Here is a 113,390-nt window from a genome sequence, read left to right on the forward strand (position 1 = left end):
TAACGGAGTGCTCGGTTACCCCTGGCCCGGGGATGGGTGCGGAGCTCACCGCACGGACATCTCCGGGTCCGGGGTTGCCAGGCAGTGCAGCCCCGGCACTACGGCTCCTCGCACCTCACGCCGGTTGCAGGAAGCGTCCGTCAACGAGGTGATCGATGACCTCGCGCGCCGAGTGCGGGTCGAGCCTCAGCTTCGCCCCCAACTGCGCCACCGCGGTGGCGACCGTCGTCGGCTGCTCGAAGACGGCCAGGGTGGTCAGGAGGATCCTCCCGTCCTCGGCCTGATCCAGCGTCGGGTCGGTGAACCGTCGTGGGCTGAGCGAAGGCGCACAGGCCATGCTCGTTCCCTCCACCGACCGCACGACGGTCACCTGTTCCTGTGCCACCTTCGCGGGGACCCGGTGATGTCCCAACCACTCACCGAGCTTGAACTGAAGCGTCGAGGGGGCGGTGTTCAGCAGGCGCGTGCGTCCGTTGATCGCGACCCTCCGCTTCGCCTCCTCGTGCTTCCGCGCGAGGGCATCCACGTGCTCCGACGTGCGCTGCACCGCCGCTTCGAGCGCCACGTCGCGGAAGCGCAGCATCGGCACCGACACATCGCCGGGCTCGCGTCGCTCGAAGTACTCGAGGAACTCCGTGAACGTTCGCGCTTCGGTCACCATGTCGAACCGCGCGGGGTGCTCGGTGGCGAGCGCCCCGGGCTGCGCTTCGAGCCGCTGGTAGCCCACCAGGCAGTCGAGGCTGATCACCCGCTCCACCAGGCGAACTTCCTCTTGGAGCGTGGCGGCGCTGGCGAAGGGGAGGCCCGCGATTCCCGAGATCTCGATGTCCAGGTTCGGATGGCGGCGACATCTGTCGATGATCTCGAGGAGCTCCCGGTCCGAGGCACAGGGCTTGAGCAGGCCGCGACGCATCTGCTCGTGCCGCTGCTGCTCCGAGAAGCAGCCGATGTCGAGCACCATGTGGACGTGCTCGAAGGTCCGGGCCAGGGCGTCGATGAGCTCCATCCGAGCCACCCCCCAGAGGAAATACATGCAGGAGTGGCGTGAGAGGTCCACCCCCGCCCAGGTGCCTTGCAGGAACTCCGCCGTGCTTCCCGAGAAGTCGTAGCGGAACTGCCACGTCCGGTGGGCGATCTCCTGGTGATCGCGGCGCACACTCTCCTCGGAGCGCAGAAACGGTTTCGCGCGTCCGAAAGCCGCCTTCTGGTTGCCGCGGGCCCCACCGCAATAGAGGCAGTTCTCACCGCACCCCTTGCCGGGCGCGACCCACCCCGAGAAGGCGTGACGATCCTGGTGGCTCAGGAAGATGTCGTTGAAGTGCGAGTAGTAGACGTCTTCGCTGTTCGTGGCGCCTTGCACGTACTCCAGTGGCAACCGCCGCGGGGTGCCGTCCGGAGCCCGGGTGACGCAGTTGGGCGGGGCGGGGTCTCCCTGGCAGAGCGCCAGCAGCGGCCGCTCGCCGTCGCCCAGGACGATGTGATCGATGCAGTCGAACGCGTGCAGCTCCCGCCACCAGTAGGAGGCGGTGTTTCCGCCCACGACGATTCGGATCTCGGGGTCGATCTCACGCAGCGTCCGAGCCAGGAGGAGCGCGCGGTGGACGTGGTGGAACCACTTGAGGCTGATCCCGACGAGCCGGGGCCGCACGCGGGCCACCAGGGCTTCGAGCGAGCGTGTTACCTCTTCCTCGGTTTCGTCCCCGTCGTAGAGCCGGACGAAGGCTTCGATCCCGCCGCGCCGCAGATAGCCCGCGAGATAGAGGATCCCACAGGTTGCTTCGCCGGTTCCGGCGCCGACAAGGAGGACTGGAGAGAGGACGCGACGGCCATTCATGAGACGAAACCCGACCTTCCGAACGTCGTGAGTATAGACGGTATTCCGCCGAGCAGTACGAGCGTTGGAGGTCACCGCTCAGCCGCTTTCCTGTTAGCTCCGAGCCATTCGAGAGGATCTCCCCTGTCCAGGGTCTTCGGAGTGCACTCTGATGACCGCTCACAGGGGGGCGGATTTCTCCTATGCGCCAGGATCGGGTAGGCCGCTGGCTTCTCCTCACCGGAGTGTTTCTCCTGGCGGGATTGGCCCTCGTGCTCGGGCCCCGCCTCTTCCAGGGGCGCGCCTCCGCTCCGCTCACTCCAGAGGAGCGGGAGTGGCTCACGAGCCATGCCGACAGCCTCGTGCTCGGGACCTATGCCAACTCCCCGCTGTCGTTCGTGAGCGACAAGGGAGAGATCAGCGGCATGGCAGTGGACTATGTCCGGCTGTTGGAACGGAAGCTCGGCTTCGAGTTTCGCAGGGCTCCTCCCGTCATCATCCGCGAGCTGCTCAAGGACATGCGAGAGGGGAGGGTGGATCTGACGAGCGGGCTGACCCCAACCCCCGAGCGCTCGGAATACCTTCTCTTCTCCGAGCCCTACGTCCGCATTCCGACCATCATCATCGTGCGCCGGGGGTCCTGGGAGACACTCTCGCTCGAGCAGATGAAGGGGCTTCGGGTCGCGGTGGGGGAGAACTTCGGAGCCCATGAGTATCTGAAGCGCAACCATCCCGAGCTTCAGCTCGTCCCCGTTCCCAATGATCTTGAGGGACTGATGCGCCTGTCGACGGGCGAAGTCGATGCGATGGTCGTGCATGTCGCGGCCGCGTCCTTCTACATCTCCAGGGAGAACCTGACGAACCTCCATGTGGCGGGAAGAACCCCCTACCAGTACGAGCTGGCGATGGCGACCCGAAAGGATGAGCCGATCCTGCATCGCATCGTCCAGAAGGGGCTGGACCAGGTCACGGAGGGGGAGAAGCAGATCATCTGGACACGCTGGATCTACGAGTGGGAGATGCCGTTCTACCGTGAACCCTCCTTCTGGCGGTTCGTGGCGCTCCTGGTCATAGGCGTGGGGGTGGTGGTGGGGACGGTCATCACCTGGAACAAGGCGCTGAAGCAGCAGGTGCGGGCGCGAACCGCGGACCTCGCGGCGGCGCATCGGAACGTCTCGTTCCTCGCGGAGACGAGCGTCATCCTTTCCGAGACGCTCGATTACAAAGCGATGCTCTCCCGCCTGGGTGAGCTGTGTGTGCGCCACTTCGCCGACTGGTGCGTCATCGACCTGGTGACGAATGGACAGAGCCGCCGGATCGCCGGGGCTCATGTCAGCCCCGCGAAGCGGCCGTTGCTCGACAAGCTCGCCGAACGCTATCCGGCCTGGGTGGGAGGCCCCAGCCCAGCCAGCGAGGTGCTTCGGAGCAACCAGCCTCGCCTCTACCCCGAGATATCCGAGGAGGACATCCGGGCCACGAGTGAGAGCGAGGAGCATGCGCAGCTCATCCTCGCGCTCGGAACCCGGAGCGCCGTCGCGGTACCGCTCATCGCGCGAGGAAACACGCTCGGGGTGCTCACCCTGGGCCTGGGCACGCCCGGAAGGCGTTATGGGGAGAAGGAGCTCGAGCTGGCACAGGAAGTCGCACGGCGCGCCTCCATCGCGTACGACAATGCCCGGCTGTATCAGCAAGCCCAGGAGGCCATTCGTATCCGGGACGTCTTCCTCATGGTCGCCGCCCACGAGCTTCGCACGCCCCTGACGTCATTGAAGCTCCGCCTCTCCTCCCTCCACCGTCTGTTCCAGACTCCTCCGGAGCAGACGGTTCCGACCGACGCCATCTTCCGCGAGTTGACTCGACTCGAGGCACAGGCCAATCGGCTTCGCGCGCTCATCGAGCAGCTCCTCGATGTCTCGCATATCAGCGTGGGGCGTTTCGAATTGATGCGTGAGGAGGTCGATCTCTGCCAGGTGGTCCAGGAGGTGGTGGAGGACTTGCGCGAGCAGCTGTCGCGCAGCGGTTCCCAGGTGGAGGTCCGGACCGAGTGCCCCGTCGTCGGGTATTGGGACCGGCTCCGGCTGGAGCAGGTGGTGGCCAACCTGCTCGGAAACGCCATCAAGTTCGGAGAGGGAAAGCCGCTGGAGGTGAGGGTCGAGTCCGGGCCGGAGGTGGTGCGGCTCATCGTGCGGGACCAGGGCATTGGTTTCCCGAGCGAGGCCAGGGCCCGCATCTTCGAGAAGTTCGAGCGGGCGGTCTCCGAGCGTCACTATGGAGGGCTGGGGCTCGGGCTCTTCATCGCCCGACAGATCGTGGAGACCCATGGGGGCACCATCTCCGTCGAGAGCACTCCCGGGGAGGGCTCGACCTTCATCGTGGCCCTCCCTCGTAGAGTGGAGCGTGCGTCTCCTCCGTCTTGAAGAGGGGACCTCCCCGCTCCACTGTGTCACGATGGGGGGATGCCTCCTGTGAATCTGACTCCGGTGGAGCTCGCGGCGCGTACTGCGCGGGCGGTGGATGCGGCGGTGAGCGCGGGCCGTGCGCTCGGACTCGCCGTGACCGATCCCAAGGTCCTGCACGACGTGTTCTCCGTGGTGGTGCACCTGGCGCCCTCGCCCGTGGTGGTCCGCGTCCCCCTGGTCCTGCCACCGGGGTTCGCCCGTGCGGCGCAGGAGGCCCGTCAGGTGCGCGAGCTGGCCGCCGTGGCCTGGCTGGCGGAGCGGGGCCTCCCCGTGGTGCGCCCAAGCCCGCTGGTGCCTCGCGAGCCGGTGCGGCGGGACGGCTTCTCGATGACGTTCTGGGAGCGCGTGGAGGTGGATGCCTCGCGCGAGCCGGACTACCTCGGGGAAGCGGCGCTCGCGGCCGACCTGCACGCGGCATTGCGCGACTATCCGGGCGAGCTCCCCTTCCTCTCCCCGCTGGAGACGGTGCCCCTGTTCCTCGGGTACCTGGAGGAGCACCCCGGACTGCTGGCTCCCGCCGACCTCGAGCGGGCTCGGGGCGAGTGGGCCGTCCTCGCGCCCCTGCTCTCCTCGCGCGAGGCCTTCGCTCGGGCCTTTCCGGGAGTCGGCGTCCAACCGATTCACGGGGACGCGCCGTCGTACAACGTCCTCCGGACGACCTCGGGGGTGCGCTACGCGGACTTCGAGGACGTGACCCTCGGGCCGGTGGAGTGGGACCTGGCGTTCCTCGGCCCGGAGGGCGCGGCCATCTACGACGCGGCGGCGGCGAGGGCCGGGGTGCGGCCGCTCGATCCGGCCGTGCTGCGCGTCATGGATGCCGCGGGGATGCTGCGCAACGCCGTCTGCTACGCCCTCGTGCCGCAACTGCCGATGCTGGCCGAGGCGCTCGCGCCGATGCTCCAGCGCTGGCGGACGATGCCCTTCGCGGGCGGGCGGGGCTGAGGGGCCGGGCTACAGAGAAACAGCGAACGGTGAAGCTGCCCTGGACGGACGGGGCTAGATCCCGATCTCACCCCGCGTGGAGTGGAGAATATCTTGCCTGACTTCGTATCTCGCTTTCTGTTCAACCTGTTCTTTGGAACCAAGCGTCAAGCCTTTGCATCCCTCCCCGGGCCACAGCCTGGAATCCTCGGCACGGCTGGTGACTTCCTCGGCCCGCAGCAGCCCTGGAACGTCTGCGCGCGCTATGGCCGTGAGTATGGCGGCGTCACCCTGATCTGGATGGGTTCCACTCCGGGCCTGGTGCTCAACGATCCCACGCTCATCGAGCAGGTGCTCGACTCCCGCCGGATGGAGTTCGAGAAGGGCTCGGTCCAACAGGTGCTCGGCCCGCTCAGGACTGAGCATTCGCTCTTCATCGCGCTCCAGAACGGTGACTGGGCCGCCCTCCGCCGACGCGATCCCCTGGCCCAACCCTGGACCCCGGACTGGCTGGCCACCCAGGTCGCCCCGATGCAGCAGGCGGTAGCGCGGTTCGTGGATGCCCACCTCGGCGGGGCCGTGGTCGACCTCGCCCCCGTGCTGCGCAGACTCACCTTCGATGTCTTCGGGATCGCCCTGTTCGGTGAGACGCCGCCAGACTCGTTCTACGAGGATTTCATGTGGCTCTCCCATGTCGGCGATGGTCGATTCAAGGCGAAGATCCCCTTGAAGTTTGTTCCGCTGCCCAAGGGGTTCGAGACGGTCCGCAACCGCTTCTTCAAGTACTGCACCGATCGGGTCGACGCGGCTCGCCGGAGTCCGAAGCCGGACGCGGTCGATCTGCTGTCGCGAACGCTGCGCGAGGTACCCGATTTCCCTGACGAGGCGCTGGCGCACACTCTCTCGCTCTATTTCCCTAGCGGCGTCTTCTCGTCGAGCACCAATCTGGTTGGCGCGTTGCACCAACTTCAGATGCATCCCGGCGCCGAGGCGCATCTTGCGTCCGAGTCCTTCGAGTTCTCCGGTGGGCCGCCTACCTTCAAGCGATTGGATGAGGCCCGATGGGTCGAGGCTGTCGTCCTCGAATCATTGAGGCTGCTCCCCCCAGTCCGTCTCTTCATGCGCACGCCTGTGAAGGACATGGAACTCGCGGGTGTCCCGCTGCCCGCAGGGGCGACGATCATGATTTCCAACCAGCACTTGCATCGGGATCCGGCCCACTGGCCCCACCCGGACACCTTCGATCCCGCGCGATGGTTCGATGGTGGCGTGGAGCGAGATCCCATTGGGAGCGGTCACTTTTTTCCGTTTGGTCGCGGTCCGCGCATGTGCATGGGCGCCGAGTTCGCCATGGTGTACATGCGCACGGCCCTGGCGACAATCGCCGCTCGTGCCAAGGTCCACGTGGAGTCGGCGGATCCCTACAAAGAGGGATTCTTCCACGGCGTGGTGCTTCCCGAAGGCGTCCATGCGAAATTCGTGCGCCGCTGAGCGGCGGCCCGCGGTGCCGCTGGACACAACCTGACACAGGCGAGGCACAGCCCCCTCTGGTGGGCGCCAGAGGGGGCCAACACCCGCGTATCCTGACAGGAGGATTACTGCTTGTGAACTTCGGGTAGTACGGGAAGTAGCACACCGGCCGGCTGCCGAGCTTGTTGCCACCCGCATCGGTCATGGTCATCGAGCATGAGGACGCTTCACCGCGTGAAGCATCGGCGTGACGGGAGACGCGCTCAAGAAGGGCTGCTCGCCAGAACGGAAGCGATTCATGTAGTGGACATCGGCCACTCCCACGTGGAAGTAGCTCACCATTCGCAGCAGGCCCTGCGCCTGCGCCGCCATCTCTTCGGCGGTGCTCGACAGTTCCTCGGCCGACGCCGCGTTCCGCTGCGTCACCTCGTTCAGCTCGGTCATCGCCTTGTTGAGCTGGCCGACGCTCGATGACTGCTCGCTCGATGTGGTGGCAACGTCCTTCACCAGATGCGACGTCGTGCCGATCGCCGGGACGAGCTCGCGCAGCCGTTGGCTCGACTTCTCGGCGATATTCACGCTGTTCGACGCGACCGAGACGATCTGCTTCGCGGCGCCCTGGCTTCCCTCCGCGAGCTTGCGGACCTCGGACGCGACGACCGCGAAGCCCTTTCCCTGCACACCCGCCCGTGCGGCCTCGATGGAGGCATTCAGCGCGAGCAGGTTCGTCTGATAGGCGATCTCCTCGATGACGGAGATACGCGAGGCGATCTGCTTCATCGCCTCCACCGTCTCGGCCACCGCCCGGCTGCTCTCCTCGGCATCGACCGCCCCCTTGTGAGCGATTGCCTCCACCTGGCGGCTGCTGTCGGCGTTCTTGATGATGGACACGCTCATGGACTCGAGGCTGCTCGTCATCTCCTCGAAGGTGGCGGCCTGTTCGCTCGTGCTACTCGCGAGGGACTGTGAGGTCGTCGATACCTGCGATGCGGCCGACGAGAGCGCCGCCGCGCCTTCGCGGACCTCGCCAATCACCTGCGACAGCCGGTCGCGCATCGCGCGGAACGCATCGGCGAGAATGCCGATCTCATCCTCGGACCGGTGGTCGAGAGCGACGGTCAGATCGCCGTTCGCGATGCGGGTGGCGACGGTGGAGATCGTCTCGAGAGGCCTCGTGACGCGGCGGATCACGAGGAGGACGGCGAGTCCGAGCGCGAGGAGCGAGAGCGCTCCGAGCGCAAGCGTGAACTGGCTCAGCTCGCGAGCCGGCGCGAGCACCTTGTCCAGAGGGGCGAAGACAGCGAGCGCCCAGGGCGTCACGGTCTTACCGACGCGGATCGGGACCACCACCTCGATCGTCCCGGTGCCGAGCACCTCCGATGGGACCTGTGCGGTGAGCGCGCTCGCGCTCGAGAGAGAATCCTTGATCAGGTTCTCGGCGGGAGAGGTGCCGAGCTGTTTCCCGCGCCGGGCCGCGGACGGGGTGGCGACGAACGTGCCGTTGTTCGAGACGAGCACCGCGTATCCCGTATCGAAGGGGGTGATCTCCGAGATCTGATTCTGGACCTGGTCGAGTGAGAGATCGGCACCGACGACGCCGATGACCTTGCCATCGAGCAGGATCGGCACAGACACACTCGTCATCAGCACCGGCTTGCCGGCCACGGTGTAGACATAGGGATCGATGATTGTCTCTTTCCCGCTCCTGCGCGAGAGGAGGTAGTAATCGCCCGCGCCTTCCTTCTCGTAATCGACCAGGGGCTCCAGCTTGATCTGTCCGTCGCCGCGGTTCCAATACGAGATGTAGCGTCCGGTGGAGTCCGTGCCATGCGTGTTCACGTACTTCGCATCGAGCCCGTCGAACGCGTTTGGCTCCCACGCCGTCCAGAGGCCAAGGAGCTTGGGATTTTCCGCGAGAACCTTCTGGAGCGACGCGTCGGCGAGACGGCGATCGGTCAGACCGGCGACCTTCTGGGCCGCGAATGCCTGCGCGAGCGTCCGGACGGGGATGAGCGCGGCGTCGAGCTCCGCGTTGATGGTCCGCGCATGGCGCTCGGCCATCTGCATGGCGGTCTGAGCCGCCTGCTCCTCGGCGACCCGCGAGGACTGGTGGTTGACGACGAGAATGAGAATGCCGAGCGTGATGCTGATGACACCGCAGAGGGCGACGAGGAGTTTCGCCGCCAGGCTCCGAGTGAATCGCAGGGTGGTGGGAGTTTCTTGGATCATTCAGCCCAGAAGTAGAGCATGGGGCGAGTGGTCGGCTTTGAGTGCGCTGGAGGAGCCAGCGCTCGGCTGGCTCCTCGCACTTTTGAAGTCGTCGCCACCCCTGGTTCAATGGAGGCACGGGGCTTCGCCGCCCCGGCCTCCAAGCGTCCGGAGGTTCGGAAGCCGTCGGAGCAGCGCCTCGAGCCCGATGCGCGCCTCGAGCCGCGCCAGCTGCGCGCCGATGCAGAAGTGGATGCCCTGGCCGAAGGAGAGGTGCCCCTTGGCCGCGGGCCGGCGTGTGCCACGGCCCTCGACTGGGTCCTCATCCCGCCTTTACGCCTTGCGGCTTCGGCTCCGCGCTCGCTTGAGGGAGCCGCTCCCGAGAGCACTGACACGCCGGTGACACGTCGATGGCATGTCAGCTGGGCTGTTTCGCTCCGGTGGTAGGATTCCCTCGCTGATTGCGGCGTACACGCGTTGCGTAGGGGAGTCGCTGACAGTGCCCATCAACACACTGGCTCGCCGCATCCCGTTGCTGCTCGCGGTGGCCGCCCCATTCCTCGCCTGCTGGCTCTGCATCGACACGTATGTCCTGCCCGCACACGTCGAGCCGCACGTCCTGCGCCTGAACGGGACGTGGAAGCTCCAGGAAGGCGACGGAGTGGGGTGGGCGGACCCCGCGTATGACGACTCGGGGTGGGGAGAGATCCGGTTCCCCGGGGGGTACTCCGCGCAGGGGTACCGGGCGAACCGGGCCTGGGCGCGCAAGCGGTTCGAGCTTTCTCCCCTGCTGAGGGACAAGCCCCTGCTCCTCATGATGGGAGGGATGCGAACCAGCCGCGTGACGCTCTTCGTGAACGGACACGAGGTAGGCCGGACGGACGAGTCCGTCCGAGGACTCAAGGGCGAGGTGGATGGGCTGGAGGCCTGGAAGGTGGATGGCAGGGAGCTGCGTCCGGGCTCCAATGTGGTCGCCCTCCGTTTCGAGTGGACGCTCCCCGAAAGCGGTGGCGTGATGGATGCGCGCATGCTGCTCGGGGCGCAGGAGCAGTTGACGCCGTACTACCTGCGCGCGAGTGACACCCGCCGGTTCTTGCAGAACGGAGCGCTCGCCCTCTTCGTGTTCTTGCTGGTGCTGCTGGGTATGTTCATGAGCCGGGAAGCCGATCCCTCCCGGCGTGCGCTGCAGCGCTCCACCTTCTTCGTGGTCGCCTCGGCGGCGCTCTATCTGGCCACCCGGACCGTGGCCCTGCTGCCCCTGAGGCAGTCCTCTCCCATGACGTTCACGATGCTCTCCCTCACGGTGGTGGGCATCGTCTGGGCGATGCTGGAGTTCTCCCAGCACTATTGCCTCGGGCACATCACCCGTGGCGGGAAGGTCCACCGGGCCGTCTGCGGGGTGGTCGCGGGCGCCTTCCTCACGGTGTATGCGCTCGGCCCGCTCGCCGGGTCCATCGTGCTCTACCGGCTCTTCGCCCTCTACATCTTCGGGAGCGCGCTGTACGTGACGGTGCTGACGGCGGCCACCCTGCTTCGCCGCAAGCGCGGGTCCGATCTGGTGTTCGCGGCGGCCGTCTTCTGCATGCTCGGTGCTGGTGTCGTGGATCTGCTTACCGACCTCTACGTGTTGCAGGCGCCGCGCCTCTTCTCGCTGGCGGTGAGCAACCTGGGGCTGTGCGCGGGGATGCTGCTCATCGCGGACTTCATCCAGCTCAGCTACGTCAACGAGACGCTCTCGGCGCGCCTGACGCGGACGAACGCGGAGCTCGCGGTGGCCCTGTCCCGCGCGGAGGACGCCGCCCGGCTCAAGAGCGCGCTGCTGGCGGAGCGGCTGGCCTCGGTGGGAACCCTGGCCTCCGGCGTGGCCCATGAGATCAACAATCCCATGGCCTATGTGACGGCGAATCTGGCGTTCCTCGCCACGGAGCTGCCGAAGCTGGCGCGCTCAGCGGAAGGCGACGGCGTGGCGAGCAGTGAGCTGGCCGAGCTGGGACAAGTGGCCGCGGAGAGCCTGGAAGGCGCGCGGCGGGTCAACCAGATCGTCAAGGAATTGAGGCTCTTCGCTCGCGGCGGCGGAGGCGACGAGCGGCTGGATGCGGTCGACGTGCGCGCCGTGGCGAGGAGATCCTTGAACCTCGCGCTGCACGAACTGAAGCCGCGCGCCCGGATCATCCAGGAGCTGGAGGAGGTGCCCCGGGTGCTCGGAAGCGAGTCGCAGCTCGGCCAGCTCTGTCTCAACCTGCTGCTCAACGCCGGCCAGGCGATGACGGAAGACCCGGGCCGGAACGAGCTCATCCTGCGCACGCGCCGGCGCGAGGATGGCTGGGTGCTGCTCGAGGTCGCCGATACGGGCTGTGGGATTCCACCGGAGGATCAACGCAGGCTGTTCGATCCCTTCTTCACCACGAAGCCGACGGGCGAGGGCATGGGGATGGGGCTCTCCATCTGCCACGGAATCGTCAAGCGGCTGGGCGGGGAGATCCAGGTGGAGAGCGCGGTGGGGAAGGGCAGTGTGTTCCGGGTCGTCCTGCCGCCGCACGCCGCCTGAGCGCCTCCCATGAGACGAAACCCGATCTCCTGGGAAGCGTGGTTGCCCCCTGACTTCGAAGGCCCCCTCGTGCACATGTCATCTCTGAAAACTCTCCTGGTCTTGCACCTTCACGTTCACGGGCAACTCGAGCGTCTCGGCCAACATCCAGTAGGTCCACCTCGCCCCAGGAAGTGACCGTTCCGCCCGGCGCCACCCCCTGGCCGCCGTCTCACTGTTGTCCCATGGCTGGGCTTCTGGATGTGGAGGCGGCGGGAATCGAACCCGCCGCCTCGGGTCGTCACTCGAGACTCAGCGGCCGTCGCGAGCCATGGCGTTGCCCAGGAGGCCGCGCGCCTTCACCACCAGCTTCGCGAACTCCTCGCGGTCCGCCTGGCCATCCGTGGCGCCCTCGGCGAGCTTCTGCATGGTGGCCAGGTTCCAGCCCTGGGCGCTCGGGCTGCCGCGCAGTACGTCCGCGGTGGCCGCCACCGACAGCGCGAAGCGGAAGTCCGCCGAGGCCGTGTCCAGCGAGGCCCGCATCATCTTCTGCTCGAAGGGGAAGGCCTGCTCGGCGGCCTCGGTCCCGTTGGGCGCCTTGGCGCGGATGCGCACCGTGCCCAGCGGCGCCTTCTCGCCCGTCAGCTCCACCTCGTACATCGCGGTGACGCTGTGGCCCGCCCCAATCTCTCCCGCGTCCACCTTGTCATTGCGGAAGTCCTTGTCCGCGATGTCCCGGTTCTCGTAGCCCACCAGCCGGTAACGGCTCACCACCTTGGGGTCGAACTCCACCTGGATCTTCACGTCCTTGGCGATGACCTCCAGCGTGCCGGTGAGCTGCTGCTCGAAGACCTTCTTCGCCTCCTTGTAGCTGTCGATGTAGAAGCAGTTGCCGTTGCCCTTGTCGGCCAACTTCTCCATCAGGTCATCGCGGTAGTTGCCCATGCCGAAGCCGATGGCCGACAGGGTGACGCCTTCCTTCACGTAGCCCTGGATGCTGTTGAGCATGGCGTCCGCGGACAGGTTGGGGCCGATGTTGGCGTCACCATCCGTGAGCACGACGACGCGCGACACCACGTTGCCAGACACCTTCTTCACCGCGTGCTTGTACGCCAGCTCCATGCCCGTGCCCATCGACGTGCCACCACCGGACTCCAGCGAGTCGATGGCCTTGTAGATGCGCTCCAGGTCGGTGGCCGCGGTGGGCGAGAGCACGTCCCGGGTGCTCCCCGCGTAGGTGACGATGGCCACCGTGTCGTTCTCGTTGAGGTTCTTCACCGCGATCTTCATCGCCTCCTTGGCCAGCGGCAGCTTGTCCGGCTGGCTCATGGAGCCGCTGGTGTCCACCAGGAAGACCAGGTGCGCGGGCTTGCGCTGCGAGCGCGAGACGACCTTCCCCTGTACCCCCACGCGCACGAAGTGGCGGTTGGCGTTGAACGGAGAGGGCGCTCCCTCCAGGTGCACCGTGAAGGCTCCCTGCTCGGGCGGGGCGTAGCGGTATTTGAAGTAGTTGACGAACTCCTCGACCCGGACGGCCGGGCGCGGCGGCAAGGCACCCTGGTTGAGGTAGCGGCGCGACACCGCGTACGACGCCGTGTCCACGTCCACCGCGAAGGTGGAGAAGCGATCCGCGGCGGTCTCGGTGAAGGCGTTGGGGGCGTGCTCGGCGAAGGTGTTGCCCGGGGACGGCGGCTCAGGCTGGGCGGGGGGGCTTACCGGCGGCGCCATCCTCGCCGCTGGAGGAGGCGGCGGCGGGGTGGGGGCGGCGGCTACCGCGCCCGACCGTCCGGCGCCCATCGCCATCTCCCGGGCCACCACGACGCCCCCCGTGGTGGACGGAGCCGGCATCGGTTTCGACGGAGCGGCCTCGGCCTTCCTCTTGGCGGCCACGAACTGCCGTGCATCGTCGGCATCCTGCTCCGGAGCGGCCTCGGGCAGCGCGGACGTGTCGGCCGCGACCACGGCCTGGACAGGGGCCTCGGCCTCTTCCTGGGGCGGGCTGGACTTGGTCCGCCACTCGACGGACTGGGTGAGGCTTCCTCCGGCGGGCGTGTGCTGGGACGTGCTGCAGCCCGGGACGAGGCTCAGGGCGAGGGCGGTACCTCCCCAGCGGGTCAGGCGGTTCAGCTTGGACGAGGGCATGGGCGCTCCGGTGTGTTTCCGTGGGAACGGACACTCGGAACGCACCAGCCTCGATTCGGGTCTAACGGGGCCTGGCGAATTTTTCCCCGAAGCTCCCGGGGAGGTTCTCCACCAGGAGCCGGACCCCCTGGCGCACCGCGCTCTGGATCCGGTCCAGCGCGAGGCACAGCCCGTACGTCAGGCCGATGAGCACCCCCGTCAGCAGCGCGTACTGCACCCAGCCACTCCGGTTCCCCCACACCTTCTCGAAGGAGAAGCCGAAGACGCGGAAGTAGAGCAGCGCCTCGTGGAAGAAGTAGGCGGACATGGACGAGGTGCCGAACGTCTCCACGAAGCGGCGCACGCGGGAGGGGGGGGCGCTCGAGGCTGTCCGCCACTCCAGTCCCACCAGCCCGAGCAGCACGATGCACACCCAGAGCCACCGATCGGCCGCGTTGGAGGGATTGGTGACGAAGAAGTTGTGCGGCGGGTACAGGTCGCGCAGGGGCTCGGCCGCAAAGGAGGCCACGAGCCCGAGCCCGATGAGGAAGAGCAGCGCCCGGACGAGCCCAGCGCGGCCCCGCTCACCGGCCACCGCCCCGGCATACGCCCCCAGCCAGGTGAAGCCGAGCCAGGGCAGAAGGGGGAACACGGCCCCGGTGGTCTTGTTGAGCACGTAGGCCCAGGGTCCCCGCACGGCCTCGCCGAGCGGCGAGAGGAAGAAGGTGACGAGCGCCAGGGCCAGCGCCACGCCCCTCAGCACCCGGGGCCACGAGGCCAGCGCGGCGGCGATGGGCAGGACGATCAGCAGCGACAGCCCCACGCAGTGGAGGATGTCCATGCGCGCGAGCCACCGGGGCTCTCGGAACAGGGGGAACCACATCCAGTTGACCAGCGTGGCCACGCCGAGCACCTGGAGGGCGCGGCGGAGGTTGCGCCCGAGCCGCTCGCCGTGCTTGCCACTCGGGGCGCTGCGGACCAGCAGCAGCGCGAGCGCGAAGCCCGCCGAGAAGAGGAACGCCGGCGCGACCAGTCCATCCATCTTGAGGAGGAACTTCGTCGTCTCGCTCTGGCGCAGATCCGGGCGCAGCAGCACCAGGGCGTGGCACTGGATCATGAACAGCACCGCGATGCCACGCAGCCAGTCGATGGCGCGGACGCGCTCGGAGGTGGGGGAGGGGCTCATGGGAGGCATGCGAGCTCCGCCTCGGGGGCCTCTTCGTCCTGGAGCGCCAGCAGGCATTGCAGCGCCTCCGCGTCCGGCGTGTCCGAAACCCAGGCCCGCCGCCACAGCAGGGCGGCCACACGCGTGGGAATGTTCGAGTCCGGGGCGACCAGGGCGCGGATGACCCCGTTGCTCCCGACCTTCGCCTGCTGCCGGGCGGACTCCAACGTGGCCACGATGTCGGGGCATCCCTCGGGACAGTTGTAGAGGAAGACCGCGTGCCCGTGCTCCAGGTTGTGCAGCCACAGGCACCGGCTCTGCTCGGTGTCGTGGACCCGGCACCGCAGGGTGTCGGCGCAGTGCGGGCCACTGGTGGGCGGGTTCAGGCCGTCTCCGCACGCCGTGCTCGTGCAGGAGATGTGGTTCGCGGACGCCGGGGGCGGCGAGAGGGGAATCTCGAAGCGGGAGCAGTCGGGCTTGCTCGGACCGCAGGCGAGCAGGGGGAGCAGGAGGAGGGCGGGAAGGGCGCGCTGGAACGGGGACATCGGTCGCTTTCTCTTATCGCATTCATGGGTGGATGCGTCAGCAGGTCGCCTACACTGCCCGTGAGATCCCATGCCCGACCTGGTTCGCCGCGCCTCTTCCGCCCTCTTCGAGCACACCCCCGACGGCGTGCTGGTGCTCGATTCCCAGCACCGGCTCCTGGAGGCCAACAGTGCCGCGCAGCGGTTGCTCGGCGAGTCGCGCGAGGCGCTCCTGGGCAGGTCCCTCGCGGAGCTGCTGCCGGAGTGGACGCCTCCCGGACCGCTGTCTCCCGAGGACCCACCCCGGGAGGGGGAGCTCGTCTGGTACGGCACCGCGGGCGCTCCACGTCAGGCGCGCGTACTGCGCATCCGGTGCGTGCCCCTCCCGGAAGGGCTGATGCTGGTGCTGCGCGACCTGACGGCGCACGCGGAGGTGGAGTCCTCGCTGCGCCAGCAGAAGGAGTATTACGAGTCGCTGGTCCTCAACAGCCCGGTGGCCATCGTCACCATCAATCTCCGGTTCACCGTGGTGTCCTGGAACCCGGCGGCGGAGCAGTTGTTCGGCTACACGCGCCAGGAGGCCGTCGGACGCAACCTCCTTCGGCTGGTGGCCGGAGAGGGGCCCCTCCGTGAGGAGGCCGAGACCACCGCGCGCGAGGCGCTCCAGCAGGGCCGGGTCCACACCCTCACGCGGCGCCTGCGCAGGGATGGGACGATCCTCGACGTCGAGCTCCTGGCGCTGCCGGTGATGGTGGAGGGGGAGCACGTGGGGTTCATCGCCATCTACCACGACATCACCGAGCTCCGCCGGCTGCACGACCAGGAGCTGGCGCACCTGCGCACCATCCAGCGCGAGCGCGAGCGGGTGGATCAGCTCCTGCTCAACATCCTGCCGAAGCCCGTGGCCGACCGGCTCAAGCAGGGCCAGCGCATCATCGTGGAGAACTTCCCGGACGTCACCGTGCTGTTCGCCGACCTGGTGGACTTCACCCACTTCTCCACCCAGCACACGCCGCCGGACGTGTTGCAGGTGCTGAACATGGTCTTCTCGGTGTTCGACCAGCTCACGGACGAGCTCGGGGTGGAGAAGGTGAAGACGATTGGCGATGCGTACATGGCGGTGGGCGGGCTGTCCCTGCCCCGGAGCGACCATGCCGAGGCCATGGCGAGCCTGGCGCTGGCCATGCGCACCGAGCTCCTGAAGCTGGGCGAGCAGTTGCAGATCCCCCTGCATCTGCGCATCGGCATCCACTCGGGTCCGGTGATCGCCGGGGTCATCGGCGACAAGAAGTTCGCCTATGACCTCTGGGGAGACACGGTCAATACCGCGAGCCGGATGGAGTCCCACGGCGTGGTGGATGGCATCCACGTCACCGAGGCGGTCCACGAGCGGTTGCGAGGCCGCTACCGCTTCCAGGACCAGGGCGTGATGCACGTGAAGGGGAAGGGCCCCATGCGCACCTGGCTGCTGCTCGGCGCGGAGTGAGCGGGGACGAGGCGCTTCCGCGCTACCCTGGCTGGCCGCCCTCCCGTCGGGCTCAGCGGGCCTGTGCGACGTTTCTCCCAGGACGAATCCTAGGAGGGTGCGAGAAGGACTCTCTTCATATCGACTCGGCTATGTCGCCAACTGTCTCTCGCTCGAGGTGGGGGCGAGCCATACGTGCCGGCTCGCGGGCGCCACTCCCGAGCGGCTCGAGGCGCTCATCGAGCAGAACCTCTCCGAGCTGGAGCAGATCCTCCTGTTCAACGAGGCGCGAGGCATCGAGCTGTTCCGTATCGGCTCCTCGCTCATCCCGTTCGGCTCCCACCCCGTCAACACGCTGAAGTGGTGGCGCAAGTACGCACGGGAGTTCGATCGCCTGGGGCACATCGCCCGGCGTTCGCGCCAGCGGCTCTCGATGCACCCCTCACCGGCGGGGGCGTCACTGACGTCCGTGCACCAGCGGGTGCGCGATGCGGCGATCGCCGAGTTGCGCTACAGCGCCCGTGTGTTGGACCTGCTCGGCCAGGGACCCGAGGCGCGCGTGGTCATCCACCTCGGAGGCGCGGCGCCGAGCCGGCCCGAGGCGCTGGACAACGCGCACCGCATGCTGGATGCCATGCCCGAGGAGCTGCGCGACCGGATCGTCATCGAGCACGATGACAAGGTCTGGTCCGCGCGCGAGGTGGCCCCGCTGGCCCGGGAGCACGGGTTGCCCTGGCTGGCGGACAACCTGCACAACTTCATCAAGCCCTCGGAGCCGGAGATGCCGCTGGAGGAACTGCTGCGCGAGTCGGCGGCCTCGTGGCGGGCGTTGGACTTGCGGCCCAAGTTCCACCTGGCGAGCCAGAAGCCGGACGGCAGGCCGGGAGCGCACGCGGACCGGATCGATCCCCGGGACTTCCGGGCGGTGGTGGCGGCGCTGGATGGCCCGGCGGACCTGATGTTGGAGGCCAAGGACAAGGACCTGGCCCTCTTCGCACTGCGTCAAGAAGCCGGGTCATTGAGCCAACCCGCCACCGTGTAGGCTCCCTCTCCCTCTGGGAGAGGGCTGGGGTGAGGGTCTGCCTCCAGCCGTGAACACCCCGTCACTTTAGAGGTGTGTTTCACGCGGGCGTTCTTCTAGGTTCCGCCCCGTCATGAAACGCACCTCTCCCGTCAAGCAGATCCTGCGCGCGGCCCTCGCGGTCGTACCGCTCGTCGCCAACCCGGCCTGTACGCCCTCGGCGCATGGTCCCAACGCGGTCACGCCCGAGGGCGCACGTGCGCCGATGCCGCCCGCGGAGGCGGCGCGGAGGTCCGCCGAGGCCCAGCCCGCGGCCGCGGCCACCGCTCCGGCTACCACCGAGGGGGCGCGCCAGTTCACCCAGCGCGTGAACGACGATCTGCGGCGCTTGTGGACGAGGCAGGCCACGGCCGAGTGGATCAAGTCCACGTACATCACCGACGACACCGAGCGGAACGCGGCGACGATCAACGAGGAGGTGATGGCCTACCTCAACCAGGCCATCAAGGAGGCGGCGCGCTTCAAGGACGTGCAGGGGGTGGACGCGGACAGCGCGCGCATGCTGCACCTGCTGCGCGTGTCCTCGTCGCTGCCGGCGCCGAGCGACGCGCAGAAGCGCGCGGAGCTGGCCTCCATCGCCGCGAAGCTCGAGGGCCTCTACGGCAAGGGCAAGTACTGCGGCAAGGACGGCAAGGGCCAGTGCAAGGACCTGGGCGAGCTGTCCGACGTGCTCGCCAAGAGCCGCAACTACGACGAGCTGCTCGACGCCTGGGTGGGCTGGCACGCCATCTCGCGGGAGATGCGCCCGCTCTACCAGCGCCAGGTGGAGATCTCCAACGAGGGTGCCCGGGAGATCGGCTTCCCGGACCTGGGCGCGCTCTGGCGCTCCAACTACGACATGCCCCCCGAGGCCTTCGAGAAGGAAGCCCAGCGGCTGTGGGGGCAGGTGAAGCCCCTCTATGACGAGCTGCACTGCTACGTGCGCACCCGCCTCGCCAAACAGTACGGCGAGGACAAGGTGCCCGCCGGCAAGGCCATTCCCGCGCACCTGCTCGGCAACATGTGGGCGCAGGAGTGGAACAACGTCTACAGCCTGGTGGAGCCCTACAAGGGGCAGCCCAGCCTGGACGTGGACGCCGAGCTGAAGCGGCAGAGCTACGATGCCGTTCGCATGGTGAAGACGGGCGAGGGCTTCTTCACCTCGCTGGGATTGCAGCAGCTCCCGGAGACGTTCTGGCAGCGCTCGCAGTTCACCAAGCCGCGCGATCGCGACGTGGTGTGCCACGCCAGCGCCTGGGACGTCACCTACGACAACGACCTGCGCATCAAGATGTGCATCAAGCCCACCGAGGAGGATCTGGTCACCATCCACCACGAGCTGGGTCACAACTACTACTACACGAACTACTACAAGCTCCCGGTGCTCTATCAGCAGGGCGCGCATGACGGCTTCCACGAGGCCATCGGCGATGCGATCACCCTGTCCATCACCCCGGGCTACCTCAAGCAGATGGGTCTGCTGAAGGCGGTGCCGCAGGGCGACAAGGGCCTCATCAACCTGCAGATGAAGGACGCGATGGAGAAGGTGGCGTTCCTGCCCTTCGGCCTGCTGGTGGACCAGTGGCGCTGGGAGGTCTTCTCCGGGCGGGTGAAGCCGGAGGACTACAACAAGTCCTGGTGGGCGCTGCGCGAGAAGTACCAGGGCGTACGCGCGCCGGTGGAGCGCACGGAGCAGGACTTCGATCCGGGCGCCAAGTACCACGTCCCCGCCAACGTCCCCTACACGCGCTACTTCCTGGCGCGCATCCTCCAGTTCCAGTTCCACCGCGCGCTGTGCCAGGCCGCCGGCCACCAGGGGGCCCTCCACGAGTGCTCCATCTACGGCAACAAGGAGGCCGGAAAGCGGCTCCAGTCCATGCTGGCGATGGGCGCGAGCAAGCCCTGGCCGGACGCGCTCGAGGCTCTCACCGGCCAGCGCGAGATGGATGCCTCGGCCATCCTCGACTACTTCGCCCCACTGCGCCGCTGGCTCCAGGAGCAGAACAAGGGGCAAAAGTGCGGTTGGTAGGGGTTCCCGGGTAGACAGGGCTCGCGACCCCGCCTAGATTTCCGCCTGCCCGGCCGGGCTTCATCCGGCCAGGCTCGGGCGGCGGATTTTCGTGGCCCGTCTTGAAAGAAGAAGAGAGCAAATGGCGACTGGTATTGTGAAGTGGTTCAACGATGCGAAGGGGTTCGGATTCATCACGCAGGACGGCGGTGGCGAGGACGTGTTCTGCCACCACTCCGCCATCAACATGGATGGTTTCCGCACCCTGGCCGAGGGCCAGCGGGTCGAGTTCGAGGTGACCCGGGGTCCCAAGGGACTGCAGGCGCAGAACGTGCGTCCCGCCTAGTCCGGCTCTCTTCGTCAGGTTGTTCCAAAAAGGGTCCGGCCCTCGGTGGTCGGGCCCTTTTCCATGTCCGGAGTCCTCAGCGTGTCCCTCCTGTCCAAGTCACGGTTCCTCCTTCGACGTGCCCCGATGTTCCCCCTGCTGGTCGCGCTCGGCTGCGCGTCCGGCCCGTCCCATGTCCAGGCGGGCGCTCCGTCCGCGGAGGCTCGTCCCATGAAGCCCGCTGAGCTCACCGCCCTGAAGGCCGAGCTCGTCGCCCGCCACGGCGAGGCCTCGCGCGCCCGCATCGAACGCGGTGTGGACCAGGTGGCCACGCTGTGGCGCGGGGAGGACGGGGACCTGGCCGCCTTCGCGCGCGAGCACTTCATCACCGACGAGAAGCAGCTGGAGGCGACCCTGGTCCGGCTGGAGACGGCCTTCGAGCAGCTCGATGGGCACGTGAATGAGATTGGCCGGGAGCTGCGCCGTCCCACGGACCTGGACCTGGGGCCGCTGCTGCCGGTGGATCCGCTGCTGGCGGCGTTCGACCCGGGCGCGCACGTCACCGAGGATCTCTTCAAGGCGAAGGTGGGCTTCGTGGCGCTGCTCAACTTCCCGCTCACCACGCTGGCCGAGCGGATGGAGCAGGGTCCCCGGTATACCCGCCGCCAGTGGGCCGAGGCGCGGCTCACGGGCCGCTTCAACCGCCGGGTGCCCGGTGAGGTGCGGCAGGCGTCGACGCGCGCGACCGCGAACGCGGACCTCTACATCGCCGAGTACAACGTCTGGATGCACCACCTGCTGGACGAGCAGGGGCGCCGGCCCTTCCCCAAGGGGATGCGGCTGATCAGCCACTGGAACCTGCGGGACGAGCTGAAGTCCCGGTACGCGGATCCGGAGGGGGTGGCGAAGCAGCGGATGATCGTCAAGCTGATGGAGCGCATCGTCACGCAGACGATCCCCGCGGCGGTCATCGACAACCCGCGCGTGGACTGGAATCCGTTCACCAACGAGGTGAAGGCCGCACCGGCCGAGGAGGTGGAGGCGGACGCGCCCCAGCGCCCGGTGGTGGTGGACGCGAAGCGCGAGGACGACGTGCGCTACGCGAAGCTGCTGGCGGTGTTCCAGGCGGCGCGGCTGGAGGATCCGTACGTGCCGGTGGCGCCCACGGCGATTGCTCGCAGCTTCGAGCTGGGACGCGAGCTGCCCGAGACCCGGGTGAAGGCGCTGCTGGAGCAGGTGCTGACGTCACCGTTGGTGCCTCGGGTGGCCAAGGAGATCGAATCGCGGTTGGGGCGCAAGCTGGAGCCGCAGGATCTGTGGTACGCGGGCTTCAAGGCGAACGCGAAGCTGTCGGAGGCGGAGCTGGACAAGCTGACGCGCCAGCGCTACCCGACGGCGGAGGCCTTCGCGAAGGACATGCCGCGCATCCTGCAGGGGTTGGGCTTCTCGAAGGAGAAGGCGGCCTTCCTGTCGGAGCACATCCGGGTGGATCCGTCGCGCGGGGCGGGGCACGCGATGCAGGCGGCGCGGCGGGGAGACTTCCCGCGCCTGCGCACGCGGCTGGGCCCCAACGGCATGGACTACAAGGGCTACAACATCGCGGTGCACGAGCTGGGGCACAACGTGGAGCAGGTGTTCTCGCTCTACGAGGTGGACCACACGTTGCTGGCGGGAGTGCCCAACAACGCCTTCACCGAGGCGTTGGCCTTCGTCTTCCAGGCGAGGGACCTCGAGCTGCTGGGGCAGGCGAAGCCGGACGCGGCCCGGGAGCGCGAGCGGGTGCTCAACGACTTCTGGCAGACGTGGGAGATCGCCGGGGTGGCGCTGGTGGACGTGGCGGTGTGGCACTGGATGTACGAGCACCCGGACGCCACGCCCGCGCAGCTGCGCGAGGCGGTGGTGCGCATCTCCCAGGAGACGTGGGACCGCTATTACGCGCCGGTGCTGGGAGGGCAGGGGACGCCGCTGCTGGGCATCTACAGCCACATGATCTCCTACCCCCTGTACCTGGCGGACTATCCGCTGGGGCACCTGATCGCTTTCCAGATCGAGGAGCACCTGCACAAGGCGGGCAACCTGGGGGCGGAGTTCGAGCGGATGGCGAGCCAGGGCGCGCTGACGCCGGACGTGTGGATGACGAACGCAACGGGTGCGCCGGTGAGCGCCGAGCCGTTGCTGAGGGCCACGGAAGCGGCGCTCGCGCGCTGAACCCCCTCTCCCTCTGGGAGAGGGCCGGGGTGAGGGTCTACGGGCTCGTCGGTCCCTCACCCCGGTTCCACTGGAACGCCTACTTCTTCGGCTGGGCCGGCTGGGCGCGCGGGACGTCCGCGCCCTGGCCGCCGATGCCGAGCAGCTCGACCTCGAACACCAGGGTGGCGCCGGGCGGGATGGTGGGAGGCTGGCCGCTCTCACCGTAGGCCGTCGCGGCGGGGCACACGAGCTGGGCCTTGCCGCCGACCTTCAGCTTCTGCACGCCCTCGGTCCAGCAGGGGATGACGCCGTTGAGGGGGAACTCGGCCGGCTCGCCGCGCTTGTAGGAGCTGTCGAACTCGGTGCCGTTGGTGAGCGTGCCGCGGTAGTTCACCTTCACCGTGTCGGTGGCCTTGGGGCTCTGGCCGGTGCCGGCCTTGAGCTCCTTGAAGATGACGCCGGAGGGCAGCTTGGTGGCGCCCTTCTCCTTGGCGGCGTTCTCCAGGAACTTCTGGCCCGCCTTCTCCTGCCGCCCCTTGGCGAGCCCCTGCAGCTTGGGCCCGTACGTCTCCAGCTCCACCGCCGGCTTGGCGTTGTTGATGTAGTCCGTCATGCCCTTCTTGACGATCTCGAGCTCGGCCGGGCTCAGATCGAACAGCTTGATGCTCCGGCCAATCGACAGGCCGAGCGCGTACACCGTCTTCTCGTCCTCGGTCTTGAGCTGGGCCTGGCTCTGCGCCTGGGGGGCAGGGGTCTGGGCCTGGGCCTGCATCCCGGCGAAGCCGAGCAGTGCCGCTGCCATCATTCCGAATCGCATGTGTGTACAACCGCCTTTCTCTGAGACGGTCGAAGGATAGGGCCGACCGGGGTGTTCCGGCTGGTCGTTTTCTTGCCAGCTGTCCGGATGTCTCTACCCTCGCGACACCTTGCAGCAGCGCTGAAGCGGCCTGTAGCAGTCGCGGCCCTCGGGAGAGCGAGAGATGAGCGAGAAGCGGAAGAACACGCGGGTCCCCCTCGACATCTACATGAACAAGTACATGGGGGGCGTGCCGTACATGGCGCGCGCCGCCGACATCAGCCAGGAGGGTGTGAGCCTGGCGCGTCTCATCGAGCCCGAGCACGACGCCCGGCGGGTGGGGCTCCAGTTCCAGCTCCCCGGCTCGGAAGAGGTCATCTACGCCGAGGGCGAGGTGGTGCGCGAGTGGGTGGAGGCCCACCCGCGCAAGCACGAGCGCTCGGGCGTGCGCTTCACGCTGCTCACCGAGCGGCACCGCCGGATGATTGATGACTACGTGACACGCAGCTCGGAAGGACACTGAGCCGCGCTCATTTGGAGGGCGGGCTGGCGGGCTCGCCTTGACCCGGCTCGGAGCGGGCCCTTGAATCCGGCCATCCGATGAGAGCGGGGAGGATTCACTTGAGGCGTGCACTGTGGGCGCTCGTGCTGGCGGCTCCGTTGTCGGCGCTGGCGCAGGGCAACGGGGTGGATTGGCAGCGGCAGGTTCTCCGGGTGACGGGGGATGGGCCTCCGGATGTGAAGGCCTCCAATCCGTCCCAGGCGAGGCTGGGCGCGGAGCGCTCGGCGAAGGAGGATGCGTTCGCGGAGCTGCTGGAGCAGGTGAAGGGCCTGCGCCTCCGCGCGGACCGGACCGTGGGCGATGAGCTGGCCCGCGAGGAGACCCGCCGCAAGGTCGAGGACGTCCTCCGCGGCTACAAGGTCATCCAGCAGCGCTACTTCTCTGACAGCGGCGTGCAGCTGGACGTGGAGGTGCCACTGGGGGCGCTCACCGCGGTGCTGGTGACTCCCGCTTCCACTCTCGCCAACACCGCGGCTCCGGCCGAGACGAAGCCCGCCCAGACGAAGAAGGAAACCAAGGCGAAGTACACCGGGCTGGTGGTGGACGCGCGGAAGCTGGGCATGGTGCCCGTGCTGGCGCCCCGGCTGCTCGATGACGCGGGCCAGCCGCTCTACGGCGAGGAGACACTGTCCCCGGAGGCCCGGAAGCTCACGGGCGTGGCCGGATTCTTCGCGAGCCTCGAGCAGGCCCGGAAGTCGGCGCTGGTGGGCGCGCGGCCGCTGGTGCTCGAGGCGGCTCGGCTCCAGGGCTCGGATCTCCTGTTGGGGCCGGACGCGGCGAAGACGCTCGCCGGGCTCGAGCCGAGCCTCCTGGCCGAGGGCCGGGTGGCGATCCTCATCAAGTAAAGGGTGCACATGGCGTCGGTGATGATGGCACGGGGTGGGCGGCTCGGGCGCCTGGGGGTGATGGGCCTCGCGGGGCTGTGGCTCGGCTGTGCCTCGGGCCCGGAGCAGGTGGACTCGCCCGCGGCGGAGCGGGCGCGCGAGATGCTGCGCGCGGTGAAGTCCCGCCGCGGCAACCTGCTGCTCCAGTGCGAGCCCTCGGACGCCGAGGTGTACCTGGACGGGGTGGTTCAGGGCGTGTGCACCGACTTCGGTGGCGGTCCGAGCGGGCTCCAGGTGGGTGGAGGGCTGCATCGCATCGACGTGAAGAAGGACGGCTACTGGCCGTACACCACGTATTACGAGCCCAGCAATGCCCGGGCGGGGCTGACCATCCGGCTGAAGCCGATGGAGCCGGAGCGCGGCGGCACCCCCTGAGTTGTGGGACGCGCTTGCGGTATACCCTGGGTGCTGCACGGAGGTTGGCCATCGGACGCAACAAGAGAGGCAAGGCGGGCGCGGTGAAGGCGCCAGGGGTGCGGGTGACTCCAGCGCAGGAGGCGTCCCTGCATCTGGTCGGTCCGGGAGGGGAGCCGCAACGCGCCCCCGAGCCCCAGGCGCGGCCCGTCGCGGAACAGCCCGGGCTGTCCGAGGGAGCGCTCTCCGAGACGGAGGCCCGGCGGGTGGACTTCGCCTGGTCGCTGGGCATGGTGGGCTCGCTGGCGCTGGTGTTCGCGCTGCTGTCGGTGTTCGGCGGAGTGTCGGTGCCGGTGCTGCTGGCGCTCGGGACCGCGTACGTGCTCAACCCGATCGTCACCGCGCTGGAGCGCCGGGGCCTCAACCGCACCCTGGGGACGAGCGTGGTGTTCACCGGGTGTGTGCTCCTGCTGGTCGGGGCGGTGCTGTACCTCATCCCCGTGTTCCGGGAGGAGGCGGCCAAGCTGCCGGACTTCTTCCTCCGGTCGAGCGAGCGGGTGGTGCCGCAGGTGGAGGCCCTGCTGGGGCGTCCGCTGCCGGACCTGCTGCGGCAGCGCATGGCGGAGCTGGGAGGGCGGGCCTCGGAGCTGCTGCAGAGCGCGGGGCCCACGGCGGCGCGGCTGGTGGCGAGCTTCGCGGGCAACACCGCCCGCTTCGTGGCCACGCTGCTGGGCCTGATGGTGGTGCCGGTGCTGGCCTTCTTCTTCGTGCAGGACTACCCGCACCTGGTGGGGCTGGTGAAGGGACTGGTGCCGCGCCGGGCGGTGGGGCTGGTCAGCCGCCGATTCTCCGAGGTGGATGACGTCCTGTCCGCCTTCGTGCGGGGTCAGGTCACGGTGGGCGCCATCCTCTCGGTGCTCTACAGCACGGGCCTGGGGTTCGCGCGCATCGACATGGCCATCGTCATTGGCGTCATCGCCGGGTTCGGCAACATGGTGCCCTACCTGGGGACGACCCTGGGCGTGGTGCTGGCGCTGCTGGGGCTGATGCTGTCCTGGCAGGGGGCGTGGCAGCTCGCGGTGGTGGCCGGCACGTTCCTGGTGGCCCAGATGGCCGAGGGGCTCGTCATCACCCCCAAGGTGGTGGGGGACAAGGTGGGCCTCTCGTCGGTGTCCGTCATCATCGCCATCCTGGCCTTTGGCGAGCTGTTCGGCTTCACCGGCATCCTGCTCGCGGTGCCCACGACGGCCATCCTCAAGGTGGTGCTGAGCGTGGTGGTGGAGCGCTACCAGCGGACGGCGCTCTACACGGGCGAGGGACGCGGCCCCTGAGGCGTCCCCCGGCCCCGGGCCGTCCGGCGGAGCGGACGGTGGCGAAGAGACGGGGAGCGGCGCTAGGGAAGGGGCCGTGGCCAAGAGCAAGGAAGTGGGAAAGGGCGCCGCGGAGCTCGCGCGCCTCCAGGAGGAGATCATCACCTGCCGGGCCTGTCCCCGGCTGGTGGAGTGGCGGGAGCAGGTGGCCCGGGAGAAGCGCCGGGCCTTCCGCGACTGGACTTACTGGGGACGGCCGGTGCCCGGCTTCGGGGACCCGAGGGCGGAGCTGATCATCATCGGGCTGGCGCCAGCGGCGCACGGGGCCAACCGGACCGGACGTGTGTTCACCGGGGACCGCTCGGGGGACTTCCTCTTCGCCGGGCTGCACCGGGCGGGCTTCGCCAACCAGCCCCGGAGCGAGCACCGGGAGGACGGCCTCGCGCTGACAGGGGCCTACATCGTCGCGCCGTGCAAGTGCGCCCCGCCGGACAACAAGCCCCTGCCGGAGGAACTGGCCCGGTGCGCCCCCTTCCTGGACCGGGAGATGGCCCTGCTGCCCACGCGGGTGGTGCTGACCCTGGGGGCCATTGCCTGGAACGCGACGCTCGCCTGGCTGGAAAGGGCAGGGGGGTCCATCCCCACGCCCCGGCCCGCGTTCGGCCATGGGGCGGAGCTGGCCCTGCCGGGGGGCCCGGTGCTCCTGGGCTGCTACCACGTGAGCCAGCAGAACACCCAGACGGGCAGGCTCACCCCGGCCATGTTCGATGCCGTGATGGCCCGGGCCCGGGTGCTGATCGAAAATCGTCAGGGAACATGACGCACGTGTGTCGCTGTTTCCTTGACAGCTGCGGGGCGCCCGCTGTATTCCCCGCCCGCCTTCGACGACAGAAGTCCTGACGGCGAACGGGTCGTTAGCTCAGCGGTAGAGCACTACCTTGACACGGTAGGGGTCAGTGGTTCGATCCCACTACGACCCACTTCAGCACAGCGGTTCACCAGCGGGCGGCAAGGCTGATCAGCCTGCCGCCCGCGTCTTTTTCCGAGGTCTCGCATGGCGGATCAGATCACGGTGACTCTCCCCGATGGCACGCAGAAGCAGGCGCCGCGGGGGACGACCATCGCGGACTTCGTTCGCGAGAGCATCGGGGCGGGCCTGGCCAAGGCCGCCCTCTTCGCGCGCGTGAATGGCCAGGACATGGATCTGGCGCGTCCGCTCGACGAGGACGTGAAGCTGCAGATCTTCACCTCCAAGAGCCCCGAGGGCCTGGAGCTCATCCGGCACGACGCCGCCCACGTGGTGGCCAGCGCGGTGCAGCGCCTCTTTCCGGGCACCCAGGTGACGATCGGCCCGGCGACGGAGGAGGGCTTCTACTACGACTTCTTCCGCGAGAAGCCCTTCACGCCCGAGGACCTCGAGAAGATCGAGGAGGAGGCCAACAAGGAGATCGCCAAGAACCTCCCCTTCGTCCGGACCGAGGTGTCCATGGACGATGCCATCAAGCTCTTCGATGGCAAGGGCGAGAAGTTCAAGGTCGAGATCGTCAAGGACATCGCGGCCAAGGGCGCCAAGACGCTGACGCTCTACACCCACGGCGACTGGGTGGACTTCTGCCTGGGGCCCCACGCGCCCAGCACGGGGAAGATCGGCGTCATCAAGCTGCTGTCCACCAGCGGGGCCTACTGGCGCGGAGACCATCGCAACCCGATGCTCCAGCGCATCTACGGCACGGCCTTCTTCGACAAGAAGGCGCTCCAGGAGTACCTCACCCGGATGGAGGAGGCCCGCAAGCGCGATCACCGCAAGCTGGGCAAGGAGCTGGATCTCTTCCACTTCCACCAGTTCGCGCCGGGCTCCGCCTTCTGGACCCCCAAGGGCACCACGCTCTACAACACCCTGGCCACCTTCATGCGCCGGCTCACGAACGAGACCGGCTACGTGGAGATCAAGACCCCGCTGCTCTTCAACAAGGGCCTGTGGGAGATCAGCGGCCACTGGGGCAAGTACAAGGAGAACATGTTCCTCGTGCTCGACAGCGAGTCCGGGGAGCATGACTTCTCGCTGAAGCCGATGAACTGCCCCAGTCATCACATCTACTACGGCTTCAAGAAGCACAGCTACCGCGACCTGCCCCTGCGCCTGCACACCCAGGACGTGCTGCACCGCAACGAGGCGGCCGGTTCGCTGGGCGGTCTCACCCGCGTGCGCCAGTTCTGCCAGGACGACGCCCACATCTACTGCATGGAGAGCCAGATCGCCGACGAGGTCCGGCGCTTCGTGCAGCTGCTGGATCGCGTCTACAGCGCGGTGGGGCTCAAGTACGCGGTGAAGCTGTCCACCCGTCCCGAGAACCGTCTGGGCACCGACGAGCAGTGGGACCGCGCCGAGGGCGGCCTCAAGAGCGCCCTGGAGAGCCTGGGCCTGCAGTACGAGCTCAAGCCGGGCGACGGCGCCTTCTACGGCCCGAAGATCGACTTCGACGTGTCCGACAGCATCGGCCGCAAGTGGCAGCTCGGCACCATGCAGCTCGACTACCAGGCCCCCGAGCGGTTCGACCTCACCTACGTGGGCGACGACAACGCCGAGCACCGCCCGGTGGTGCTGCACCGCGCCATCTACGGCTCCTTCGAGCGCTTCATCGCCATCCTCATCGAGCACTACGCGGGCGCCTTCCCGGCCTGGCTGGCCCCGGTGCAGGGCGTGCTCGTCACCGTGGCGGACCGCCAGATGGACTACGCCCGCAAGGTGCGCGACCAGCTCCGGGCCAAGGGCTACCGGATCGAGCTGGACGAGCGCGGACTCACACTCAACGCGAAGATCCGCGACGCCCAGATGCAGAAGATCCCCTTCACCCTCGTCATCGGAGACAACGAGGTGGAGGGTGGGGCGGTGTCCCCCCGGCGCTACGGCGGTGAGGACCTCAAGACCATGAAGCTCGAGACCTTCGAGGCCCTCCTGGAGAAGGAAGCCGCCTGGCCGTCGTGATATCACTGGGAGTCACGGGCCTCTGAGGGCTCTTGACTCCCTGAGGCTGGCAAGTATCTTGCCCCTCTTCCGAGGGGGGTACCTACTCCCACTACTGGAGGGCTTTCACATCGCTCGCGACCAAAGAACGAATCGCCGTATCCGTGCTCGGGAGGTCCGCGTCGTAGGACCGGAAGGCGAGCAGCTTGGCGTCCTTACGATCGAGCAGGCCCTGGATCGGGCTCAGTCAGCGGGCATGGACCTCGTCGAGGTCAACCCGATGGCCAAGCCGCCGGTCTGCAAGATCATGGACTACGGCAAGTTCAAGTACGAGGAGAAGAAGCGGGCCTCGGAAGCCAAGAAGAAGCAGGTCGTCGTCCACCTGAAGGAAGTCAAGCTCCGCCCGAAGACGGAGGAGCACGACTACGAGTTCAAGGTCCGCAACGTGCGGCGCTTCCTCGAGGATGGGGACAAGGCGAAGATCACCATCATGTTCCGTGGTCGTGAGATCACGCACAAGGAACTGGGATCGGCCATCCTGGACGACGTCATCAAGGATTTGAAGGACGTGGCGGTGGTGGAGCAGATGCCGCGCATGGAAGGGCGGCAGATGTTCATGATCATCGCCCCCAACCCGAAGGTGGCGCAGCGGGCGCGAGATCTGGCCCGGCAGCAGGCGGCGGCGGCGGAGGCGGCGGCGAAGGAGGGTGGCAGGAAGCCCGAGGCAAAGTCCGAAGCGAAGCCCGAGGGGGCTCCGGTCGTCGCCAAGCCCGAGGGGCAGGCGGTCGCCAATGCTCCGGCGGCTGCTCCCGCGGCGGGCGCTCCGGCGGCACAGTCTGGCGGGACGAAATAGTTGGACCTGGCTGCCGGCTTCCAAGCCGTCGGCCCTTGACACACGCTGACGGCGATTCGCTGCGGCGGATTGGTAGTGAAGGAAGGAATCGGCACCATGCCCAAGTTGAAGACCCGTAGCGGCGCCAAGAAGCGCTTCCAGGTGAAGAAGTCCGGCCAGGTGAAGTTCGCCAAGGCCTTCGGCAAGCACCTCTTCACCCATGCCAAGTCCCAGAAGCTCAAGCGGGAGCACCGCGGCACCGGGCACCTGAAGGACATGGATGCCAAGAAGGTGATCAAGGAGCTCTTCCCCTTCGGGGCGAACTAGCGGTACGCAGTCGCAGTAAAGAGGGCCCTGGCGGTGCGGCCGCGAGCTTGCGCCGGGGGTTCGAACACCTCGCAGCAGTCAGGAGTCAGCAATGCGCGTCAAGAAGGGTTTCAAGGCTCGTCGCCGTCGTAATCGGATTCTGAAGCTGGCCAAGGGTTACCGCGGCCGCCGCAAGAACTGCTACAAGCGGGCCAATCAGGCCGTGGAGCGCGCGCTGGATTACGCCAGCCGTGACCGCGCCGCGCGGAAGCGCAACTTCCGCTCCCTGTGGATCGTCCGCATCAACGCGGCCGCCCGCACCGTCGGTCTTTCCTACTCCCGGCTGATCGCCGGTCTGGCCAAGAACAAGGTCGCCCTGGATCGCAAGGTCCTCGCCGACATGGCCGTGGCCGATCCCGCCGGTTTTGCCGCCGTCGCCAACATCGCGAAGGCGGCCTGAGAATGAGGGCCGGCCCGAGGGGCCGGCTCCGAGAGCGAGCGGTCGCGGTCTCCCTGGAGGCCGCTTCCGTTCGCGGGTTGGAAACGGGCTGCCCCTGTGGGCGGCCCTTTTTTTTGCCCCGGCCGGGCCGGGGAAGGGAGGCGAAGTCCCATGCGAGACCGCTTGCAGGCGCTCGCGGACGCGGCGCGGCGGGAGATCTCCGTCGCCTCGGATCCGTCCGCGGTGGAAGCACTCCGAATCCGCTACCTCGGCAAGAAGGGTGAGCTGTCTGGTGTCCTCGGCGGCATGGGCAAGCTGCCCCCCGACGAGCGCCGTGCCCTCGGCGAGGTGGCCAACCAGGTGAAGGCCGAGATCGAGAAGCTCCTGGCCGACGCCGTCCAGCGCGTGGAGGAGGCGGCGCTCGAGGCCGAGCTGCGTGGCCCCAAGCTGGACGTCACGCTGCCCGGCCGCGCCGTGGCCCCCGGCAGCCGCCACCCGGTGTCCCGGACGATGGAGGAGATCGTCCGCACCTTCCAGCGGCTGGGCTTCGAGGTGGCCCACGGGCCGGAGATCGAGCTCGACTACTTCAACTTCGAGGCGCTCAACCTCCCGAAGGACCACCCCGCGCGCGACATGCAGGACACCTTCTACGTGGACGAGGCCTCGCTGGGCCACGCGAAGAAGGCGGACAGCCCGGTGCTGCTGCGCACGCACACGTCCCCGGTGCAGGTGCGCTTCATGCTCAACCGCAAGCCTCCGTTCCGCGCCGTCATGCCCGGCCGCGTCTACCGGCGCGACTCGGACATCACCCACACGCCCATGTTCCACCAGGTGGAGGGCCTGCTGGTGGACAAGGACGTCAGCTTCGCCGAGCTCAAGGGCACCCTGGACGCCTTCGTGAAGGCCTTCTTCGGCTCGGACACGCGCACGCGCTTCCGCCCGTCCTTCTTCCCCTTCACCGAGCCCTCGGCCGAGGTGGACATCTCCTGCACCTCGTGCGGCGGCAAGGGCTGCCGCGTGTGCAAGCAGACCGGCTGGCTGGAGGTGCTCGGCAGCGGCATGGTGCACCCCAACGTCTTCAAGTACAGCGGCTATGACCCCACCGAGGTCACCGGGTACGCGTTCGGCATGGGCGTGGAGCGCATCGCCATGCTGCGCTACCGCATCGACGACCTGCGGATGATGTTCGAGAACGACTCGCGCTTCCTGGAGCAGTTCTGATGAAGATCTCGGTCAAGTGGCTCGGAGACTACGTGGCGCTGCCGGCGTCCGTGGATGAGCTGGCGCGCAAGCTGACGGCCGTGGGTCTGGAGATCGAAGGCCTCGAGCGTCCCGGCGAGGGTCTGCGCGGCGTGGTGGTGGCGCAGATCAAGGAGTCCGTCCAGCACCCCAACGCGGACAAGCTGTCCGTCACCAAGATCGACGCGGGCGGCAAGGAGCCGCTCCAGGTGGTGTGCGGCGCCAAGAACTACAAGGTCGGCGACAAGGTGCCGCTGGCCACCCTCGGTACGAAGCTGCCCAACGGCGTGGAGATCAAGCAGGCCCCCCTGCGCGGCGTGGACAGCTTCGGCATGCTCTGCTCCGCCAAGGAGCTGGGTCTGTCCGAGGATGCCTCGGGCCTGCTCATCCTCCCGCCGGAGCTGAAGCCCGGGACGCCCATCGCCGAGGCGCTCGGGCTGGATGACGTGGTGCTGGAGGTGAACGTCACCCCCAACCGGCCGGATGCCCTGTCGCACCTGGGCGTGGCCCGGGAGGTGGCGGTGGCCACCGGGGGCACCCTGCGTCCGCCCCAGCCGAAGCTGGCCGAGTCCGGTGCGCCCACCTCCGAGAAGGTGAAGATCCGCATCGAGGACCCGGTGCGCTGCCCGCGCTACGCGGCCCGTGTCATCGAGAACGTGAAGATCGGCCCCTCGCCCCAGTGGCTGCAGGATCGGCTGAAGGCCTGCGGGGTGCGCCCCATCAGCAACGTGGTGGACGTCACCAACTTCGTCCTCCTCGAGTACGGCCAGCCGCTGCACGCCTTCGACCTGGACCGGGTGGCGGGGCAGGAGATCATCGTCCGCACCGCGAAGCCGGGCGAGAAGATGACCACGCTCGATGGCAAGGAGCGGGCGCTGGAGCCCGAGGACCTGCTCATCTGCGACCGGGACAGGGCCCAGGCCCTGGCTGGCGTGATGGGAGGCTCGGACAGTGAGGTGAGCGCGGGCACGACGCGCGTGTTGCTCGAGTCCGCCCACTTCCAGCCCTCGAGCATCCGCCGCACGTCCAAGCGCCACGGCCTGCACACCGAGGCCTCGCACCGCTTCGAGCGCGGGGTGGATATCGACGCCACGATCGCCGCCGCCGACCGGGCCGCGGCCCTCATCGCCGAGCTGGCCGGTGGCACGGTGGCCCCGGGCCGGGTGGACGTGTACCCGAAGCCCCAGCCGCCGCGCCGGGTGACGCTGCGCTACGGCCGCGTGGAGAAGGTGCTGGGCGTGGCCATCTCCGAGGCCGACTGCCGGCGCATCCTCGGCACCCTGGGCTTCCAGGCGGTGGAGGAGGGGAGTGGGCAGACCACCTTCGAGGTGCCCCGGGCCCGCGTGGACGTGGAGCGCGAGGAGGACCTGATGGAGGAGCTCGCCCGCGTCCACGGCTACGACAACATCCCCGCCCGGTTGCCGCGGGGGCTCGCCGAGCTGGCTCCCGAGCCGGCCGCCTCCGAGGCCGAGCGCCGCACCCGCCAGGCCCTGTCCGGGGTGGGGCTGAGCGAGGTGGTGAACTACTCCTTCGTCGCGCCGCGCACGCTGGAGGTGCTGGGCGGGAAGGAGCAGCCGGTGGCGCTGCTCAACCCGCTGAGCGTGGAGCAGTCGGTGATGCGCACCAGCCTTCTGCCGGGCCTGCTGGAGAACCTCTCCCGCAGCGTGCGGCACCAGGTGGACAGGGTGGCCCTGTACGAGACGGGCCGGGCCTACTTCCGCGATCCCGAGGGAGGGCAGGGCCAACGCCCGGCCACCCGCGAGGTGCACCGGCTCGCCGGCCTCGTGTGGGGTCTGCGCGGTGGGCGCACGTGGACGCAGAAGGACGCGCGGGCGGACTTCTATGACGCCAAGGGCGCACTGGAGGCCGTGCTGCACGCGCTCCACGTGGAGGGCGTCCGCTTCGTCCCCGCCGAGGCTCCGGCCTTCCACCCCCGCGCCTGCGCCCGGGTGGAGCTGGCCGACGGCACGGTGCTGGGCCACGTGGGCGAGCTGCACCCCCGGGTGATCAAGGGCCTGGAGCTGCCTCGGGACGTCTTCGTCTTCGAGGTGGACACCGCGCCGCTGTACTCGGCGGCCCGGCTGGTGCCGGCCTGGGGAGGGCTGCCCCGCTTCCCCGCCGTGCTCCGGGACCTGGCCGTGGTGGTGCCGGTGGAGCTCCAGAACGACGAGGTCCGCCGCGTCATCCTGGAGGTCGGTGGCACCCTGGTGGAGGACGCCCTCATCTTCGACGTCTACACCGGCAAGCCCATCCCCGAGGGCCGGAAGAACCTGGCCTACGCCATCCGCTACCGCTCGCCCGAGCGCACCCTCACCGACGCCGAGGTGAGTGCCGCGCACCAGCGAATCATCACCGAGGTCAACCAGCGCCTGGGTGGCGCCCTGCGCGCCTGAAGGTTGGGTGACTGCGGGAAAACCTGAGTGAAACCGGTGGGTTGACAGTTGTCGGGGAAGGCTGTCACAGTCCGCCGGGTTCACGGCAGAGAGGGGCGCGAAGGTACTCGCATGACCAAGGCGGACATCATCGAAGGGGTCTACGAGAAGGTCGGCTTCTCCAAGAAGGAGTCGGCGGAGATCGTCGAGCTCGTCTTCGACACCTTCAAGGAGACGCTGGAGCGCGGGGACAAGATCAAGATCTCGGGTTTCGGGAACTTCCAGGTGCGTCAGAAGAAGGCGCGCGTGGGGCGTAATCCCCAGACCGGCAAGGAGATCGAGATCTCGGCCCGCCGCGTGCTGACCTTCCGGCCGAGCGCGGTGCTGAAGGCGGCCCTCAACGGCGAGCAGATTCCGGAGAACCACTCCGAGCTGGATGCCGCGGAGGACGCGGCGGCCGACGCGGCCGAGGCAGCCGGGCTGGATCCCGAGGATCTGGACGAGGCCCTGGAGGAGATGGAGGAGCTCGAGCCCATGAAGGCCTCGGTGGGCGGAATGAAGGCGAAGGCCGAGTGAGTTTTTGAAGGGCCGCCCGATCTCGTACTTGACCTGGGAAACGGGTGGGGGCATAAGGCAGCCCATCTCGACGGCGCCGAACGGCACCGGCGGGAGACGAAATCTCGGGGCGTAGCGCAGCCTGGTAGCGCACTTGCTTGGGGTGCAAGTGGTCGCTGGTTCAAATCCAGTCGCCCCGACCATCGAAAGCCCTGGAGTTTCACTTCACGGTGGGCTCCAGGGCTTTCATCTTCTCCTCCAGGGGAGAGGTGCTGTGGGGAGTTAGTTCAGTTGGTTAGAACGCCGGCCTGTCACGCCGGAGGCCACGGGTTCAAGTCCCGTACTCCTCGCCAACAAGAAGGGCCTGGAATCGAGAGGGAAACCTCAAAGATTCCAGGCCCTTCGCCTTTTCTCATCCACCTGTCTTTCCCTGCGTCGCGGAGCCCGTCTTCCATGCGCGTCAGGTAACTTCGGGCCTGCTTCACGTCTTAACGAGCGATCGACACCCGCTGCACTGATGGGGGGATTGCTCATGTTGGAACGTAGAACCAGATTGATTGCCTACACGGCGTTTCTGTTGGCCCTCGCGGGATGCCCTGCCCCGGCGCCGAAGGAGATCGCGCCGACGCGGGAAGGGCTCGATGCGTACGCCCGGAGGCTCTACGACCTGGCCGAGGCCTCGGACCAGGGGCAAGCCGACGCGCTGGACGCGGAGCTCCGCCGGACCTTCCACTTCCTCGGCGTCCCGGTCGTCGACAGCCGCCAGCTCCCGGCCGACGAGCTGACCCAGCGGTTGGAGTCTCCCCATCCCCCCGCGGTCGACTTCGAGCTCCAGCTCCTCGCCCAGGGCTTGCGCTCCGGCGTGGTCGTGAGCCTCGAGTCGTTGCTGTTGGAGCTCGGGGACCAGGGCTTCAAGACCCGGGATCCCTCCGCCAGCCTCACGCCGGAGCACCTCATCGAGAAGCTGTCACCGCTGGTCGAGAAGGGTGACTACACCCAGGCCGAACGTCCGCTGGCGCTGATCCTGGCGCTGGGGCGCGAGCGCGCGCGCCGCTCGGGCGTTCCGCCGACGAACGCCGTGTTCGGGGATGACGTTCTGGATCCGCTCCAGCTCACGCTGTTCATGCGACAGGTCCTCCCGATCTACGCGGCGGCCCGTGCCGGGACCACCCAGGGCAAGCTCCAGAGCCAGCGGTCCGCCGCCGTGCTCCAGGAGATCGTGCTGGAGAAGGTCATCGAAAGTGTACCCGGCCTCGCGGATGCATTCGCGAAGGGCGGGGTCAACCTGGTCAAGATGGCCGTCATGCTCTACGGATCCAAACTCTATCTGAGTGCGACACCCACGAAGCTGTGGCACCAGCGGCCCGGCGCGGACTCCGTCAGCACGCTCACCGCTACCGTCGAGTACACCTGGTACCCCTACGACCTCGGCATCATGAATTACTTGCAGTCACTAGGCATCACGCTCCCCGACAAGGGGCCCCTGCCGGGCAAAACCATCAATTGGGCGTACGACAAGGACACGCTGGGACAGCACGGAGAGCTGACTTCATTCGCGCCCCGGACGGATGCCAAAGGTCAAGCCTCCGCCCAGTTCACCGTCACCACGTTCGAGGACACGCCGGAGGAGGGATGGATTGCCGACAACATCAAGACCGCGGCGACTGGCTTCGTCCGCATCCAGAGTCACGGGCTCGTCCAGGAGCTCGAGAAGCTCGAAGCCGAATTCCGTTTCATAACGGATGGAGGCCTCAAGGGGAAGACGCACAACGAGGTCCAGCTCGAGATCCTCGAATACCACCGCCTGCCCCTCTTGAGCGGAACCATCACCATCACCGAGGAGCAGGACCTCGACAGCTACACGCGCTACGACGCGCCGGACGACTCGCTGCACACCGAGACCAGCAGCATGGTCAAGAAACGGTTCACCCAGCACCTCACCCTGGAGGATGTCGCCATCAACAATTCCCATGTCACCGTGAGCTCCAGCGCGGAGTTCAGCTCGCTCGTGGAGGGCAATGGCCACTCGTGGGGCGTGGAGAATTGCCTGGACGAGCCCCCAGGCCCCTTCACGCGCTACACAGAGCAGGGGTACTCCATCTCGGGCTCCTCGACCGAGCCGGTAGAGGTCGACATCGCTCCCATCGATGGGGACGTCGAGAAGCCGGACGCCGTGGAGTTCCTCTCCATGGGATTCGAAACGAGCCACGTCTGGGCTTCTGGCATGGGGAAGGCCCGCGAGTATGGGAATAGGCCCTGCAAGAGCGGAGGCCCCTTCGACACCAGCTTCGAGTTCCCGGTCATGGAGGACTGGAGCAACTATTCAGTGGCTCTCATCATCCCGCGCTACCCGGTGAGCCCGGTCACCTTCCAGGGCAGCACAGCGCTGGCCCTCCCGACCCTCCCGCCCGGCCTGCGGTGGACGCGCACGGCCACCTGGGACCTGAGCCTGCGCCCCTGACCCGAGACCGACTCGTCCACCTGGTCGGGTGGCGTCAGGGCGTCTCCTTCGCGAGCTTGTCCACGCTCAGCCGTGCGTGCTGCCTCCTCCGGTACGCCCACCCGCGCTCCTCCATGTGCCCTCAGTCGAGCCACATGCCGAGAGGGCGGCGGCGCCGGGCATGGCCCCTCCGCCGCCGAGGGCCTGACGCCGGGAGACACGGTGAGAACGAAGTGCGCGAATCATCATGCGCCATGTCTATGGACCAGGGCCGACGCCCGGTAGACAGACTGGCGGCATGACACCAGCGTGGGGCCTGCTGGCTCCTGTGGCCGCCCGGGTGCGAGCGGCTCCCCAAGCTGCGGGCCTTCATCGACTTCGCCGGCCCGCTGTTCCCCTGGCCACTAGGGCTGGGGCGTCGCCAGGTCGGGCAGCATGGGCACGCGGCGCTCGCCGGGGCCGTTGGGCGTGGCGGCGCTGTTGTTCGTCACCCGCCGCAGCAGCGAGCGCAGCTTCGCCGCGTCCTTGCGGAGGTTGGCCGCGAAGGTCGAGGGCGCCGTCGGCTCCACGTAGAAGGTCACCGCCCCCACTGTCGCGTCCGTCACGTAGGCGCCGTAGTCCTGGAGCGCCTGCGCCACCATCTTCCCGTCCGCCGTCAGCCCCTGCGCGTTGATGTCCACGGAGGGCGGAATGGCGAAGTACGCCCCCATGGGGACGTTGCCCTTGTAGTTCCACTCGCTGTTCCAGTCCTGCTCGGTGGCGGGCCAGACGTAGCCCTTCGCGGTGCCGTAGCCCTTGGAGTCGTAGCCGCTGGACCCGCCGCTGTAATAGAGCTGCGCGCGGTCCACGGCCAGGGCGATGGCGTGCTGAATCTTCCCCGTGTACTTCGGGTGCGTGGACGTCGTCTCCCACGCGCGGATGAGGCCGCCCACCGCGGCGCCGCCGTAGGCGCGCACGCCGTTCTGCGGGCCCAGGCCGCTGCCGTAGAGGTCAATCTTGTGGTGGCGCCCCACGGTGTACGCCGTGGTCGACTGGCGCGTGGTGGCCCAGGCCTCGTCGATGTACGTCCGCGAGGGGTTGACCACGTGCATGTGCTTGTCGCTGCCGTTGGCGATGGTAGCGGTGGCGGGCACGTTGTAGGTGCCGTTGCGCGACGAGTCATTGAAGTCCGACACCGTCGCCCACGGGTCGGTGTTGGACGCGAAGCTGATGGGGTGCGAGTACTCGTTCCAGTTGGCCCAGGCGTTGATGGTCCGGTTGTCGAACCAGGTGGCGAGGAAGTCGCGCGTCGCCGGGTCCGTGGTGCTCGCGTACACCGCTTCCTGGCCGATGGGCAGGTTCCACACCGAGTTCGAGGTGAAGGGCTGCAGCGTGGCGTCACGCGTGCCCTGCGTGTAGACCTTGAACTCGTCGAAGCGCGCGAGGTTGTCCTGGCTCGCGAGCAGGCCGACGCGGGTGGCGTACTGGTGCGAGGTGTCGTTGACGCCGCCCTTGTGCACGCCGTTGATGTACACGTCGATGCGGGTGCCGGACGCGCGCACCTCGAGCACGTCCCCCGCGACGGGCGCCTGCGCAATCTGCAGCGGGAAGTACTGCGTATAGCCCACGTACTTCGTGAGGAAGTACTTCTGCGCGCCGAGGTCCGTCGCCAGCTTCCAGCAGTTGCCGCGGTCGACGTGGCGGAAGGTGAGGCCGGAGAACTCGCCCAGCGCGGCCAGCGTCACCATTACCCGGACGTTCGCGCTGCCGGGCACCGTGGCGTAGTGGTCCATCCAGGTGCCGTCGTCCTTGGAGAGGTACGCGCGGCCCGACATGATGCCCCAGGCGCTGCCCCAATAGGGATTCGGGGTCCACGCGTGCACGCCCTGCTCGAGGCTGTACAGGCGGGAGTCGTGGTTGGCCCGGGTGAACGAGTCATACAGGTTGGCGTCCGAGGCGCCCTGCGCCTGGGTCACCACGGGCTCCTCCCGCGTGTCGTCCAGGGGCGGCTCGCCACAAGCCGACCCCAGCCACAGCATGGGGAACAACACCGGGAGGAGGGCGGCACGCGCCGCCAGCTGAGTACGTCCAGAGGTGCTCTTCATTGCTTCTCCTTGTTGCCGCGACTGGGAACTCCAGCGCGGCCGACAAGGATACAGGTGAAGAGTGTAATTCAGGAAATCTCAGACTTCGAGGACATTTCAATATTCCACTCGATTGGCTCTGCTCCGAGCGCGAGCGTCGTCACGAGCCGGCGGGTTCGTCCCACGCACCGTGGAAGGCGTAGGGCATGAGTGGCATCGGAATGCGCGCGACGGGGCCGCTTGAAAGAGACTTCGCGTCGAAGATTGCGAGCGTGCTCACTTCGCGAAGTCCGTCGTACAACATCGCCAGCAGGTGCCCCTCGTCTTCGCGCTCGGCCGCGGGCGCGAAGATGGGCTCGCCCACGAAGACGTTCTCCGGCGCGGTCCACACGTCGGCGGGGCGCTCCAAGTCCATCAGATCCTTACGGACCACCGAGTCGAAGGGCGCGCCGTGTTTCAGGGCGGCGCGCGCGGCGCCGAAGAGCACGGGCGTCTCGCGGCCGTCATGCGCGGGATGCACGCGAGGGAAGTCGAGGCCATGCGGTGCGAGCTGCGTCCATGTACCTCTATCGGCGCCGTCCTGTACGACCACACGGAAGAGCCGCCCCGGCTCGTCAGCGTCGGGCCTTGCGGGATCGATCGGCACGGTCGGTCCCTGAAAGCCGAAAGCCGAGGCGAAGTCGATGTCCGGCGACAGGCACGCGTCGAGGTACACGGCACCATCACGCTCGAAAGCGTTACCGTAGTGCACCGCGAAGGCGCGATCAGGCAGGGTCACGGTGCGCAGCGGCGCGTCACTGGTTCGCGGTACGAGGTAGAGAGCGCCGGGCGCCTCGAGGTCGGTCGTGATGGCCTCGACGAGCGTGGCGCCACCGAGCAAGACACGCCCAAGCGTGCCAAATTTCATGCTCAGCAGGTTGCTGAACAGGCCGTACCAGTGTGGCGTGATGACGAAGTCGTGGATGAAGAGTGACGACGGCAAATCCACGTCGCGCGTGTGAACGAGTTTGCCAGCCTCGTCGAACTCGCGAAACGTGAGCGACGTCGTGCGTCCGAGCTTCACGCTGCAGGTGACGAGCCGCTTCATCGCCTCGTCGAGCTTCATATGCGCCAGTGTGGCCTGGCCGGCGATGACGCCGCCGAACGTCTCCTCTCCGTGCGTTTCGAGGGAGTCCGCGTCCAAGCTGTACGGCGCGCCGCCTTCCCACGCCGCGAGGAGTTTGCCGCTCCACCGCTGCACGGTGGTGTTGGCGACGTTGCGGGCGCGCGTAGCCACGATGTTCTTCCAAAAGTGCGGGCTCGGGTTGGTGCCTAGCCCGCGGCGCACGAGACGGCCCGCGGAGAGCTCCTCGCGGTACGTCGGCGTATCCACGAAGCGAGCGCGAAGGCGCACCGAGCCGTCGGCTTCGAACGAGAACGCGCGTACGTAGCCGTGCCCGTCGAAGGGATGCGCGAGGCGGTCACCGACCTTCGTCCACCCCGGTCCGTTCGACAGCAGGCGTCCCCTCGTCAGCGCGGCCGGGACGCGGCCTTCGATGCGCGAGGCCTCGATGGAGAGGTCGAGGTCGCCGGGCCTTGCGAGCAGCGCGTTGTTCCAGGATCGAGCGCGGACGCCCAGGCGGTGGGCATCATCTTGAAGCTTGATCATGAGCGGTCTTCCTTCGTCCCTTCGAGGGAGGATTTGCGGCGGCGCGCTTGCGCCCAGCCTGCGGTGGTCGGTTCAGCGAGCTCGAGGTCGTGTCCACCTCCGAGACGAAGCGCCAGAGAAGTCGACTGAACTGCGTGACGTCCTTCTTGGGCCATTGACGGAACCGCTCCTCGAGCAAGGCGCGCTGATATGCATGGATTTCACTCATCCGCTCGAGGCCGAGCGCGGTGAGCGAGAGCGTCTTCATCCGCGGAGTGGAGCGGCTCGGCGCACGGTGGAGCAGTCCTTCCTCCTCCAGCTCGGCGAGTTGGCGGCTGACGGTCGACTTCTCGAGCCCGAACCGCTCCGCGATTTCCGAGGCCGTCGGCTCCGGCGAGCGGCTGATGAACGCCAGCATCGAGTAGCTAACGAACGACAGGCCGCGGAACGTGTTGGTCGCCCGCACACTCGAATTGCGCGACAGCAGGGTTATCGCCTGGTGCACCACTTCGAGAGGATCGTCGGAGGTCGACACGTCCACAGCCTGACAGTTGTATCGTACAACTGTCAAGCTGGCTGGCGCGCAGGCCCCGCCAGTTCGGCCTTCGAAGTTCCCCAGCGGTTTACACTCCGCCCATGACCAACGAAGTTCGTGACTACTTGAGCCGGCAGTTCGAAACGGCGTGGGCGCTCACCAGCTTCCACCTCAACGGCCTCGCCACCGAGGAGTGTTTGTGGCGCCCTGCCCAGAAGGGACTGCACGTGCACCAGACCCCCGATGGAAGGTGGCGCGCCGATTGGCCGGATCGCGAGGACTATGACATTGGTCCGTCGAGCATCGCGTGGCTGACGTGGCACCTCGGCTTCTGGTGGTCCATGGTGCTCAACCACTCATTCGGCGACGGGACGCTCTCACGCGAGAACGTGATGTGGCCTGGCACCGCCGACGGCGTACGCGAGTGGATCAGCCAGCTACAGACACAGTGGCGAGCGGTGCTCGAGCAGGTCACTGACGAGGACCTGCGATCGGCACAGCGGACACGATGGCCCTTGCAGGACCGTCCGTTCGGCGACGTCGTCGCATGGGTCAATATCGAGCTCACGAAGAACGCCGCCGAGATCGGCTACGCGCGCTTCCTCTACGCCGTCCGCGCCGGCTGAGTCGCGGGTGCCTCATTCGCGGCCTTACAGGCCGTGGCGCGTCCGGTACTCGCTGCTGGTCATGAGGGCCCGGATGACGTCCGCCCGCGTCGCCCCCGTCTGCAGCGCGTTGACGTAGGCGTTCAGTCCCGACGCATCCGCGTCCCGGCCGAGCAGCACGATGTACGCGTACTTGACGAAGTCCGTATGGGACAGCGTGTTCGTCGAAGGCGCGGGCGTGTAGTTGTTCGCGTTGCGCCGGGTGAGCGACTCGGTGGAGTTGTAGAACGCGACCTGCACCTGGATTCGCGTGGCGGAGCCGGCCTCCAGCCTGCCGGTCCAGTATGACTGGCCCGACGCGTCCGCGTCCCGGCCATGGATGAACCGGTAGAGATAGGCCACGTAGTCGAAATGCGTCAGCGCCGCCGCCGTGGGCCCTCCCGTGCTTCCCGCCTGGTTCGCGTTGATCTCCGCGTCCGTCAGCAGGCCCCGGCTCGTCACCTGGCTCCGCTCGGAGGTGGTGAGGCTCCCGCCGGCGAAGGCGGACACCAGCATGAGCTGCACCTTGGGGGTGTTGATGTCATACATCAGCCCGAAGCGCCGTTCCGCTTCCCACGGCAGCTCCGGCTGATCCAGCAGCTGGTAGAAGGTCACGCCCTCCAGGGCGACCTTCGTCTGCGCCAGGATGATGCGCAGGTGCTTGTTGATGCTCTGGAAGCACCGCTCCGTCACCGGTTGGCCCGCCTGGTTCTCGTAGTCCGCCCGGTCGCCATAGGGCGTGTTCGGGTCTCCCGAGTAGACCTCCGCGCAGTTGAACTCGTTGATGCGCACCGGGCGGTTGAACCGCGCCATGTTCGCGAAGAGGCCGCCCGTGCCGAACCACGGGTCCGTGTCCAGGCTGGTCTGCTCGTACCAGGGATAGATGTGGTAGCCCACGACGTCGAACTGCACGCCCTGCGCGAGCATGAAGTCCAGGAAGCCGTACCCCCGGCCGATGAAGCCCAGGATGATGCGCAGGGGCACGCCAGAGCTCGCCCGCACGTCCCGGATGGCGCGCGACATGCCCCGGTTCACCGCGGCCTCCCGGTAGCCACAGTCATTCTGGTAGGGCGATGCGTCCATGGCGGATGAGGCCGGCGCGATCTTGAGCTGCCGCTCGTTCTGGATCTCCCAGTCCCGGATGAGCGACTTCATCTGGTTCACGATGGCGTAGGTCGCGTTGTACGCCTCCTGCTCGGTGGCCTGGGTCCCGCATACCGCGGTGTTCACCTTGGGATCATAGAGCATCGCCTCCACGGTGATGCCCTTGTCCTTGAAGGCCGTCACCACCTGCGTGAGCCACGAGATGTCCGAGAACGGCGACACGTCCAGCCGCACCACGCGCACCTTCCGCTGGCTCAGCACCAGCGCCGTCTGTTGGGCCTGCGCGACCGTGGCGACGTGTTTCGGATGGAGGTTCACCCCGTAATCGAAGGCTCGCGCTTCCGACGCGGGGAGGAAGAGCAGCACCCCCGCGACGAACAGCGACAGCCAGTTGAATCGACTCATGATCTTGCAGCCTCATCACCGTAATTGGAGGAAAAACAGCTTTTGCTGTTTTCGCCAATAACAGAGGCCGAAAGGGCGCGTCCACGAAAACTCCGGGACGCCCAGGGTCAATCACTGTCTTCGATTCTCAAGGTTCGTGAAACGAACCCGCGGCTGTACGGCCCGACGCGCACTACTGCTTCGAGATGACGCCGCACGCCTGACGGGCACCCGAGGCGCCCGCGGGATCCGTCTGGAGATCATCCTCGCCCGCGTGGATGACGAGCGCCTTGCCCACCACGTCCGTGCTGGCACCGTCACCGAGCGTCCACTCCTCCTTGGAGAGCTTCAGCGTGCCCTTGCCGTCCTGGCCGATCTGGATGTTGCCCAGATCGCCCAGGTGGTGCTCCGGATTGGGAGTTCCGTGGACCTTGGTGGTCGGGTTCCAGTGCCCGCCCGCGCTGGAGGCGTCGGCGGCGCTGCAGTCCCCCAGCTCGTGGATGTGCGCACCATGCGCGCCCGGGCTGGCTCCCGTGACATCCAGCTGCAACGTCACCTGATCCCCGTCCTCGCTGAACGTGGCGTTCCCGATGACGGTGCTGCCGCTCTTGCTCTCCAGGGTGGTGCTGGCCTGCATGCTCGCGCAGGCCGAAAGGGCGAGCACCGCCGCGAGAAGGGTACCGCGCAGGACGGGATCAATCTGGGTCTTCATGCTGGCTCCAGGGTCAGTGTCCCGTCCACGTACTCCCGAGCGGCCCCCACGCGGCGAACTCAATCCCACCGCGTCGTCCTTCCTGTGGCGTGGTGGACGGACCGCCCCATCCCCATTCCAGGACGTGTCGATAGGGCAACTCGTCTACAGTGGCCGCGTGACGCACCCCTCCGAACAGAGTCCTCCCGCTGGAGCCCGCGCCCGGCTTCATGAGGTCATCTTCGAGTCCCACACCCCGGCGGGGAAGGCGTTCGACGTGGCGCTGCTGTGCGCCATCCTCCTCAGCGTCCTGGCGGTGATGTTGGAGAGCGTGGCGCCCATCCGCGTGCGGTACGGGGAGGCCATCCGCTTCGCGGAGTGGGTCTTCACGGCCCTCTTCACCGTGGAGTACGGGCTGCGGCTCCTGTCCGTGAGGCGCCCGCTGCTCTACGCGTCCAGCTTCTTTGGTCTGGTGGATCTGCTGGCCCTCCTGCCCACCTACCTGAGCGTGATGCTGCCCGGGGCCCAGTCGCTGCTGGTGGTCCGCGTGATCCGCCTGTTGCGCGTCTTCCGCGTGCTCAAGCTGGTGAGCTTCCTCGGGCAGGCGGAGGTGCTCCTCACCGCCCTGCGCGCGAGCCGTCCGAAGATCACCGTCTTCCTCGGCGCGGTGCTGAGCACGGTCGTCATCATGGGCTCGGTGATGTACCTGGTGGAGGGCGAGAAGAACGGCTTCGACAGCATCCCGCGCGGGATGTACTGGGCCATCGTCACCATGACGACGGTGGGCTTCGGCGACATCACGCCCAAGACGGTCCCCGGGCAATTCATCGCGTCGGTGCTGATGATCCTGGGCTACGGAGTCCTCGCGGTCCCCACCGGCATCGTGTCGGTGGAGCTCGCGGCCGCCAGCCGGAAGGGACTCAACCCCGAGGCCTGCCCCGGTTGTGGTGCCGAGGGCCATGACGTGGACGCGGTGCACTGCAAGTACTGTGGCACTCGCCTCTGACGGCTCATTGATCAGCGGCGAGGCGCCCCTCGCCGGGCATCCTGGTGCTCGAGAGGGCCTTCAGGTCGTGCGCGGAGCCGTTGAAATAGCTCTGGTCCACCGCTCCGGGAATCCCGACCACCTTGCCGCTCTCGGAGTACTGCCAGAAGAGCCAGCTGTTCCAGCCCGGAGGCAGCTTCGGCTCCTGCGAGGGGTGGCCTGTGTATTGAGCGAGCCACAGGGGGTGGTCGTTGAAGTAGGGGTGATCACAGAAGCTCGTCCGCCAGGTCTGGTGGTTCGTGTAGATCATCGGCTTGCGCCCCAGCGCCTTCTCCACCCCTTGGGAGAAGCGCTGCATCATCCCTGCGAGCTGCTCGCACGTGAAGGCCTGGTACTCGTTCTTGAACTCCTCCACGTCCACCACGGGGGGGAGCTCTCCCGGGTCGTTCTTGAGGTGTTGGGTGAAGTTGGTGACCTGCTGATCCACGTCATGCTTCGGATGGAAGAAGTGGTAGGCGCCCCGGGGCAGTCCCACCTTCTTGGCCCCGCTCCAGTGCGAGCTGAAGTGCGAGTCCACCACGCCCGTGGAGTCCGTTGCCTTGACGAAGACGAAGGCGGTGGAGGACTTCACGGTGTCCCAGTCCACCGTCGGCTGGTAGTGGGAGACATCGATGCCTTGCACCCGTGCCTCCTGGGTCGCGCTGGCCTGCTGGATCTTGCTGGCCTCCTTCTCCTGCGTGGCCCCGGTGACGGCGGGAGGCGCGGCCGGCGCGACACGGGTGGGGGAGGGAGATGCCGCGGGGACCACCGCCTGCGCCTGGGGTGGAGCGGCGGGGGACGAGCAGGCCACGAGCAGCACCACGGATCCCAGCATCGACAGCGGTCTCATTCCATCCATCAACGAAGACATGACTGCGCTCCTTTTCGTGAAACCTGTTCGGCCCCGAACCAACGGGAGCCGGTTCATCAGTAGATGACGAAGTTGAGGGTGACGTTGGGCCGCACCCGCTGCGTTCCGCCCAGGGGCAGGTGAATGCCTCCCCCCAACACGAGCCCCAGCTGCCGCCCGCGGAAGGACGGGGTGTAGGTGAGGAACGCGTCCCCGCCGCTGCCCTCCAGGGATTGGAAGTCGGAGGAGAGCCCTCCGGCGAGCCCCACGGGCCCCACCTGCACCACGCGCGCCGAGCCGCCGAAGCGCAGCAGGCTGGCGGTGCGGAACGAGCTCCCGATGGTCGCCATGAAGGACGGACCCCACTTCACCAGGGCCGGAGGAGCGCCCTCCCGTGGGGCATTGGCGTAGGTGAAGTCCGCATCCACCAGCCGCGCCTGCGTGAGCGGGCGGTACTTCCCCGTGCCCTCCGGGGCGACCTCGATGAGCTGGACGCGTTCGGTCATCAGTGAGCCGTCCGTCTGTTGCAGGACGGTGCCCTCCACCCGGAAGAACTGAGCGAGCTGGAGCTTCTCGTCGCCCTGCACCCAGATGTTGGGGTCCTCGAGGTGAACGCGGCCCTCCTTGTCGGTGAACTCGTAGGAGATGGCCCTTTGGTCCGGGGGGATGGTGGGCTCGCCGGGTCGCGTCGGCGCGGGCGGCTCCTCCCGGGCCGTCTGAGTCCCTCCCAGCTCCTGCTGCCGTAATTCGAAGACGGCGTTGGAGATGCTCTTGAGGGCGAGCGCGTGCTCGAGGCGGAACTTCTCGAAGTCCGCGTCCCGGGCCGTGAGCTGCGCCTGGTACTTCTCCTCCAGCGTGCCCTGGGTCACCAGCTGGGCGCGCGCCAGGCTCAGCTGGGTGTTCAGCTCCTGCATCTGCTTCTCGCTCTCGGTGAGCTTGCCCTGGAGCTGGCGCTGGTATTCGTCGTCGCGGCGCTCCCAATCCGCGTCCTTGTAGCGGTGGTAGGCGTAGGCGCCGCCCGCGGCGGAGCCGATGACCAGCAACGCGCCCCCCATCACTCTTGCCGAGCCGAAACCGCCCATGTCTGCTTCTCCTCGTCACCAGATGCGAAGGAAGGAGCGCACGTCCTCTTTCGGGAAGGTGTTGAGGTCGGCGACGCACTTGCCGAGCTTCGATTCATCGAGGACCAGCGGGTTTCCAGCTTTCGAGACGTCGGGATCCGCCAGGAGCTCCCGGTAGGGATTGGTGTTGTCGGCGTAATGGATGAGCCAGATCGTGTTCAGGCGCATCGACCAGATGGCATTGCGCCACTTGTAGGCCGCATCCGAGGACCGGAAGGAGGTGACCGTCGGCTCGAGGGTGCCCGCGAATCCGCACTTGGTGGGTTCGAGATCTCTCGGGTACTCGAAGGCGTGAAACACCAGGAGCAGGTCTGGCGAGGAGCCAGACGTCTCGAGGACGAGGTGCCCGTGGAAGAAGTTGTTGCGGCTGAGTACCCTCTTGTTGCCGTACCTGGCCGACAGGTGTGAGGCCACCGAGTCGAACAGCGAGTCGATGTAGGTGGTGGTGGCTTGATCCGTGAATCGAGCGAAGGGCGCCCCGCCGCTGGCCCAGTTCTCGATCTTGAAGTAGCCGGGCGTCTTCTCGAGTTTCGATTCGTTGCTGAGCGTGTTGCTCGCGACGGGGCTGGTCTTGCTCTGCAGGTGGCTTTTGACCTCGGAGTCCGAGCTCTTCTGGAGCAGTGCGGAAAGATCCGCCGGGATGTTCTTGGGCCCGTCGACGACCTCGACGTGGGTGGACGAGCTGGTGACGCTCTTGAGCGCCGCGAGGGCGGACGTGGCGGTCATGGTTCCTCCAGAATGGGCAAGGGGTCTGCCTGACCGGATGGTCGCGGCAATCCCGCCTCCTGGAGACGATCCATCGACTGGCTTTGTGAAACGCCCGTTTAAAACATGGTATACAGGCTTTTCACGTTAAGGAGCTTCGCATGGTCCCACCCGTCCGTACCTGGCCCCCTCCGCGCACGCTGTCGCGCTTCCTCGTGCCCCTGCTCGGACTCGTCCTGTCCGCCACGGAGGCCGCCGCGGCGACGCGGCCCTCGCTGGTGAATACGCGCATCTCGACGCCCTTCGGCTCCAACGGCCACTCCTCGACCCTGGATGGCCGGGTCTTCATCGGCAACGTGGGGGAGGATCACGCGACGACGACCACCACCTGGAGGGCCCGGGTGTTCCGGCCCGAGGCGGTGACCTACGACGCCGAAGGGAAGCCGGGCTTTTCGAGTGCCTTCTCTCCCGGGAAGACGATCCAGGTGAAGAACGGGGAGAATGCGCTGGCCTTCTGCTTCACCAACCCGGCGCAGCCCTACACGCTCAGCAGCGGCGTCGCCGTCTACCAGCCGTTCATCTTCGACTCGATGATGTTCAACGGCCCGAACCGCTTCCGCCGCCGCACCACGGATATCCGGGTCAGCCAGCCCTTCACGGCCCAGGCGGAGATCGCCTCGTTCTCCACGGGGACGCTGGAGGAGCTGAAGACCGTCTCGGGTGCCCCCATCATGGGCATCGAGCCGACGATGACCTCCGACGGGCGGCTGTTCCTCTTCCAGGGCGGCCCCAACAACGACGGCGCCATCGATCACCTGATGTACAGCTACAACCCCACCCCCTGTGCCGCCACGGGTTGGAGCACTCCCCGGCCCCTGTCGATGATGTTCAACGACCCCAACCCGGGTCTCAAGCGCTACCCGCTGGCCTGGCAGCGGATGAAGGCGGCCACCGGCGAGGACTTCGGTGACACCGTGGCGGGCGGCAACCTGATCCGCGCCGCCTATCCCTGGGTGGATCACGAGGGCCGCAACGTCCTTTACGCCGCCGTCGGGTTCACCGGAGCCGCGGGCGGGCGTCGCGAGGCGATGAGCCTGATTGGCGCGGACACGGGGTGGATCGCCCATCACATCGACGGGAGCATCAACACCGACCGGCAGGACATCGCGCACCTCTTCTACTCGGGTCCCATGTGGAACTTCGAGCAGGAGCGCGCTCCCGAGCAGAACTTCCCGCCGGGCTCGAGCAACGAGACCCGCTTCCTCCCCGTCACCAAGACGCACGACGTGCTCGCGCTCTTCGGGAGCAACACGGCGGACTACAACGAGGTCGATCTGGGAGAGCTGCTCAATCCCTTCCAGATGCTCTTCCTGCCCATGAACGAGATGGTCACCCGGGCCGGAACGTATGACCTGACGCGCACGCCCGATGGCGCGGGCCGCTTCTACACGGGCACACTCGTGGGCACGGCGCAGATCTCCGAGAAGAACGACGTGACGCAGCCGTCCTCGGGCTCCCTGTGGGAGCCGCACGGCAAGGGCAAGGCCCTGGTGCTCGCCGGCGGAGGCGCCGCCACCGTGAACCTGACCGACCCAAGCAGCACCGTTCCCGGTGTCGGGGCGCTCGTGCGCGGCTTCACCGTGCAGCTCGCCATCCGTCCGGACGCCGCCATCAACCAGGGGTGCACGGGCAATCCCTACCGCTACCTCCTGGCGAAGCCCGGCGGCCTGGATCTCATCTACGAGGCGAATGGCGCGGTGCACATGTCGTTCGTGATCAACGGGCAGCGCGTTCGTCTGGGGTTCAGTCAGCCGCTTCCCAAGGGCGTGTGGACGCACCTGGCCTACACCTGGGATGGCGTCACCGGACAGTTCGGCGAGTACATCAACGGCAAGGCCACGGGGCGCGCGCTGCCCACCGCCCCCGGCTCCTTGCGGTTGGGCACGGGCACGCTCTTCATCGGCGCGGGCTCGAACCTGGACACCCAGAGCTGCCCGGCCAACGGGGAGGGCTCGTTCAAGGGCGCCATCGACGAGGTGCGCTTCTTCACCAACGCGCGCTCCAACCGCAGCATCTGCCTGACGACGCTGGGCGCGGACTGCAAGGAGGCCGCCATCCAGGAAGAGCCCACCGGGGGCCAGTTCGTCATGAATCAGCAGCACCCCGCGTGCAACAGCGTTTCGGCGCTGGGCTCGCAGGCATGCGCCGTGTCACTGCACCGTGTCTGCGCGCAGCGCGGGGCCGACGACGCGCTGAGCAGCGCCTCGAACTTCTACGAGACCCTCCAGCAGGTCATCGGCAACCGTCCGCCCATCTCCCTGCTGGGCGTTCCCGCCTCCGCCACCAGCACGGAGGTCAACGTGGCCTGCGCTCCCATCCAGCACGAGAGCCTGGGAGTGACCTTCGAGGAGCTGGCGCGCCGTCACGCGGGATGCACGGATGAGCGGTTCTCCCAGTCCACCGACTGCACCGCCGCCGCCCACCGGTGGTGCCAGGGCCTGGGTTGGACGACCGGGCAGATCTTCGAGATGACCTCCCGGCCCTGGGTGGGCTGCTTCAATTCGGGGCTCCTTCAGGATGTTCCCCGCTCGGAGCTCGGGCCCGCCTCCAACGCGGGCAACATCACCTCCGGGGAGTCGCGGCTGGAGGTCAGCAAGTGGTGCCAGTCGCGCGGCTACGGGGCGGGGGTCATCCAGGAGGTGCCCAGCACCACCACTGTCCACGTCCACTGCTTCAAGCCCGCGGTGACCCAGACGTGGAAGTTCGTTCCCTGAGCATCGCGTGACCTCGGGCGCCGCGATGGCGCCCGGGGTCGGGTCTCCCTGACGTTCTCACCGGAAGCCGTCGGCGGCGGGTTCGATTCCCGCCGCCTCCACTTTTTTACGCCGTGCTTACGGGTGGTTAGCAGCTCCCTCCATCCGTGTTGCACGTATGTCGCACGCGGGCGCAGAGGCCCGGTCGAGAACCCCGACCGCCTCTCTGCGCGTGTCCGGGCTCAGGTGGGCATAGCGCTCCGTCATGTCGATGGTCGCGTGCCCCATCAACTCCTTGATGACCGTCAGCGGTATCCCCCTCATGGCGAGGTGGCTGCCGTAGGTGTGCCGCAGGTCGTGCCAACCGATGCGGCCTTGCTCGCGCGTGATGCCCGCCCGCTGGAGGGCCCGGCGCAGCGGCAGCTTGAGCAGCCCGTCGGTAAGCGGCTGGCCGTCCTCCTGGCAGAACACGTAAGGGCCGCGCAGGTGCCGGTGTCCCTTGAGCGCGTCCACTGTCGAGCCGGGCAGTTCCACCGTTCGCTCGCGTCCGCCCTTGGGCAAGCCCGAGATACCGCGCCAGATGGTACGGCGGACGTGCAGCTTGCCACGCTGCAAGTCCACGTCGCCCCACTGGAGCCCGATCAACTCCCCTTGCCGCAGCCCCGCCTTGAGCGCCACCAGCAGCAGCGCTCGCCATTCCGGCTCGGCGGCGTTGCTCAGGCGCTCTGCCTCCTCGAAGGTGAGGAAATCAAAGGGCGGCTTCGGCAGCTTCGCGAAGAGCCTCACGCGCGGGGCCTGCTCTATTACCCGCTGCTCTTCCGCGACCGCCAGCAACTTGCTCAGCACCGTCAACACGTTGTTGATGGTTTTGAGGCTCAGCGGCTTCGGTTCCTCGCCGCTGCGCTTGCGGAGGGCTGCCCGCGTGGGGGCCTCCTTCCGGGCGCGCGCTGCCGACTTCTTCTTGCGCATGACAGCCTTGAAATCCTCAATCTCAGCCGGACCAATGGCAGCCAGCGCCATTTCACCGAAAAACGGCAGGATGTGAGCCTCTAGGATTTGGCTCTTGCTCACGACGCTGGAGTGCTTGTTGTTGTTCTCGCTGTAGGTCAGGAAGCGCGGGGCGAACTCCGCCAACGTCATGGGGCGCTCCCCGTTGTTGTTCTCCTTTCCGAAGGTTCCATTGAGGAGGGAGGCGCGCAATTCGCGCTCGTACTGCTCGGCACCCCGGCGCGTCTGCACAGGCGAGAACTTCACGACTCGCTGTCGCCGTCCGTCCGGGTGGTGGAACATGAAGTCCACTTGCCAAGCCTCCTCGACCTTCCCTGCCTTGTTCTGCCACTTCCGCAATCTGACGCTCATTTCCGACTCCCGAGCGCAGAATCACGGCCCTTACCGGCTGTCCACTCTAGCAGGGCAACTCGGCGGATGCGGAGGGTTTTCCCGATGCGAGCGACGCCGGGAACCTGTTCGAGTCGGATCGCCTCGTAGAGAGTCTTCCTGTTCACGCGCAGTATTTCGGCGGCTTCCTCCACCGTGAGAAACGCGGGCGTGGCGTCCGCAGCAACGGGGGGCGTACTCATGGCTGGCTCCCCTCCTGTACTGGCGTTGCTCTCCAAGTTGGAGAAGGGGCCGCACTCCAGAGAATGCCGCGCCGCTGGTGCATGGACGCGCGAGCTTCCCGCCGATCCCCAGCGCTGGCCCGTAGGCAAGTGACCACAGGCGCGGCCTGGAGTGCCCACAGGTGCTGCCTGGAGTGACTACCGGCGTCTTTCCCGGCGCCCTCACCTGTCAGCCAACAACGGCGCACGAATGCGCCACACACGGAGGGTTTCCCCTCCAGGGATTCGATCTTGTTCATCACCTACCCGCCCTGAACGACACGCCCAACAGCCCAAGAACTACCCAGGCCAGCAGTGACACAGCGCAAAGCCGCGTGTCCAGGCCACGAACAAAGCGAGAGGGGTGATCGGCAAGAGTGCACATAGGACCGGCCCGGTAATGACGGGCCAGGCCGACCCGTCGCGCGTGAGTGGTCAACAGGTCCGCGCCTTGCCGAGTCCTGCAAGGGCACACGCCGCGCACGAGCGGCCCGGCTAACCCATACATGTAGGGAACATTTCTGTACTGAATTCCCTGACTCGGGCCTGACCGCGCAATCCGTGCAATATTTGTTTCCGACTTGTTTGGAGCGGTCGCGAGCTTTGGAGGGGTCCACCTGCCGCCCCGGTCCCGCCGGGAGAGCCGCATCCTTGCGGTCATGGTACGCTCCCCCATCTACGAGGTGAGGTAGAGCGTGGGACTGGCACTCGGGCACCCGGACATCGGCGAGATGATCGGGGATTACAAGGTCGTGGGGTTCTTGGGCGCGGGGGGCCTCGGCATCGTCTACAAGGTCGAGCGCGGGGGCCGCTTCTTCGCGTTAAAGCTCCTTCTAATCCCCAAGCTGGACGGGCGGGGCAAGCGTGAGATCGGCATTCTCATTCACCTGGAGAACCCCGGCGTCGTCCGCTACGTGGGTTCGGATTTCTGGCCGGACCCGGTTATCGGCCATCCCTATATCGTGATGGAATACGTGCCGGGGGACACGCTTTGGACGTTTGCCTACAAGCGAAACCCGTCGGCTCGGAAGGCGACGCGCATCATCCTGGACGCGGCATTGACGCTCGGGGAGGTACACGCGGCGGGTGTGTTTCATCGCGATGTGAAGCCGGAGAACATCGTCATTCGGGAAGAGAACGAGCGCCCGATCCTGATTGATTTCGGGATTGGTTCTCTTGCCAGTGCCCCGACTCTCACCGGCTCGCAGCTCCCGCCCGGGACAGAGGAATTCCGCTCTCCCGAGCAGATACACTTTCAGCGCGCCAACCCGGACGGCTCGGGTCAATACGAGTACGGGCCCACCGATGAGATGTGGGCATTGGGCGTGACTTATTACTGGCTGCTGACGGATGTGCTGCCCTTTGGCGAGCGCACGGATGAAGGGGCCCTGGGCGGGCTGCGCGAGCGTATCTTGACTCAGCGGCCCGAAGCGCCGCACGTCGTCAACCCCCGCGTGCCGCTGGCCGCCTCGCTGCTGTGCATGAAGATGCTCGCGGAGCGGCCAGAGGACCGCTTCCCGTTGGTTGCGACACTGTGCGCGGCTCTGAATGACTCCCTGTCCAACGCGGAGAACGACGCTACCTGGGAGCCGCCGCTCGTGGATCCGCTTGAGCCGCAGACGACCACGACGCTCGATGACCCGGCAAAGCAGGAGCCAAACGAACAGCGGCGCATGTTTCTAAAGCTGGTGAAGCGGCGCCCCCGGCGCGGGCAGCCCTCGCCGAACGTGGCACCCGTGCTCTTCGTGCCCGCTGCGGTAGCAGGCCCCCGGCCCCCGGCCGCAGCCGCGAACCAGGACAAGCTCCCCATGGAGGAAGCGCCGCGCGTGGACCCGGCCCCGGTGGAGCACGAGCCGCCCGTAATGAGCGCCCCGGTGCCTCCAGCACGCGAACTCGAGCCTGCCGCAGGTCCACCCCCTCAGCGCGCAGCGTGGCGTCTCGGGGTCGTTGGGTCCGTGCTGACGGTGGCCGTCGTTGCCCTGTCCGTTGGCGCGGACTTGTGGGGGCATGGCTCTTCGAGCCGCACCAGCGAGGCATGGTTGGAACTGCCGCTACCGCCTACGTCCCCCAGCTCGACCGACGCAGGCGTGCGCGGTCGTGAAGTGGCGCCCGATGCAACGCCGCTGGAATCTCTCCCTGGAGGAGACGCGACACCCGTTGGGGCTCAACTTCCCGCGTCTACCGCTAACGCCATGCTTCGCACGTCCGCTCAGACGCCCAAGAACGAAACGCCGAAACCGCAGACGCAAGGTGCAGGGTTCCGCTTGCCGGTGAAGCCCGCAGCCGTGGCGGTCTGTGCGCTGCTCGATGGGGGATGCACCGCGCCCGCTTCCCAGGTGCGCACCGAGCCTCCCGCGATTTCCTGCCCCCAGGATTGGCGGGAGACCCACAAGCGGTTCAAGTTTTATAACCTTCCCGACGGCCCGGGCATGGCCACGGTCAATGGGTACAAGGCCGAGCCCGGAGAGGTGGCGAGGGTGAAGGATGGCCGCGTTACCCTCTATGTGGGTGAGGTCGGTGGCGTTGGATTCGGGAGCGTGGGCAATCTGCCTGACGGCACCCTGCTACTTGGACAGTGGCAGCTCGGTGACAACCGCCTTTTCGGCACCTTCACCGAGGCGAAGATTCCAGGCGAGGGGACTCTTCCCGTGTGTTTGGTTGCTGGCATAGAAGGCCGTAGCATGGGCTTTCAAGGCGCGAGCTATATGGACGAGCACGGCAAGAGTTTTCTCTGCCCCCCCGGCTTGGGCGTCTGCCTCACTCCCGGAAGCATGCCCGGCAACGCCAAGACACCCACGCGAATTCTTCTCATTGAGCCTGTCGGGCAGCCCTGATTATTACCTTGCCCTTTGGAGGTTGAGTTTCCGTGCTGCCCCCCTCTCCCGGTGCCGTCCTGCTGGCCGCCCTGCTCGCTGGTGCTGCGCAAGCCGCAGAACCTCCCCCCGTCTCCCGCTGCGCCGCGACGGCGCGTTTTGACTTGTCGGGGGAGTCCCCGGAGGGAGCGCCGGAAGTGTGCGCTAGCGCGGACGAGCCGACAGCGTTTGTCTTTGACTCTCGCGTCGCTGGGGGGCAGTGGAGTTTCAGCCAGTGGGACGCCTCGCGCATTGGGCACTCGGGGAAGACGGGCTGAGTCTCTACGTCATTCCCCAGGCGGATTATCTGCCAGGGGAGCGGGTAAAGGTGACGGTGCGCTTCGCGGATGGCGCGGTGCCGGCGACCGCGAGCTTTTGGCTCGTGGGCCATGCGGCAAAGGGGACGCGCCGGGTCGAGGTGTTCCGGCAGCCGCGCCCGCCCGACGTGCTCAAGAAAGAGAGGGACGAAGCCCAAGCCGAAGCGCGCCAGTGCCAGGAGGACAAAGCGCGGCTTCTGGCCGAGCGTGAGGAGCCGGGCGGGCTCATGGGGGCCGTGTGGCTGGAGGGGGCCGGGGTCGTGGCGTCCAAGTCGCTTGACTCGCAAGTGAGGAAGCCGCCAGCCAACGCGCTCGGGCTGGAGGTGGCCTGGAGCTACAGCTATACGCCCACGGGCGAGACCAACCCCGCAGGCGTGGTTGTGCGGCTGCGCCTCTTAAACCCCGGCGCCGAGCCCTGGACACTGGCGGGGGCGGCGTTGGTGGACTCGGCGGGGGAAGAGGTGGAGCTTGCCCGTTGGCCACTGGCGCCCATCCCCGCGAATGGGGCCGGTGCTGTCGTGGTGGGCATTGAGGGGGAGCGCGCGCAGCTCGGCTGCCCCTGCACCCTCAAGCTGTGGGAGGACGCCGGGCCTCGCACCGTCACCCTCGGGAACGTCGAGTTCCCGGTGAACCAGCAGGAGGGGCCCTGAGCACCGCCACCGCCAGCCGTGCCGAACCGCAAGGGGCTGCGCGCCCGCCGATCTCCGGCAAGCGCTCGTAGGCCCGTTGGAGCGGGTTCAAGTGCACGGGGTTGTCCAGGTCGAACTGCGCGCCCGTGAGCCCGAGGCGCGCGACCTCCGTTCTACAACGGCATGCGGTCCTTCGCTCCTCCGAGCAGCTCGAACGCGGCGTCCCACGTCTGTGAATCGGATTCAGCGCGCGGCGGCAGACGGTAGTGGGCGGGTCGACCGTCCTCGTCCGGGGCCCTCGGATCGGCGCCCGCGTCGAGAAGCAGCTTGATCATCGGAAGGTCCAGCCGACGTGCCGCGTGCCCGAGCGCGGTATATCCGGTCAGCCCGCCCCAGTCGTTGATCGTCCGAGTCGCCCCGGCGGCCAGGAGAAGAGTGGCCATGCCCACATTGCCCCTCTCTACGCACGCCCGCAGCGGCGTGTCCCCCTCGCTGCTGCACACGTTGGGCTCAGCCCCCGCCTTCAGGAGCTCTTCAACTGCCGCCAGCTCGTTTTCGCAGACGGCTACCAACAAGGGAGTCATATCCCGCTCGACGTCCCAGGCGTTGACGTCCGCGCCGTGCTCGATGAGCGCCAGGACCACGTCGAATTCGCCTCCATCGGAGAGTTCGTTGATAGCCACCTGCAACGGACGCAACCCCGGCCACTTCGACTGCGGCTCGTTTGGATCGGCCCCTCCGGCCAGCAGCGCCCTGACCTGGACCGTATCGTGCCTCTTGATCGCTGCGATGAGTTCTTGCGACATAATTTATTTATCCGCCATCGGATGACCCGGAGCGCAATTCTCCTTTTCGAGCTTCTCGGCCTTTGTGACTGCCCGTTCGAGTTGGAGCATTATTTTCTTGTGGCCCTCATCGGGCTTTCCTCCAAAGCATTTTTTCTGAATTTCCCATCGCTTATCTACAATTTTCTTCAGAGCTTCGATACGCAGCCGGATGGCAGAGCACGGCGCCTTATCCAGCTGTTTTGAGTTGGGCGCCTTCGGATTGAAGGGGGGAACTGACGCGCTGAGCTTATCCTTCTCCGCCTGAAGTGTGTCGAGCAGACTGTTCTTGCAGGTCTGATTCGCATGGCGAGGAATCCGGTCATACTCCTCCACACTGGTGTAGGGCTTGCCCGTCGCCGGATTGGTCGCAGTCCGCCAAGAGGTGGGAGCCTTGACTGCCGCAACCGGATCCGAATCAAAGTCCGGCACGACCTCCTCTGCTTCCTGACGCTCAAATACCTCCATGAGCCGCCGTGACTCCTCCGCTACGTCCAGCAGTCGCGCCTCGTACTCCCCCTGAGCGTCGAGCCACTCCGGGCGGCGGTCGATCTCCGGCCCAGCGGTGCTGGAGGGGTAGAGCAGGACGAGGCCCACGAGCAACGGGCCCACCCGGGGGAGGAATTCGGCCAGCGTTCTGGCGCGTCCCGCCTGCGCGACGCCCTCCGCCCCCCTCACCACCTTGGCGGCTTGCCCGCTCGCTTTCGCGGCGCGCGAGAAGCGCTCGAAGGCCCGTTCCGCTGCGGTGAGCTTGCGGTTCAACTGTTCCCATTGACGCGGCTCGATGTCCTGGCGTGCCCGAGATAGCAGTGCCCTGGCCTTGTCCAGGTCCGGCTTTCCAATCCACGATCGTTCCGGTGTCGGCTCCATCGGCGCGGAAACGAGCCGGATGCGCGGACCCGAGGTGGGAGTCGACGCGAAGGCTTGGGGCCGTGGCATCGACCGCAGGGCGGGCGCGCTAGCGCAGGCTGAGGCCAAGAGCAGAAGTACAAGGCAGGCTCGGAAACGCATGGGGTCCTCCATTCGAGATAGGACCTGGCGGGTCCTGGCGGGGCCGCTCGGAGTATGGAGGGTCGCCCTGACAACTATGAACGAGCGCGTCGGGGGCACAGAAGGGGCGAGGGTGCCGCAGTCGCAACTCGGGCCAGGGCGAGCGCAAACGCAGCGGGCCGCCCATGCTCTGGGGCGGTGCAAGGCTCTAGGGCGCCATATTGCACGGCCGCGTGGCCCCGGCCGGTGAACGGTGAGGCGCGCACCTGGACCGCGCCAGGAGGCTCCAGCGGCGCGGCTGCTGGGGTTCGGGGCTGGTTGAGGGAACGGCACACGTCAGCCGCATTCGGGGCTGTGGAGGGCTCCAGGGCGGTAACGGTGCCAGCCGGGCGCGCGCTCACGGATAGTGCCGGGACAGGCGACCGCTTTCCCATAGCCGGGGGGAGATACCGGGCATCCAGGTCGCTCGCGCCTCAACTGGCGTCCCTCGGATCTGGGGTCGGGGCATCTGGACACGAGGGCATGGGTGAGGCTTTACCGTGCGTATTCCGGCCATCGTGATCACCCAGATCGGTCGATCGTGATCACCTGGATCGGTCATCGTGATCGGAGCGAAGCGACGCTGACCGGGGACCTACTTCTCCGCAGACTCCTCCTTCCTGCGGGAGGGGCCCTTTAACACGACCCGATGGGAGTTATGTAGCACCCTGTCGCAAATAGCGTCGGCTACCGTCGGGTCCCCCAGGTGGTCGTGCCACTTCGTGGTGGGCAGCTGGCTGGTCATGAGGGTGCTGCGGTTGCCGTACCTGTCCTCGAGAATCTCGAGCATGTCCCGGCGCTCCTGCTCCTTGAGTGGAGCCAGCCCCCAGTCGTCGATGACCAGCACGTCCACCTTGGCCAGACGCGCCAGCACCCGCGCGTACGAGCCATCCGCGTGTGCCAGCGTCAGCTCGTCGAAGAGCCGGGGCGCTCTGCGGTAGAGCGCCTTGTAGCCCTTGCGGCACGCAGCCTCCGCCAGTGCGCAGGCCAGGTACGTCTTGCCGGTCCCCGTGGCTCCCGTAATCACCACGTTCTGGTGCTCGGCCACCCAGCGGCACGAGCCCAGCTGGCGCACCAGACTCTTGTCCAGCTCGCGCTTGGGCGCGTAGTCGAGGTCCTCCAGGCTCGCGCTGCTCAGCCGCAGCTTCGCCTCGCGCAGGCAGCGCGCCGTACGCGCGTTCTCCCGGTGCAGCCACTCGGCGTCCACCAACATCCCCAGCCGCTCATCGAAGGACAGCTTCGCCAGCTCGGGGTCCTTCTGCTGCCGTTCCCACTCGGCCGCCAGGGCGGAGAGCTTCAGGGAGTGCAGCTTCTGCATCGTCGGTTCGTTCAGCATGTGCTTGTCCTCGGGTGTGTGGCACCTGCTTGGGTGCCGCGGTGTTGGAGAGCTTCGTCGTCGCGCGCCGGCGCACGCAGTGCGACGGCGCGCCCCTCACGCACGAGGCTCGTGGGTAGCGTGAGGGTCAGTGGTAGTAGTCGCTGCCGCGCACGTTCTCGTGCGTCTGCGCGGCGAGCTCCGGTTGCGCTTCGTCCGTTGGTGGGGCGAGCCGGTCCAGCCCATTCTGGAGAATGGAGTCCACGTGCCGGAAGGAGCGGGCGCTCACGGCCAGGGCTCGCGTGCACGCCGCCTCCAGCCGCTCGTTGCCGTAGCGCCTGGCCAGCCGCAGTATCCCCAGGCAGGAGCGGTAACCCAGCTCCGGGTGAGGACGCTCGCGCAGGATGCTCTCCACCAGCTTCTGGGTGTTGGGGCCGATGGTGCCCGCCCAGTGCACCAGCCGCGAGGGCGTCCACTCCAGGTGCTTCTGGTGCGCCTTGGGCATGTGCTCCGGCTGCGTGGTGTGCCGGCCCCGCTCGTCGCTACGCACGTGACTCGCCACGCGCTCGCCGCGCTGGTACAGCTCCACCGTGGTGGCCGTCACTCGCGCCTCCAGCACCTGGTGCACCAGCGCGTACGGCACCGAGTAGAAGTGATGGTGCACCTGCACGTGGTAGTCGATGTTGACTCGCACCTGCTTCCACTCGCCGTAGGTGAAAGCCTCGGCCGGTAGCGGCCGCAGCGCCGGTTTGTCCAGCCGCTCGAAGAGCTCTCTCCGGCTCGCGTCGTACAGCCTCATTTTTCGGTTATTGAGGTCCTCCAGCAGCTCGCCAATGCGCTCGTTGAGCGCCTCCAGCGAGAAGAAGGTGTGGTGGCGCAGCCGCGCCAGTAGCCAGCGCTGCACCACCAGCACGCCCACCTCCACCTTCGCCTTGTCCCGGGGCGAGCGCGGGCGCGCTGGCAGCACCACCGTGCCGCAGTGCCGCGCGAATTCCTCGTACGTGCGCTGCACTCCCGGCTCGTAGCGGCACGCGCGCGTCACCCCGCTCTTGAGCTGGTCAGGCACCAGCGCTCCCGGCACGCCACCGAGGTACACGAAGCAGCGCTGGTGACTGGCGATGAAGTCCGGCCCTCGCTGCGTGCGCGTGGCCTCCGCGTACGTGTAGTTGGAGGCCCCCAGCACCGCCACGAACAGCTCCACCTCCACGCGCTCGCCCGTTGTCTCGTCCACCAGGTGCGGCTTGTTTCCCGAGTAGTCGACGAAGAGCTTTTCTCCCGCCCGGTGCTCCTGCCTCATGGTGAGCCGGTGTTTGGCCAACCACTGCCGGTAGTACTCGCAGAACTGCGTGTAGCGGTACCCCTCCGGGTGTTTCTCCAGGTACTCCAGGTGCAACAGCTCCAGCGTGACGCCGGGCTTCTTTCTCTCCGTGTGGATGTACACCGGGTCGGGCAGGGGCCTCTGGGCCGTGGGCTTCGGCACGGCGCCATACAGCCGCTCCTCCAGCTCCTCCTCCCGCATCTGCTCCACCTGCTCCCAGCTCAGCTTCGCCGCCGCAGCGCGCGCCAGCACGCTCCCCACCGCCCCCGCGCTGATTCCCAGGCTGCTGGCCACCTCCCGGTGGCTTCTCTTCTGCTCCCACTTCTGCCGTAGCACTTCTCGTATGTGACGCATGGACAGTCGCTCCGTGGCCATCGGCCCTCCTCGCGGAGGGCCGTCGACGAATGCCGTCCAGCGTGCTCGCTCGGCTCGCCCGCCCTCCCGCGTCCGGTTGCTACCAGCCGACGGGCCCCGTAGGGCGAACCACCTGACCTCCAGCGTAGTCCTCGGGCACCTTGGCCCGCTGAGCACGATGGCCGATCCCGGTGATCACGATGCTCCGATCTCGCTGATCACGATGCTCCGATCCTGGTGATCACGATGGGCCGACGCGCGCAGGTGTCCTCCGCGCCGGAGCAGACTGGCGTGCGGCACTCCATGTCCAGAGTTTGGTGCACCGTGCTCAGGGGGCGATGGCGTATAAGATGGATGGGAGGCCTGTTGAGGGAGAGGGCTGGTGCAGAGAGGTAGAGGAGGGCCGCTGAAGGGGGCCGGCCGAGTGGAGCGCCAGGACGGTGGAGAGGCGGCGCAGTCGCCGTGGGGAGCAAGGTCGGTGGGATTACGAGGAGGCCTGCCTGGCGGAGTAGCCGCGCAGGAAGAGGCTTTCCAGACGTGGAAGTTCGTTCCCTGAGCATCGTGTGACCCCGGGTGCCGCGACGGTGCCCGGGGTCGGGTCTCCCCGTAGGGGTGCTCGTAAGGGTGGCGGGCCGGCCTACCACGTGTCGATGAACCTGCGCCGCCCCTCACGGACCGTACGAGGATTGGACCGCAGGCCCCGGAGGATCCACGAGCGCGTCTCCGCGGGATCGATCACCGCGTCGATCTCCAGGAGCGAGGCCATGTTGAGCGCCTCTCCACGCCGGTGGGCCTCGGCGATCATCGCCTGGGTCATCTCCTCGCGAGCCGCCGGATCCTCGATGGCCTCGAGCTGCTTGCGCATGCCGATGCGCACCGCTCCCTCCAGGTTCATCCCCCCGAACTCGCCCGTGGGCCAGGACACGATGAAGAACGGCGCGCGGAAGTGTCCTCCGGCCATCGCCTGCGCTCCGAGTCCGTAGCCCCGCCGCAGGACGACCGTGAAGAACGGGACCGAGAGGCTGGCCGCGTTCACGAACATCCGAGAGACATGGCGCACGAGGGCGGTCGTCTCGGCCTGGGGCCCCACCATGAATCCGGGCGTGTCACACAGCGACACGAGGGGGAGCCCGAAGGCGTCGCACAGCTGGAAGAAGCGCGCGGCCTTGTCCGAGGCGTTCGCGTCGATGGCGCCGCCCAGGTGGAAGGTGTCGTTCGCGATGAGCCCGAGCGGCTGTCCCTCGATGCGCACGAGCGCCGTCACCAGGCTGCGCCCGAAGTCCCGGCGCAGCTCGATCACGGACCCCGTGTCCGCGAGCGTCTCGATGAGGGGCCGGATCTTGTACGCCCGGCGGCGGTTGGCGGGCAGGGCCTCGCGCAGCGCCGTCTGGTCGGCACAGGGGCCGGGAGCGGTCGCGCCCTGGAAGTAGGACAGGTAGCGCCGGGCGACGGCCACCGCCTCGGCCTCGTCGCGCACACGCACGTCGATGACACCGTTGCGCGTCTGGACGTCCGCGGGGCCAATCTCCTCCGGGGCGAACGACCCGAGCCCGCCGCCCTCGATCATCGCGGGCCCGCCCATGCCGATGTTGCTGTTGTCCGTGGCGATGACGACGTCGCAGCACCCTAGCAATGCCGCGTTCCCGGCGAAGCAGCGTCCGGAGGCGATTCCCACGCGCGGCACGAGGCCCGAGAGCCCGGCGAAGGACAGGAAGCTGGGTGTGTCCAGGCCCGCGACGGAGTGCGTGTCCGTGTCGTTCGGGCGCCCACCACCGCCCTCGGCGAAGAGCACCACCGGCAGGCGCCCCTGCGCGGCGAGCGCGAGCATGCGATCGAGCTTCCTGTGCCCCACGAGGCCCTGGGTGCCCGCGAAGACCGTGTAGTCGTAGGCCATCACCAGGGTGCGCGCCCGCTCCTCGTCGAAGAGGGCGTGGTTGACGGTCCCCAGTCCGCAGACGAGGCCATCGGCGGGGCTTGCGCGGACCAGGTCCTCCAGGGAGCGGGACGAGCGTTGCGCCGCGAGCGCGAGCCCGCCGTACTCGATGAAGCTCCCCGGATCGACGAGGTCCTCGATGTTCTCGCGAGCCGTGCGCTGACCCGTCTTGCGCCGCCGGGCCACCGCATCCGGACGGCCAGCATCCGAGATGGCCCCGAGCCGGTCACGCAACCGCGCGAGCTCGGGGTGGATCTCCGCCGGAGAGGGCTTGTCCCCAGGACCCTTCGTGTCACTCATGCGCGCACTGTAGCGCCCGGGGGTCGCGCGGACAGGTCAAACCGTCCCGTCCAGTCCCTGAGGCATCCCCAAAGGACAGGGCACCTGCCGGGCGCGTTCTGGACGAACTGGTCTGACAGTCAGACCAGTTGCTCCCAAGCGCGCCCGGGACCTCCCTGAAGGACTTACCCCATCTGGTTTAGCGATACACCTCGATCTCCCACCAGGACACCCAGGAGGGGCTCGCGGTGGTGAGTACTCGCAGGTAGCGGATGCCACCGACGCCACTGTTCAGCTCGATCCACTGGCCCGTCGAAGTCGTTCCACTCAGGGTGCCGAGCAGGGTAGTGGGGTTGGGCGAGGCGCCCCCACGGATCTCATGCACGGTGTACCCGCTCGGCGTCTGATCGGGAAGCAGGCGGATCTTCCGGGCGGTGATGACCTGGCCCAGGTCCAGCTCCACCCATCGCGCGGGGAAGCCTCCGCTCTGCCAGAGGGTCTGGAGGTTGGCGTCCGCCACATCGAGCAGGGTCAGGTTGTCGTTGCTGGAGGCCGCCACGGGCAGGGCATACACCCGGGAGGGCGGCACCGAGCGGTACACCTCGATCTCCCGCCAGGACACCCACGACGGGTTGTCCACCGTCACGATGCGCACGTAGCGGATGTCGTGCAGTGTTCCCGTCAATTCCAGCCATTGCAGCGACTGGGTGGACTGTTGGAAGCGCCCGATCTCCGTCTGGGGATTGGGCGTGGGGCCGCCATAGATGACGTGGTGGGTGGGCCCGGCGGGAAATTGCTCGACCTGAAGCCGCAGCCGCGTCACCGTCGTGCGCTCCCCGAGGTCCAGCTCGATCCACTGCCGCTGTCCCGTCCCGGAGCTGGCGCCCGCGCCCGCGTTCCACACGGTGTTGGAGTCCCCATCGACGACGTTCTCGGGCGACGTGCCCGCGTAGGTCTGGGACGCGGACACCGCGCAGGGATGGGCGCGCAGGGGTGTGCCGGAACGGACGTGATTGCCAATGCGGGCATACTGGCGACGGACGAGCGGCAGGTGCTCCGGGCCGAACCAGTCCTCGCGGATGCCGCCACCGTAGTCGAGGTGCTGCGACTGATAGGTGAACGGGAAGATGCCGATGAAGCGGGGATCTCCCAGGGCCAGGGAGACTTCCTTCTCGATGCGGCACAGCAGGGACGTCTGGCCGGCGAGGGCGGCGGACTGCTGGCTCTGGGTCCCGAAGTACGCGGCCTGCGGCACGAGGATGAGCCGCTGCGAGGCCGTCATCTTCTGCTTGAGCCGATTCGTGTACCAGACGAGTGAGCGGCCACCGCACGACTCGAACGTGGAGCCGGTGTAGTAGCAGTCCACGCCGAGCCAATCGAGCTCCGAGGGAAGGCCCGCGGCCTCGAAAGAAGGATACGTGGTGCCATCGTCCTGGATGGAGGCGTAGTCGAAGATGGCTGCGACGGGCTTGCCGGGGAAACGGGCCTTGATGGCCTGGGCGACCGTGTTGATGGCGTCGCGGATACCGGCCTTGTCACCGCGGACGTGCAGGTAGGGCTCGTCGAGGAGGTAGAAAGCCGTCACGGACCCGAGGTAGGGCGCGATCTGGTTGGCGTAGTTCTGCCAGCGCGTCAGGTAGTCGGAGCGGAGATAGCGGGGGGCTCTGGTCGTGTTGCCCAGGTCGAAGAAGAGGCCGGTGACATCCAGCACGCCGCCCATGCCGAGGCCCTGGGCTTCCCGCAGGCGTTCGAGGTGCCAGTTCACGGCCGCGGTGTTGTCACCCAGGCCAGGGTACGCGATCCAGGTGACGTTGGCGTGATCGCTGGTGGCCGCCGTGTAGTTGCCGGTGCCCACCCAGCTCGCGGCACTGGCGTAGTAGCCAAAGTATCGCGGACCGGTGCTCCCGCTCTGGGCTGCCGAGAGCCCGGGCATCATGCCCGTGAGCATCACTCCCAGAATCCCGAGCACCAGGCGCCAGCGTTCATGGAACCACATAGGTCTCCTCCCGTGTGTGTCTTCAGTTGCTCACCGCGATCGTTTCGCGGGAGCCGCGATCTATCACGCGGAGTGTCAATTCCCTGATTACACTCGCCCTCCATCATGAACCCTCGTTCCTTCTCCTTCGTCCCATCCCAGCGCTTGTTCGTCTGTTCCATCCTCCTCACCGCGCTCCTCTCCGCGTGTGGTCCCTCCGAGGAGGCGGAGGGCATCGCTGGACCCGGCACACACCATGAAGAAGCCCTTCAAGGGGCGGGCTGGACCATCCTCCAGGCCAGCGGCCCGGCGCCGATTCGCAGCATCATCCGCCGCTCCGATGGAATGCTGCTGGGGCCTCGGAGCTCCGGACATGAGATCGAAGTCTGGGCGAGCAGCAACAACGGCGCGAGCTGGTTCCGCCGCGGCTCCGTGGCCAACAACCCATCCGTCGATTTCGGCGATGTGACGATGCTCCGCATCCCCGGCACGACCACCGTCTTCTGTGCCTTCCGTGAGCACAGCAACGGTCAGTTCCGCATCACCGTCACCCGGAGCGACAACGATGGCGACAGCTGGGTCTACGACAGCACCGTCGTGGGCCCCGTCTCCCGCTTCGTCGGCGCGCCGTTCCTCTTCCTCCGCGCGAATGGCGACCTCCAGGTCTATTACGACTCCGAGGAGCTGGCCGCGGCGAAGGGTTATCCCGGCCACCAGTGGATCGCCATGCAAGGCCGCGTGGGAAGGACTGGCCCCTGGACCGCGTACGGCGTCGTCACCGTTTCGCGGGAAAAGGCGGCCGGCGCGCTGTCCCGCGAGGGGATGGCCACCGTCGTGCAACTGGGCGGGGATCGCCTCATGGTCGTCGCCGAGGGCGTCGAGCCATTCACGACGGGTGGCGCTCGCGCCAACGTCATTCATGCCACCCAATCGTGGGACGGCGGGAAGACCTGGGACGACTCGCTGCGCCGCACCGTCTACCAGTCGCGAATCCACGCGGGAACCGGGCGGCGCTACAACGCCTACGCGCCCTATGCCATTCGCGTGGGCAATGGCCCCGTGGGCGTCGCCTTCTGCACCGACGAGGACAAGACCACGGCGCCCGATCTCGCGAGCACGCCCCCGGAGCAGCGGCAGTGCCACGTCGGGTATGTCAGCACGACCACGAACTTCGAGACCTGGTCGGGGACGAGCGCTATCTGGACCGGGAGCACCCAGAACTACACGCCTGGCCTCTTCGAGCGGAGCGCCAACGACGTCATCGTGACCATCGATGCGTTCTTCGGGAACCAGCGCGTGATGCACCGGCCGTGAGCCCCGGTTCGTCGAGCTGACACGTTCGTTCACAGGGGGACGTCCGCCGCCCGTTCTCGGTGCGGTATCCGGCACTTGGACACGTGCCCCTTCCGTCACGACGACCGTCCGTGTCCCTCGCCGCTACCTTGCCGCGTGCTCATGCGAACCCGACGTGCGAAGAACCTGGATGGGGCGGGGAGGGTGGTTTCATGAATCCTTCCTCGCGGGACGTGGCCGCCGGAGCGGTGCCGGCTGGATCGCCCTCGGGCGTGGAGATCACGCTCGAGGTCAACGGCGTGGAGAAGCGGATGGAGGTCGCGCCGTGGACCACCTTGCTCGACCTGCTGCGCGAGTACCTCGCGCTGACCGGCACGAAGAAGGGCTGTGATCACGGCCAGTGCGGAGCCTGCACCGTCCTCGTCAACGGCACGCGCATCAATTCCTGTCTGACCCTGGCGGTCATGAAGGACGGTGCGAAGGTGACGACGATCGAAGGGCTGGCCTCGGGTGAAACACTCCACCCTCTGCAGCAGGCCTTCGTCGAGCACGACGCCTTCCAGTGTGGTTACTGCACGCCAGGGCAGATCTGCTCCGCCCAGGGGTTGATCAACGAAGGCAAGGCCCGGACCCTGGACGACATCCGCGAGCTGATGAGCGGCAATCTCTGCCGTTGTGGCGCCTACACCAACATCGTCGCCGCCATCGAGCAGGCGATGCGCGCGAGCGGGAAGGGGCCGGCGCGATGAACAGGTTCTCCTACGAACGCGCCCCGGATGTCGCCAGCGCCGTGAACGCGAGCGTGCGGAATGACTCGGCCCGGTTCATCGCGGGTGGCACCAATCTCCTCGATTTGATGAAGGAGAACGTCTCGCGGCCCAGCCACCTGATCGACATCACGCGGCTGCCGCTGAACAGGATCGAGGAGACCGGAGACGGTGGCCTGCGGATTGGCGCGCTCGTCACCAATTCGGACGTCGCCTACAACGAACACGTCGAGCGGCGCTATCCGCTGCTCTCGAAGGCGATCCTCTCCGGCGCTACGTCCCAGCTGCGCAATATGGCGACCACGGGCGGAAACCTGCTCCAGCGCACGCGTTGTTATTACTTCTACGATACGGGGGTGCCCTGCAACAAACGCGAGCCCGGGACCGGCTGTGGCGCGCTCAACGGCTTCAACCGCATCCACGCCATCCTGGGCATGAGCGCCGCGTGCATCGCCACCCATCCGTCGGACATGTGCGTGGCACTCGCGGCGCTCGACGCGACTGTTCGGGTGACCGGGCCGGACGGTGATCGCACGATTCCGTTCTCCGAGTTCCACCGGCTGCCGGGTGACACGCCTCACCTGGACACGAACCTGCGGCAAGGCGAGCTCATCACGGCCGTGGACCTGCCCGCGAAGGGCTTCGCCAGACACCATACCTATTTGAAGATCCGCGACCGGGCGTCGTATGCCTTCGCGCTCGTGTCGGTGGCCGCCGCACTGGAGATGGATGGCGAGCGGATCCAGCAGGCCCGGCTCGCGCTCGGTGGCGTGGCCCACAAGCCCTGGCGCGACACGGCCGCCGAGTCGATGCTGAACGGCCAGCGCGCCACCGTGGAGCTCTTCCATTCCGTGGGGGAGGCGATCGTCCGGGAAGCGAAGGGATTCGGCTACAACACCTTCAAGATCGATCTGGCGAAGCGGGCCGTGGTGCGAGCCCTGGCCCAGGCCACCGGGATGGAGCAGCCCTCATGACGAAGTCATCCACTCCGCTCGGAGAGCCCCTCGGCCGTGTCGACGGGCGCGCCAAGGTGACGGGTCAGGCGAAGTACGCCGCTGAGTTCAGCGAGCCCGGCCTCCTGCATGGTGTCGTGGTGTCGGGCACGATCGCCCGGGGACGGATCAAGAAGATCGACGCGAGCGAGGCCCTCGCGCTCCCGGGCGTGCTGCACGTCTTCACGCACGAGAACCGGCCGCACGTGGCCTGGTTCGACCGCAGCTACCGTGACGAGGACGCGCCCTCCGGCTCGCCGTTCCGGCCGCTCTACGATGACGAGATCCTGTTCAGCGGACAGCCCGTCGCGCTCGTCGTCGCCCAGACGCTCGAGCTCGCCCTCCACGCGGCGTCACTCGTCCGGGTCGAGTACAAGACCCAGCCACACGAGACGGAGCTGCGCTCGCGGCGTCAGGAGGCCTATGCGCCCGGCAAGGACAAGGGGGGCTTCGAACCACCCCCGAAGCCCCGAGGTCATGCGGACAAGGCCTTCGAGCGCGCCGCCGTGAAGGTCGACGCGGAGTACTCGACGCCCGTCGAGCACCACAACCCCATGGAGATGCATGCGTCGACGGTCCTCCATGGGAACGACGGGGTGCTCACCGTCCACGACAAGACCCAGGGCGTCCAGAACTGCCAGAAATACCTCTCCCGGGTGTTCAACCTCCCCAAGGACGGCGTGCGCGTGCTGTCGCCCTTCGTCGGCGGAGCGTTCGGCTCGGGGTTGCGGCCGCAATACCAGTTGTTCCTGGCGGTCCTGGCGGCGCGCGAGTTGAAGCGCTCGGTCCGGGTGGCGCTGACGCGCCAGCAGATGTTCACCTTCGGCCATCGGCCCGAGACGGTGCAACGCGTCGCGCTCGGCGCGTCGTCCGACGGCACCCTCCAGGCCATCATCCATGAGGCCGTCGCCGAGACGTCCCGCTTCGAGGATTACGTCGAGATCATCGTCAACTGGTCCGGCCTGCTCTACCAGTGCGACAACGTCCGGCTCGATTACAAGCTCGTCGCGTTGGACAACTACACGCCCCTGGACATGCGCGCGCCCGGAGCGGTCGTCGGTGTCTACGCGCTGGAATGCGCGATGGACGAGCTGGCGCACAAGGCCGGCATCGATCCGCTCGAGCTGCGTCTCAAGAACTACGCCGAGCGGGACCAGAACGAGGACAAGCCATTCTCGAGCAAGGAGCTGCGGGCCTGCTACCGGCAGGGCGCCGAACGCTTCGGCTGGGCCGGACGCAATCCCACCCCGCGCTCGATGCGCGACGGCAAGCAGCTCATCGGCTGGGGTCTGGCCACCGGCATCTGGGAAGCGATGCAGCAACAGGCGAGCGCCAGGGCCGTGTTGAGCATCGACGGCCGGCTCACGGTCGGCAGCGCCACCTCGGACATCGGCACCGGCACCTACACGGTCATGACGCAGATCGCCGCGGACACGCTCGGCGTGCCGGTCGAGGACGTGACGTTCTCCCTCGGGGACTCCCTCCTGCCCACGTCACCCGTCGAGGGGGGTTCATGGACCGTGTCATCGGTCGGCTCGGCGGTGAAGCTGGCCTGCGAGAAGGTGCGCGCGCGGGTGTTCGAGCTCGCCCGGAAGGTGGAGGGCTCGCCGCTCGCGAAGGCGAGCCTGGAGGAGGTGACGTTCGCCGGAGGGCGGATCCACCTGTCCGGGGAGCCCTCGCGGTCCGTGTCCATCACGGACGCGATGCGGCACGGCGGAGTCCTCAGCCTCGAGGAGGAGGCACTGGCCATTCCCAATCTGGCGAAGCAGAACCAGTACACGCGCTGTGCGCACTCCGCGGTGTTCGTGGAGGTGAAGGTCGACGAGGCGCTTGGCACGGTGAGGGTGACCCGCGTCGTCAGCGCCATCGCGGGCGGGCGCGTTTTGAACCCCCAGACGGCTCGAAGTCAGATCCTCGGTGGGATCGTCTGGGGCCTGGGCATGGCGCTTCAAGAGGAGTCGGCCATGGACCCGAAGCTCGGCCGGTTCATGAATCACAATCTGGCCGAGTACCACGTGCCCGTGAACGCCGACGTGGGGGAGCTCGACGTGCTCTTCGTCGAGGAGCACGATGATGTCGTCAATCCGTTGGGGGCCAAGGGATTGGGTGAGATCGGCATCGTCGGCGTCGCGGCGGCCATTGCCAACGCCATCTTCCACGCAACCGGAAAGCGCGTCCGCGACCTGCCCATCACGCTCGACAAGGTGCTTTGATTCCATCTGGATCCACAAGTAGCGACATGCCTGTAAAGGGCCCGGAGCCGCGAGTCGGCTCCGGGCCCTTCGTCTTTCCAGCCGGCACGAATTGATCCGTTTGAGCTCAAGTCATGTTTCTCAATCTAAACGGGTATATGAATGAAACCACTCATTGTGCTATAAGCCTTTTTACCGGGGTGGCCTCGTGGCTACCGGTCCTGATCCAGAAAGGGAGTCCTGCGTGAGCAAGAACCTTCGCGGTAACTTCAAGTGGCTGGTTGGCGGAATCGTCGGTGTGTCCCTGCTGGGCGCGTGCGGCGCTCCGGCGGAGGGCGAGGACGGCTCCGTGATGCAGGACCAGGCCGCTGGCGAGGTCGCGGTGAGCCTGTCGGTGGCGAAGTCGTCGCTGAGCGCTCGCGAGGACGTGGCGGTGTCGGTCACCTTCACCAACACCTCGTCCCAGCCGGTGCAGCTGCTCAAGTTCTACGTCCCGGACGGCCACCTCAAGGAGGGTCTGTTCGAGGTCACCCGCAACGGCGAGCCCGTGGAGTACATCGGCCCCGCGATCAAGCGCGCCGCGCCGACCGCCGAGGACTACATCACCCTGGCCCCCGGCGAGAGCCTGACGGGCTCGGCGCCCGTGTCGGGCATGTATGACCTGTCCGAGTCCGGCAGCTACACCATCCGCTACGCCGCGCGCTCGCTGGATCAGCACAGCGCGCTGCTCTCCAAGGCCGCCCAGCTCGACTCCAACCTGGTGAACCTGTGGATCGAGGGCCGTGACAGCGGCCAGCCCGAGCTCCAGGCCCAGGGCACCGTGTCGGCCCAGGCCCTGTCGTACTCCGGCGCCTGCACCAGCTCGGAGCAGTCGTCGATCAGCACCGCGGTGACCAACGCCAGGACGTACGCGAACAACGCGTCGACCTACCTCAACGGCATCACCTCGGGCACCTCGCGCTACACCACCTGGTTCGGCACCTACTCGACCACCAACGTGGGCACGGCCCGCAGCCACTTCACCAACATCAAGAACGCCTTCGCCAACGCGGCGATCGTGGTCGACTGCAGCTGCTCCGACAGCTACTACGCCTACGTGTACCCGGCCCAGCCGTACAAGATCTACGTGTGCAACGCCTTCTGGAGCGCCCCCGCGACGGGCACGGACTCCAAGGCGGGCACGCTGGTGCACGAGATGAGCCACTTCAACGTGGTGGCCGGCACGGATGACCACGCCTACGGCCAGAGCGCGGCCAAGAGCCTGGCCAAGTCCAGCGCCTCCCAGGCCCTGGACAACGCGGACAACCATGAGTACTTCGCGGAGAACACCCCCTCGCTGCCGTAAGCTCGGCTAGGGTAGGTGGTTGGGAAACGGGAGCGGCGACGCTCCCGTTTTTCTTTTCCGCGTGTGCCCCTTCCGGGCACCGCCTGGAGGCGAGCATCCGTCTATGATTCGTGGACACGTTGGTTGGGTCGCGCTGTGCTGTCTGGCACTCGGCGGGAACGCATGTACGCCGCGGAACACGACCCCGGAGCAGAAGCCGGCTCCCGAGCAGAAGGAGAACCCGGCCGTGGCGACGACCCTGGAGTGCTCATTGAGCGTGCCGCCCACCTTGAAGGCGGGTCAGCCGGTGGAGGCGCGCTTCCAGCTCACCAACCGCACGGCGCAGCCGCTGTTCGTGCTCAAGTGGCGGACGCCGCTCGAGGGGCGGCTGCTCGGCAATGACTTCGCGATCACCCGCGATGGCACCGAGATTCCCTACCAGGGGCCCATGGCCAAGCGCGCCAATCCGGGCGCGGACAGCTACGTTGCCATCGCGCCCGGCGCGTCGGTGGAGGCCAAGGTCGAGCTGTCCCTGGCCTACGAGCTGACGCAGCCGGGGCGCTACCGGATCGCCTTCCGCAACGAGTTGCTGGACGTGGCCGACAAGCAGGCGGACGTGCCTCGTATCATGGATCAGTTCCGGCCCATGCCTGTGCAGTGCCCGGCGGTCGAGACGACGATCACCGCCCCCTGAGCGCGGCGCCCGCTAGCGGGAGATGGAGCTGACGAGCCGCCGGGGAGGGAGCGACTCGATGGCCTGGCCGATGGCCTTGGCGGCCTGGGGGAAGGGACCCCGGGCCAGCTCGCGGCCCGAGGGGCTCACCGCCTGGACGAGCACCTGGCGGAAGCCCTTCTCCAGCCCGAGCTCGCGGTGGGGCGCGCCGTTGGAGTCGGCCACCATGTAGAGCGAGTCCTCCAGGTCGGCGGGCGGCTGCTGGCCCTGGTCGCGGAAGAGCTTGCGGATCCGCTCGAGCGAATCGTGGTGGATCTTGCGGATCTCCTTGCTCGCGGCGCCCATGAAGAGGCCGGGGATGCCGCGCAGGTCCACATGCACCACCACGATGGGGTGCTCGCGGCGCAGCTCGTAGGCGAAACGCAGGGCGTTCTCGCGGAGCACGTCGCGCGTGTCCCGGTTGGCGTACAGGACCACCGCCGGCCGTCCCTGGCCGAGGGGGATCTCCCGGCCGAACACGTCCGCGGTCGCGGCGGCCCGCGCCGGGAGGGCTCCCAACAGTCCCATCAAGCAACTGAGTACCACCAGGATTCGCATGGACAAGATCTCCTCTCCGGGCAATGGGGACGTTCCGGTCACCGCGGTCCCTGGCCCCTGGGGCTCGTGGACGATCAGTGTACGGTCCGTCCTGACGGTCCTCGTCGAACAGCCGCGTTTCGCCGCCTCTGCCCGGCATCCTCCCGTTCGTGACATCCCACCGGCTCGGCAGCCTGCCCCCCGGAGCGACTCCCGGGACGAGGGGCGGTCGGCCGATCAGGGCCGCTCGCGCCCCTGGTCCGCCCGGGTGCGAGCGCGTCTCAGTGGCGGAGCCCCGGCGTTTCCTCCATAAAGCGGGCCGGCTCCGGGCCTCCGGAGCCCATCGTCTCGCCGTACGGCAAGGAGAAGGCATGAGTCGTGTCCTGGAGGATCTGCTGGAGCTCCTGAAGCTGGAGCCCATCGAGGAGAACCTGTTCCGCGGAAGGAGCCAGGACCTCGGTTACCACCAGCTCTTCGGAGGACAGGTGCTGGGCCAGGCGCTGTCGGCGGCCAGCCAGACGGTGACGCACTCCGAGCGCCACGTGCACTCGCTGCACGGCTACTTCCTGCGCCCCGGCGATGCCAGCCTCCCCGTGGTCTACACGGTGGTGCGTGTGCGAGATGGCGGCAGCTTCACCACCCGCAGCGTGACGGCCATCCAGAAGGGCCAGCCCATCTTCACCTTGATGGCTTCCTTCCAGGGTGACGAGCCCGGGTTCGACCACCAGGCGAAGATGCCCGAGGTGCCCGGGCCCGAGGGCTTCCCCAGCGATCTCGAGCTGCTGCGGCGCAAGACCGACCTCATCCCCGAGCGGGTGCGCGACAAGCTGCTGTGCCCCAAGCCCATCGAGATCCGCCCGGTGACGCAGTACGATCCGTTCGACCCCAAGCCGGGCGAGCCCCTCAAGTACGTGTGGTTCCGCGCCGACGGGCCGCTCCCGGACGATACGCAGGTGCACAAGTACGTGCTCGCCTACGCGTCGGACTTCAACCTCATCACCACGGCGCTGCAGCCGCACGGCGCCAGCTTCATGAAGCGCAACATGCAGATGGCGAGCCTGGATCACGCCCTGTGGTTCCACGGCAACGTGCGCGTGAACGACTGGCTGCTGTACGTCATGGACAGCCCCTGGGCGGGCAACGCGAGAGGCCTGGCGCGCGGGCAGATCTTCTCCCGTGACGGACGGCTGGTGGCGTCCGTGGCCCAGGAGGGCCTCATGCGCCTGCGCCAGGACGGGCGCTGAGCAGCCCTGGAGGAGTCCATGGACGTGCTGGTGGTGTCACTGTTGGGCATTCTGGTGTTTGGCGGCGTCTTCTTGCTCCTGGCCCCGGAGTGGTGGAGCTCGAGCCTGGGCACGCTCAAGGACAAGTCGAAGAAGTCGGATAAGGGAGACGCCAACCCTCCCAAGGACGACAAGTAGACGGCTCCACGTCGGACGGGGAGGGGAGGCAGTCAGGCGGTCTCGAGGGCGTCGAACTGGAAAGCGCCCTCCCGCTTGCCTGCCAGCATGCTCAATCCAGGCTGGCCACGACGATTTCAGGTAGGCCCATGTAGGCATATCATGCCTACATTTCCTGATATTTACCCATCTTAGGTGTGCATGAAGGCGTGCAACCCCGGGTGTAGGTTTTTGTGCCCTATGTGGACTGTTGTGCCCACATTGTGCGCGAGGCTGGCTTTCGTGAGTGTCGAGCGCCCGTCACTCGGTCCGAGGCCTTCTGCCTCGGATATAATGCCTACATTTCTCGACCCTTACAGACACGCATCGGGATGGCATGTCATGCCTACATTTCGCCACCCCTGAGGGAATGTGGTGCCATGCCTACATTTCGGCATGATTGGTGTGTATGTGTGTCGGGCCTGGTTTTATTCCTGACATTTAATACATTTAATTTCAAGCATTTGTTGTATGTGTTTGATTTGTGGATGTGGTGTTTTGTTTGTGTTTGTTTTGTTGTTTGGATTTGACTTCTGTTGTTGGTGTATGTCTTTTGTTGTTTGTTTTGGTTTGTTGTGTCTGTGTTTGCGTGTTTGGTGATAGGGATTGGGGCGGAGGGTTCGCGAGACATATACACACGCCCCTCCGCCCTCTGTTTCACGGAGAGGTCTTGGGGATCGGCCCCGTGAACTCCGGCAGCAGGAACTCGTCCACGGCCGGCGCCTTCTCGATGAGACCCAAGTCCACCAACTGCTGACCCAGCGTCTCCCAGCGCTCACGGCTCATCGTCCCCAGTCCCCTGGCCTTCGTCTCCTCCGTCTCGATGAGCGGCTTCTGCGCCTGCGCCGCCGCCGCGAAGGTCTCCGCGTCCAGGGTGGTGTTCAGCTTCCCCATCACCGCGTTGGCCGGCGCCGGGTCCTCCAGGTAGGCGCGCCAACCCTCGCGCACCGCCGCCACGAAGGACTTCACCCGCTCCGGCTGCTGCTTCCACAACTCCCGGCGGGTGATGACCACGGCCACGTAGGGGTTGAAGCCCTCGTCGGCCACCAGGAACACCGAGGGATCCGCGCCCTGCTTGCGCGCGGCGACGGGCTCCGAGGTGATGAAGCACTGCTGGGCGAAGTTCTTGTCCGCCACGAAGCGCGCCACGCCCCCGTCGTAGGGCACCACCTTCACCTTGTCGAAGCCATACTTCTTCTTCAGGTAGGCGGCGTAGGGCAGGCCGGGCTCCAGGGCCACCGTGCCCGAGGAGAGCACGTCCTTGATGCCCTTCGCCCCGCGCGAGGCGTGGGCCATGATGGCTTGCGGCGACGTCTGGTACACCGCGAACAGCGGAATCACATCCACGCCCCGCGTCCGGGCGGTGAGGATCTCATCCGCGCCGGCGATGCCGAACTCCACCTGCCCCGAGGCCACCATCTGCATCACGGGCACGCCAGCCCCGCCGCCGAGGATCTCCACCTCCAGGCCGTGCCGGGTGAACTCGCCCTTCTCGCGCGCGGCGTAGAAGCCGCCGAACTCGGGCTCGGGCACCCAGTTGAGCGCCAGCTTCACCCGGACGGGCGTGGCGGGCGCGGTGGCCGCTGCCTGTGCGCCGCCCCCCGCGTCCTTGCCCTCCGCCTGCTTCGTTCCTTCCTTCGAGCGCGAGCATGCCCCCACCACCGCGAGCAGCGCCACACATCCCAACAATCCGACGAGTTGTCTTCTCACTTGCGGTTCCCTCCACACGAAATGGTTACGGCCCTCACGAGCCCGAGGCCGACGGGTGCCAGCGCCTCAGCAGCCGCGAGCCCGTCAGGCTCACCGCGCCGAACAGCACCAGGCCCAGCACCGAGGCCGCCAGCACGGCGGCGAAGAGCAGATCCGTGCGCAGCTGCCGGTAGGCGGACAGCACCAGGATGCCCAGGCCGGCGGCGTCCTCGGAGAAGCCGGCGACGAACTCCCCCACGATGGCGCCGATGACGGCCAGCCCCGAGGCGATGCGCAGGCCGGTGAACAGGTGCGGCAGCGACGCGGGCAGCTCCAGCTTCCACAGTCTGGCCAACCGGCGCGCGCCATAGAGGCGGAACAGATCCCTCAGTGGCGGCTCCACCGAGCGCAGCCCGCTGAGCGTGTTGGCGATGACGGGGAAGAGCGAGACGATGAAGGACGAGATGGCCACCGCGCGCGCCCCCGGGCCGAACCACAGCACCAGCAGGGGCGCCACGGCGACGATGGGCACCGTCTGCAGGAAGAGGGTGTACGGGTAGAGCGCTCGCTCCAGCAGCCGCGAGGAGGCGAGGACGATGGCGGCCAGCACCCCCACCACCGCGCTCAGTCCGAAGCCCACCAGCGCCGAGCGGCCCGTGGTGATCGCCGCGCCCAGGAGGGTCGACGCATCGTGGGCCCCGGCGGCGGCGATGGCCGAGGGGGGCGGCAGCAGCCAGACGGGGATGGAGAGCAGGCGTGTCACGGACTCCCACAGCACCAGGAGGATGACGAGCGCGGCCAGCGGGGCCAGGGCCGAACGGAGGGCCTCGGTCTTCATAGGGACTCTCCTCGCTCCAGGGCTCGGTGGAGCAGGCCGATCTCCCGGGCGAAGTCGGGCTCGGCGCGCAGGGCGGCGCTTCGCTCCACGGGGAGGGCGAGCCGATGGTCCAGCATCACGCGCGCTGGCCGCCGTGACAGCACCACGGCGCGCTCGGCCAGGTAGGCCGCCTCGGAGAGCGAGTGGGTGACGAAGAGGACGGTCATCCCCAGCTCCCGCCACAGCACGCGGAGCTGGTCGTCCAGCCGGTTGCGCGTCAGCTCGTCCAGCGCGGCGAAGGGTTCGTCCAGCAGCAGCAGCCGGGGCCGGGTGACGAGCGCGCGGGCCAGGGAGACGCGCATGCGCATGCCGCCGGAGAGCTCGGCCGGGTAGCGCGAGGTGGCATCGCCGAGTCCCACGTGCTCCAGCATCGCTCGCGCCGCCTCACGGCGCTCCGTGGCCGGAACCCCCGTCAGCTCCAGTGGCAGGGCCGCGTTGTCCAGCACGGAGCGCCAGGGCAGCAGGTGCGCGTCCTGGAAGACGTAGGCGATGGGGGCGCGGGTATCCCGGGTGCGCTCGAGGGCCGGGGAGAAGGAGAGGGTGCCCGCGTCCGGCTGGTCCAGTCCGGCCACCAGGCGCAGCAGCGTGGACTTGCCGCAGCCGGAGGGGCCCACCAGGGCCACGAAGGAGCCCGCGGCGATGTCCAGGGTCATCCCGTCCAGGACCGAGACGCCTCCCGGGAAGGTGCGCCGGAGGTTGGCGACCTGCACGCGCACGCCCCCCTTGCCATCATCGAGTGGGGGAGGTGTGGAAGGGACCGGGCCGGGTGGAGCCATGTGGGGAATGGGTTTCTAACCGCCCGCTCCCGGGCGGCCAACCCCCATGTACGGAAACCGCTCTGCTCGCTCCTGCGCAGATGTGAACCCCGGTGCACAGGGAACGCGAAGTCCCCGCGCCGGAGCCGGGCTCGCGGCACCGCTTCCCAGCGGAGATTTTCCTCTCTGCTCGAAAGTTGGCACGAAGCACGCAGGGGGGCGGGGTGCCCCACGCCTGGGGCGCCTGGCCCGGCACGTCGGGTCACCCAGAGGTGATGATGAGGCTCCCGTTCCTCCTCCTGTTGCTGCTGTCCGCTCCCGCGCTCGCGGCGATGCGCCCGGCATACGTCCTGCGCATCGAGGGCGCGGACGCCTTCGTCGACCTCGGGCGCGCGGATGCCACCCGGCCCGGTGAGAGGCTGCGCGTCTACCGCGTCGTCGAGGCGCGCCACCCGGCGACCGGCAAGGTGATGCGCGACCGGTTCCTCCTGGGCGAGGTGGAGGTGCTGGAGGCCGGCGAGACGCTCTCGCGCATCTCCGCCCCGGATGAGCTCCTCTTCCGCCTGGAGGTGGGGGATGAGGTGGAGCCCGTGAGCCCACCCGCCCCGCGCGAGCGCCCCTCCACGCCCGCTCCGGCCGCTCCCACGCAGGCGCCCCTGGCCTTCGCCCCCTCCACCGGGGGTCCGTCCGACGCCGAGCGCACCGCCCTGCGCACCGCGTGGAACGCCGCCCTCAAGCTCCCGCCCGCCGAGCGCGCCAGGGTCTGGGAGGACTTCCTCGCCGCCTGGCCCCAGACGGACCTGGCCGGCCCCATCCGCTCCGAGATCGCGCTCCTGCGCGAGGCCCCCGCGTCGGCCTCGGCCGCCGGGGTGCCCGCCGCCGCGGTGGCGCCCGTCCTCAAGGTGAGTGCTCCCTCCCGCGCGCTCACCGATGAGCCCCTCACCATCGGCATGTCGAGCCTCGCCGGTCCCACGCCGCGCGCGGCGATGGTGCACTGGCGCGAGCGGGGCTCGCCCACCTTCCGCACCGTGCACATGAGCGCCGAGCCCCATGGGCACTTCCGCGCCACGCTGCCCGAGGGCGCGGCGGTGGTGCCGGCCGTCGAGTACTACGTCGAGGCCGTGGATCCCGAGGGGACCACGCTCGCCGCGGCCGGTAGCGCGACCCGTCCGCAGCACATCGACATCCGCCGGCCTCCGCGCGACGAGCGCCTCGAGCTCCGCGGTCGCAGCCGGGTGCGCGTCAGCGACGAGTACGTCGACTTCAACCGCTTCAAGGGCAACGACGTCTACAACCTGTTCGAGGCGGACTTCCTCTACCGCGTCCAGACGGCGCTGCACGCGGTGCGCGTGGGCTTCGGCAGCTACCGGGGCACCGGCACGCGGCGCGAGCTGCTCGACACGGGCGGCCCCAGCCAGCTGGTGGGCTACACCTATGGCTTCTCCGAGCTGGAGCTGCGCCTCCATCCCTCGCTCTCCATGCTGGTGAAGGGCAGCGCCGGTGTGAACCGCGAGGGCCTCAAGGGCGGGTTGGATCTCGGCCTGCGCATCGGCAGCGAGATGGGCACGTCCCTGCTCGTCCGCGGAGCCACCATCGCGGGCATCGGCCAGCGCGCCAGCCTCGCGCTCGCCTGGGACGCCGTGCGCGGCTGGCCCATGAGCGCCGAGGTCGTCGTCACCAATGAGCCCATCGGCGAGGACCTCGGCGTGCGCCTCATCTACACCGTGGGCCGCTCCGTGACGCCCTGGCTCGATGTGACCGGCCGCGTGGGCTACCAACTGCGCGACATCAACCACTCCGGCCTCACCCTCGGGGTGGGCACCACCTTCCACTGGTAGCGGACCCCGGGAGAACGCCTTCCATGATGACCCTTTCCACCGCCACCTGCCTCCTCCTCCTGCTCGCCGCCCAGCCGCCGCCCGCGGGGGCCACGCCGCCGCCTCCTCCTGCGGAGCCCCTCGAGGTGCGGCACATCCCGGCCGCCCAGGTGACCGCCGGTACCGAGCTCGTGCTCCGCGCCGAGGTGGCTCCCGCCTGGCGTCTCGGGGCGCTCGTCGCCCACCACCGCGCCACCGGCGAGAAGGACTTCCGCGACACGGCCTTCGAACTCAGCTCCGACGGCACCTACGCGGCCGTCATCCCCATCACGGCCGAGCAGCGCGTGTCCGTGGAGTACTACCTCACCGCTCGTGACACCGAGGGTGTGGAGTCGGTGCGCTTCGCCAGTGCGCAAGCGCCCTATCCGGTGCTCGTCGACGTGCCCCAGTCCACGCTGGAGCGCGAGGCCCTGCTGGCCGTGTACGGGCAGCGCCGCTCACGCGTGAGCGCCTCCGCCGAGTACGTGGATTATGGCTCGCAGACGATCGACGGCACGCGCTACCAGGACCACTACTACCGCCTGGAGGCGAACTACCTCTATCGGTTGCTCACCCAGGTGGGCGGCCTGCGGATCGACTCCATCCGCATCGGCGTGGGCCACCTGCGCGCGCACACGCCGCCCTTCGGACTGACGGCCCCGGGGGAGCCCGCCCGGCCGGAGCTGCGCCCGGGCCTCGACTATGGCTTCTCCGAGGTGGACGTGGGCTTCAATCCCTACTTCGGCCTTGGCCTGCGCCTGACGCTCGGCGGCAACGCGACCGGCTTCTCGGCGGGTTTCGGTGGCAAGGTGCGCATCGGCCGGCCCCACGGCGCGCACGCGGAGATCGGAGGGGAGTACACGGCGGGCCTCGGCGGCGCGGGGACCGTCCGGCTCGTCTGGGACACGGTGCCGCGCTTCCCCATGAGCGCCGCGGTGCAGGTGACGAACGTCCCCTCGGGCCCCACGGGCGTGCGGCTGCTCTACACCGTGGACTACCAGCTCACCGACGCCATCCTCATCGGCGCCCAGGCCGGTTATCAGGCGCGCGCCTCCGTCGGCGGCGGGCCGTCGCTGGGGTTCTCCGCGAGCTACGGTTGGTAGGGGAGGGTGCTCCGATGATGCTCACCGCGCTCACGCTGCTCCTGCTCTCCGCGGAGCCGGGCCCGTCCCAGCCCGCTCCGTCCGTCTCCAGTGCTTCCCTGGCCGTGGTGTCCACCTCGGCGCCCGGTCTGGAGAAGCTGGCCTCCGACGCGGGGCGGACGCTCGGCACCCGGCTCGAGGCGCCCTTCGTGGACCTCGGGGGCTACCTCAAGTCCCGGGGGGAGGGATGCCAGAGGGATCCGCGCTGCCTCGTGGCGGCCCCTGGGCTCTCGGGGACCTCGCGCGTGTTGCACCTGCGCCTGCGCCCGCTCTCCGCCGGACGGGTCGCCGCCGATCTGCGCCTCATCGAGCTCCGGACCTGGAAGGTCATCGGCCGGAGCGCCTCGGTGGTGGAGACGGGCGAGCTCGCCACCTGGGCGGAGACCTCCTCCTCCCGGCTGCTCAAGCGGGCCGATCCGTATGCGCGCAATCCGCCCCAGAGCCCCTTCTCGGTGAAGCATCCCTCCGAGACGCCTCCCGCCACGACGCGCCCCGCCCCCGAGGCAAAGTGACTTTCGTGACCCTTTGACCGAAAAAACGAATCCGGTCATATTCTCCATATGGCCGTTTCCACCAAACCGTCGGAGCCCGCTGGCCGCTCGTCCGCCGAGGCCCGGCGCCAGCGCATCCTCCAGGTGGCCAAGAGCCACTTCGAGCGTTTCGGCTTCCGGCGCACCCGCATCGAGGACGTCGCCCGCGAGGCCGGCATCGCCAAGGGCGCCGTGTACCTGGAGTTCGAGAGCAAGGAGGTCTTGCTCCACGCGGTCATCGAATCCCTGTTCGAGCAGATAGGGCGCCGGTACGCCGCGGAGGTGATGCCACTGGAGTCGCCTCGCGAGCGGCTGCGCGCCACGCTGCGCTTCTCCTACCGCGAGCTCGCCCGTGACGCCTTGTTCGAGCGGCTCGTGCGCGAGGATCCCGACGTGGCGGTGCTGCGCTCCCTGGCGGAGAGTGGAGACAATCCGCGCAAGGCGGATGCCCAGTTGGAGATGCTGCGCGGCTGGGTGCGCGAGGGCATCGAGCGGGGCGAGCTCCGCGCCGACCTGGACATCGAGGCGGTTCCCTTCGTCTTCGGCGTGCTGCGCTTCCTGCACTACCACACCGCGCTCGTCACGGTGGGAGACCGCATCTCCCGCGAGCGGCTGCTCGACGCCGTCATCGACATCTTCATCGCGGGTCTCTCCGCGCCGGGCGTTTCCAACACGAGGTGATGCCATGCATGCCATCGAGATCGATCGTCTGACCCGCGTCTACGGCTCCGTGCGCGCCGTGGACGGGGTGAGCTTTCACGTGGATCCCGGAGAGATCTTCGGCTTCATGGGGCACAACGGCGCGGGGAAGACGACCACGCTCCGGATGCTGCTCGGACTGACGCGCCCCACCTCGGGCAGCGCGCGGGTGCTCGGCCATGACGTGGTGCGCGAGAGCCTCGAGGTGCGCCGCCAGTGCGGCTTCCTCCCCGCGAGCTACGCGCTCCCGGCCCACATGACGGCGCGCCAGTTCCTCGCCTACGTAGCCGCCATGTTCGACCTCGCGCCCGAGGTCTCCGAGCCGCGCATCCAGTCGCTGCTCCAGCTCTTCGGGCTGGAGGCGGCGGCGGACCGGAGGCTCGGCGGCTTCTCCACCGGCATGACGCAGAAGGTGGGGCTCGCCCAGGCCCTCATCAACGAGCCCCGCGTCCTGCTGCTGGACGAGCCGACCTCGGGGTTGGATCCGCTCGGCCGCCACGAGCTGCTGGAGCACCTGCGCCGCCTCTCCGGCGAGCGCGGCGTCACCGTGCTCTTCTCCAGCCACATCCTGTCGGACATCGAGACGCTGTGCCGGCGCGTGGCGGCGCTGCACCGGGGCCAGCTCGTCGCCTTCGGGCCCATCGAGGCGCTCAAGAGCGAGCACCGCTCCTCGAACATGGACGAGCTCTACCTGTCGCTCGCGCGGAGGGCGGCATGAATGCGCGCCTGCTGTGGCTCGACATGTGCGCCTCGCTCCGCGAGCGGAAGACGCTGCTGGCCGCGGGCATGATGGTCTACGCGGCGCTCTCCATGCCCTTCGTCGCCGCGAAGCCGCCCGCGCACGTGCTGTCGGCCTTGAAGGGGTGGTTCGGGACGTCGGACCCCTCCCTGATCTTCCTCTTCGTGTGGACCGATCTGGCGATGAACAAGACCCTCGCCGTGCTGGGCGTGGTGCTCGCGGGCAGCCTGGTCATCCGCGAACGCGAGACGGGCGTGCTCCAGGTGCTGCTGTCCAAGCCCGTGTCCCCCTCCGCGTACTTCCTGATGCGCACGCTCTCCGCCTGCGGCGTCATGGCGCTGCTCTACGTCGGGGGGCACCTGCTGGCCGTGCCCATCGTCGCCCGCACCCTGCCGGGCTTCCGTCCGGGGCTGTTCTTCGCCTCGATGTCGGTGCACCTCTTCGCCGCGTTCTTCGCCGTCTGCCTCAGCGCCCTCGTGGCCGTGCTCGTCCAGAGGCGCTCGCTGGCGGCGCTGGTGAGCCTGCTGGTGCTCTTCCTGCTCGTGGGCCTGGCGTTCATCGGCTTCTACAATCCCGCCTGGCGCCAGGCCTCCCTCTTCAACCCCATCACCCAGGGTATCTCCGTGCTCGGCCACGTGGATGACCTGAGCCTCGGGCACGTGCTGGGGCCCATCGCCATCCTGCTCGGCATGAACGTGGCCGTGCTCGCGCTCGGCGCCCTGCGGGTGCGCCACCTGGAGGTGTGACTCCCATGCAGGCCTCCCTTCTTCGCTACCGTGCCCTCGAGGCCCGCCACGCCATCGGCTGGGCGCTCCTCGTGTCCCTGTTCATGGGCGTCGCCGTGGTCCTGCTCACGGGCGTGCTCATTCCGCTCCTGCCCGCCCCGGTCAATGCGTTCATGGAGCGCGCGTTCCTGATCCGCGGCCTCGGCGCGGTGGTCCTGGTGAACGAGTACATGGGCATCTACCTCATGCCCTTCTTCGCCGGGGCCTCGGCGCTGATGCGGGCCCTCGTCGAGCCACGTGAGAACCGGGCCCTCGAGATGCTGCTCAGCAAGCCCATCTCCCGCCGCGCCTTCCTGGAGGCCCGGGTGGGGCCGATCCTGCTCGCCTCCGCGCTCGTGGGGCTCGTGATGACCCTGACCACGGCGCTCATCGTGCGGCCCTACACCGGCGAGGGCGCCTCCGTGAGTGTGGCGGGGACGATCGGGGCCGGGCTGGTCCTCACGTCCCTGGCGGTGCTGCTGCTCGCCGTGCTCGTCATCCCGCTGCTCCTGGTGCGCGACGCCTTCCAGGGGCTCCTCATCGCGTTCCTGCTCTGGATGGTACCGATGCTCCCGACCGCGGTGCTGATGTACCGCCCCGACCTGTTCGAGGGCCATGAGCGACTGCGGGAGTTGAGCTGCCTGGGACCGAACCTCCTCTGGTTCGACGCGGCGATGCCCCGCCTCGGGCTGCTCGCGGTGGGAGTGGCCGTCGTGGCCTCGTGGGGTGCGCTCGTGCTCGGCGCCCGCGTGTTCGAGCGCACGGAACTGCGCTGAGCACGCGGTCACCCGGGGGACTCAGGGTCCGAGGGTGGCGGAGCTGGCGAGGTTCTTCAGCACCTGCTCCGTGGCTCCGGCCGAGGTGGGGTCCACACCGTCCAGCCACTTGTCATAGGCCAGCTGGACGGTGCGGCTCGCCTCCGGGGCATCTTGGGTGAGGGAGAGCCCCTCCAGCGACACCTCGGCGTTGGCGAGGCCGTTGGTCTCCAGGCGGAAGGGGCGCGCGGCCCCTCCACCGGTGGGGAGGACCTCTCCCTCCAGCAGCAGGGTCTTGCCTTCCATGCTCGCGCCGGTGGGCAGGCCCTCGGCGTCCGCGTCCGCCGGAGAGAAGACGAGACGCGCGCGGCAGTAACTGCCCGGGGGCGGTTGCAGGGTGCCGAGCGCCAGCGCTTCTCCGTCCGGGCGCTCCAGGCCGCTCACGTGCGGGACACCCAGCTTGCGGGGGCTGCTGGTCTCGTGCGCCTCGGCCGTCCCGATGGGAGAGAGCAGACGCAGCCACCGCCATGCACTGGTGGTCGGGCAGGGGAAGATCTCCACACTGCTCAGGGTGACGTAGGCGCGGGTCAGGGTGATGCGCTCGCCCCGATCGTTGGTGAACGAGCGGGTGGCGTTCTCGGAGACCGCGGTCCCAGAGGGACGGAGGGCGAGGTCGAGGTGGAGCTGGATGCCTTCCTCGCGCGAGCCGCACGCGCAGAGGGCCAGGAGGAGCAGGGCGGGGGAGAGGTGGAGCTTCATAGGTCGTAGGCGATGGAGGCCTGGAGGATGGGCGTCTGGTGGACGTTGCGCAGGCGGTTGAGGACGGGGACGCGCACGCCGAGCTGCACCACCACGTCGGTGGTCGGGCTGAGGAGCAGGTCCGGGGAGAGGAAGGCGATGAAGCCGCTGCCCACGGGATCCTTCACGCCGAAGGTATCGCTGGGACCCTCGAGGCGGCCGTCCACGGCGAGACGCAGCGCCCAGCGAGGGCTCGGCTGGAATTGGGTGGCCAGCGTGGTGCGGAGGGCGGCTCCGGCGCGGAAGCCCTCACGCCCGCGCGTGGGGAGATAGCCGGTGGCGCTGGCGAGGAAGGACCAGTCGGCGCGGAAGCCAGACCAGGCCAGCCCGAGGAACGGGTCCACGGAGCCGGTGCCGAGCTGTGCATCGAGCGAGAGCGGACGTCCGGTCGCATCGCGCTGCGTGGGCGAGGTGGGGAGGCGGGTGCCCACGAGGATGCCGAAGAGGTTGTCCGGCGAGAAGTCGCGATCGCGGAAGACGAAGACCTTGGCGCCGACCTCCATGTCCCCGAGCCCCCAGGCCGTCTCGCGAGCGAGGCTGACGTCCTGCACCGTCCGGGCTTGAAGGGGAAGGGTGGCAGACAGGAAGAGCCAGGGGGCGGGGGCGTAGGCGACGGAGACGTCCATGCGCAGCTCGCGCAGTGAGACGGCGTCGATGGCCTCCTGGCCGGTCGTCTGACTCCAGGCGCGCAGCTGGGTGGCGAGCCGCAGGCGGCCGGCGAAGGGCTGCTCGGTGCCCATGGAGGTGAGGGTGGGATCGCCACAGGAGCAGGTGGCGCAGGCGAGCCCCGCGGTGGGAACGAGGAGGCTGGCCACGAGCAGGGGGATGAGGGAGAGGGACTTCCACATGGCGGGAGCCACGTTAGCGGGCGGGGCTCGCGGGCACCTGCGGCGAGTTGTCGCAGCTCACTCCGTCAGTGCGGCACTGAACCGCAGCGTCCGCACCACCTCGAAGGGGCGATCATGTTCACGGCGGATCGCCTGGATCGGCGGCCAGACCTCGGTGGGAGGTATGAAGACGACCGCCGTCCAATGGGTCTACGCTGGATTCGCCATCTCCCCTCAGGCCTCGGTGGGCTCCGGGGCCTTCTCCTTCTCCTTCTCCGCGGCCGGGGCCAGCTCGAAGTCCACGATCTCGAAGGTGTTGTCGGCGAGGTCCGCCTTCTCCACCAACTCCGCGCTCTGGCAACGGACTGCGGACAGCACGTCCTCCCGTACCCGCTCGAAGCCTGTGAGCGTGGCGGCGTTGGCCGCGAGCCTCATGCGCGTGATGCCCCGGCCCACGCCTGCCCCCGACTCGCTCTTGCGCTTGTTGATCGCCTGCTGCGCGCCCTCCGCGAGTTGGAAGGAGGCCGGGTGGACCGGCTTCGCGATGCCCTCGAAGGTGCGGGCGTCGGGCCAGGGAGCACGGTGGATGCTCTTGTGCCCCGTGTCCTCCGCGAAGGCCCAGCCCCACACCTCCTCGGTGATGTAGGGCAGCACGGGCGCGAACAGCCGCAACAGCACGTTCAGCCCCAGCCGCAGCGCCGCCACCGCCGAGCCGCGTGCCTCCTCGCCACCCGAGGACTCACCCCGCGCACGCGCCTTCACCAGCTCCAGGTACGTGTCCGTGAAGTTCGACCAGAAGAAGCTCTCCGTGTTCGCCAGCGCTGGCGCGAACTCGAAGTCCTTGTAGGAACCCGTCGCCGCCTCCACCAGGCTCGCGAGCTTCCACACGAAGGCCCGATCCAGCTCGTGGGTGATGGGGTGCTCCTGGGCCGTCTGGGCGAGCACGTACTTGCCCGCGTTGAAGATCTTCGTGACCAGCCGCTTGCCCACCTTGAAGACCTTCTCGTCGAAGGCCGTGTCCGTGCCCAGGCGCGCCGAGGCCGCCCAGTAGCGCACCGCGTCCGCGCCGTAGTTCTCGATGAGGTGCATGGGCGTGATGACGTTGCCCTTGCTCTTGGACATCTTCTTGCGGTCCGGATCGAGGATCCACCCGGAGATGAGCACGTGCTTCCACGGGATGGAGTCCTCGTGCAGCATCGCCTTGGCGATGGTGTAGAAGGCCCACGTCCGGATGATCTCGTGGCTCTGCGGCCGGATGTCCGCGGGGAACACCCTCCGGTGGCGCTCCGGATCCTTCACCCAGCCCGAGGCGATCTGCGGCGTCAGCGAGCTGGTGAACCAGGTGTCGAACACGTCCGACTCGGCCGTGAAGCCGTTGGGCTGGTCGCGCTGCGAGGCCTCGTAGCCCGGCGGCACGTCCACCGTCGGATCCACCGGCAGCCGCTCGCGAGGCGCGAGGATGGGCTTGTCGTGCAGCGGGTTGCCCTCCGCGTCCAGCGGGTACCACACGGGGAACTGCACGCCGAAGTAGCGCTGGCGGCTGATACACCAGTCGAGCTGCAGGTTCTCCGTCCAGTTGCGGTAGCGCGAGCCCATGTGCTCGGGGTGCCACTGCACCCGCTCGCCGAAGCGCAGCAGCTGCTCCTTCTTGTCCATCAGCCTCACGAACCACTGGCGAGTGGAGATGAATTCGAGCGGCTGGTCGCCCTTCTCGAAGAACTTCACGTCGCGCTGGATGGGCTTCGGCTCGCCGATGAGCGGTGCGCCCATGCCCGGCTTCGCCGCGCCGTCCTCGCGCCGCAGCAGCTCCACCATGGCCGTGCGCGCCTGCTTCACCGTCTTGCCCTGCAGGCCCGCGTAGAAGCCCTGCGCGGCCGTGGCGTCGAGGCTCTCCCAGCCCGGCGCTCCGAAGGTGAGGGGCAGCAGCCGACCGTTGCGTCCGATGATCTGCCGCAGCGGCAGCTTCTGCTGGCGCCACCACAGCACGTCCGTGGCGTCACCGAAGGTGCACACCATGAGGATGCCGGTGCCCTTGGTGGGATCCGCCAGCTCACTGGGGAAGATGGGCACCGGGACGCGGAACAGTGGGGTGATGGCGCGCTTGCCGAAGAGGCCCTTGTAGCGCTCGTCGTCGGGGTGCGCGGTGACGCCCACGCAGGCGGCCAGCAGCTCCGGCCGCGTGGTGGCGATGGTGAAGTGCGCGTCCGAGCCCTCCACCGCGAACGCGATGTCGTGGAACGCGCCCGCCTGCGGCCGATCCTCCACCTCCGCCTGGGCCACCGCCGTCTGGAAGTCCACGTCCCACATCGTGGGCGCCGTCACCGAGTACGCATGACCCTTCTCGTACAGGTCCAGGAAGGAGAACTGCGCCAGCTCGCGGCTGTGGTCGTCGATGGTGGCGTACTCCTCCTCCCAGTCCACCGACAGGCCGATGCGCCGCCACAGCGCCTTGAAGACCTGCTCGTCCTGCTTCGTCACCTGGTGGCACAGCTCGATGAAGTTGGGGCGCGACACCGTGCGCGGCGGCTGCTTCGAGGACTCGGCCGTCGCCTGCTCCATGCGCAGGCCGGGCTCGTACGGGGTGCGCACGTCGGCGCGGACGTTGAAGTAGTTCTGCACCCGGCGCTCGGTGGGCAGGCCGTTGTCGTCCCAGCCCATGGGGTAGAAGATGTTGCGCCCGAGCATCCGCTGCTGCCGGACGATGACGTCCGCGTGCGTGTAGCTGAAGATGTGGCCCACGTGCAGCGAGCCCGACACCGTGGGGGGCGGCGTGTCGACGACGAACGTCTCCTCCCGCGGGCGCGAGGGGTCGTAGCGGTGCAGCCCCTCCGACTCCCAGCGGGCATCGAGGCGCTTCTCGACGCTCTCGGCTTCGAAGTGCTTGGGGAGGAGCTCGGGGTTGATGGAACGGAACGTCTTCATCGTCGGGTTCGCCTGGGGTTACGCGGCCATCGTTCGGCCTGTGGAGGGCGCGCAGGCTACGACAGCAAGTGCTCGAGGGGGAGCACTCAGTGTGTCCGCTGCAGCCAGCGAGGCAGCCGGAAGCGGCCACTCGGCGGATGGGCCCGCGCCTGCGAGGGTTCGTGCGGCCTCAGGCGGATCCGCGCCAGGAGGATGTCGTAGAGCTCCTGGTAGCTTTCGGCCTCGCGCAGCTCCTCGATGCTCCCCGTCCACTCCAGGGACATCGCGTGCAGCTCCTGCATGAGCCGGTCCTTGAAGCGCGTCTGGACCTCGGGAGAGTCCAGCTGCCGGGCATCGAAGGGCCCTCCGGGGATGCCGTCCATGTCGGGCTCGCCCTGCGGGGTCAGCCCCGCCTCCTCGAGCGCCCGGCGGATGGCCTCGACCAGCGTCCGCAGCGGCCAGGACTGGCTGCGGCGGTTGCGCAGGTACGCCAGGAAATCCACCTGGTAGTCCTCCGCGAGCCTCGCGCCGACGTTGTAGATCGCCTGCGGCGGCATGCCGCTCCGGGTGGACAGATCCAGCAGCAGGGTCCTCGCCCGCTCGGTCGCGTCCAGCAGATCGGTCCGGGTCCGATCCTCCGGGTCCGTGCGCAACCGCGCCTCCAGGTAGAGCTCGCGCATGTCGATGGCCCCACGCACGCCCAGCTGCCGCGCCACGCCGATCTTGTCCCGCAGATAGGTGATGAGGAGCGCCTGGTCCACCCAGTCGATGGCGCGCGAGAGCGGGTAGAGCGTTCGCAGCGTCAGCTCCCCCGGGTCCGCCGAGGCCAGGTGCTGGATGTCCGAGATGCCCAGCTCCTCCAGCCGCTCGGTGATGCGATCATTGACGCCGTCCACGTACTCCAGGGACAGGGCCTCCTGGCTGGGCACGGTGGGCTGGAAGATCGACACCACGCGCCGCCGCAGGGCCTGAAGTGCCCAGCTCGGGAAGGCACCCATGATGAAGTAGAGGAAGCGGCTCTGGTTGTCCGTGCCGACCGCCTGGATGAGCTGCGTCTGCCCGGCGACGAATCCCAGCACCAGCGTCATGAGGGCGCGCAGGGTGGCGCCCAGGAGGAACTCGGAGGAGAGCGCCGCCGACTGCATGCGGTGGATGATGAGCAGCAGCGTGTACACGTACACGCCGTACCCGGCGAACATCAGCCCGCGCAGTCCCTCCTCGAAGTCGCCGGTGACGGCCGCGTACAGGGTCATCTCGTCGATGATGTCGGGGAACATGTAGGCCGCCGAGAGGCTGGCCACCAGCAGGAAGGGGAGGGCGAGCGCCACCGCGCCTCCCATCAACATGAGGATGCCGGGCCTGTTCTGTTCCACCGCCTCCTTGCCCAACCCCGCGGTGAAGATCCGGGCCGTCTCGGCGCGGCCCCGGGTGCTCGCGTAGTGACGCGCCGCGATGAGGTAGCAGCGCAGCACCTCCGTCCGGGCTCCCACGTAGCGCTTGTTGCTGCGCACCCGGTGGGCGAACGACAGCAGGCTCGGCAGCAGCGCGCAGATCCCCAGCCAGAAGAAGAAGAAGAAGTGCTCCCAGGAGTAGCGCAGCCCTCGTACGAGCTTGTCGCGCACCTGGGGCTCGACGAACACCACCCCCACCGCGACGAGCCCGAGCAGCGTCCACAGGAGCCTCCGCATGCGCTCGCGAGCGACGGCTCGGGACGGACGGCGGACCTTCTGCTCCTCGCCAGCCATGGGACCTCCAGCGACCGGTGCGGCCAGGGAAGGAAGATGTGCACGACGCCGAGCGCCCGGAGGCCCGCCCGTGGTGCGAGACGCTCGCGCGGGGGCTCCCCTGACACGGATGTCGTGCCAGCCATGGCCCAGGTGTCAGGATTTCCAGGCTCTGACGCGGTGTAACCCCGCGACATCACTGGGTGTGCAAATGGCATCCAAAGTGCTACTGCCCTGGCCGCTGATCCTTTTCCAAGGGAAGCCGCGATGCCACGAGCACTCTGCTGGATGACACTGACCTTGCTGGCGCTCGGAGCCGCCGGCTGCGCCTCTTCCGCCGATGACGGGGAGAGTCCTTCCCCCTCGGAGGACGGGAGTGGAGGCGCCCCCAACGACCCCGGTTCGGGAGCGCCGGTCTGCAAAACGGCGGCGGACTGCCCGGCCGGCTACACCTGCACCCAGTCCGCCTGCGTTCCGCCGGAGGACGAGAAGGACGCCTCGGACGCGCCCCCTCCGCTGGCCAGCAAGAGCTTCGTCTACGTCCTCTCGCCGAGCGCCAACAGCCTCACGCGCATCGATCCGCGCACGCTCTCGCTGGAGGCCATCCCGGTGGGCGCCTCGCCGGTGGACGTGGCCGTGGTGCCCGGCGAGGACTCGGCGGTGACGCTGTCCTCCCTGGAGGCCTCGTTGTCCCTGGTGGATTCCGCCACGCAGCCCTCGCACGTGCTGCGTGTCTCGCTCGGCCGCCGCTACGGGCGCGTGGCCGTCTCTCCGGATGGGGCGTACGCGCTGGCCTGGCCGGATCCGTCCTCTCCACCCGGCTCCGGTGCCGAGGGCGTGGTGTCCCTGGTGGATCTGCGCGCGGTGCGGCGCGGTGAGCCCGCGGAGCGCACGGTGCTCGAGCGCTCCGCCGGGTTCCGCGTGACGGATGTTCTCTTCCGTCAGGAGGAGGGCGTGGCCACGCACGCCTACATCTTCGCCAAGAGCACGGTGACGGTGCTCGATCTGTCCGCCCCGCGCCAGCAGCCGCTGCCGGTGCGCATCGCGCTGCCGGCGGCCATGGCGGCGGACATCAACTCGCGCGAGGTGGTGGCCACGCCCGATGGGCAGCGCGTCCTGCTGCGCGCCACCAGCGCGGCGATGCTGGCGTCCTTCGACGGAACGGCCTTCCGCACCGTGACGCTCCCCGAGGTGGCCACGGACGTGGATCTGCTCCCGGATGGCTCGGGCGCCGTGGCGGCGCTGCGCACCGCGGGCCAGCTCGCCTTCATCGAGCTGCCGGGCGATCTCGAGGACCCCTCGGGCATCCAGCTCATCGACGTGCCGGGGTCCTCGGTGGGCCAGGTGGTGCTGCCGCCAGAGGGCGGGGGGCACTTCGCGCTCGTCTACACCACCGTCCTCAATGACGAGTCGCTCACCCGGGTGGAGCTCCCCTCGGGCACCGTCACCCGCTACCCGCTGGAGAAGCGCGTGGACCGGGTGGCCCTCTCGGCGGACGGCCACACGGCGGTCATCGTCCACAAGCCCGAGCCCGCCTCCACCGCGACCGACCCGTACGAGCGCGCCGTGGACGCGGACCGGGGGTACTCGGTGCTCGACCTTCCCTCGGGCTACCTGCAACTGCGTCGCACCGGGGCGCTGGAGCCGGCGCAGCTGGCCTTCTCCTCCGGCGGGGGCTTCGTCGGGGTGACGCTGCGGAGTGACACGGAGCGCCGCTACGCCGTGGACGCGGTGGACCTCTCGACGCTCGTGTCCCACTCCGTCTCGCTGGCCTCGCCTCCGGCCTATGCCGGTGGGTTCGCCGGGGCCACCGAGGAGACCCGCCACCGCGTCTTCGTGTCCCAGCTCCATCCGGCCGGCCGCATCAGCTTCGTCAACCTGGACGACAGCCAGATCCGGACCGTCACCGGCTTCACCCTCAACTCGCGGATCGAGTGAACCCATGAGAATCGTTCGACGACTGCTGCCCGCGGTGCTGCTGCTCGCGGGGGCGTGTGGTGGCCGCGGAGACCTCTATACCCAGAAGCTCGCGCCCCTGCCGCTGCTCACCACGGGGGATGCGCTCGTGTCGGTGGTGCCGCAGACGCAGCGGGTGGTGCGGGTGCGCCAGGGCGAGAAGCCCCAGGGCATCCCCATCGCCCAGGGTGCGCGCAGGGCGGTGAGGCTCCAGGAGGACCTGGTGGCCGTGCTGACCGGAGATCTGCGCCATCCGCTGTTGCAGCTCGTGTCGGTGGACAGCGGGGACGTGCGGACGCTGGAGCTGCCGGGCGCGTACGACACCCTCGCCTTCAGCGCCGACAACCGCTTCGGCGTCCTCTCCTACAGCACCGCGAGCCTGGGTCCGGACGTGGTGGCGCGCAACCTCAACGAGGTGGCGGTGGTGGACGTCGAAGCCCGGGAGGTGACGCGCCTGGCGCTGGGGACGGAGAGCCTCGCGCCGCGCTCGGTCGTCTTCGCCCCGCCGAAGGAGGACCGGCAGTACGTGGCCATCACCCTGGATCGGGGCGTGGTGGTCCTCGACGCGAAGGCCCCCCGGCGTGCACCGAGGCGCATCCCCACGCGCCTGTCGGAGACGCAGCCCGAGGTGGCCGTGCAGGAGGCGCTCTTCTCCCCGAATGGAGACGTGCTCTTCCTGCGGCTCTCCGGCATGGACGATGTCTTCGCGGTGGAGCTGGGCAGGGAAGGGGACGAGCTGACGGCGTCCGTGAACTTCCTCGCCGGGGGCACGGGGCTCAGCGACATCGAGCTTCCGCCGGCCTCGGCGCCGGCCGCGGAGCGCTCGGTGCTGGCCGTCTACGCGGGCAGCCAGGAGGCCATGGTGCTCGACGCGCGGGGACTGCAGGACGTGCCCCGGCTCCCGCTGGGGGCGCCCCTGACGAGCACCCATGTGCTCGCGGATGGACGCGCGCTCTTCTACGACGCGAAGCTGCGCACGGTGGTGGCCTGGGACGTGGCCACCGGGAAGAGCGGCACGGTGCTGCTGAGCGCCGGCTTCGACGCGGTCCGTTTCAGCGACGCGCTCGGCACGGCCGTGTTCCGTCACCCCAGCGTGGGCAGCGGCGGCGCGGCGCTCTCCGTGGTGACGGTGCGCGAGGAGGACACCCGCCTGCGCGTGCGCATCAACCCCATCCCCGTGTCGCGCACGGTGGGCGTCGACGTCATGGACACGGCCAGGGGCCGGCTCTACTTCGTGCCCCAGGGCCAGTTCATCCTGGCCCGCCTGGACGTGGAGACGCTCGCCATCGACCAGGTCACCCTGGATGCCCCCATCAGCGCGCTGCACTACCTGCCGGCGCGGGACATGCTGGCCGCACAGCACGCGGAGCCCGCGCTGGGCGATGTCACCCTGATTCCCGCGGACCGGCTCGAGCGCGGTGCCGCGGAGCGTGTGCGGTACTTCACCCTCGCGGATGAGCTCGACCGCGCCCCGGAGGGCCCCTGACCATGAGACACCTTCCCGTCACCTGCGCCGTCCTCCTGCTGGCCGCCGTCCTCTCTTCCTCGGAGGCCTCGGCCCGGCCACCGGTGAGCCTCCGTCTGGGCTACGCCGGCCAGGTCAGCACCGCGCGCGCGTATGATCTCGTGGACGAGAACGATCACCTGCCCCTGTTCCGCGTGGGGGCCGCCTACGCGCTGCCCCTGACGGGCGGCCGGCTGGAAGTGGAGGGCGGTTTCCTCGCCGGAGGCACCTTCGCCTCCCTCCACCAGGTCGCCGAGGCGAGGCTGGGGCTGGTGGGCGTGGAGCTCGGGGCCGCGTACCGCGTGTCCCTGGGCTCCTTCGTCGAGCCCTACGCCCAGGCGCTGATCGGCTACGACTGGCTGGACCTGAGGATCGGCCAGCTGCGCCAGGACGTCGGGCAGGTCTCCGCCACGGGCCTGCTCGGTGTCTCGTTCGTCGTCCCCCTCCATCCGGGCCGCGCTGGCGGCCCCAGCCCGGCCTTCCTCTTCGACGTGGGGGCGGGGTACGGCTTCCGGCCCGGGGCCCGCTTCGACGCGCTCGCGCCGGAGCCCCCGGGCAAAGGCCAGACGGAGCCCATCCCCTCGACTGCCCTCCAGGCGGGCTCGCTCCCTTTGTCCGGGGTGGCGTACCGCATCCAGGTCGGCCTGCGGCTGTGATGACACGGGGTGTGGGAGCGATGCTCACCCCCCGTCCCGGATTCTGGGGGAGTTAATGAGTGTGCTAAACAACGCACATCTCTAGACTCCCCCCATGCTGGAATCCCTCTCTGTACCCAAGCGACGCGTGGCGGCCCAGTTGATCCTGCCGGGTGGCGCCTCGCGCAACGTGGCCGTGTTCCTCTCCGAGGCCGCTCCCGGATACACCGGGGGTGAGCGGCTCTCGGATCTCCTCAACGCCAGTGGCCCCCAGTTCATCCCCGCGCTTGACGCGGAGACGAACGTGATGACGTTCGTGCACTGCGAGAACCTCGCCCTGGCACGCGTGGACGCCGAGCACGAGCCCAACATCATCGACCAGTTCACCATCCCCACCGAGCACGAGGTGGAGGTGACGATGGTGGATGGGCAGAAGCTGCGCGGGCTCATCACCTACGTGCTGCCCGACGCGCACTCGCGCCTCACGGACTACCTCAACAACGCGCCCGCGTTCTTCCCCGTGTTGGAGGGGGAGCGCGTCGCACTCGTCAACAAGCGCCACGTCGCGTACGTGGAAACCCTTCGTCGCTGAGAAGCCATGGCCCGGTTCGACGCCTTCATCGAGAAGCTCTACAAGGAATCTGGTGTCGCCGTGATGCTGGAGACCGGCAGCGGCATCACCCTGCGGACCGCCTCGGGCAACGTGCCCATGGTCAAGGCGGGGTTGAGCTCGCAGCAGATCATCGGCGCGCTGTCGGAGATCGTCCCCGCGGATCTGCGGTCCAACTTCCCCACCGAGGGGGTCTCCTCCTTCCCGTACAACGCCCCCGCTGGCTCCGTGCAGGTGAAGGTGCAGAACGTCGCGGGACACCTGAAGGTGGCGCTGGTCCCCTACAAGCCGCCCGCCAACACCATGGCCCCCGTCCCGCTGCCGCCGCCCACCCTGGCCCCGGCCGCCGGATTGGATCTGCCGCCCGCGTCCGAGGAGGACAAGCTCGAGCTGGCCTCTCCGGCCGACATGATGGATCTGGCGGCCCGTGGCACCGGTGGAGCCTTCACGGCCGCTCCCGCCGCCGCCCCGGCGCGCACGCCTTCCCCCGCGGCTCCGGCGGCCCAGGCCCGCGCGGTGCCCGCCGCCGCTCCCTCGGCCGTCGAGGCCAAATCGAGCATCCAGGTGCTGCCGCCCCAGGACGGGCCGGACCCGGACGCCGCCAAGGCCATGGCCGCGCTGCTGGATCGCATGCTCGACAAGAAGGCCTCGGACCTCCACCTGTCGAGCACCGTGGTGCCCATGCTGCGCATCGACGGTGACATGGTGCCCCAGGAGGACTACCGCCCCCTAGCTCCCGAGCGCCTCAAGGCCATGCTCTGGACCATGGCTCCGGAGAAGAACAAGAAGCAGTGGGAGGAGACCAAGGACACCGACTTCGCCCACGAGACCGAGCGCGCCCGCTTCCGCGTCAACGTCTTCGAGGATCGCAAGGGCATCGGCTCGGTCATGCGGCAGATTCCCAACAAGATCATGACCGCCGAGGACATGGGGCTGTCCAAGCACATCCTCGACCTGTGCTTCCTCAGCAAGGGCCTGGTGCTCGTCACCGGCCCCACCGGCTCGGGCAAGTCCACGACGCTGGCCGCGATGATCGACTACATCAATCGCAATCGCGAGGACCACATCATCACGATCGAGGACCCGATCGAGTTCGTCCACCCGAACAAGAAGTGTCTGGTCAACCAGCGCGAGGTCCACGTCCATACGCACGGCTTCAAGAACGCCCTGCGCGCCGCCCTCCGTGAAGACCCCGACATCGTGCTCGTCGGCGAAATGCGAGACCTCGAGACGATCGCCATCGCCATCGAAACGGCCGAAACGGGCCACCTCGTCTTCGGCACGCTCCACACCAACACCGCTCCCTCGACCGTCGACCGCATCATCGACCAGTTCCCCGCCGACCGGCAGGAGCAGATCCGCATGATGCTCTCCGAGTCCCTCAAGGGCGTCATCTCGCAGATGCTCGTCAAGAAGATCGGCGGCGGCCGCGTGCCCGCTCAGGAAGTCCTCCTGTGCACCAGCTCCGTCGCCAACCTCATCCGCGAGGGCAAGACGTTCCAGATTCCCTCCATCATGCAGACCTCTCGCGGCATCGGCATGCAGACGCTCAACGACGCCCTGCTCGACCTCGTGAAGAAGAAGCTCTGCGAGCCCAACGACGCCTACATCAAGGCCATCGCCAAGGCCGAGTTCAAGCAGATGCTCGAGCGCTCGGGCTTCAAGGTTGATCTCCCCACCTCCTGAGCCTCGGAGGTGGAGCGCCGCCATCCTCGTGGCGGCGCTCACTGTCGGCGCGTTCCTCGTCCGGCTCTCGCGCCTCCTGGAGAGCCCCGAGCCTCCTGGCACCGACGGTTATTATTACGTCGTCCAGATGCAGCACTGGCTCGCCGAGGGGCGCTTCCATGTGCGCGACGCGAGTTGGGTGTTGCGCGCGCTTGGATTGGGGGCCGCCTTGTTCGGTGGGCCCGTGGTCGGTATGAAGGTTGGCAGTGCGCTTCTGGCCGCGCTGTGTGTACCGGCTGCCTGGTTCGCGGGTGGGGAGATTGGGGGCCGACATACCCTCACCCCAGCCCTCTCCCAGAGGGAGAGGGGGCATACGCGGGCTCTCGGATTTGCCTCCTGGGCCGCTGTTTCTCCGACGCTCACTCACCTCGCCGGGGACTTTCCCAAGACCCTTGGCATCGTTGCTCCTCTGTTCTTCGTGCTCGGCTGGGCCGTCTCGGGTCGACGCTCGTGGGGAATGCTCCTGGGTGGAGTCGGAGCGGTGCTGCTCGCGGCTACCGCCCACCGGCTCGGGGCCTCGTTGCTCGGTTTGGGTGCGCTGGGCGCCGTGCTGGGGCTTGGGCTTCGCGGACGCACGGACTCGCCCGAGCGCAAGTGGCCCCTCGTCCTCGTCGGCGTGGTGGGCCTGGTCTCCTTCGCGCTCCTCACCTCCATCCTCCCCAATCTGCTCCACCCGAAGGACCTGGAGCGTCTCTCCGCCCAGCTCGACCTGTCCCCCGGCTGGCCTCCTCCCTTCCCGTACTTCGCGCTCCGCCGGACCCACTGGCTTCAACAGGTGGAGCTGGGCTCCGCGTGGCTTGGACTCGTCTGTGGGGCCGTGCTCCTGTGGCGGCGCCGGGAATTGCGTCCGCTCGTCATGGGGCTCGTGCTCCCGCTCGCCGTGTGTCTGTTTCCCCTCTGGCGCGGGGATGTGCTCGACATGGGCTACCGCACCTCGCTCCTCGCGCCGCTGCTCGCCGTGCCCCTCGTGCTGCTCGCCATTCCCGCGGTGCGTCAGGGTCTCCGCCCGCGCCCCTGGGTTCCCGCCCTCGTGGCTCTGGCCCTGGTTCCCCTGGCGCGGTTCGGCTTCGACCCCCACGCCACTCCGCCCTATGGCCGCTATCGGGCGCTCATCGCCCGCATTCCCCAGCCCCTGCCCGAGCTGCTCATCGCCCACCAGGGCGTGAACTTCCTCTACGACCACGTCACCGGCCACGAGGCCATGGCCTGGGCTCCCGAGCCCGGGTTGGATCGCACCCGCGTCGGACGGCTCGTGTGGGGCGTGCTCGATGGGGAGTGGATGGCCTACGCGCCCATCCGGGAGGAACTGCCACTCCCAGTGCGGCTCGATCATGACTACGTCTATGTGCGCGAGGACTTCTTCGAGGCCTTCCTGGCCCGCGTCCGGGAGGAGGGGGACGAGGAATTGCTGGACCGGCTCGCCGACTGGCACAACCCTTCCGCCGTGCGCCCCGCCTCCCTCCTGCGCAACCGGGACTGAGGCGTATTAGCCTGGAGTGCCATGAAGGACCCCGAGGAGAAGATCGCCGCCGTCATCGAGCTGTCCGATCGTCGGCCGACCCCGAAGGAGGTTCCCGTCTTCGTGCCGGGCGAGCCATCGGCCGCGGAGGCCTCCTCCAAGAACGAGTTCTGGACCGCGATGGAGCCCCTGCTCGACGGGCTCCAGGGAGTGCAGGGGCAGATCCTCACCCGGCTCATCCAGCTGGCACTGCCGGAGATGAAGCGCTTCCAACGCTCTCCCATCCGCGAGGTGGTCCGCACGTCGGACGGGCTGCCCGAGGAGATGCTGAAGGAGTTGGAGGCGCGGCTCGGCACGCACCCGGCGCGAGTCCGCAGGACGAAGTGGCTGGATGCGAGCGGGTACATCATCGGCAGGGACTACGCCGTCCGGGGCGCGGAGAACGCACGGCCGGGCGAGTCCGGGATGATCCAGGGGCGCTGCCTGGTCCTGCTCGAGGATGGCCGGCTGGGGCTCATCGAGGTGGTGGGGACCTGGGTGTGGAGGATGGGGCTCCACCACTACGACAGCCTCACCACCGTGGGAGACGCGGAGCTCATCGACCCCGTGCGCGCGGTGAGGGAATTTCCCCTGGCGGGCCTCATCACGAGCTTGCGGAGCATCCTGTTCTACGACGACGCCACGCCCCTGGGCCCGCCCGGTCCGGAGCTCCTGGCGCGACGGGAGCGCTTCATGGCCACGGTGAAGGATCTCTCCAAGGCGACGGCCGCCTACGTCGAGCGGATCCGCCGGGCGGGGATCGGCCCCGCCTGAGCGGGACCGACCCGGGCGGACTCAGTCCAGCGAGGCCTGATCCGCGAAGAAGACCACGCGTCCGCCGGTCGCCGGGTTGGTGGTGCCGTTGTAGCCCTCGGTGACCGTCCACAGGTTGGTACCGCTGCCGGTGGCGTGCATGCCCTCGGGCATCCGCGCCCACTGGCCGCTGCCCGACAGGTACGCGGTGCGCGAGGCACTGGTGGACACCTTGAAGAGGGCCCCGGAGTAGCGCGTGGAGCTCAGCCAGTACGACGTGGTCGAGGTCGTGGTCATGATGGGGGCCACGCCCTGCACGTTGGGCTCGTTCATGATGTAGGCGCGCTCGGGCTTCACCACGCCGCTCACCGTCTTCAGGCGGTACGTGGTGGAGTCCACCGGCCAGCGGTAGAGCCGCCCGCCGAGCCCCGGCGTGGAGCCGTCATAGGGGCAGGGCGTGTCGCCGTTGTTGCAGTACTCGCCGGAGAGCACCACGTCGGTGGTGCCGCGCGTGTCCTTGCCGAGGAAGGAGAACTTGGTGCGGCAGGGGCTGGTGATGGTCGAGGGCTGGACGTAGGCGCTCACCTGCGGCAGCACGTACTTGTAGCCATAGGCGCACCACACCGAGCCGACCTTGCCGATCGCGGTGTCACAGGTGGTGCTGGTGTCCACCTCGCGGATCTGCGTGAGGTCGAACACGCGCATGCCATCGGAGGTGTCGGCCATGTAGAGGTAGTTGCCGAACCAGGTGAGGCCGCCGCCGTGCTCGGGCACCACGGTGAAGTTGCCGGAGCTGGTGGGCCGGACCAGGAGGATGTGCCGGTAGTTCACCGCGCTCAGGGACATGTCCGAGATATCCGCCACCGAGATGCGCACGCCCTTCTCTGGAGCGGTGGTGGGGGCGTAGTGCCAGGAGACGATGGCGACGTTGGTGCTACCGGACACGCCCGCGGTCAGCGCCTGGGGAATCCAGTCCGTGGTGCTCATGTCGCCGTCGTTCCAGCGGAAGCCGCCCTTGTAGCCCACGGCCGGCGGGTGGGTGGTGGAGGTGAGCATGGGGCCCGCGCGGTTCAGGTCCTGCACGATGCTCGACAGCCCGAGCGCCGGGCCCACGGGCGTCATGTACGAGGCGTACGTGCTCCACGTGTTCTGGTCCTGCAACTGGAGGCAGCTCGCGTCGTGCGTCGTCAGCGGCGCGCCTTCCGTCAGCGCCTGTGTCCCGGTGACGGGGGACTCGTCCGCCAGGAGTGGCTCCTGCTCGGGGCCACACCCCGATAGCCCGACTCCGGCGAGACACGTCGCGATGAAGAGATTCCGGTACTCCGGGTGAGACCTGAACATTCCTGCCTCCTGAAAATGTGGGAGAGGCAGGAATTACCTGACACATAATCGTGACACAAGCGGCGTCGCGCTACTCGGCGGAGAAGAGGTCCGTCACCGCCGTGCCGCGCACGACGAAGGCGTCCGCCTTCACCAGGTCGTCGTAGGTGTTTCCCTGCTCACCCACGCACCGCACCTTGTCGGCCTGGGTGCCCTTGCTCCACTGGGCCACGAGCTTCTCGAACTCCTGCCTGCCCAGATCCGCCACCCGAGCCACCTCCAGCTTGCCGCCGGCGATGCGCACGGTGTCCTTCGTCGTGCTGTCCGCGTAGGGGTCCCAGTTCGTCTCGCTTCGGTGCCGCCGGCCGAACAGCTCCACCGAGGCCCACGGGCCGCTCGCGTTCTTCACCACCCAGGCCCCATCGAGCACCTCGGACACGCTCGTCTCCTCGGCCGCGTTGTTGTCGTAGTAGACGAAGGTGTTGTTGGTGCGCAGCTTGAACCGCCGGGGATCGTTGATGTCGTTGTTGGTGATGCAGCGTCCGCTCCAGCGGTGGTTGATCACCTTTTCCAACGGTGAGCCCGTCAGTCCGGCCTCCAGCGTGCGTTGGCGCTCGGCCGCGTCCGCTGTACGCACCCCCAGGGGCCCCTGGGCGTCCACCAGCCGCAGCTCGCTGAGCACCATGTCCGGGTAGCGCTTGCCGGGGTACACCTCCTCCACCGCCAGCTTCCACACGCGGCCCTTCATCGGTGCCGGCAACTTCAGCGTCTGCACGCCGTTCGCATCCTTCACGGCCAGCGACACCGGCGCGCCCCCATCCACCGAGAGCGCCACCGTCTTCGCCCGCGCGTTCTTCTGGAAGTGGTCCGCCGAGCGCTGGTAGCCGTTCCAGAGCTCCAGGGCCACCACCTCCACCGGCGCCTCCAGCGTGAGCGTGAAGGACTCGCCCGTGCCGGGGCCCTTGGAGCCCTCTGCCCAGCCGAAGTCCAGGCGCCCGTCGAAGAGGAAGCCCGGGTGGTACGCGTCCGCGGGGCTCAGCACCGACGAGGCCTCAAGGCGACCCGCCACCGTGCGCGGCGCGTTCACCGCCAGCGGCTTGCCTCCCTGGAGCAGCTTCACCTCGCCCAGGCACGCCTTCGCATCACCGGTCGAGTGCAGGCGCACGAAGAGCGAGCGCAGCTCCTTCCTGGCGAACTTCAGCGTCTTCTCCTCGGCGCCGACCTTCTCATCGGACATCGCCTCGGCGCCGTTCAGGTACAGGGCCGCCTCGAGCTCCGGAGCGCCCGTGCAGGTGCGCAGCACCACGCCGTCCAGCGGCACGGGCTTCTCGAAGCGCAGCAGCACGCCTTCCTCGGAGGGATCTCCCTCGGGGCTCCATCCGGTGGCCGGGTTGCCGTCGAGCAGCAGCTCGGCACCGGTCCCCGAGGTGGGCGTCAGCGTCTGCAGGGTGATGGGGTTGGCGGCGAGGGCGGCGCTGCCCAGGCCCAGCGTGGCGAGGAAGGCGAGACGGCGGCTCATGAGGTACCTCCAGCGGCGGCGGATTCCGGAAGCTCGAGCTGGTGCTCGGGGACGACGTAGGCGACGCGGGCGTGGTTCTCGCTCAAGGGGTCGTCCCGGAACGAGCCCCCGGTGTGCGTGCGGCGCACGAGGCGGTTCTCCCTCCAGACGGAGCCATCGCGTCGCACGAAGCGGTGCGCCACCTCGAGCACCTCGCAGCGGAAGCCTGGGTTCTCGGGCATCCGCACCGCGCCGTGCACGTGCGTGGCGTCCACGCGCACCTCCAGCATCACGGGCCACGGGTGCGGGTTGCGGAAGCGCAGATCCCTGAAGGGGAAGAAGACGGTGGCCCCGCAGCCGAAGGGCGCGGTGCGCTCGTGGTCGGGGAAGAGATCCAGGTCGTGCCGGTGACGCTCCACCACCTCCAGCCCCGCGTGGATGGCGAGCCAGTAGAGCAGGTTGGCCACCTGGCACAGCCCGCCTCCGGGTCCCTCGGAGAGGCTGCCGTCATGCAGCTCGGGCCCCGGGCGGAAGCCGCGCAGCCGGATGGGCGGCCCCACCACCGTGTGCCACGAGAAGGTCTCCCCGGGCGCGAGCACGAGGCCGTGGATGCGCGAGGCCCCCAGCCGCACGTTGTGCTCCTTGGCTTGTTGGAGGGCCTCTTCGTAGATCGTGATCTCCCGGCGCAGTGGGCTGGAGCGCTCGCAGTGCGCGTGCGGGAAGTGGGTGGTGTCTCCGCGCTCGGGCGGGGGCGGGGGACGGAGGAGTGCCATCGCGACCGCGGGCAGCCGTCGCAGGCCCGCGCGGATGGAGAATGGCACGAGCCTCCGGGCCAGGGCTCGCAGGGTGGGGGAGGGCGAGGTCATTCGGTGACGGGCCTCGGGTGTTTTCCGCGTGGGGGCGTTTTCGAGAGTCCTAGCCTTGCCCACGCGCGGGCCGCGCGTCCAGCCGGGGGCTCGGCCTGGGTATCCGCGACGCGCTCCGTACGAGGTGGCCCCTCCGGTCGCGCTCTTGACCAACTGGTCCGACAGTCAGACCAGTTGGTGAACTTCGGCGGGTCAGGGCTCCGCGTTGGCGGACCGGGTCTCGGCGAGCACCGGGGCCGTGGCGGGCACGGGCATCGAGCGGGCCCGGAGCCGCGAGCTCATCATGGACACCAGCGCGCCCAGCGAGCATACCGGCTTCGCGTCCGGCTCGATGATGCGCGTGGCCAGGAAGGCCGCGGACACCCGCGTCACCGCGGACAGCAGGAAGAGCACATGCAGGTTCACCCAGAGGTGGCCCCCGAGGGTGAACTCGGTGGGCAGCAGGCTCGCGAGGCCCCCGCCCAGCGCCGAGGCCGCCGCATAGGCCAGCCCGCCCGCCGTGGAGAACGCCGCGAGGTAGAACGGCCGGCCCTTGCGCGGCGCCACCGACAGCGGCAGCGCGAAGATGGCCAGGCCGTGGCCGCCCCAGAGCACACCGGCCATCACCACGTCCAGCAGCAGGGGCCAGAGGAACGTGGCCGTCGGGAACAGCCAGATGGTGGGGATGACGCCGATTCCCAGCGAGCACGCCAGCAGCACCGGCTGCGCCCCCACCCGGTCGAGGATCTTCCCCCACAGGGGCGCGGCGAGCATGCGCATCCCGGCCACGGCCGCCAGGTACAGGGCCATGGTGAGGAAGCTCATCTTCAGGTTCTTCAGCATGTGGAACGAGTAGAAGGGCGCGGACACGCCCACCGCCGCGTTCCAGGCCACCTGGTACACCAGCACCCGGCGCGCCCGCTCGTCACGCAGCGGCAGCAGCGCCGCGCGGAAGTCCAGCTTCGCCTTCTCCTTCTGCGGCGCCGGGTCGTGCTGGCGCATCATCAGCACCGTGGTCACCCCGCCCGCCACACAGGCCAGTCCGGCCAGCAGCGGCAGGCCCAGGCCCACGCCCTCGGGGGGGCGCAGCTTGTCCATCAGCACGCCGGCCACCAGCGAGGCCAACGTGCTCCCCAGCGTGCACAGCGCCGTGCGCCGGCCGAAGAAGCGCCCCCGGATGGACTCGGGCACGAGCTCGCCCATCCATGCCACCCAGGCGTTGTTGCCGATGACGCCCAGCACCGCCGAGACCGCCGCCACCGCCACCAGCAACCGCTGCTGTCCGGCGAGCGTCAGCGGCAACCAGGGCAGCACGCACAGCGGCAGCATCACCTGCCGCGACAGGAAGACGGCCACCAGCGCCACCCGCCTGTAGCCAAAGGTGGACGTCAGCCACGCGGCCGGGAACTGGATGAACTGGGCGAAAAAGGGCAGGGCCGTCATCACCCCCACCAGGAAGGGCCCCAGCTTCAGCGCCAGCGCCCAGGCGGTGAGCACCGTGGCACCCGCACACGCGGTGAACACCTCCGCGACGATGCCCTCGGACACCGAGGCCTTCAGGGAGAGTCGCAGGGCCCGCCGTGCGGCGGTGCCAGGGGCGGCCGTCGGGGTGGTGCTCGCGGGGGGGGCCCCCATGAGCGGGGCGGCGGCGCCCGGCAGCGAGTTTCCAGGACGGAACAGCGGGACGGCGGAGGCCAGGGCAGCGAAGCTGCGGAGGACGTTGCGGCGCAGGACAGCGAGTGACACACGACCCCGGGGGCGATGGAGCCCGGACTCTGTCTCACGACGCACCGCGCCTACTCAATCCGACCCCCCAGGCCCGCCTGCCCCCCTTCCAGGCCCCTCCGCCCGCCCGGCCATGCAGGAAGCAGGTGCAGTTCACGCGGTCTTGAACTATATGAACGGCCGCAGAGGGAGAAGAGGGGTACATGGAACTCGCGCGTGAACTGGCGGACTTTCTGGGGAGCGTGGAGCAGCGGCTGGGCACCATGCTGGCGGACGGGAATGCGGGCCCGGGCGTGAAGGGCGACACGCTGATGGAGGCCGCGCGCCACCTGTGCATCGGCACCGGCGGCAAGCGCGCCCGTCCCATGCTGGTGCGCCTGTTCGGCGGCGCCGTGGGGATTGCTCCCGAGAGGCTGGTGGACGTGGCGGTGGCCTCGGAGATGATCCACTCCTCCAGTCTCCTGCACGACGACGTGGTGGACGCCGGCATGTACCGCCGCGCCAAGCCCACGGTGAACGCCCGCTGGGGCAACATCGTCGCGGTGATGAGTGGAGACCTCATCCTCTCCACCGCGCTGCACCGCCTGTCCAACCTGGACGCGCGCCTCACCCAGAGCGCCCTGGCGGTGGTGGTGGAGATGTCGCGCGCCGCCATCACCGAGGTGGAGGCCCGCGGCAACCTGGAGCTGCCCCTGGAGCGCCTGCGCTACATCGCCGAGGGCAAGACGGGCTCGCTCTTCGGCTGGTGCGGCAGTGCCGCCGCCACGCTCGCCGGTCATCCCGAGGCCGCCCAGCGCTTCGATCTGTTCGGCCGCCGCTTCGGCGTGGCCTTCCAGATCGCCGACGACATCCGGGACGTGCTCGGCACGGATCCGGGCAAGCCGCGCTACGCGGACGTGCTCTCGGGGACGCCCTCGCTGCCCATCCTGCTGGCGGTGGCGCGGGATGCCACCCTGAAGAGCAAGCTGAAGGACGCCTGGGCCTTCACCACGGTGAACCCCGAGCGCACCCGGGCCATCGGTGACGCCATCGAGGCCACGGGCGCCGTCGAGCTGGCCCTGGAGCGGATGAACCGGGAGCTGGACGCGGCGGTGGACGCGCTGGGGCCGTACGGGCAGCAGGGCACGGGGACGGAGCTGGTGGACTGGGCGCGCAAGCTGTCGGTGGGCATGTCCGCCCAGGCCCAGGAACGGAGCCGCGCTGCATGAAGGGCTACCTGTGGACGGGCGGTCTCGAAGCGGCCCGGGGGGAGGGCTCCAGCAACGGTCGTCTCGCTCCCTGGGAAGCCATCGCGATTGACGCGGTAGGCAATGTGATTGAGTTCTGGGGCTTCAAGCGCAACCAGGGCCGGGTCTGGGCCCTGCTGTACCTGCGCGGCGAGCCCCTGACCGCCGGGGAGCTCGAGCGCGAGCTGGAGCTGTCCAAGGGCGGGGTGTCCATGCTGTTGAGGGACCTGGAGCGCTGGGGCGTCATCCGGCGCGTGCGCTCGCCGCAGGACAGCGCCTGGCGCTACGGGGCGGAGACGGACCTCATCCGCATGGTGTCGCACGTGATTGAGGAGCGGGAAGCGGGCTTCATCGAGCGCATCCGGGCGGACCTGTCCGAGGCCCGGAGGCTGGCCGGTGAGGCGGGGAATGTTCCCCAGGAGCACCTGTCGCGCCTGGAGAAGATGGCCACGCTTGCCGAGCACGTGGAGCGCGCGTTACGGCTGTTCATCAAGACGGCGCGCCTGGACGTGGGTGGCATTCTGGGAGTGCTGCGCGACGAGGAGCCGGGCCGGCGGTGAGTCGGCCGTCAGGCCGAGGGAGGCACGGATGGACTCGCATTACGATCAGGTGATGAAGGCGCGGAACCAGGCGGATACCGCGGCGTCGAAGCTGTACTTCGCGTACTCGACGATTCTCGACCGGGCGGCGTTCGAGGAGTGGCGGGCGCAGCACAGCTACGAGTTCTTCGAGCTGCCCGAGGGCAAGCTGGCCGAGGCGCTGGACGTGGACCTGGTCTACGACTTCCCCTCGAGGTGGTGGGGCGGGCGGGTGGCGGGGCTGAAGGACGAGCCGGGGAAGAGCGTGTACGGGAGGCTCTTCGAGATTGGCGGGAAGGACTGGCCGATCATCCAGCACAAGGAGGGGGCGGTGACGGGGATGTGCGTGGAGCGCATCGTCCGTGTCCGCGTGGAGGGCCAGGAGTTGCAGGCGACGGCGTTCGTGACGTCGCCGAGGCGGGCGGCCAGCGAGGGCCCCGTGAGCCAGCGGTTCATCGAGGCGCTGGTGCGAGGCGCCCAGAGCGCGGGACTGCCGGCGCAGTACATCGAGCGGCTGCGCCGGGGAGAGTAGGGGAGGCACGGTGGCGCCCCTGGGTTCGGGACCAAGGGGTCGCAGGTTCAAATCCTGTCTCCCCGACCATCTCTACCGGGAGTGACCGGCGGCCAGATCGCGGTCCGCGGTGGACTGCTTCAGAACTGGGTCCACTTCTGCGCGACGGTGCCGTTGCACCCCCAGATCTGCACCCGCGTCCCGATGGCCGTGCCCGCGTTGTCCACGTCCAGGCAGATGTTGCTCCCCAACGCGCTCCGGAGCTCACGCCCGGCGGTGAGCGCCCACTTCTGCGCGGCCGTGCCGTTGCACTCCCAGAGCTGCACCTGGGTCCCCGGGGCCGTGTTCGCGTTGGACACATCCAGGCAGAGGCTGGGGGCCAGGGTGCTGCGCACCTCGCCTCGGGCGGTCAGGAACCACTCCTGCGCGGCCGTGCCATTGCAGTTCCAGAGCTGTGTGCGAGTTCCCTGGGCCGTGCTGCCGTTGGACACCTCCAGGCAGCGATCCGTGGCCACGTCGCTGCGGATGCGGGTACGCGTGCTGAGGATGGACTCCGCGCCGTAGAAGTCTCCATGGGACAGCCCATCGCGCTGACCCAGGCCCGACGTCCCCCCTCCATCCTTGCGCTCGATGGTGGGCAGACCATTGATGGAAAAACCGTAGCCACCGTAGTGCATGATGGAGCCGTAATCGTAGGACCCGATTTCGATGCCATCGTTTCCTCGTTGCACGTAGGTCTGGAAGTTGTGCTCGGTTCCGGGCTGGATGTTGGCCCAGTTGATCTGGATGTAGTTGTCCCGGTCGGCGCGGCTCTGCTCATGCCAGAGACCCACGGCATGCCCGATCTCATGGATCGCGGCGCCCACGTAGCATCCAGTGCCCAGGGTCACCTGCTGCTCGCCACCGATCCTGCCGACGTACGAGCCGCAGCCGGCGCCGGGCACGAACCGCACGTAGTCCGTCTCCGTCGTGCGGGCCTTGAAGCGCAAGGAGGTCATGGTTTCCCAGTGGCTGATGGCGAACAGCACCCGGCTGATGTCGGGCAGGTTGGGATCGATGACATACGGGATGGTGCCATTCGGCCAGCGGGCGCTCGAAGCGGTTCTGCCCACGGAGAGACCGCTGCGGGTCTGGCCCTCCCGGAGATCGAGCAGGATATCCCCCTCCAGTACGGCCTGTCCGTCGATCTTCTCGTAGGTGACGGTCTGGCGTCCAAGGCCCGGCAGCGTCACCTCGGCGGTCACCACTTCACCCTTCTGAGCGGGGAGCGCCAGCTCCGTCCCCTGGGAGAGGCCCTCCGGCGTGAGCTCGCTACCGGGACCGCAGCCGCCCAGCAGCGCGGCACCCAGCGTGGAGATACCCAAAGACAGACGGAGGAAGTTCTGATGACGGATCATGGTTGCGCCCTGGCGTGTTGTGGCTCGATTGCTTTGTCGAGCATGTGCAAACACTACCGGCAGCCTCGGGGGGCGGCTGTGACGCAGCCCATACCGTTTTAGTGAGCGCGATCACCCATCGGCTCAGCCACATCGCTAGCGTGGTGGTGAGCAAGTACCGGCGCACCCGGAGGGGAGATGCGCCCGGGGCGCGGCAATACGCCGGGCGACGCGGCCCTGTTTCTCCCCAAGGTGGGCCCTTCGTACCCTGGAGCGTCAGACACGCGCCGGTGACACCTTCACGGGGGCCTATCTCATCCTGGCCCTGCTCTTCACGCAGTCACCCCAGACCCTCATCATCGCGGACGATTTTCCCGTCAAGGTGTTCGGACACGCGGCGGTGGTCTTTCGCTATGACGCCGAGCTCCAGCGTTTCGAGCTCTATGACAACAACTTCCCCGGGGAGACGGTCTACCTCTACTGGAGCCTCACCAAGGGCTTTGGCCTCTACTCCAAATACTCCGGACTCGCCAAGAAGTTCGCAGTCGACTCCATGCATTCGACCTTCTCGCCAGCGACCTTTGAAGAACTTTTCGCGGGAGCGGAGAGCGGTTGGACGGATTCGAAGTTTCCCAGGATCACGCTCTCGCAACCGGTCCCGCTGGCGACCAACCCCAATCTCTACGAAGTGACGAACGCCAATGATGTCACCCTGGTGGCGAGCGTCCCCCGGCCGCCGGATGCCACGAATCCGGCTGCGCAGCGCTACGCCCATGTCTATCTGAACGGCATCCACAAGGTCGCAGTGGTTCCCATCAATGACGAGGGCGAGTTCAGCTACCACATCGGTGCGTTGCCCAATCCACTGGGCACCGAAGTGATGCTAATCGTTTCAGAGAGCAACCTGAATTTCCGCGTGGGCTTCCATGCCTTCAAGCATTTCAAGATACGGGGACAGGGGCTTTCTCTTTTCAAGAACCTTGGCTTCGAGACCGGCGGATTCGATTTCTGGACCTCCGAGCGCCACATCTGGGGAGGCGGCGACGGCAGGACTCCCCGTGCGGGGCCGTCCCCCCTGTAGGGTTGGTCGTCCCGCACCCTATCCTTCAGGACTGCTACATCTGGGGGAGGCCAACGTCATGGCGGAGCAGAACCGAAGTCCTGGGGTGGGGGAGGGCGGCGGTACGCAGCTCGACGGCAGGCGGAGCGCGCTGGGCTGGCCGTGGCGGCTGTCGCGCGTGGTGGTGCTGTTGCTCCTTGGGCTGCAGGCGGCGTGCGCGACGGGCTACCCCATGGGGGGGATGCTGGCTGGCGGTGCTCGCCATCGGTGGCGGGTGCAGCGTGAGAGTCCCAGGCCACAGGAGATGGCGGGCCAGGCCCAGGGGGCGTCCGCAACGACGGCCGGGGAGGCCGTTGCGGACCTGGAGGGCACTGTCGCGCAAGCCGAGGAGCTCGAGGCCGGTGTGCCGGTGGCGGCGGGCACGGGCCATGTTGTCGGGGCGACAGAGCGGGCCCGGCAACGTGCGCGGCGCGTGAGCGAGGGGGACGACGAGGAGAGCGTGGAGGGGAAGGGCGTTGGATGGCCGGATGGAGTGGGCGACGGACGGCCCTTCGAGGTGCCCATGACGCTCGACTACTTCCAGGGCTTCCTCGCGCAGGCAGGTGTCCCCAGCACGGCGTTGCCGAAGGACGGGCGCACGCTCGCGCCTCGGCAGGCGATGGAGCTGGTGCCCCATCTGCTCTCCACGCCGCTGACACTGGGCAACTTCGGGCTCCGGAGGATGGCGGCGCACCTGCTCCTGGAGGTGGCCGCTGGCGGCGAGGTTGTGACGCGGGACGAGTTCCACACGCGGATGCGGCGCTTCTCGCGGTTGTTGGTGCTTCGTCCGGACGGATACCTGGTGAGGGCCTCCTCGGGGGTGGCGGTCCAGAAGGTCGGGCAGGTCGTGCTCGCCGAGGACGGAACGCTACGGGCCGGTCGCTTCGAGGTGGGTCCATTCTACGCCATCGAGGGCGAACGCCTCTTCCCGGTGGACCAGATGCTCGAGGTTCCGAGAGGCGCGCGTCCAGCGGGCCTCTATGAGCCCGACGACAACCCAGCGCTGGCGGTGGCCGAGGGGGCGGTGCTCGCAGTAGTAGACATGGTGGAAGGCCTCTACCGGCTGGTCTTCTACACGGGCGAGACGATTGAGGGGCTGGCGCAGCTGCCGGGCGCGGTGAGGCAGCTCTACGAGACCTCGCCGCAACTGTGGGAGGAGTTCCGCCACAAGCCCTACGCTGAGAGGGTGCGCACCGTGTCGCGGCTAGCGACGGGCGCGGTGCTGACGGTGGGCACGGCCGGTGCTGGAACTGCGAAGGTAGCGGCCTGGGGCGGCAAGCTGGGAAGCCTCACGGTGCCCCTGTTGTCGCTCACGGGGGACGGGCTCCTGGCGGTGCGCTTGGTGGCCGTCCCCGTTGGGAGTGTCGCCACCGCGGCGGCGCCGACGTTGAGTGCCACCTACGTCCTGCACATGGCCGCCACGAGCGCCCAGGGCGCGGGGGGCGGTGGTGGGTGGCCTCCAGTGGGTGGGCCCGGGCAGTGGGTGGAGGACACCTCGAGCATGTCGGAGCAGTCCCGCGCCTACCAAGCCCAGGTGACTGGCGCCCCCAAAGGCTGGTGCTACAAGGTGTGCCGGAATGGGAAGTGCGTCGAGTACGACGGGTTTGATCCGACCGAGGGCGTGCTGCTCGAGGGCAAGGCTCGCGGGTACGATCAGTGGTTCGACGCGGACCTCAACCCTACGCACGATTTCTACGGGGGCCTGAAGGGTATGCTCGAGCAGGCGCGACGTCAGTTGCAGATGGCTGGCGGGCTGCCAATCCGTTGGCACGTCGCCGAGCCGAGGATGGTGGCCGTGCTTCGGAAGTATTTCGATTCCCGAGGTCTTCAGTCCATAGACGTCGTTTACACGCAGCCCGTGAAGTGAGGCCGCCAAGCATGAGCGAGAGGTACGGAATCAAGGCGTATTGGGGGCACCGGCCGGAGTCGGCCGAGGAGTGCGCGCGGCGGGCGGAGATATTCTTCCGCCTCCTCGGGGAGTGCCATCCGGACCTAGCCCGCTGGTACGAGCAGAGCAGCTCGGCACGGAAAGCGCTGCAGCTCGGCTTTGAGCCCACCCGCGAGACGTTCCGGAAGTTCTTCGGCCGGGAGAAGTACCAGATTCTGGATGACGGTTTTGCGTTCAGCGCCTGGACCGGGCACGTGGAACAGCGCCAGGGCGGAATGGTCATGTTCGAGTGCGGCTCAAAGGCTGAGGTCGCACCGAACTTCCTCTGGCTCTTCCTCCCCAAGGAGGCCCTGGGTCAGGAGCGGGTAGTCACGGAGCCTGTCGTCTCTGGTGCCATGCGTGCCGTTGCTGTGGCCTGGGAGCCTGAGTGGGCAGTGGCGACGGCGGACGGACTATGGGACGAGCTCTCCGGCGGCAGTCGGCTCGGCTGCTTCGTGGGCTGGATGACGTACTTCTCGCGGGAACGGGGCGAGGTGCCGGCGCTGCCCGCCCCCGTGCGCGTGGAGCCCGTGGGGGACAAGGGCACGCTTATCACCCTGACTTCCGAGCGGCTCACTCCGAGCAATCCAGAGCACGTTGCGCTCGCTTGGCGCACACAGAAGCTGCTGGAGGAGCGAGGGCTGTTCCGGTTGATGGTCCACCCGTCTGCCATACGGAAGAGCTGAACCGAGGTCCGGGTGACACCCAACGTCCACTACGAGGAGCGAGAGATCCAGGGTGAGCGACTGGAGCTCACCGATAAGGAAGCCATCTATCGGCTAGGCCCGAACGTCACACTGGGAGTGTCGGAGCCGACCTAGCCACTCCCGAAAAACAGTCGAGCCGCTAGTAGCAGGCGCAGCCCACAGGCTTCTTGCAGTCGTAGCTGGTGGTGATGGCCCCACTGGAAGGCGTGCCGAAAGCTCCGTAAGACCTCGCCGCGCCCCGTGAAGGCGGAGGTTGACGTCACGCCCAATCCGAGAACCACCAGACTGCCTTGTTGCCGATCTATTGGTGGCGCCAGTGCCCGGAATCGGGGCCGGCTCAGAACCTACCACCCGGGTGGTATGGCGGCCCCAGCCGAGGCAGCTCAATCTTCGCGAGAAAGATGAGCGCACGAGGTGCTCGCGAGCTCGGTCCAGGTCTCGAGCCGCGAACAGTCGCTTCGTGCCCTGCTGCCCGAGGAGGAGTACATGTCAGGAGGGAGTGGAGGCCCGTCGTGGCCTGAGCCAAGGCCGATCACGAAGCCCAAGGAGGGAGACGGAGGAGGCGGCGGCGGAATCCCCGACGCATGCAACATCCAGGAAACGACCACCCTCAACTCACCCGACCGCACGGTCATCTCAGGGCTCAGGGCCGGGGATGTTCTGGAAGTCGTGTTCGAGGCCGGCCCTCCCCGACGGCTGGTCGCCAGGACGTTGGCGGGTGCGGTCGCGGGCGCCATCACGTCACCCTCGTTGCCGCAGTTCATCCAGTGCATCACCCACTCCAACGTCAGGTACACGGCTGAGGTCCTCGGCGTTCGGGGAGCTGTGTGCCAGGTCCGGGTGCAGCCGAAATGACAGCCATCACCATTGCAGGAGGTGTCTACCACGAGCGGTGCATCTGGCCTGACTGGGACCAACTCTACGGGTCGGCAGGGCGTGCCGCCGCAGCGCTCTCTGGCCACGTCGATAGCATCACCCTGCGCGGCTATGCCCGACCGGACGTCGCCACCCGCTTCTCGCCGTACGCCAACCTATACGGCTTCACCTTCGACCCCGTACACACCGAGCAGGTGGTCTCTTTCGAGTACATCCACAGCCTGTCGGTGCCCCTCATCCGGCCAGCTCCGGTGATGATTCCGCCCAATCCTCCCATTCCGGTGTCCGCGTCAGTCGTCCTGCGCTTCGGAATGCTGGAGGGCAGCGCCCGGGTCGAGGCCGAGCGCTGTGTCTATGACCCGCAATCCGCTTTTCGTCCGGAACCCTTCGACGCCAATGGCAGCACCGCGAAGCACCTGGCGATTGTCGCGAACCAGGCAGAGACGCTCGCGCTGGGAGGAGGCAACGACCCCAT

96 protein-coding genes and 3 tRNA genes (2 of these 99 only partly in view) are annotated in these 113,390 nt (G+C 68.1%); 62 read left to right on the forward strand and 37 right to left on the reverse strand.

Annotation, left to right across the window (positions count from 1 at the left end; all coding sequences use genetic code 11):
- Nucleotides 1–3 carry the final stretch of a hypothetical protein gene (locus JRI60_RS24925; protein WP_204228382.1) on the forward strand. The gene continues 258 nt to the left of window position 1, outside the view, so the window shows 3 of its 261 coding nt (coding positions 259–261); its start codon lies off the left edge, out of view; it ends in the stop codon at nucleotides 1–3.
- 112 nt (nucleotides 4–115) lie between these two features.
- On the opposite strand, the gene JRI60_RS24930 is transcribed toward JRI60_RS24925, so the two are convergent.
- Nucleotides 116–1,834: a B12-binding domain-containing radical SAM protein gene (locus JRI60_RS24930; RefSeq protein WP_204228383.1), complete on the reverse strand. Its 1,719-nt coding sequence runs from the start codon at nucleotides 1,832–1,834 to the stop codon at nucleotides 116–118.
- 251 nt (nucleotides 1,835–2,085) lie between these two features.
- Between JRI60_RS24930 and JRI60_RS24935 the strand changes: the two genes are divergently transcribed.
- From JRI60_RS24935 to JRI60_RS24945, 3 genes are all read left to right on the forward strand, one after another.
- A complete protein-coding gene (locus JRI60_RS24935) occupies nucleotides 2,086–4,230 on the forward strand; it encodes an ATP-binding protein (protein ID WP_204228384.1) in 2,145 nt (714 codons plus the stop codon).
- Between the two features lie 39 nt (nucleotides 4,231–4,269).
- Entirely contained in the window at nucleotides 4,270–5,214 is a 945-nt protein-coding gene (locus tag JRI60_RS24940) for a phosphotransferase (RefSeq protein WP_204228385.1), read from the forward strand.
- A gap of 93 nt (nucleotides 5,215–5,307) precedes the next feature.
- Nucleotides 5,308–6,684 carry a cytochrome P450 gene (locus tag JRI60_RS24945; RefSeq protein ID WP_204228386.1) on the forward strand — a complete coding sequence of 459 codons (1,377 nt, stop codon included), beginning with the start codon at nucleotides 5,308–5,310 and terminating at the stop codon, nucleotides 6,682–6,684.
- A 186-nt stretch (nucleotides 6,685–6,870) separates the two neighbouring features.
- On the opposite strand, the gene JRI60_RS24950 is transcribed toward JRI60_RS24945, so the two are convergent.
- Nucleotides 6,871–8,730 (reverse strand): methyl-accepting chemotaxis protein, encoded by a 1,860-nt coding sequence (locus JRI60_RS24950; protein WP_204228387.1) that lies wholly within the window; start codon nucleotides 8,728–8,730, stop codon nucleotides 6,871–6,873.
- On the opposite strand from JRI60_RS24950, the gene JRI60_RS24955 reads away from it, so the two are divergent.
- The gene (locus JRI60_RS24955) at nucleotides 8,710–8,907 is read left to right on the forward strand and encodes a hypothetical protein (protein ID WP_204228388.1); all 198 of its coding nucleotides are present in this window, start codon (nucleotides 8,710–8,712) and stop codon (nucleotides 8,905–8,907) included. The two genes, JRI60_RS24950 and JRI60_RS24955, sit on opposite strands and share 21 nt — an antisense overlap.
- 90 nt (nucleotides 8,908–8,997) lie before the next feature.
- Here the strand turns inward: JRI60_RS24955 and JRI60_RS54590 are convergent, their stop codons facing one another.
- Nucleotides 8,998–9,126 (reverse strand): hypothetical protein, encoded by a 129-nt coding sequence (locus JRI60_RS54590; protein WP_204229088.1) that lies wholly within the window; start codon nucleotides 9,124–9,126, stop codon nucleotides 8,998–9,000.
- A gap of 244 nt (nucleotides 9,127–9,370) precedes the next feature.
- Here JRI60_RS54590 and JRI60_RS24965 point away from each other — a divergent pair, with 244 nt between their 5' ends.
- On the forward strand, nucleotides 9,371–11,419 hold the full coding sequence (locus JRI60_RS24965) for a sensor histidine kinase (RefSeq protein ID WP_204228389.1): 2,049 nt from the start codon (nucleotides 9,371–9,373) through the stop codon (nucleotides 11,417–11,419).
- Nucleotides 11,420–11,710: 291 nt separating this feature from the next.
- On the opposite strand, the gene JRI60_RS24970 is transcribed toward JRI60_RS24965, so the two are convergent.
- From JRI60_RS24970 to JRI60_RS24980, 3 genes are all read right to left on the reverse strand, one after another.
- Entirely contained in the window at nucleotides 11,711–13,540 is a 1,830-nt protein-coding gene (locus JRI60_RS24970) for a vWA domain-containing protein (protein WP_204228390.1), read from the reverse strand.
- Nucleotides 13,541–13,601: 61 nt separating this feature from the next.
- On the reverse strand, nucleotides 13,602–14,705 hold the full coding sequence (locus JRI60_RS24975; RefSeq protein ID WP_204228391.1) for a heparan-alpha-glucosaminide N-acetyltransferase domain-containing protein: 1,104 nt from the start codon (nucleotides 14,703–14,705) through the stop codon (nucleotides 13,602–13,604).
- Complete coding sequence (locus JRI60_RS24980; protein WP_204228392.1) at nucleotides 14,702–15,229, reverse strand: DUF3105 domain-containing protein; 528 nt, start codon at nucleotides 15,227–15,229, stop codon at nucleotides 14,702–14,704. The genes JRI60_RS24975 and JRI60_RS24980 overlap by 4 nt, the downstream gene beginning before the upstream one ends.
- Before the next feature lie 70 nt (nucleotides 15,230–15,299).
- Between JRI60_RS24980 and JRI60_RS24985 the strand changes: the two genes are divergently transcribed.
- From JRI60_RS24985 to JRI60_RS25005, 5 genes are all read left to right on the forward strand, one after another.
- Complete coding sequence (locus JRI60_RS24985; RefSeq protein WP_204228393.1) at nucleotides 15,300–16,694, forward strand: adenylate/guanylate cyclase domain-containing protein; 1,395 nt, start codon at nucleotides 15,300–15,302, stop codon at nucleotides 16,692–16,694.
- A gap of 97 nt (nucleotides 16,695–16,791) precedes the next feature.
- Nucleotides 16,792–17,715 (forward strand): UV DNA damage repair endonuclease UvsE, encoded by a 924-nt coding sequence (uvsE, locus tag JRI60_RS24990; RefSeq protein ID WP_204228394.1) that lies wholly within the window; start codon nucleotides 16,792–16,794, stop codon nucleotides 17,713–17,715.
- Between the two features lie 112 nt (nucleotides 17,716–17,827).
- Nucleotides 17,828–19,762: a M2 family metallopeptidase gene (locus JRI60_RS24995; RefSeq protein WP_204228395.1), complete on the forward strand. Its 1,935-nt coding sequence runs from the start codon at nucleotides 17,828–17,830 to the stop codon at nucleotides 19,760–19,762.
- Nucleotides 19,763–19,883: 121 nt separating this feature from the next.
- Entirely contained in the window at nucleotides 19,884–20,087 is a 204-nt protein-coding gene (locus tag JRI60_RS25000) for a cold-shock protein (RefSeq protein ID WP_204228396.1), read from the forward strand.
- A 210-nt stretch (nucleotides 20,088–20,297) separates the two neighbouring features.
- The gene (locus tag JRI60_RS25005; RefSeq protein WP_239470711.1) at nucleotides 20,298–22,274 is read left to right on the forward strand and encodes a hypothetical protein; all 1,977 of its coding nucleotides are present in this window, start codon (nucleotides 20,298–20,300) and stop codon (nucleotides 22,272–22,274) included.
- A gap of 79 nt (nucleotides 22,275–22,353) precedes the next feature.
- Here the strand turns inward: JRI60_RS25005 and JRI60_RS25010 are convergent, their stop codons facing one another.
- On the reverse strand, nucleotides 22,354–23,073 hold the full coding sequence (locus tag JRI60_RS25010) for an FKBP-type peptidyl-prolyl cis-trans isomerase (protein WP_204228398.1): 720 nt from the start codon (nucleotides 23,071–23,073) through the stop codon (nucleotides 22,354–22,356).
- 163 nt (nucleotides 23,074–23,236) lie between these two features.
- Here JRI60_RS25010 and JRI60_RS25015 point away from each other — a divergent pair, with 163 nt between their 5' ends.
- From JRI60_RS25015 to JRI60_RS25090, 16 genes are all read left to right on the forward strand, one after another.
- Nucleotides 23,237–23,575 (forward strand): PilZ domain-containing protein, encoded by a 339-nt coding sequence (locus JRI60_RS25015; RefSeq protein WP_204228399.1) that lies wholly within the window; start codon nucleotides 23,237–23,239, stop codon nucleotides 23,573–23,575.
- Between the two features lie 98 nt (nucleotides 23,576–23,673).
- Nucleotides 23,674–24,459, forward strand: a complete 786-nt coding sequence (locus JRI60_RS25020) for an LPP20 family lipoprotein (protein WP_239470712.1) — start codon at nucleotides 23,674–23,676, stop codon at nucleotides 24,457–24,459.
- 9 nt (nucleotides 24,460–24,468) lie between these two features.
- Complete coding sequence (locus JRI60_RS25025; RefSeq protein WP_239470713.1) at nucleotides 24,469–24,873, forward strand: PEGA domain-containing protein; 405 nt, start codon at nucleotides 24,469–24,471, stop codon at nucleotides 24,871–24,873.
- A 206-nt stretch (nucleotides 24,874–25,079) separates the two neighbouring features.
- A complete protein-coding gene (locus tag JRI60_RS25030) occupies nucleotides 25,080–26,183 on the forward strand; it encodes an AI-2E family transporter (RefSeq protein ID WP_204229090.1) in 1,104 nt (367 codons plus the stop codon).
- 76 nt (nucleotides 26,184–26,259) lie between these two features.
- Nucleotides 26,260–26,982: a uracil-DNA glycosylase gene (locus JRI60_RS25035; protein WP_343213422.1), complete on the forward strand. Its 723-nt coding sequence runs from the start codon at nucleotides 26,260–26,262 to the stop codon at nucleotides 26,980–26,982.
- Nucleotides 26,983–27,070: 88 nt separating this feature from the next.
- A tRNA-Val gene (locus JRI60_RS25040) sits at nucleotides 27,071–27,142 on the forward strand.
- Between the two features lie 74 nt (nucleotides 27,143–27,216).
- On the forward strand, nucleotides 27,217–29,148 hold the full coding sequence (gene thrS / locus JRI60_RS25045; protein WP_204228401.1) for a threonine--tRNA ligase: 1,932 nt from the start codon (nucleotides 27,217–27,219) through the stop codon (nucleotides 29,146–29,148).
- 94 nt (nucleotides 29,149–29,242) lie between these two features.
- Nucleotides 29,243–29,980, forward strand: coding sequence for a translation initiation factor IF-3 (infC, locus tag JRI60_RS25050; RefSeq protein WP_204229092.1), 738 nt, complete (start codon nucleotides 29,243–29,245; stop codon nucleotides 29,978–29,980).
- A 96-nt stretch (nucleotides 29,981–30,076) separates the two neighbouring features.
- Entirely contained in the window at nucleotides 30,077–30,286 is a 210-nt protein-coding gene (gene rpmI / locus JRI60_RS25055; RefSeq protein WP_204228402.1) for a 50S ribosomal protein L35, read from the forward strand.
- Nucleotides 30,287–30,377: 91 nt separating this feature from the next.
- Nucleotides 30,378–30,725 carry a 50S ribosomal protein L20 gene (gene rplT, locus JRI60_RS25060; protein WP_204228403.1) on the forward strand — a complete coding sequence of 116 codons (348 nt, stop codon included), beginning with the start codon at nucleotides 30,378–30,380 and terminating at the stop codon, nucleotides 30,723–30,725.
- A gap of 150 nt (nucleotides 30,726–30,875) precedes the next feature.
- Complete coding sequence (pheS, locus tag JRI60_RS25065) at nucleotides 30,876–31,925, forward strand: phenylalanine--tRNA ligase subunit alpha (RefSeq protein WP_204228404.1); 1,050 nt, start codon at nucleotides 30,876–30,878, stop codon at nucleotides 31,923–31,925.
- Nucleotides 31,925–34,336, forward strand: coding sequence for a phenylalanine--tRNA ligase subunit beta (gene pheT / locus JRI60_RS25070; RefSeq protein ID WP_204228405.1), 2,412 nt, complete (start codon nucleotides 31,925–31,927; stop codon nucleotides 34,334–34,336). The genes pheS and pheT overlap by 1 nt, the downstream gene beginning before the upstream one ends.
- 111 nt (nucleotides 34,337–34,447) lie before the next feature.
- Nucleotides 34,448–34,891 carry an integration host factor subunit alpha gene (locus JRI60_RS55165; protein ID WP_204228406.1) on the forward strand — a complete coding sequence of 148 codons (444 nt, stop codon included), beginning with the start codon at nucleotides 34,448–34,450 and terminating at the stop codon, nucleotides 34,889–34,891.
- 105 nt (nucleotides 34,892–34,996) lie between these two features.
- A tRNA-Pro gene (locus JRI60_RS25080) sits at nucleotides 34,997–35,073 on the forward strand.
- Nucleotides 35,074–35,146: 73 nt separating this feature from the next.
- Nucleotides 35,147–35,223 (forward strand) — tRNA-Asp (locus tag JRI60_RS25085).
- Nucleotides 35,224–35,402: 179 nt separating this feature from the next.
- On the forward strand, nucleotides 35,403–37,331 hold the full coding sequence (locus tag JRI60_RS25090; protein WP_204228407.1) for an Ig-like domain-containing protein: 1,929 nt from the start codon (nucleotides 35,403–35,405) through the stop codon (nucleotides 37,329–37,331).
- A 383-nt stretch (nucleotides 37,332–37,714) separates the two neighbouring features.
- On the opposite strand, the gene JRI60_RS25095 is transcribed toward JRI60_RS25090, so the two are convergent.
- The 3 genes from JRI60_RS25095 to JRI60_RS25105 all read right to left on the reverse strand — a co-directional run bounded on the left by JRI60_RS25095 (nucleotide 37,715) and on the right by JRI60_RS25105 (nucleotide 41,535).
- Nucleotides 37,715–39,394, reverse strand: a complete 1,680-nt coding sequence (locus JRI60_RS25095) for a hypothetical protein (RefSeq protein WP_204229512.1) — start codon at nucleotides 39,392–39,394, stop codon at nucleotides 37,715–37,717.
- A gap of 139 nt (nucleotides 39,395–39,533) precedes the next feature.
- Nucleotides 39,534–41,021, reverse strand: a complete 1,488-nt coding sequence (locus tag JRI60_RS25100) for a carotenoid oxygenase family protein (protein WP_204228408.1) — start codon at nucleotides 41,019–41,021, stop codon at nucleotides 39,534–39,536.
- Complete coding sequence (locus JRI60_RS25105) at nucleotides 41,002–41,535, reverse strand: MarR family winged helix-turn-helix transcriptional regulator (RefSeq protein WP_204228409.1); 534 nt, start codon at nucleotides 41,533–41,535, stop codon at nucleotides 41,002–41,004. The genes JRI60_RS25100 and JRI60_RS25105 overlap by 20 nt, the downstream gene beginning before the upstream one ends.
- A 101-nt stretch (nucleotides 41,536–41,636) precedes the next feature.
- Between JRI60_RS25105 and JRI60_RS25110 the strand changes: the two genes are divergently transcribed.
- Nucleotides 41,637–42,161 (forward strand): DinB family protein, encoded by a 525-nt coding sequence (locus JRI60_RS25110; RefSeq protein WP_204228410.1) that lies wholly within the window; start codon nucleotides 41,637–41,639, stop codon nucleotides 42,159–42,161.
- 24 nt (nucleotides 42,162–42,185) lie between these two features.
- Here JRI60_RS25110 and JRI60_RS25115 read toward each other — a convergent pair whose 3' ends face one another.
- Nucleotides 42,186–43,688 (reverse strand): DUF4214 domain-containing protein, encoded by a 1,503-nt coding sequence (locus JRI60_RS25115; protein WP_204228411.1) that lies wholly within the window; start codon nucleotides 43,686–43,688, stop codon nucleotides 42,186–42,188.
- 172 nt (nucleotides 43,689–43,860) lie between these two features.
- Entirely contained in the window at nucleotides 43,861–44,379 is a 519-nt protein-coding gene (locus JRI60_RS25120) for a superoxide dismutase family protein (RefSeq protein WP_204228412.1), read from the reverse strand.
- A gap of 157 nt (nucleotides 44,380–44,536) precedes the next feature.
- On the opposite strand from JRI60_RS25120, the gene JRI60_RS25125 reads away from it, so the two are divergent.
- The gene (locus JRI60_RS25125) at nucleotides 44,537–45,364 is read left to right on the forward strand and encodes an ion transporter (protein ID WP_204228413.1); all 828 of its coding nucleotides are present in this window, start codon (nucleotides 44,537–44,539) and stop codon (nucleotides 45,362–45,364) included.
- Between the two features lie 4 nt (nucleotides 45,365–45,368).
- On the opposite strand, the gene JRI60_RS25130 is transcribed toward JRI60_RS25125, so the two are convergent.
- The 3 genes from JRI60_RS25130 to JRI60_RS25140 are packed head-to-tail and all read right to left on the reverse strand — an operon-like array spanning nucleotide 45,369 to nucleotide 48,079.
- Nucleotides 45,369–46,253 carry a glycoside hydrolase family 25 protein gene (locus JRI60_RS25130; RefSeq protein WP_204228414.1) on the reverse strand — a complete coding sequence of 295 codons (885 nt, stop codon included), beginning with the start codon at nucleotides 46,251–46,253 and terminating at the stop codon, nucleotides 45,369–45,371.
- A gap of 56 nt (nucleotides 46,254–46,309) precedes the next feature.
- A complete protein-coding gene (locus JRI60_RS25135) occupies nucleotides 46,310–47,314 on the reverse strand; it encodes a hypothetical protein (protein WP_204228415.1) in 1,005 nt (334 codons plus the stop codon).
- 15 nt (nucleotides 47,315–47,329) lie between these two features.
- The gene (locus tag JRI60_RS25140) at nucleotides 47,330–48,079 is read right to left on the reverse strand and encodes a hypothetical protein (protein WP_204228416.1); all 750 of its coding nucleotides are present in this window, start codon (nucleotides 48,077–48,079) and stop codon (nucleotides 47,330–47,332) included.
- Nucleotides 48,080–48,219: 140 nt separating this feature from the next.
- Between JRI60_RS25140 and JRI60_RS25145 the strand changes: the two genes are divergently transcribed.
- Nucleotides 48,220–50,832, forward strand: coding sequence for a LamG domain-containing protein (locus tag JRI60_RS25145; RefSeq protein WP_204228417.1), 2,613 nt, complete (start codon nucleotides 48,220–48,222; stop codon nucleotides 50,830–50,832).
- A gap of 117 nt (nucleotides 50,833–50,949) precedes the next feature.
- On the opposite strand, the gene JRI60_RS25150 is transcribed toward JRI60_RS25145, so the two are convergent.
- Together JRI60_RS25150 and JRI60_RS25155 are read right to left on the reverse strand one after the other, a co-directional pair.
- A complete protein-coding gene (locus JRI60_RS25150; RefSeq protein ID WP_204228418.1) occupies nucleotides 50,950–52,170 on the reverse strand; it encodes a tyrosine-type recombinase/integrase in 1,221 nt (406 codons plus the stop codon).
- Nucleotides 52,167–52,391, reverse strand: a complete 225-nt coding sequence (locus JRI60_RS25155) for a helix-turn-helix domain-containing protein (protein WP_204228419.1) — start codon at nucleotides 52,389–52,391, stop codon at nucleotides 52,167–52,169. The genes JRI60_RS25150 and JRI60_RS25155 overlap by 4 nt, the downstream gene beginning before the upstream one ends.
- 713 nt (nucleotides 52,392–53,104) lie before the next feature.
- On the opposite strand from JRI60_RS25155, the gene JRI60_RS25160 reads away from it, so the two are divergent.
- Together JRI60_RS25160 and JRI60_RS25165 are read left to right on the forward strand one after the other, a co-directional pair.
- Nucleotides 53,105–55,243 (forward strand): serine/threonine protein kinase, encoded by a 2,139-nt coding sequence (locus JRI60_RS25160; RefSeq protein ID WP_204228420.1) that lies wholly within the window; start codon nucleotides 53,105–53,107, stop codon nucleotides 55,241–55,243.
- Nucleotides 55,244–55,496: 253 nt separating this feature from the next.
- Nucleotides 55,497–56,228 carry a DUF2381 family protein gene (locus JRI60_RS25165; RefSeq protein WP_204228421.1) on the forward strand — a complete coding sequence of 244 codons (732 nt, stop codon included), beginning with the start codon at nucleotides 55,497–55,499 and terminating at the stop codon, nucleotides 56,226–56,228.
- Here the strand turns inward: JRI60_RS25165 and JRI60_RS53545 are convergent.
- From JRI60_RS53545 to JRI60_RS25195, 7 genes are all read right to left on the reverse strand, one after another.
- Complete coding sequence (locus tag JRI60_RS53545; protein WP_239470715.1) at nucleotides 56,179–56,325, reverse strand: DUF5953 family protein; 147 nt, start codon at nucleotides 56,323–56,325, stop codon at nucleotides 56,179–56,181. The two genes, JRI60_RS25165 and JRI60_RS53545, sit on opposite strands and share 50 nt — an antisense overlap.
- 55 nt (nucleotides 56,326–56,380) lie before the next feature.
- Nucleotides 56,381–57,013 carry an ankyrin repeat domain-containing protein gene (locus JRI60_RS25170; protein WP_204228422.1) on the reverse strand — a complete coding sequence of 211 codons (633 nt, stop codon included), beginning with the start codon at nucleotides 57,011–57,013 and terminating at the stop codon, nucleotides 56,381–56,383.
- A 3-nt stretch (nucleotides 57,014–57,016) separates the two neighbouring features.
- Nucleotides 57,017–57,901 carry a hypothetical protein gene (locus tag JRI60_RS25175; RefSeq protein WP_204228423.1) on the reverse strand — a complete coding sequence of 295 codons (885 nt, stop codon included), beginning with the start codon at nucleotides 57,899–57,901 and terminating at the stop codon, nucleotides 57,017–57,019.
- Between the two features lie 754 nt (nucleotides 57,902–58,655).
- Entirely contained in the window at nucleotides 58,656–59,396 is a 741-nt protein-coding gene (gene istB / locus JRI60_RS25180) for an IS21-like element helper ATPase IstB (protein WP_204220289.1), read from the reverse strand.
- Between the two features lie 127 nt (nucleotides 59,397–59,523).
- A complete protein-coding gene (gene istA / locus JRI60_RS25185) occupies nucleotides 59,524–61,068 on the reverse strand; it encodes an IS21 family transposase (protein ID WP_204220288.1) in 1,545 nt (514 codons plus the stop codon).
- Between the two features lie 616 nt (nucleotides 61,069–61,684).
- Nucleotides 61,685–63,280 (reverse strand): acyl-CoA carboxylase subunit beta, encoded by a 1,596-nt coding sequence (locus JRI60_RS25190; RefSeq protein ID WP_204228424.1) that lies wholly within the window; start codon nucleotides 63,278–63,280, stop codon nucleotides 61,685–61,687.
- 178 nt (nucleotides 63,281–63,458) lie between these two features.
- Nucleotides 63,459–65,255: a discoidin domain-containing protein gene (locus JRI60_RS25195; RefSeq protein WP_204228425.1), complete on the reverse strand. Its 1,797-nt coding sequence runs from the start codon at nucleotides 65,253–65,255 to the stop codon at nucleotides 63,459–63,461.
- A 105-nt stretch (nucleotides 65,256–65,360) separates the two neighbouring features.
- Here JRI60_RS25195 and JRI60_RS25200 point away from each other — a divergent pair, with 105 nt between their 5' ends.
- The 6 genes from JRI60_RS25200 (at nucleotide 65,361) to JRI60_RS25225 (ending at nucleotide 72,496) form a co-directional block, all read left to right on the forward strand.
- Complete coding sequence (locus JRI60_RS25200; protein ID WP_239470716.1) at nucleotides 65,361–66,548, forward strand: phage capsid protein; 1,188 nt, start codon at nucleotides 65,361–65,363, stop codon at nucleotides 66,546–66,548.
- 191 nt (nucleotides 66,549–66,739) lie between these two features.
- Nucleotides 66,740–67,276 carry a (2Fe-2S)-binding protein gene (locus JRI60_RS25205; protein WP_204228426.1) on the forward strand — a complete coding sequence of 179 codons (537 nt, stop codon included), beginning with the start codon at nucleotides 66,740–66,742 and terminating at the stop codon, nucleotides 67,274–67,276.
- Complete coding sequence (locus JRI60_RS25210) at nucleotides 67,273–68,268, forward strand: FAD binding domain-containing protein (RefSeq protein WP_204228427.1); 996 nt, start codon at nucleotides 67,273–67,275, stop codon at nucleotides 68,266–68,268. Before JRI60_RS25205 ends, JRI60_RS25210 begins: the two co-directional genes overlap by 4 nt.
- A complete protein-coding gene (locus tag JRI60_RS25215) occupies nucleotides 68,265–70,499 on the forward strand; it encodes a xanthine dehydrogenase family protein molybdopterin-binding subunit (RefSeq protein ID WP_204228428.1) in 2,235 nt (744 codons plus the stop codon). Before JRI60_RS25210 ends, JRI60_RS25215 begins: the two co-directional genes overlap by 4 nt.
- A 223-nt stretch (nucleotides 70,500–70,722) precedes the next feature.
- Nucleotides 70,723–71,823 (forward strand): M35 family metallo-endopeptidase, encoded by a 1,101-nt coding sequence (locus tag JRI60_RS25220; RefSeq protein ID WP_204228429.1) that lies wholly within the window; start codon nucleotides 70,723–70,725, stop codon nucleotides 71,821–71,823.
- Between the two features lie 226 nt (nucleotides 71,824–72,049).
- Nucleotides 72,050–72,496, forward strand: a complete 447-nt coding sequence (locus JRI60_RS25225) for a protease (RefSeq protein ID WP_239470717.1) — start codon at nucleotides 72,050–72,052, stop codon at nucleotides 72,494–72,496.
- Between the two features lie 12 nt (nucleotides 72,497–72,508).
- Here the strand turns inward: JRI60_RS25225 and JRI60_RS25230 are convergent, their stop codons facing one another.
- Entirely contained in the window at nucleotides 72,509–73,072 is a 564-nt protein-coding gene (locus tag JRI60_RS25230) for a hypothetical protein (protein WP_204228431.1), read from the reverse strand.
- Nucleotides 73,073–73,422: 350 nt separating this feature from the next.
- On the opposite strand from JRI60_RS25230, the gene tesB reads away from it, so the two are divergent.
- Nucleotides 73,423–74,295, forward strand: a complete 873-nt coding sequence (gene tesB / locus JRI60_RS25235) for an acyl-CoA thioesterase II (RefSeq protein ID WP_204228432.1) — start codon at nucleotides 73,423–73,425, stop codon at nucleotides 74,293–74,295.
- 18 nt (nucleotides 74,296–74,313) lie between these two features.
- Nucleotides 74,314–74,472: a hypothetical protein gene (locus tag JRI60_RS25240; RefSeq protein ID WP_204229513.1), complete on the forward strand. Its 159-nt coding sequence runs from the start codon at nucleotides 74,314–74,316 to the stop codon at nucleotides 74,470–74,472.
- 675 nt (nucleotides 74,473–75,147) lie between these two features.
- Here the strand turns inward: JRI60_RS25240 and JRI60_RS25245 are convergent.
- The 3 genes from JRI60_RS25245 to JRI60_RS25255 are packed head-to-tail and all read right to left on the reverse strand — an operon-like array spanning nucleotide 75,148 to nucleotide 77,832.
- Nucleotides 75,148–76,200 (reverse strand): ABC transporter substrate-binding protein, encoded by a 1,053-nt coding sequence (locus tag JRI60_RS25245; RefSeq protein ID WP_204228433.1) that lies wholly within the window; start codon nucleotides 76,198–76,200, stop codon nucleotides 75,148–75,150.
- Between the two features lie 34 nt (nucleotides 76,201–76,234).
- Complete coding sequence (locus JRI60_RS25250; RefSeq protein WP_204228434.1) at nucleotides 76,235–77,017, reverse strand: ABC transporter permease; 783 nt, start codon at nucleotides 77,015–77,017, stop codon at nucleotides 76,235–76,237.
- Complete coding sequence (locus JRI60_RS25255; RefSeq protein WP_204228435.1) at nucleotides 77,014–77,832, reverse strand: ABC transporter ATP-binding protein; 819 nt, start codon at nucleotides 77,830–77,832, stop codon at nucleotides 77,014–77,016. Before JRI60_RS25255 ends, JRI60_RS25250 begins: the two co-directional genes overlap by 4 nt.
- Before the next feature lie 257 nt (nucleotides 77,833–78,089).
- Here JRI60_RS25255 and JRI60_RS25260 point away from each other — a divergent pair, with 257 nt between their 5' ends.
- Genes JRI60_RS25260 through JRI60_RS25290 form a run of 7 tightly spaced genes read left to right on the forward strand, consistent with a single transcriptional unit; the run spans nucleotide 78,090 to nucleotide 84,317 of the window.
- Nucleotides 78,090–79,649: a hypothetical protein gene (locus tag JRI60_RS25260; RefSeq protein ID WP_204228436.1), complete on the forward strand. Its 1,560-nt coding sequence runs from the start codon at nucleotides 78,090–78,092 to the stop codon at nucleotides 79,647–79,649.
- Nucleotides 79,650–79,672: 23 nt separating this feature from the next.
- Entirely contained in the window at nucleotides 79,673–80,770 is a 1,098-nt protein-coding gene (locus tag JRI60_RS25265) for a hypothetical protein (RefSeq protein WP_204228437.1), read from the forward strand.
- A gap of 14 nt (nucleotides 80,771–80,784) precedes the next feature.
- The gene (locus tag JRI60_RS25270) at nucleotides 80,785–81,321 is read left to right on the forward strand and encodes a hypothetical protein (RefSeq protein WP_204228438.1); all 537 of its coding nucleotides are present in this window, start codon (nucleotides 80,785–80,787) and stop codon (nucleotides 81,319–81,321) included.
- Between the two features lie 48 nt (nucleotides 81,322–81,369).
- Nucleotides 81,370–82,020: a TetR/AcrR family transcriptional regulator gene (locus JRI60_RS25275; protein WP_204228439.1), complete on the forward strand. Its 651-nt coding sequence runs from the start codon at nucleotides 81,370–81,372 to the stop codon at nucleotides 82,018–82,020.
- Nucleotides 82,021–82,024: 4 nt separating this feature from the next.
- Nucleotides 82,025–82,756 (forward strand): ABC transporter ATP-binding protein, encoded by a 732-nt coding sequence (locus JRI60_RS25280; protein ID WP_204228440.1) that lies wholly within the window; start codon nucleotides 82,025–82,027, stop codon nucleotides 82,754–82,756.
- Complete coding sequence (locus JRI60_RS25285) at nucleotides 82,753–83,523, forward strand: ABC transporter permease (RefSeq protein ID WP_204228441.1); 771 nt, start codon at nucleotides 82,753–82,755, stop codon at nucleotides 83,521–83,523. Before JRI60_RS25280 ends, JRI60_RS25285 begins: the two co-directional genes overlap by 4 nt.
- A gap of 5 nt (nucleotides 83,524–83,528) precedes the next feature.
- The gene (locus tag JRI60_RS25290; protein ID WP_204228442.1) at nucleotides 83,529–84,317 is read left to right on the forward strand and encodes an ABC transporter permease; all 789 of its coding nucleotides are present in this window, start codon (nucleotides 83,529–83,531) and stop codon (nucleotides 84,315–84,317) included.
- Between the two features lie 21 nt (nucleotides 84,318–84,338).
- Here the strand turns inward: JRI60_RS25290 and JRI60_RS25295 are convergent, their stop codons facing one another.
- From JRI60_RS25295 to JRI60_RS25310, 4 genes are all read right to left on the reverse strand, one after another.
- Nucleotides 84,339–85,055 carry a hypothetical protein gene (locus JRI60_RS25295; protein ID WP_204228443.1) on the reverse strand — a complete coding sequence of 239 codons (717 nt, stop codon included), beginning with the start codon at nucleotides 85,053–85,055 and terminating at the stop codon, nucleotides 84,339–84,341.
- Nucleotides 85,052–85,942, reverse strand: coding sequence for a transporter (locus JRI60_RS25300; RefSeq protein WP_204228444.1), 891 nt, complete (start codon nucleotides 85,940–85,942; stop codon nucleotides 85,052–85,054). Before JRI60_RS25300 ends, JRI60_RS25295 begins: the two co-directional genes overlap by 4 nt.
- A 213-nt stretch (nucleotides 85,943–86,155) precedes the next feature.
- Entirely contained in the window at nucleotides 86,156–88,843 is a 2,688-nt protein-coding gene (gene valS, locus JRI60_RS25305) for a valine--tRNA ligase (protein ID WP_204228445.1), read from the reverse strand.
- Nucleotides 88,844–88,929: 86 nt separating this feature from the next.
- Nucleotides 88,930–90,567 (reverse strand): hypothetical protein, encoded by a 1,638-nt coding sequence (locus tag JRI60_RS25310; RefSeq protein WP_204228446.1) that lies wholly within the window; start codon nucleotides 90,565–90,567, stop codon nucleotides 88,930–88,932.
- Nucleotides 90,568–90,834: 267 nt separating this feature from the next.
- On the opposite strand from JRI60_RS25310, the gene JRI60_RS25315 reads away from it, so the two are divergent.
- The 7 genes from JRI60_RS25315 (at nucleotide 90,835) to JRI60_RS25345 (ending at nucleotide 99,248) form a co-directional block, all read left to right on the forward strand.
- Entirely contained in the window at nucleotides 90,835–92,484 is a 1,650-nt protein-coding gene (locus JRI60_RS25315) for a hypothetical protein (protein ID WP_204228447.1), read from the forward strand.
- A gap of 4 nt (nucleotides 92,485–92,488) precedes the next feature.
- Nucleotides 92,489–93,988 carry a hypothetical protein gene (locus JRI60_RS25320; protein ID WP_204228448.1) on the forward strand — a complete coding sequence of 500 codons (1,500 nt, stop codon included), beginning with the start codon at nucleotides 92,489–92,491 and terminating at the stop codon, nucleotides 93,986–93,988.
- A 2-nt stretch (nucleotides 93,989–93,990) separates the two neighbouring features.
- Nucleotides 93,991–94,662 (forward strand): hypothetical protein, encoded by a 672-nt coding sequence (locus tag JRI60_RS25325; protein WP_204228449.1) that lies wholly within the window; start codon nucleotides 93,991–93,993, stop codon nucleotides 94,660–94,662.
- Between the two features lie 94 nt (nucleotides 94,663–94,756).
- Entirely contained in the window at nucleotides 94,757–95,233 is a 477-nt protein-coding gene (locus JRI60_RS25330) for a hypothetical protein (protein ID WP_239470718.1), read from the forward strand.
- Nucleotides 95,234–95,239: 6 nt separating this feature from the next.
- Nucleotides 95,240–96,937, forward strand: a complete 1,698-nt coding sequence (locus JRI60_RS54595) for a type IV pilus twitching motility protein PilT (protein WP_275439569.1) — start codon at nucleotides 95,240–95,242, stop codon at nucleotides 96,935–96,937.
- Between the two features lie 520 nt (nucleotides 96,938–97,457).
- On the forward strand, nucleotides 97,458–98,456 hold the full coding sequence (locus JRI60_RS25340) for a hypothetical protein (protein ID WP_204228450.1): 999 nt from the start codon (nucleotides 97,458–97,460) through the stop codon (nucleotides 98,454–98,456).
- A 21-nt stretch (nucleotides 98,457–98,477) separates the two neighbouring features.
- Nucleotides 98,478–99,248: a hypothetical protein gene (locus JRI60_RS25345; RefSeq protein WP_204228451.1), complete on the forward strand. Its 771-nt coding sequence runs from the start codon at nucleotides 98,478–98,480 to the stop codon at nucleotides 99,246–99,248.
- Between the two features lie 21 nt (nucleotides 99,249–99,269).
- Here the strand turns inward: JRI60_RS25345 and JRI60_RS25350 are convergent, their stop codons facing one another.
- The 4 genes from JRI60_RS25350 to JRI60_RS25365 form a co-directional block, all read right to left on the reverse strand.
- Nucleotides 99,270–100,568 carry a hypothetical protein gene (locus JRI60_RS25350; RefSeq protein WP_204228452.1) on the reverse strand — a complete coding sequence of 433 codons (1,299 nt, stop codon included), beginning with the start codon at nucleotides 100,566–100,568 and terminating at the stop codon, nucleotides 99,270–99,272.
- Between the two features lie 70 nt (nucleotides 100,569–100,638).
- Nucleotides 100,639–102,066, reverse strand: coding sequence for an NADase-type glycan-binding domain-containing protein (locus JRI60_RS25355; protein WP_204228453.1), 1,428 nt, complete (start codon nucleotides 102,064–102,066; stop codon nucleotides 100,639–100,641).
- Nucleotides 102,063–102,911 (reverse strand): VanW family protein, encoded by an 849-nt coding sequence (locus JRI60_RS25360; RefSeq protein ID WP_204228454.1) that lies wholly within the window; start codon nucleotides 102,909–102,911, stop codon nucleotides 102,063–102,065. The genes JRI60_RS25355 and JRI60_RS25360 overlap by 4 nt, the downstream gene beginning before the upstream one ends.
- 192 nt (nucleotides 102,912–103,103) lie before the next feature.
- Nucleotides 103,104–104,636: an MFS transporter gene (locus JRI60_RS25365; protein WP_204228455.1), complete on the reverse strand. Its 1,533-nt coding sequence runs from the start codon at nucleotides 104,634–104,636 to the stop codon at nucleotides 103,104–103,106.
- A 182-nt stretch (nucleotides 104,637–104,818) separates the two neighbouring features.
- Between JRI60_RS25365 and JRI60_RS25370 the strand changes: the two genes are divergently transcribed.
- From JRI60_RS25370 to JRI60_RS25380, 3 genes are read left to right on the forward strand one after another with little or no spacing between them, the layout of a single operon-like run.
- Nucleotides 104,819–105,823: a polyprenyl synthetase family protein gene (locus tag JRI60_RS25370; protein ID WP_204228456.1), complete on the forward strand. Its 1,005-nt coding sequence runs from the start codon at nucleotides 104,819–104,821 to the stop codon at nucleotides 105,821–105,823.
- Entirely contained in the window at nucleotides 105,820–106,401 is a 582-nt protein-coding gene (locus tag JRI60_RS25375) for a GbsR/MarR family transcriptional regulator (protein ID WP_204228457.1), read from the forward strand. The genes JRI60_RS25370 and JRI60_RS25375 overlap by 4 nt, the downstream gene beginning before the upstream one ends.
- A 28-nt stretch (nucleotides 106,402–106,429) precedes the next feature.
- The gene (locus JRI60_RS25380) at nucleotides 106,430–106,951 is read left to right on the forward strand and encodes a gamma-glutamylcyclotransferase (protein ID WP_204228458.1); all 522 of its coding nucleotides are present in this window, start codon (nucleotides 106,430–106,432) and stop codon (nucleotides 106,949–106,951) included.
- Nucleotides 106,952–107,070: 119 nt separating this feature from the next.
- On the opposite strand, the gene JRI60_RS25385 is transcribed toward JRI60_RS25380, so the two are convergent.
- Entirely contained in the window at nucleotides 107,071–108,327 is a 1,257-nt protein-coding gene (locus JRI60_RS25385; RefSeq protein WP_204228459.1) for a M12 family metallopeptidase, read from the reverse strand.
- Between the two features lie 361 nt (nucleotides 108,328–108,688).
- On the opposite strand from JRI60_RS25385, the gene JRI60_RS25390 reads away from it, so the two are divergent.
- From JRI60_RS25390 to JRI60_RS25410, 5 genes are all read left to right on the forward strand, one after another.
- Nucleotides 108,689–109,387: a hypothetical protein gene (locus tag JRI60_RS25390; protein ID WP_204228460.1), complete on the forward strand. Its 699-nt coding sequence runs from the start codon at nucleotides 108,689–108,691 to the stop codon at nucleotides 109,385–109,387.
- 58 nt (nucleotides 109,388–109,445) lie between these two features.
- Entirely contained in the window at nucleotides 109,446–111,272 is a 1,827-nt protein-coding gene (locus JRI60_RS54600; protein ID WP_204228461.1) for a restriction endonuclease fold toxin 5 domain-containing protein, read from the forward strand.
- Between the two features lie 11 nt (nucleotides 111,273–111,283).
- Nucleotides 111,284–112,018: an immunity 52 family protein gene (locus tag JRI60_RS25400; protein WP_204228462.1), complete on the forward strand. Its 735-nt coding sequence runs from the start codon at nucleotides 111,284–111,286 to the stop codon at nucleotides 112,016–112,018.
- Nucleotides 112,019–112,453: 435 nt separating this feature from the next.
- Nucleotides 112,454–112,894: a hypothetical protein gene (locus JRI60_RS25405; RefSeq protein WP_239470719.1), complete on the forward strand. Its 441-nt coding sequence runs from the start codon at nucleotides 112,454–112,456 to the stop codon at nucleotides 112,892–112,894.
- Nucleotides 112,891–113,390 carry the start of a PfkB family carbohydrate kinase gene (locus JRI60_RS25410; protein ID WP_204228463.1) on the forward strand. Its footprint extends 691 nt past the window's final position, so only the first 500 of its 1,191 coding nucleotides appear in the window; it begins with the start codon at nucleotides 112,891–112,893; its stop codon lies off the right edge, out of view. The genes JRI60_RS25405 and JRI60_RS25410 overlap by 4 nt, the downstream gene beginning before the upstream one ends.

Source organism: Archangium violaceum (assembly GCF_016887565.1).
Classification (GTDB): domain Bacteria; phylum Myxococcota; class Myxococcia; order Myxococcales; family Myxococcaceae; genus Archangium; species Archangium violaceum_B.

What these genes read in the sequence shown, in the direction of transcription:
- JRI60_RS25345 (WP_204228451.1), top strand. Translation starts at nt 98,478, where the DNA reads ATGAAGGACCCCGAGGAGAAGATCGCCGCCGTCATCGAGCTGTCCGAT.
- JRI60_RS54600 (WP_204228461.1), top strand. Translation starts at nt 109,446, where the DNA reads ATGGCGGAGCAGAACCGAAGTCCTGGGGTGGGGGAGGGCGGCGGTACG.
- JRI60_RS25290 (WP_204228442.1), top strand. Translation starts at nt 83,529, where the DNA reads ATGCAGGCCTCCCTTCTTCGCTACCGTGCCCTCGAGGCCCGCCACGCC.
- JRI60_RS25375 (WP_204228457.1), top strand. Translation starts at nt 105,820, where the DNA reads ATGAAGGGCTACCTGTGGACGGGCGGTCTCGAAGCGGCCCGGGGGGAG.
- JRI60_RS25250 (WP_204228434.1), bottom strand. Translation starts at nt 77,017, where the DNA reads ATGAAGACCGAGGCCCTCCGTTCGGCCCTGGCCCCGCTGGCCGCGCTC.
- JRI60_RS25000 (WP_204228396.1), top strand. Translation starts at nt 19,884, where the DNA reads ATGGCGACTGGTATTGTGAAGTGGTTCAACGATGCGAAGGGGTTCGGA.
- thrS (WP_204228401.1), top strand. Translation starts at nt 27,217, where the DNA reads ATGGCGGATCAGATCACGGTGACTCTCCCCGATGGCACGCAGAAGCAG.
- tesB (WP_204228432.1), top strand. Translation starts at nt 73,423, where the DNA reads ATGAGTCGTGTCCTGGAGGATCTGCTGGAGCTCCTGAAGCTGGAGCCC.
- JRI60_RS25190 (WP_204228424.1), bottom strand. Translation starts at nt 63,280, where the DNA reads ATGAGTGACACGAAGGGTCCTGGGGACAAGCCCTCTCCGGCGGAGATC.
- JRI60_RS25370 (WP_204228456.1), top strand. Translation starts at nt 104,819, where the DNA reads ATGGAACTCGCGCGTGAACTGGCGGACTTTCTGGGGAGCGTGGAGCAG.
- JRI60_RS25095 (WP_204229512.1), bottom strand. Translation starts at nt 39,394, where the DNA reads ATGAAGAGCACCTCTGGACGTACTCAGCTGGCGGCGCGTGCCGCCCTC.
- JRI60_RS25090 (WP_204228407.1), top strand. Translation starts at nt 35,403, where the DNA reads ATGTTGGAACGTAGAACCAGATTGATTGCCTACACGGCGTTTCTGTTG.
- JRI60_RS25265 (WP_204228437.1), top strand. Translation starts at nt 79,673, where the DNA reads ATGATGACCCTTTCCACCGCCACCTGCCTCCTCCTCCTGCTCGCCGCC.
- JRI60_RS25380 (WP_204228458.1), top strand. Translation starts at nt 106,430, where the DNA reads ATGGACTCGCATTACGATCAGGTGATGAAGGCGCGGAACCAGGCGGAT.
- JRI60_RS25025 (WP_239470713.1), top strand. Translation starts at nt 24,469, where the DNA reads ATGGCGTCGGTGATGATGGCACGGGGTGGGCGGCTCGGGCGCCTGGGG.
- JRI60_RS24950 (WP_204228387.1), bottom strand. Translation starts at nt 8,730, where the DNA reads ATGCAGATGGCCGAGCGCCATGCGCGGACCATCAACGCGGAGCTCGAC.
- JRI60_RS25230 (WP_204228431.1), bottom strand. Translation starts at nt 73,072, where the DNA reads ATGCGAATCCTGGTGGTACTCAGTTGCTTGATGGGACTGTTGGGAGCC.
- JRI60_RS54595 (WP_275439569.1), top strand. Translation starts at nt 95,240, where the DNA reads ATGGCCCGGTTCGACGCCTTCATCGAGAAGCTCTACAAGGAATCTGGT.
- JRI60_RS25300 (WP_204228444.1), bottom strand. Translation starts at nt 85,942, where the DNA reads ATGTGGAAGTCCCTCTCCCTCATCCCCCTGCTCGTGGCCAGCCTCCTC.
- JRI60_RS25315 (WP_204228447.1), top strand. Translation starts at nt 90,835, where the DNA reads ATGACACTGACCTTGCTGGCGCTCGGAGCCGCCGGCTGCGCCTCTTCC.
- JRI60_RS24980 (WP_204228392.1), bottom strand. Translation starts at nt 15,229, where the DNA reads ATGTCCCCGTTCCAGCGCGCCCTTCCCGCCCTCCTCCTGCTCCCCCTG.
- JRI60_RS24955 (WP_204228388.1), top strand. Translation starts at nt 8,710, where the DNA reads ATGGCGCTCGGCCATCTGCATGGCGGTCTGAGCCGCCTGCTCCTCGGC.
- rplT (WP_204228403.1), top strand. Translation starts at nt 30,378, where the DNA reads ATGCGCGTCAAGAAGGGTTTCAAGGCTCGTCGCCGTCGTAATCGGATT.
- istB (WP_204220289.1), bottom strand. Translation starts at nt 59,396, where the DNA reads ATGCTGAACGAACCGACGATGCAGAAGCTGCACTCCCTGAAGCTCTCC.
- JRI60_RS24940 (WP_204228385.1), top strand. Translation starts at nt 4,270, where the DNA reads ATGCCTCCTGTGAATCTGACTCCGGTGGAGCTCGCGGCGCGTACTGCG.
- JRI60_RS25255 (WP_204228435.1), bottom strand. Translation starts at nt 77,832, where the DNA reads ATGGCTCCACCCGGCCCGGTCCCTTCCACACCTCCCCCACTCGATGAT.
- JRI60_RS25385 (WP_204228459.1), bottom strand. Translation starts at nt 108,327, where the DNA reads ATGATCCGTCATCAGAACTTCCTCCGTCTGTCTTTGGGTATCTCCACG.
- JRI60_RS25295 (WP_204228443.1), bottom strand. Translation starts at nt 85,055, where the DNA reads ATGAAGCTCCACCTCTCCCCCGCCCTGCTCCTCCTGGCCCTCTGCGCG.
- JRI60_RS25110 (WP_204228410.1), top strand. Translation starts at nt 41,637, where the DNA reads ATGACCAACGAAGTTCGTGACTACTTGAGCCGGCAGTTCGAAACGGCG.
- pheS (WP_204228404.1), top strand. Translation starts at nt 30,876, where the DNA reads ATGCGAGACCGCTTGCAGGCGCTCGCGGACGCGGCGCGGCGGGAGATC.
- JRI60_RS25330 (WP_239470718.1), top strand. Translation starts at nt 94,757, where the DNA reads ATGCTGGAATCCCTCTCTGTACCCAAGCGACGCGTGGCGGCCCAGTTG.
- JRI60_RS25200 (WP_239470716.1), top strand. Translation starts at nt 65,361, where the DNA reads ATGAACCCTCGTTCCTTCTCCTTCGTCCCATCCCAGCGCTTGTTCGTC.
- istA (WP_204220288.1), bottom strand. Translation starts at nt 61,068, where the DNA reads ATGGCCACGGAGCGACTGTCCATGCGTCACATACGAGAAGTGCTACGG.
- JRI60_RS24995 (WP_204228395.1), top strand. Translation starts at nt 17,828, where the DNA reads ATGAAACGCACCTCTCCCGTCAAGCAGATCCTGCGCGCGGCCCTCGCG.
- pheT (WP_204228405.1), top strand. Translation starts at nt 31,925, where the DNA reads ATGAAGATCTCGGTCAAGTGGCTCGGAGACTACGTGGCGCTGCCGGCG.
- JRI60_RS25215 (WP_204228428.1), top strand. Translation starts at nt 68,265, where the DNA reads ATGACGAAGTCATCCACTCCGCTCGGAGAGCCCCTCGGCCGTGTCGAC.
- JRI60_RS25140 (WP_204228416.1), bottom strand. Translation starts at nt 48,079, where the DNA reads ATGACCGCCACGTCCGCCCTCGCGGCGCTCAAGAGCGTCACCAGCTCG.
- JRI60_RS25355 (WP_204228453.1), bottom strand. Translation starts at nt 102,066, where the DNA reads ATGAGCCGCCGTCTCGCCTTCCTCGCCACGCTGGGCCTGGGCAGCGCC.
- JRI60_RS25155 (WP_204228419.1), bottom strand. Translation starts at nt 52,391, where the DNA reads ATGAGTACGCCCCCCGTTGCTGCGGACGCCACGCCCGCGTTTCTCACG.
- JRI60_RS55165 (WP_204228406.1), top strand. Translation starts at nt 34,448, where the DNA reads ATGACCAAGGCGGACATCATCGAAGGGGTCTACGAGAAGGTCGGCTTC.
- JRI60_RS24970 (WP_204228390.1), bottom strand. Translation starts at nt 13,540, where the DNA reads ATGCCCTCGTCCAAGCTGAACCGCCTGACCCGCTGGGGAGGTACCGCC.
- JRI60_RS24930 (WP_204228383.1), bottom strand. Translation starts at nt 1,834, where the DNA reads ATGAATGGCCGTCGCGTCCTCTCTCCAGTCCTCCTTGTCGGCGCCGGA.
- JRI60_RS25135 (WP_204228415.1), bottom strand. Translation starts at nt 47,314, where the DNA reads ATGGGCGGTTTCGGCTCGGCAAGAGTGATGGGGGGCGCGTTGCTGGTC.
- JRI60_RS25195 (WP_204228425.1), bottom strand. Translation starts at nt 65,255, where the DNA reads ATGTGGTTCCATGAACGCTGGCGCCTGGTGCTCGGGATTCTGGGAGTG.
- JRI60_RS24985 (WP_204228393.1), top strand. Translation starts at nt 15,300, where the DNA reads ATGCCCGACCTGGTTCGCCGCGCCTCTTCCGCCCTCTTCGAGCACACC.
- JRI60_RS25005 (WP_239470711.1), top strand. Translation starts at nt 20,298, where the DNA reads ATGAAGCCCGCTGAGCTCACCGCCCTGAAGGCCGAGCTCGTCGCCCGC.
- valS (WP_204228445.1), bottom strand. Translation starts at nt 88,843, where the DNA reads ATGAAGACGTTCCGTTCCATCAACCCCGAGCTCCTCCCCAAGCACTTC.
- JRI60_RS24975 (WP_204228391.1), bottom strand. Translation starts at nt 14,705, where the DNA reads ATGAGCCCCTCCCCCACCTCCGAGCGCGTCCGCGCCATCGACTGGCTG.
- rpmI (WP_204228402.1), top strand. Translation starts at nt 30,077, where the DNA reads ATGCCCAAGTTGAAGACCCGTAGCGGCGCCAAGAAGCGCTTCCAGGTG.
- JRI60_RS25120 (WP_204228412.1), bottom strand. Translation starts at nt 44,379, where the DNA reads ATGAAGACCCAGATTGATCCCGTCCTGCGCGGTACCCTTCTCGCGGCG.
- JRI60_RS25260 (WP_204228436.1), top strand. Translation starts at nt 78,090, where the DNA reads ATGAGGCTCCCGTTCCTCCTCCTGTTGCTGCTGTCCGCTCCCGCGCTC.
- JRI60_RS25400 (WP_204228462.1), top strand. Translation starts at nt 111,284, where the DNA reads ATGAGCGAGAGGTACGGAATCAAGGCGTATTGGGGGCACCGGCCGGAG.
- JRI60_RS25275 (WP_204228439.1), top strand. Translation starts at nt 81,370, where the DNA reads ATGGCCGTTTCCACCAAACCGTCGGAGCCCGCTGGCCGCTCGTCCGCC.
- JRI60_RS25270 (WP_204228438.1), top strand. Translation starts at nt 80,785, where the DNA reads ATGATGCTCACCGCGCTCACGCTGCTCCTGCTCTCCGCGGAGCCGGGC.
- JRI60_RS25325 (WP_204228449.1), top strand. Translation starts at nt 93,991, where the DNA reads ATGAGACACCTTCCCGTCACCTGCGCCGTCCTCCTGCTGGCCGCCGTC.
- JRI60_RS25010 (WP_204228398.1), bottom strand. Translation starts at nt 23,073, where the DNA reads ATGCGATTCGGAATGATGGCAGCGGCACTGCTCGGCTTCGCCGGGATG.
- JRI60_RS25360 (WP_204228454.1), bottom strand. Translation starts at nt 102,911, where the DNA reads ATGACCTCGCCCTCCCCCACCCTGCGAGCCCTGGCCCGGAGGCTCGTG.
- JRI60_RS25210 (WP_204228427.1), top strand. Translation starts at nt 67,273, where the DNA reads ATGAACAGGTTCTCCTACGAACGCGCCCCGGATGTCGCCAGCGCCGTG.
- JRI60_RS25175 (WP_204228423.1), bottom strand. Translation starts at nt 57,901, where the DNA reads ATGGAGCCGACACCGGAACGATCGTGGATTGGAAAGCCGGACCTGGAC.
- JRI60_RS25015 (WP_204228399.1), top strand. Translation starts at nt 23,237, where the DNA reads ATGAGCGAGAAGCGGAAGAACACGCGGGTCCCCCTCGACATCTACATG.
- JRI60_RS25350 (WP_204228452.1), bottom strand. Translation starts at nt 100,568, where the DNA reads ATGTTCAGGTCTCACCCGGAGTACCGGAATCTCTTCATCGCGACGTGT.
- JRI60_RS25130 (WP_204228414.1), bottom strand. Translation starts at nt 46,253, where the DNA reads ATGTCTTCGTTGATGGATGGAATGAGACCGCTGTCGATGCTGGGATCC.
- JRI60_RS25150 (WP_204228418.1), bottom strand. Translation starts at nt 52,170, where the DNA reads ATGAGCGTCAGATTGCGGAAGTGGCAGAACAAGGCAGGGAAGGTCGAG.
- JRI60_RS25100 (WP_204228408.1), bottom strand. Translation starts at nt 41,021, where the DNA reads ATGATCAAGCTTCAAGATGATGCCCACCGCCTGGGCGTCCGCGCTCGA.
- JRI60_RS25240 (WP_204229513.1), top strand. Translation starts at nt 74,314, where the DNA reads ATGGACGTGCTGGTGGTGTCACTGTTGGGCATTCTGGTGTTTGGCGGC.
- JRI60_RS25320 (WP_204228448.1), top strand. Translation starts at nt 92,489, where the DNA reads ATGAGAATCGTTCGACGACTGCTGCCCGCGGTGCTGCTGCTCGCGGGG.
- JRI60_RS25115 (WP_204228411.1), bottom strand. Translation starts at nt 43,688, where the DNA reads ATGAGTCGATTCAACTGGCTGTCGCTGTTCGTCGCGGGGGTGCTGCTC.
- JRI60_RS25170 (WP_204228422.1), bottom strand. Translation starts at nt 57,013, where the DNA reads ATGTCGCAAGAACTCATCGCAGCGATCAAGAGGCACGATACGGTCCAG.
- JRI60_RS25205 (WP_204228426.1), top strand. Translation starts at nt 66,740, where the DNA reads ATGAATCCTTCCTCGCGGGACGTGGCCGCCGGAGCGGTGCCGGCTGGA.
- JRI60_RS25285 (WP_204228441.1), top strand. Translation starts at nt 82,753, where the DNA reads ATGAATGCGCGCCTGCTGTGGCTCGACATGTGCGCCTCGCTCCGCGAG.
- JRI60_RS25310 (WP_204228446.1), bottom strand. Translation starts at nt 90,567, where the DNA reads ATGGCTGGCGAGGAGCAGAAGGTCCGCCGTCCGTCCCGAGCCGTCGCT.
- JRI60_RS25145 (WP_204228417.1), top strand. Translation starts at nt 48,220, where the DNA reads ATGGTCCCACCCGTCCGTACCTGGCCCCCTCCGCGCACGCTGTCGCGC.
- JRI60_RS25280 (WP_204228440.1), top strand. Translation starts at nt 82,025, where the DNA reads ATGCATGCCATCGAGATCGATCGTCTGACCCGCGTCTACGGCTCCGTG.